We start from the raw sequence: 111,532 nt of genomic DNA on the forward strand, positions 1-111,532 counted from the left end.
TGTCCCCGCAACCAACGTTATCGAACCTCTGTCCGTCGCGGGCAGGGGTTCTTTTGCGTTTGGGCCTTTGCGTTTGCGGAGAATTTTCGGCTGCCCAAAAGGCGCGGCATTCTTTCGGCTGCAAAGATGTCCCCCGAAAGGGATGTCTTTTGCCCAAGAAAATCATACCCAAAGACCAGAGCGTTCGACATTTAATCGGGATGCGAAGCGATGGGCATTGCGGGCAGGGCGTTCCTCCTGACGGTACCATGGGTGGTCGCCTTTGTGCTGGCGCCGCTCGCGGTGCCTGGCGACTATGTCGCGGGTTTGCAGAGCTCGACGCTCGCGCACGCCGGGGCAGCGGCGGTGATGCTGGTCATGGCCGTGCTATACTTCTTCGAAAGCGCTAAACTGCCGAGATCATTTAGCTATTGGCATCCGATGGCCAGCTGGCTGGTGCTTTGCGTGGCCGAAAACCAGTATCATGGCGGCGGCGCGCGAGATCCCAAGCAGGCGACACTGGATTGCTTCGTGCTCGCCGAGAATGCCGTCGCGCCGCTCTCGATTCTGACGCTGTTAGTCGTGCTGCTTTATGGGAGGAGCACCAAGCTCAATTCCTACCGCATCGGCGAGCCGGACTGGATTTATGCCGCGCTCGCTGTGGCAGCGATGGCGGCGTCGGCGAACTCTATCCTCAACATCCTTTTCAGCGATCCACGCGCTTATGTCGTGGCGTTCGATCCCTATCGATTTGGGCTGAGTTGCGTGATACCGAGTTACTACGCTTATGCGCTCGTCATCCAGTTGGCGAATTCAGCCTATCGCGGGTTGCGGCGGCAACGGACTTGACGCTGCGCGTGTCGCGCTGCCGCCAATCAATTCGACCAATAGACATATTCCTGGCCCTTCTTCCACGGCGCATTGAGCGGCACGTCGATGCGGATTGGTGCTTCGATCAGCGCGGGCCATAGTGGCTTCCGCTGATCGCGGTCGTGCGCGGCGATCAAGCCGCGCATCGCTTTCACGCGATCGGGCTGCGCCGTTGCCAAATCGCGGTGCTCGGTCGGATCGGCGGCAAGGTCGTAAAGCCACGCCTTATTGGGCTTGCCGGCGATTTGGAGCTTCCAATTGCCGTCGCGCACGACCTTATTGTCGCCCGATCGCCAGAACAGGATCGAGTGCGGCGCAGCGCCGGTGCCGGCCTCAGCGCTGGCGAGCAAGTTGCTGCTATCCATTGGCCGGTCGCTCGGCACCGCGACGCCCGCCGCCGCCGCTGCCGTCGCGAAAATGTCGAGGTGATGCGCCGGACCGGGCAAGGTCGTGCCCGGCTTGATCTTGCCCGGCCAGCGCACGAAGAACGGCACGCGCAGGCCGCCTTCGAAGAAAGTCGCCTTATAGCCGCGATAGGGGGCATTGGTGTCGGCAATGCCGGTGTACCACGCACCGCCATTGTCGCTGGTGAAGATGACAAGCGTATTGTCGTCGATCCCCTGATCCTTCAGCGTCTGAAGCACGCGCCCGATGCCGCGATCGAGCTGGCGGATCATCGCGCCGTACACGCGCTGGGTATGGTCCTTGATCTGCGGCAGCGCGTCGTAATCGGCCTTGGTCGCCTGCAGCGGCGTGTGCGGCGCGTTATAGGCGAGGTACATGAAGAACGGGCGGTTGCGGTTGGCCTTGATCGCGGCGATGGCATTGTCGGTCCAATAATCGGTCAGATGGCCCTTGGGGGCAAAGCGCTGGCCGCCATTCCATTGCACGGCATAGGGCAGGTTGGGCCAGAGGAAACGATCAATCGGATCCCAGGGCAGCCGCGCATTGACGACGCCGGGATCTTCGGGCGGCATGAACATGCCGCCGCCCGCCAGAAAGCCGAGCGCTTCATCGAAGCCTTGCCCGGTCGGCTGGAGCGGCTTGGCCTCGCCGAGGTGCCATTTGCCGAGCTGGATCGTGTGATAGCCATTGCCCTTCAGCAGATCGGCAATGGTGATCTCGTCATGCGGCACGCCCATGTCTGGATAGTCGATCAGGTCCTTGGTCAGCTCTTCGTGGAAGATGCCGTTCGGTCTGCCATCGGTGGCGTGGCCTTCGCCAGCCGAGACACCGCGCGCGAAGGCGACGGGGACAGCGGTGAATTCGAAGCCGAAGCGTGTCGGATAGCGCCCGGTCATGATCGCCGCGCGCGACGGGCTGCACGTCGCATTGGCGGCATAGCCGGTGTCGAAATTCGCGCCCTCGCGCCCGATCGAATCGATATGCGGCGTCGGCACAGCACCACCTGCGACGCCACCGCCGAAGAAGCTGATGTCGTTGTGGCCGAGATCGTCGGCGAGGATGACGATGATATTGGGCGGGCGCGTACCAGCCACTGGGGTTGCCGGACCCTGCGCCCAGGCGACATCATGATTGGGCTGAATCGGATCGCGCCAGCGGCTGATGATGCCGGGGATGTAGTATTTATACTGCTGGAACAGCGCATAGCCGATGCCTGCCAGCACCGCCAAAACGCCGAGCCCAATCCAAAGCCGCCGCATCATCGCTCTCCCTTGGCCAGCACCTTGCCAAATGACACCGTAAACGCCAATAGTTTGTTTCAACCGAGGGGGATTTATGGGCAAGATTGTGGCGCGCGGCTTTCTCGCGCTTTGCGGTGTGATGGCACTGGGGCTGTTTGCGATGGCGTGGTTCGATCAGGAGCGCCTCGCGCGGGTGCTCGGTCCGGTCGCGCCGAGCCCGCTCGCGGCGGCGACGTTGCGCGCCGATCTGGGCGGCTTCTTCGGCGCCTGGGCGATCGGCGCGTTGCTGGCGGCGTGGCGCGATGACAAGCAAATGGCGCTGCTGCCGATGCTGTTGCTGGCGCTCGCCTTTGCCGGGCGGCTCTACACCTACGCGCTCACCGGTGACGCCGCGATCGTCCAGCCGATGGTGGTCGAGGCGGTGCTGGCCGTGCTGATCGGCGCGGCGCGGACGCGATTGGGCTAGGTGGGACGATCGTGGTTTTGATTCGTACCTGACCCCGTTAGTGTCGAGCGAAGTCGAGACACGGTACGCATCGCGTTTGGCCTGTTTCTCGACTTCGCTCGAAACGAACGGGTCGTGGTCTGGTGATCCGACTCTAAAAGGCCAGGATCAGCCCGCGGTCGGGCGGGGTCTTGCCCGCGACCATTTCGGCATAGGCAGCGGCGATCGCGTCAGCGCCCTCGGCTTCTATCACCGCCATGCGGGCGCTGAGAACGGCACAAGCGGCGATATTGGCTTCGACCGCGCGGCGCATCAGCACGCCTGCGCCCCAATCCTGGTCGCGCTTGGCGATTTGCGCGGGGGCGAAGAAAAACGCCGGGCGCGCACCGGGCAAGCCCTTGGGCGCGCGACCGGCGCCCCAATGCGTGGCGCCGACGCCGATGCTGGCTTTGACCTGATCGCCGAAATGCTGGTGCACCGAAGCGACGACCGCGCCGTCGCCCGACATGTCGACGAAGACGCTGGCCGTGGCCGGATCGAGCGTATTGATCGCGTCATAGGCAAGCACGCGGTCGTACAGCCCAAGCCCTTCGACGAACGCAATATTGCGCGGCGAGGTGAGGCCGATCACCTGCTGTTCGCCGCGCTGGCGGAGGTAATGGGCCAGCCCGAACGCTGTCTTCGACGACGCGCTGCCGATCATCACCTGCGCCGCGCCGAAGCCGGCGTTGTCGGCGATATAATCGTCGATGACGTACGACGTCGTCAGCAGCGGGAACATCAGGCTGCGCAGATCGGGGATCGCGGCGAGCGGCGCGGGATCGTCATTGGTCCGCGCATACATGTTATAGACATAGGGCAGTTCGCGACGGTGCGCGATGCCGTCCGTAATGCCGTTGGCGCTGATCTTTGACGGCGCCATCACGAGTTCCGACGCCATCGGGAAGAAGCCCCAATAGCAATCGCCAACCGCAATGCCCTCTGCCCGGCTCTCGACCACGTCGCCAAAGCCCCAGACGGGCACGCAGCCCCAGCCGTCCTCGGCATCGGGGAAGAAGCGCCAATAGCCGATCGCTTCGCCCGACAGCGCATAGCTGATATTGTTCGCGGTCAGCGCGAAGCGGCGCGTGGCGATGCGGATCTGGCCGTCTTCGAGCGGTGCGGAGTCGCGCTCGACGATCTTGGCCTGGTCGATCTGCGCGCGGTTGACGATCAGCTTGGTGGTCATGACGGCAGGGCTCCACGCCAGCGCGGCTGCCGCAGCGACAGCCAGAGAAATACCGCTATTAGCGGCACCGCGACGAGGCTGCCATAATGTTCGGGCGGATGATGACCGCCGAGCGGCGGCGCTTTCCAAACCCAGCCGAAGATCGACAGCAGCGTGCGCTCAACGAGACTGATCGCGAGCAGCAGCGGTACGAGTGAGCGGTAGCGTAAGCCTACCGCAATCATCACCAGCCCGTGGGCGAATTGAGTTGCGCCCGCCCAGGCGAAAATCGCGATGATGGTGCGGGTCTGGGCGCCGAAATCGATCCCTGCGATCGATCCTGCGCCGCCATCGGGCAGGAACATATGGATCATCCCCGGCACGACCCAAAGAACCCCGAGCAGCACCAGAAACCACGCCGCCGCGAGCGACCCGCGATAGTCATCGTTGGTCGAGGGCGGGAAAAGCATCAGCCGATCGCCAATTGCGTCAGCGCCGCGCCAAGCGCGAGAATGAGCGCGAGCCAGATGCGCGGGCCGACATAGAACTGGATCATCGGCGCGGTCGGGAAGGAAAAGGTGGCAAGCGTGCCCGCCAGCTTGTCGGGATGGTGCTTGGCGAATTGCGGATCGACGACCACATTCATCATGTCGCGGCGGCTGCGGTAGCGCATCAGGCCGATGATCGTCCAACCCGGATCGGGCTCGGTCGCCCAACTGTCGAGATAGGGGCCGATCTTGCGCCGCACGATCGCGGGATGGCCGCCGTTCTTGAGCAGCACCGGCATGAAGTGCTTGGAGTAGCGTTGCAGCAGCGACACGCCGGGGACTTGTTCGCCGCTGATCGGATCGGCGACGGGTGCTTGCGTCGCCTTGACGATGTTGAACATCACGAAATCGCGCCCATCGTCGGTTTCGAGGAAGCGGCGCAGATTGGCCTTGGCTTCGGGCGGCGTATCCTCGCGGCCTTCGAGTTGCGCGAAATAGCGGTCGATTTCGGCAGGGTTCAGCTTGCCGCGCCAATTATCGTACCAGAGCCGGAAGGCACCGTAGAGCGCGGCCGCGATGCCCCAGATCATCCAGCCGCTCATCCTTGCCCCTGATTAATGACACTATACGTGTCAATAACAGCATCGGCGGCCAAGCGAAAGCCGATATGCGCCGATGTAAAATCGGGCGCGACCGCAATGCGCGCGGCGGGGCGATAGCGCTGGCAGTATTCGGCGGCGCAGAGGAAGGAGCCGCCCTTCAGGATGATCAGCGCGTCGGAAGATGCGGCAGGCGCGCAGCAGCCACCGGGGGGCAGCGCGGCGGCGGTCGTCGTCCTTTCCCAGACATTGCCGATCATGTCGTGGAGGCCATAGCCATTGGCGGGATAGTTGCCGGTCGCGCTGGTTCCCGCCAAATCGCGCGCGTGCCACCAGGGGAAGCTACCTTCCCAGAAATTGGCCATAAGCTGCCCACCCGGCATCAGCTCATCGCCCCAGGCGTAATCGGCGCCTGGCAGCCCGCCGCGTGCGGCGACTTCCCATTCGGTCTCGGTTGGCAGCCGCGCGCCTGCCCAATCAGCAAAGGCTTGCGCATCGGCCTGGGCGATGTGGGTGACGGGGTGGTCGGGCGCGCCGTCGCGCCAAGTTACACCGTTGGCAAAGCGCCACCATTGGCGGGGGTCGCTCAGGTCGACCGGGCCATCGGTCATCGCGAACACACTCGATCCGCCCGCGTGTTCGGCAACGGTAACATGGCCGGTGGCAGCAACGAAGGTCGCGAACGCGTCGACCGTGACGGGCGACGCTGCGATCCGGAATGCGGCCAGCGTCACCTGTCGCGCCGGGCGCTCCTCGGGATAATGGCGATCCGATCCGACCTGCCATATGCCCGCCGGAATCGTGACATTCGGGCGCCAGGCCTCAGGCAAACAGCGCCTCGCAGCCAGTCCCCGCGAGCGCTGCGTCGACGCTGGCACGCGCGGCGCCATTGAGCGCGGCATATTGATCGCGCAGTGCCTTCAGGCATTTGGCTTGATAGGGGAAGGGTGCCTGCTCCCAAGCGCGCCCGTCGATTTCGGTCACGACCTTGTCCGCACCCGCCATCACAGCTTTCGCATTGGCGAGCAGCAGCGGGGCATAGGTCCGCCCGATTTCGCCGAGCAGCGCAGTGATCCCAGCCGGAAGGGCATCGACAGAGGCCCACTCAGTCTCGTCCTCACCCGACAAATCTTCAATGAAATTGGTCCAGGCGATCACCCTTGGCGCGATCTCGGTTGCGAGCGCCATCGGCGTCGGGTCGAACAGCGCGAGCTGAGTCAGCTGGCCGTAGAGCGCAAAGTCCGATGGCGCCGGCCGCGCGCCAAGCAGGAAGCGGTGCGCGCCGAAATGCGCGTCGAGGATCGTGAGCAGCCGGTGATAGCTCGCCTCGATCGTTGCGCCCGTCACCGCATTCGACCCGACATAGGCGAGCCGCGAAATCTGGCGATCGGCGAACGCCTTGCCCATTGTCGCGAGCGCCTCGTCGTCGAGCGGGCGCGCGTGCCAATTGGGCAGCACTTCGGCCGACTTGCGAATGTCGGCGGCGTAGGACCAGCGATAATGGAACATCGCCTTGGTCAGCCATTCGTCGCCATAATCCTCGATCAGCGCATCGATCAGCGCGAGCGCGGGGTCGGTGGGGACGATCGAGCGGTCGGCATGCTCGGCTTCGAGCCGCCGGATGATCGGCGTCGAATCGGTCATCGGCGCGCCGTCGAAATAGAAGGTCGGCAGCAGCGCGACCTTGGGCTGCGGCAGCGTCGCGCGCGCGCGGGTGATTGGCAGGAAGACATAGGGCAAGCGCCGATAGCGCAGCACCGCGAGCATTTTTCGCGTATAGGGCGATCCCGGTGACCCTGCGATCGTGATCGGTTCGGCCATCGATGCTCTCCTTGACTTTGGCGCGGGTTCGCGCTGTTATTGACACTGATAATGCCGATAGATGGCGGGCACAAGATAGCGGGGACAAGATGGCCGACCTGAATGAAGTGACGCAGATCATGAGCGCGAACAACGCCTTTGTGCCAGGCAAGCGGATCAAATTCGACTTCGGCAGCGACGGCGTGATCCTGCTCGACGGTGTTGCCGAAACGGTCACCTCCGAAGACACTGACGCCGACACCGTCATCAAGATGAGCTTCGACAATTTCAAGAAGATGGCGAAGGGCGAACTCAACGCTGCGGGCGCCTTCATGATGGGCAAGATCAAGATCTCGGGCGACATGGGGCTGGCGATGCAGCTCCAGTCGGTGACGTCGAAGATCAAGCTCGGTGGCTGACACGCCGAAGAAGGGCATCGACCGTCGTTCGTTGCTGATCGGTGGCGCAGCGGGCGCGGTCGGTGCGGGGGCGGTCGCGGCGGGCGGCATTTATGTGAAGGGCCAGCTCACCCCCTTCATCGCGCAGGCGCCGGTGGCCGAAGGCGCGCCGCCGCAGATCGCCGAATCCTATGCCGCCTCGCGCCCGACCGGCGACAAGCCGCCGCGCGCGCCCGAGGGAGCACCCAACATTCTCGTCATCATCCTCGACGATGTCGGGTTCGCCGATCTTGGCTGCTACGGCAGCGAAATCCCGACCCCGGCGATCGATGCGCTGGCGGGCAGGGGCCTGCGCTACGCCAATTTCCGTACCACCGCGATGTGCTCGCCGACGCGCGCGGCGTTCCTGACCGGGCTCAACCATCACAAGGCGGGGATGGGCTGGCTTGCCGATATCGATAGCGGCTTTCCGGGCTATCGGGGCGACCTGACGCGCGATGCCGCCGCCTTGCCCGAAGTGCTGCGCGATGCAGGCTATGGCACCTATCTGGTCGGCAAATGGCATGTGAACCAGTCGGCGTCGAATGGTCCGACCGGGCCGTTCTATAACTGGCCGACCAATCGCGGGTTCGATCACGCTTATTGGTTCCAGGGCCATTCGACCGATTATTGGCGCCCCGGTGCGATTTTCGATGGGACGACGCTAGTCGACATCTCGGCGCGGCCCGATGCCGATCATTACTACGCCAGCGACGATTTCGCCGAACAGGCGGTGCGTTACATCAACACCCACCGCGCGGTGACGCCCGACAAGCCGTTCTTCGTCCAGCTCGCGTTTTCGGGTGCGCATTCGCCGCTCCACGCCAAGCCCGAAGACCGCGATGCCTTCAAGGGCAAGTATGACAAGGGCTGGGACGCGGTGCGGCGCGAGCGGCTCGCGCGCCAGCAGGCAATGGGCGTGGTCGCGCCGACCACCAAGCTGCCGCCGCTGTCGAAAGGCGCCGAGCCGTGGGACGGGCTGAGCCCGGAGCAGCGCCAAGTCTATGCGCGCTACATGGAAGTCTATGCTGGCGTCATTGCCGGGCTTGATCGCGCGATCGGTCGCGTGACGGCGGCGCTCGTCGAACTGGGCGTCGCCGATGATACGCTTGTGCTGCTCTTCTCCGACAATGGCGGCAGCCCCGAAGGCACGCCGACGGGCACGCCCAATATCTTCGCGTCAGCGCTCGGTCGCGCGATTCTGCTGGCTGATGCGGCCAGGCTCGGCCCGGTGATGGGCGAGGCGGCGACTTTCCCGCATTATCCGATGGGCTGGGCCAATGCGTCGAACACGCCGTTCCGGCTCTACAAGCAATTCACCAATTTGGGCGGCGTCGCCGATCCGCTGATCGTCAGCTGGCCCAAGGGCATCGCCGCCAAGGGCGAAGTGCGCCAGCAATTCGTCCATGTCATCGACTTGTTTCCGACATTGCTCGATGCGGCGAAGCTGAAGCGTCCCGAGTTGTACCAGGGTCGCCGCCAGCACCCGATCGACGGCGCCAGCTTCGCCGCGACCTTTGCCAGCCCGCAGGCCCCGACGCGGCGCGAGCAATATTATGAGCTCGGCGGCTATCGGGCTTACGAAGACGGCACGTGGCGGCTGGTGACGATCCATGAGCGCGGCGGCGATTTCGCGGCCGATCGCTGGGCGCTCTATGATCTCGCGACCGACCCTACCGAGATGGTCGATCTCGCCGACAAGCACCCCGACATTGCGGCGGCGATGAAGGCGAAATGGGATGCGGCGGCGCGCGCAAACAACGTCTATCCGCTCGACGACCGCAACCTCATCATCAAGATGAGCCAGCAGCGCACCAAGGAAATCCGCCCGCTGTGGGAATTCCGCCCGCCCGTTCCTTACCTGCCGGTCGAGGCGTCGCCGCTCGTGTGCGGGCTCGATCACAGCTTCGATATCGTCATCGACCGCCCCGCCGATGTGCTCGACGGCGTGCTCGTCGCGCATGGCTCGGCGCCTGCGGGCTATGTCATCTATCTCAAGGGCGGGCAGCTTTTCTACGAATCGAGCCTGATCCCGTGGAGCGAGCGGATCAGCGGTGGGCCGGTGCCGGTGGGGCGCTCGACGATCCGCTACGAACAGGTGATGAAGGTCCGCCCGTTCGAAGGCGAAGGCGCGCTGTTCGTCAATGGCCAGCCGCGTGGGCGGCATGTGTTCGACAAGATCATCGCGTCGCCCAGCTATGACGGCATGTCGATCGGCCGCGATTTCGGCGCGCCGGTCTCGACCGCTTACTCAGGGCCGAACCCGTTCGCGGGCACGATCGAGCGGGTGACGATCAAGGTCGACAAGCGCGCGCCGACCTTTCAGGAAATGCGCCGCTTCATCCAGGCGATGCAGATTCGCGCCTGACGGTGCGAAAGCCGATGTGCGAGGCGCCGGTGTCGGGCGGGCCTTCCTCGCGCGCGGCGGGGCGGTAGCGGTAGCAATAATTGTCGGCGCAGAGGTATGAGCCGCCCTTGATGACATGGCCGCCGCTGCCCATCGCGCCACTCGTCCATTCCCACACATTGCCGGCCATGTCGTAGAGGCCGAAGCCATTGGCGGGGAAGCAGGCGACGGGCGCGACCTTGGCCTTGTAGCCGTCGCCACCCTGGTCGACGACGGGGAAGGGGCCTTGCCAGACATTGACGCGCGCCGGGCTGCTGCCGTCGCCGCCGGGGGCCTGATCGCCCCAGCTATATTGCGCCGCGACCAGCCCGCCGCGCGCGGCGGCTTCCCACTCGGCTTCGCTCGGCAAGTCGCGGCCCTTCCAGCGGGCATAGGCGAGCGCGTCGGCATAGCCGATATGCACGACTGGTTCCTGCTCGTGTCCGGCGATGCTGCTGCTTGGCCCAAGCGGATGCCGCCAGTCGGCGCCGGGGATGATCTTCCACCAGCTGGCGGGGCCGGTCGGGCGCTCGCCGGGCTTGAGCGGCACGAACACCAGCGATGAGGGGACCAGCCGCTCGCGCGGCACGCCGGGGTAGAGCTTCGGGTCGGGCGCGCGTTCGGCGAGCGTGCGGTATCCGGTCGCGGCGACGAAAGCGGCGTAGTTCGCGTTGGTGACTTCGGTCTGGTCGATCCAATAGCCTTGGAGGTCGACCGGGTGCGGTGGCCCTTCCTCGCGCCGTTCGGGCCGCGCGCCGATGAGGTAACGGCCGGGGGGGACCCAGCGCATGCCCGAGTTGGTGCCGGGTTCGGCGGCGAGGGTGGCGGGGGATTTGCACGCCTGCTCGGGGACGGCGGCGGAGCAGCCTGCAAGCATGATGCAACCCAGCGCCAAAACCCGTTCGTGCTGAGCTTGTCGAAGCACCGTTCTTCTTTTTCCAACCGCCGGAAAAGAAGTACGGCCCTTCGACGAGCTCAGGGCAAGCGGGATTTTTGCATTGGCGGGCTCAGAACCGCCGCTCATGCCGAATCTCGTCGCTATCGGCGGGCAGCAGGATCTCATCCCCATCATGGCCGACGATCAGCTGCCCCTTGAAGCGCGCGCGCGCGTCGCCGACGAAGGGCACTTCGAGGATCGAATAAGGCAGCGGCGGCACGATGTGCGTCAGCAGCAGCACCTTGACCCCCGCGCGCTCGGCGATGTCGGCAGCTTGTTCGGGCGTCGCGTGATAGCCTTTGATGTCGTTGAAAATCTGCGCGAGATTGCCGCGGCCCGCGCGCATTGCCGCATCATGCTGCATCGCCACCATCCGCACGCTCAGCGCTTCGTGGACGAGCACATCGGCGTGGCGGGCGGCCATTTCGACCGATTTGGCGGGGGCAGTATCGCCGGTGATGACTACGCGCCGCCCTTTATAGACGAAGGCATAGCCGTAAGCGGGGGTGACCGGGCGGTGGTTGACGGCGAAGGCGAACACCTGAAGTCCGTTCGCCGCATAGATCAGCCGTTCGCCGCCATTGGCGGGCACTAGCTCGGGGTGCGGGGCGAGGCCGAAGCCGCTTGGCGGCACCACTTTCGGCCCGTGGTGCGCGATGCGATAGCCGCTGTCGAGCTTGTACGCTTCGTTGAACCCCGCCGTCACCGTCTCGACGCCGGGCGGGCCATAGACCGGGAGCGCGGTCGCCGCCCCGCTCGACGCCCAGCGCTGGAGCATCAGCGCGCCGAGCGAGTCGATATGGTCCGAATGGAAATGCGTCAGGAACACCGCCTCGACCCGGCCCGCGCCATAGCCGATCCGCGTCAGATTGCGCACGCCGCCTTCGCCGATGTCGACGACGAACACGTGCCGCCCGGCGGTGACGACGGTGCACGGTCCCGCGCGGTCGGGCGAGGGGATCGGCGAGCCCGATCCGCACAGCCCGACGCTCAGCCCATCGGGGCGACCCTTGAACGGATCGGCCGTCAGCGCCGCGTCCATCCCGCGTTCGAACAGCGCGATGGCGATGCGTTCGCGGAAGATCCACGCGCTGCCTGCGACCAGCCCCGCGATCAGCGCGAGCCAGGCCAATACGCGCACGAACTTCATGGCATTCTCCGATCGATGGGGGGCAGGCCGTTGGCGGCGCGCAGGTCATCCTCGATCATCCAGAGACGGTCCTGCCCCCACCAGCCGGGGCGATCATCGACCTGGAAACTCGGCACGCCCCACAGCCCGAGCGCGAACATGTCGGCGCGATTGGCCTCGGCCACCGCGCGCCAGCTTTCGTCGGCGAGGCCTGCACGAACCTGATCTTGGGTCACCCCGGCGCGCGCGGCGACTTTTATCAGCCCGGGGTCGCCCGTCATGTCGATGCCGTCGGCAAAGGCGCCGCGCAGGAACGAAATCGCGAAATCGAGCCCCTTGCCGCTCGGCATGACGTGGTGCAGCACCGCCAGCCCGCGCTCAACGCCCAGCCCCACCGGGTCATGGATCGTGCCGAAGCCGATGCCGTGGCGCGCCGCCTCGCGTTTGGTATCGAGCGTGATGTACATACGCTTGGCGCGCGGCACCGGCAGGCCGCGCATCACCATCGGCAGCACGAATTTGAGGTTCAGCGTCGCGCCATAAGCCGCCGCCAGCCCGCCGATCCGTTCCGCCGCGACGAGCGAATAGGGTGAGCGGAACGACAGATAGCAGTCGAGCCGGGGCGGCGTGGCGAGCACCGGCGGCGCAGTGGGGTAGGGGCCGGGATCGAGGCGCGGGCAGATCGGTGGCGCGTCGCTCTCGTCCTCGGCGGCGAGCCGCGCTTCGAGATAGTGGAGCCGGTCGACGCCCCAATAGAACTCGCCTTCGAATGCCGTGGTCGAGCCAAGATAATGGCCGAGCTTGGCGCGTTCGGCGCCGCCTTCAGCCAGCGTGGCTTCGGCATCGGCTTCGCCAAGCGTTGCGGCCAGCTCTTCCAGCGCGTCTCCACCGCGGAACAGCGCCCGGGTGATCGCAGCCAGCACCGCCGCTGCGTCGTCGCGCCCCATCGCCGCAGCGGCAATGCGCTGGGCGCGCGTGACTTGCTCGGGCAGGGGTTCGCGCCCTACCGAGCCATCGCCAAGCCCGAGCGCTAGTTCGATCCGTGCCGCATCGCGGCGGCTGTAGGCCGCGAGCTTTGCCGCTTCGGGCGCGGCGGCCGCATCGGGCGCGGGCACCAGGCGCAAGGCGATCGTCAGCGCGTGCCGATCAGCCAGTCGCGCGAGATAATGCAGCGCCGCCGGGCCATAAGGATCGTCGATCTGGCAGAAGAAATGCACGATCCGATCGGCGCGCTTGATCCGCCTTACCGCGCGCTGCGTCCCCCGCCGCACATCGCGAAGCGCGGGGCTGGTCAGCACCGAAGTGAGCACGCGCTGGATCATCGCAGTGGCTTAGCCAATATTATTGCACGAGGCACGACAAATGTTTTGCGGCGTTTAAATGCCGAAAACTCACGGTAAACACGGGATAAACCCATTTTATGGCGCATATTCTGCCGAAACATGGGCAAACTGGTCCCGGTCCGGCCCGATCGCGCTGGACGGCTTTGCGCCAAGTCGGTACGGCTGGAGCCGAAAGATATGGCCACCAAAACCACCCCTCGCCCCGGCGCGACCGAGCCGCTCGACGGCCGCCACGCCCGGAGCATCGCGACCCGCGACAAGATTGTCGCGGCCTTGCTCCAGCTCGTCCGTGAGGGCGACGTCTCGCCCAGCGCCGCGCGCGTTGCCGAAACGGCGGGCGTCGGCCTGCGCACCGTGTTTCGCCATTTCGACGAAATGGACACGCTCTATCGCGAAATGTCCGAAGTCATCGAAGCGCAAGTGATGCCGATGATGCTCAAGCCGTTCGACGCGGGCGACTGGCGCGGGCGCGTGCGCGAAATGGCCGGGCGGCGGATTGGTATTTACGAAACGATCATGCCCTATCGCATTTCGGCGAGCGTCAAGCGCTTCCAGAGCGACTTCCTGATGCAGGGCTATCACCGCCAGCTCCAGCTCGAACGCACCTCGCTGCACGCGGTGCTGCCGCAAGCGGTGATCGACGACGCGCCGACCGCGAGCGCGATTGAAGTGACGATCAGCTTCCAATGCTGGCGCCGCCTGCGCCACGATCAGGGGCTGGCGATCGAGGACGCGCGGGCAGTGGTGGAGACGCTGCTTGAGGCAATGCTGGCGCGGATCGAGGTTGGCTAGAGCAGTTTGTGATCAAGCCAACTCACCCCTCCCCTTTAGGAGCATCGGGCGAAGCGCGCCCCGCGCGCTTCAGGTCCGGCTGGGAGCCGGACCGACCCTATGCTGGACGGGGGTGGGGCCCGTCCGCAAGCGGCGCGCCAGTTGAAACGCCCCACCCCAACCCAGTTCGGGCGCTCTCGGTCCCGTCCGGGGGACGGGACTGCGACCGAACTCCTGAAGGGGAGGGGTTTAAGTAAGCCCATATGATCACAAGCCTCTGGACCCCGCCCAAAAACGCGCGAAAGGTGTCAAAGGTTACGACCATCCCAGGGGGGGTAGCGATGCCGATGATGTCAAAGAGCCGATCAATGGGGTCGCACAGCTTTTCCGACAGTTGAAGTCAATTTTGCCCGATCACACCAGCAGCAGCGCGACCGGGAGCGCGGTGCCCGCCACCAGCATCATCAGCGACACCCGGCGGCTCGCGCGCATCGACAGCGCGATCCAGATGCCGAGCAGGGTCGACAGCATCAGCCCGACCGACATCAGCCCGGTAAAAACCTTGAGCGGGTAAGGCGAATGCGCAGGCGTTGCCGGCGGGGCTTCGCCGCCGGGCGCGCGCTTGGCCTCGGGGCGGGGTTTGCGCGGCTTGGGCAGGTCCTGCTTCTTGTGGATCTGTGCGATGACCTTGAGCCACTGCGGCGGCTTGTTCTCCGCTTCGTGGAAATCGAAGGTCTGGAGGATGCCCGAAAACGCGAAGAACAGGATCGCCGGCGCGAACATCATGCCGAGATAGAGATGCAACTGGCGCAGACGGCGCATGGTGCTGGCGGTGTTCACATCATTTCCCCTCGCGCTTTCGCCGGGGGGTAACCGGTCCGGGCGCCGTGCGCCAGCCGTCAGCGGCCAAACGCGCCCTTGCGATAGAGCAAGGTGATCGCGACGCGACGGTTGCGTGCGTCGGCGGGATTGGCGGTGATCAGCGGCTCGCGGTCGGCAACCCCCTCGATCCGTTCGAAGCGTGCATCGGGCAGGCCGCCCTGCGACAGCCGCTGGCGCGTCGCTTCGGCCCGGCTCGACGAGAGCAGCCAGTTGTTGATGCCGCTGGCGTTTCGGAACGCCAGACTGTCGGTGTGGCCGCGGATCATGATCGTGTTGTCGAGACCGCGGATCGATTCGGCGATCAGCCCCATCAGTTTGTCGGCTTCGGGCTCGAACATCGTCGTGCCGAGCGCGAACATCGAATAATCGGCATTGTCGACCAGATCGATGCGCAGACCATCGTTCTGCGGCACGAACTTGATGTGGGTGGCAAGCTTCTGGAGCTTGGGGCTGGCCTGGATCGCGGCGGTGATCTGACGACCGACCTTTTCGAAATTCTTCTTGTCCTCAGCGCGAACCGCCTTGTCCTTCAGCGTGCCCTTGTCGCCGGTGCCGACCTGAATGCCGCCGGTCGCCTCGACCGGCACCGTCAACGATCTTGTGCCGGTTTGCCCGGCGCGGTTCGGGTAATTGTCCTTTTCGATGATCGACGAGCCGCCGAACAGACCGTTTGAGCCGGCGCTGTTTTGCTTGAGCTCGATCAGCGTCGGCGTGAAATAATCCGCGAGTGCCTTGCGCTGCTTCTCGGTGGTCGCGCCGAGCAGCCACATCAGCAGAAAGAACGCCATCATTGCGGTCACGAAATCGGCATAGGCGACTTTCCACGCGCCGCCGTGATGGCCGCCATGCCCCTCGATATAGACCTTCTTGTAGATGATTTTCGGCGGCTGATTGGTACCGTGCGGGGCGCGGGCCATTAGCTGGCCTCACACAAAGGCACGAAGGCACCAGGAAGAAATTTGGTTCGCGCGGAGGCGCGGAGGCGCAGAGAGCGCAGAAGATGCTGCGTCGCGGGCGACGCCCCTCGACGGCATGGCCAAAGCGGATTGACCGTCGCTGGCGCGACCGGGGGCATTGCCGCCGCGATCTCCGCGCCGCCGCGTGAACAATCTTTGGTCGTGCCGTGGGATTGCAACATGTTTACCGCCCGCGCAGGCCGTCGAACACTTCGGCGAAGCCCGGCTGGTTGCTGTGAGCAATGCCCGAACGCGCGGCTTCGATCACCAGCGGCTGGGGGTGGCCGTGGAGCGAGGCGATGATGATCTGCTTCACCGTGTGATAGATTGCGGCATCGGCATCGATCACTTGCTTCAGCCGGTTGGCGAGCGGTGCCACGATACCGTAGGCGAGCAACACGCCCATGAAGGTGCCGACGAGCGCCGAGCCGATCATCGCGCCGAGGATCGACGGCGGCTTGTCGATCGATCCCATCGTCTTCACGACGCCGAGCACGGCGGCGACAATGCCGAGCGCGGGCAGCGCATCGGCGAGGCTGGTGAGCGTGGTGTGCGAGCCTTCGACTTCGTGGTGGTGCGTCTTGATGCTGTTGTCCATCACCTCTTCGACCGCATGCACGTCGAGCGTGCCCGACGACACGACGACGAGCCGCAGCGTATCGGCGATCAGGTTGATCAGCGTATGATCGGCGAGCAGGCGCGGATATTCGGCGAAAACCGCGCTCGACTGCGGGTCTTCGACATGCGGTTCAAGCGCGATCGGCCCGTCGGTGCGCAGCATCTTCATCAGCTTCGACACGAGGAAAATCGTGTCGAGATAATCCTGCTTCTTGTATTTGGGGCCCTTGAAGACTTTCACCAAGCCGCCGCCGAGCGCCTTCAGCTCCTTCATCGAATTGCCGATGATGAGTGCGCCCGCCGCCGCGCCGCCGATGATCAGCATCTCATGCGGAATCGCTTCCATGACCGGGCCGAGCGCACCGCCGGTGATGGCGAAGCCGCCAAACACCATGGCAAGCAACACGACGAGGCCGATAATTGGAAACATTGGGTGTGCCTTTCCCCCGGACCGATGACGCCGATCCCCTGGTCAGGGTAGAACGGCCATTCTCATCCTTTATTCACCCAATTTAGTCGCCAATCGGTTAACCAACGTGCCGATCAGCGAAGATAATCGAAGAGTGATAGCTGGCTGAGCCGCGACAGGCTCGATTGCGTGGCTTGCAGGATCGTGCTCGCCTTTTGCAGATCGATGATCGCTTTGGTGATGTCGGTGTCTTGCAGACCGCCGCGTTCGGTTTCGCGCGCGGTGTCGGTGGTTTCGATCCGCGCCGATTCGAGATCGAGCCGCGCGGCGCGTGCACCGATCGAGCCGCGCGCGGCGCTGGTCTGGTCGAGCGCGGTCGCAAGGCCCGCGATCGTGCCCGATGCGGCCGCACTGGTGGCGGCGGCGCCCGGCGTTTCGAGTGCGGTCACAAAATTGCTGAGGGTCGCAAAAATATCGCTGCCGCCGATGCCGCCGAAGATGCGCTCGGCGCTTTCGCTCGGTTGCACGTTCAGGCCATCGCCGATCGGGATCGCGGCGGGCGTGCCAGTGCCGGTGAAGCTGACGGTGCCGCTGGCGTTACGCGTCACGGCGGTGTCGCCGGTCGCGGCGCCGAACAGCGGTTCGCCGCGCGCGTCCCTGGTATTGGCGAGACCCACAAGGTCGTCGACGATCCCGCGCAACTGCGTCGCGATGATCGCGCGGTTGGCGTCGGTCAGCGTCCCGCTATTGGCCTGGATCACCAATTCCTGCGCGCGCTGGAGCTGGCTCGTCACGTCGCCGAGCGTGGTGTCGGCCTGACCGAGCACGGTCTTGGCGAGATCGAGATTCTTCTTGTTGACGGTCGCATCGGCGCCATCGCGCGCCAGCGTCTGGAGCCGGGCAAAGGCGACGGCGTCGTCGGAGGGTGCTTCGAGCCGGATGCCGGTGCTGATCTGCGTTTGCAACCGAGTCGTCGCGCCCGACAGCGACGCGAGGCGTCCGGCGGCGCGATCGTAGAAAAGATTGGTGCCGATCGTCGTCATGGCGGTCCCTAGCGGATGTCGAGCAGCGTCTGGAGCGTGTCGCGCGCGACCTGGATCACGCGGCTCGACGCCTGATAGGCTTGCTGGAAGCGCAGCAGATCAACGGCTTCGGCATCGAGATTGACGCCGGAGACGGCATCGCGCGCGGTGACCGCGGCGTCGCGGATCGATGCTTGCGCGTCGGCGACGGTCTTGCGGCTTTGCAAGGTCGCAGCATTATCGGTGGCAAGCGCGGTGGTCGCGCTTTCAAAGCCGCCGCTGGTGCGCAGCGCAGCGAGCGCCGCGAGATTGCTGTTATCACGCGGGCCACCGCCGACGGCGGCGGCAGCGATGCCGCGCGGTCCCGACAGCGTCACGCTGATGTCGGTCGGCGTGCTGCCCACCGCGAACAGCGCCGCGCCGGGATTGCCGTCGAGGTCGCGCCCCTGCGCCTGCACGGCGTTGACGCCGCTGACGAAATCGCTCGCGATGCTGTTGAGCTGATTGCGCGTGTCGGTGATCCGCTGCGCGCTGTCGACGATGCCGGCGAGCGCGCCGCCGGTCGGCGTGATCGCGGTCGAACTGCCGAGCCGGTGGACCGCGAACGATGCCGCGCCGCTGCTCCCCCGCACAAAAGTGACATTTCCGGCTTCGTTGCCGCTGACGAGCACAGGGCCCGCATTGCCGCCGATCGTCACCGTCGCGCGGCCAAAGCCATCGGTGGCGACGCCGATGTCGGTGAGCTGGCTCAGCTGGTCGAGCAACTGGTCGCGCTGGTCGAGCAGGTTCGCCTGACCCGAGCTATTGGGATTGCTGCGCGCCAGCCCGTTGTTGACCCGGGCGAGCGAGGCGGCGAGCGAATCGATCGACGACACCGCGCCTTCGGCCGATGAGTCGAGATCGGTATTGGCCTGATCGAGCGCGCGGCCGGTGGTGGCAAAGGCATTGGCGGCGCTGTTCGCGGCTTCGATCGCGGCGGCACGCGGCGCGCTGGCGGTCGGATTGGCGGCGACGATATTGGCCGAATTGAAAAAGCTGGTGAGGCGCCCGGCGAGATCGCTGCTCGACAGGCTGCCTTCGATGCGGTCGAGCGCGCCGATGCTGGTTTCGGTGCGGGCGAGATCGGCGCCTGCGCTGCGTGCAGCGGCGGTTTTGAGCGGATCGGCAGCGCGACCGACGCCGGTGACGACGACGCCATTGCCCGTCGTGCTGCGGAGCGAGGTGAGCACGCCGCTGCTCGGTGCGACCTCGGCAAGCGTCGTCGTCCGGCGCGAATAGCCCGGCGTGCTCGCATTGGCGATGTTGTCGGAAACGGTGGTCAGCGCCGATTGATAGGCGCGCAGACCACTAGCCCCGATCGAAAGCAGGTCGCTCATGGCGAGCTTATGGCATTGGGAGTGTTATCAATTGGTTTCTGCAAGTCGGGATCGGACTTGGCGAGAAACGCGGTCACGGCCTTGCCGATGCCCATCGGCTTGGCCTCGGCCATCGTCGCGGCGATCTTGTCGTCCTGCATGTCGCGGAACGTCTCCATCGCCTTGTTCGAGAACAGATCCTCGGCGAGATGCGTCTGGCGCATCGATTTGAGCATCATCTTGGTGAACACGGCTTCGAACGCCTTGCCCGCCTTGTCGAGATTGGCGCGCGAGGCGAGCCGACGCGTGTCACTGCCGATCGACGAGACGTCAGTCGAGGTCGCCGGGAGCGTCGGGGCAATGGGCGCGGTCACAGGATGATCAACTCGGCTTTGAGCGCACCGGCTTCCTTCAGCGCCTCAAGGATCGCGACCAGATCGGCGGGTGATGCGCCGATCGCGTTCATGGCTTTCACCACATCGGCGAGCTTGGGGCCGGGTTCGATCAGGAAGATCGGCTTCACTTCTTCGGTGATGCCGACCGCGCTTTTCTGTTCGACGGCGGTCTGGCCCTGGCTGAAGGGGGCAGGCTGGCTGATCTTTTGCGATTCATCGACGCGCACGGTGAGCTTGCCCTGCGTCACGGCGGCAGGGCCGAGCCGGACGGCCGAATTGATCACCACCGTGCCGGTGCGGGCATTGACGATGACGCGGGCGGAAGGTTCGGCCGAGGTGACGGTGAGATTTTCGATTTCGCTCATCAAGGTTGCGCGCAGATCGGCGCCTTCGGGCGCGGCAATCGCGATCGACACGCCGTCGACTGCCTGCGCGCGGCCGGGTCCGAGCCGGGCATTGACGGCAGCGGCAATCGACTGTGCGGTGGTGAAGTCCGAGCGGGCGAGATTGAAGGTGAGGACCGGCGTCGTCGCAAAGCCGGTGTCGACCGAGCGTTCGACCGTCGCCCCTTCGGGGATGCGGCCCGACGAGGGGATGTTGACGACGATCTTCGAGCCATCGGCGCCTTCCGCGCCCAAGCCACCGACCGCGAGTGACCCCTGCGCCATCGCATAGACCTGGCCATCGGCGCCTTGCAGCGGGGTCAGGATCAGCGCCCCGCCGCGCAAGCTCTTGGCTTTGCCGAGCGCGGCGACGGTGACGTCGATCTTCTGGCCCGGCTTGGCGAACGGCGGCAGTTCGGCGGTGATCAGCACCGCAGCCGAATTTTTGAGCGACGGGTTGATATTGGCGGGCAATTGCAGGCCAAAGCGCGATGCGACGCTTTTGAGCGACTGGACGGTATATTCCAGATTGTCGTCGCCGGTGCCCGGCAGCCCGACAACAATCCCATAGCCGGTCAACTGGTTGGTGCGGATACCCTGAAAGGCGCCAAGATCCTTGACGCGGTCGGCCTGAGCAGGCGTCGCGAGCGACAGGCTCATAAGAAAGGCGAGGAACAGGCGGAGCATGGGGCTTCCCATCAGAACGGGCTGATCACGGAGAAGAAGCGGCTGAACCACCCCTGACGGCTGGCGCGGGCGACATCGCCCTTGCCGGTGTAAGCGATCTGTGCGTCGGCAACGCGGGTCGACAGCACGCGATTATCGGCGTCGATATCGGCCATGCGGACAATGCCCTTGATCTGGACGAATTCGTCGCCGCGATTGAGTGTCACGCGCTTCGCGCCCTGCACCAGCATCGTGCCATTGGGATAGACTTCGGATACCGTGACCGAGAGCTCGCCCGACAGTGTGTTCGACTGGTCGGCAGTGCCCTGACCATTGAAGCCGCGATTGCCGCCGACTTTCGCCGAATTGGGATCGAACGACAGTGGGCCGCTGGTCGGCGGGATGATGGCCGCGCTGCCGTCGCTGGCGAGCTTCGAGCTCGCCGACTTCGACGCAAGCGTGCGCTCGACAAGCGTGATCGTCAGCGGATCGCCGACGCGACGCGCGCGCCAGCCTTCGTACAGCGGCGCATAGCCCGCCGACGCCTGATAGATCGACCCATTGGCGGGCGGCGGCGGCGGCGGCACCGGCTTCGATGCGCTGAAATCGGGTGGTGGTGGTTTCTTCTTGCCAAACAGCCCTGCGGCCGCCGGGTCCGGCAACGCGAGCACGCACGCAAGGGCGCCGACAGCCAGCAAGAGCGCGGCCTTAGATGTTCTGATTGACATATTTCAGCATTTCATCGGTTGCGGTGATCATCTTCGAATTGACTTCATAGGCACGCTGGGTCTCGATCATGTCGACGAGTTCTTCGACGACATTGACGTTCGATCCTTCGAGCGCGCCCTGGCGGATGTTGCCGCGCCCTTCCTGGCCAGCAATGCCAAGCAGCACCGCACCCGAGGCTGCGCTTTCGGTGAGGTAATTGTCGCCGATCGACAGCAGGCCGGCGGCGTTGGGGAAGGTCGCGACTTGGATCTGGCCGACCTGGCTTGGCTCGGTCTGGCCGGGGATCACTGCCGACACGGTGCCGTCGGTGCCGATCGTGATCGAGGTGGTGCCTTCGGGAATCGTGATGCCCGGCTGGACCTGATAGCCCTCCGCCGTCACCAGCAAGCCTTGGGCGGAGCGGCTGAAATTGCCCGCCCGCGTGTAGCCGAGCTGCGCACCCGGCAACTGGACCTGGAAATAGCCCTCGCCATCCAGCGCGAGATCGAGCGAATTGCCAGTCTGCGCGAGCGTGCCTTGGGTGTCGATCCGCGCGGTGCCCTGAATGCGCACGCCGGTGCCGAGATTGAGGCCGGTCGCATAGCGCGTTTCGGACGTGCTCGGCGCGCCGGGCGCGGTCACGGTCTGGTAGGCGAGTGTTTCGAACGCGGCGCGATCGCGCTTGTAGCCGGTGGTATTCACGTTGGCCAGGTTGTTCGAAATCACGCGCATGCGCATGTCCTGGGCATCGAGCCCGGTGCGTGCGATATGGAGTGCGGCGCTGCCCATCTTCTAAATTCCTTCAGCCTGGCAGGCGCATGAGCTGCGCGCTGCTTTCGTCCAAATCCTTGGCCGACTTGATTAAATTTGCCTGCACTTCGTAGCTGCGCTGGTTTTCGATCATGTCGATCAGCGCTTCCGTCAGGTTCACGTTCGATTGTTCGAGCGCGCCGGTTTCGACCTTGGCGGTCAGGTCGCGCGGCAGCGTGCCGCCGCCCTCGACATGGAGCAGATTGTCATTGCCCTTGACCGTCTTGGTGCCCTTGTCGCTCGCGAGCTTGATCGTATCGATCACCTGCGCGGGTGCGCCGCTGGCGGCGCCGAGCGGGATGATCGAGACGATCCCTTCCGGGCTGATCGTCACTTTCTGCGCAGGGGGTATGGTGATCGGCCCCCCCGAGCCGATCACCGGGAAACCGTCGCCGGTCTCCAGCACGCCCGACGCCGCGACCTGAAGGTCGCCGCGCCGGGTATAGGCTTCCTGTCCGTCCTTATCCTGCACCGCGATCCACGCTTCGCCGGCCACCGCCACGTCGAGCGGGCGGCCGGTTTGGGCAATGGTCCCGGCGCGCCGATCGAAATCGGCGAGCGATTCGGAGGCAGGCTGGCGCGCGAAGGTGCTCGAATTGCTGACCTTGAGCTGATCGAACACCACGCGATCGGCGCGGAAACCCGTCGTCGATGCGTTGGCGATGTTGTTGGCGATCGCCGCCTGCGACGCGAGATGCGCCTTCAGCCCCGATGCCGCCGTGTAGATCAGCTTGTCCATTCAATCGATTCCTTGGCGCCCGTTTCGCGCGTAATTACTGGATGTTGAAGAGCGTCTGGACGACCTGCTTGTCGGTCTCGAGCGCCTTGGCATTGGCCTGAAAGCTGCGCTGCGCGGCGATCAGCGCGACCAGTTCTTCGGTCGTGTCGACGTTCGAGCGTTCGATCGTGCCCGACAGCAGATTGCCGAAGCCATTGCTGTCAGCCGAGCCGACCACGGGCGCGCCCGACAGGCCGGTTGCCGACCAATAGCTGTTGCCAAGCTGGCGCAACGCCTGCGGATTGGTGAAATTCGCGAGCACGACCTGGCCCAGATTCTGGGTGTCGCCGTTCGAAAAGCTCGCCTTGACCAGACCCTTTTCGTCGATCGAGACGCCCTGGATCAGGCCAACCGCGGCGCCGTCTTGCGTGCGCGACGTGATGTCGAACGGCAGAGCACGCTGGGTTGCCGTGCTGAGGTTAAACGCGATTGTCTGCGCGTTCGGGCTGCCCGTCGGCGTAAAGGCGTCAAAGCTCGTCGGTGTGGTCGGCGAGGTCAGCACGCCGGCATTGTCGAAGGTCAACGTCACGGCAGCATTGCCGCCCGCGGTCAACTGCTGGTCGCCGACGAAGCTGTAAACGCTCCACGTGCTGGTCGGCGTCGCGGCATTGGCGACGGTGTCGCGGCGGAAGTAATTGGTCAGCGTGCGCGGATTGCCCTCGGCGTCATAGATCACCGTCTGGGTCGAATTATTGTAGCTCGACGGATCGAAGCGATCGAACGCGACCGCCGTCGGCACCGAAGCGCCACCGGGCAGATTGGCCGACAGCGCGACCGTGCTGGTCGCGATCGGGTTGCCGCTGGTCGCGGGCAGGCGCAGGCTTTCTGCACCGCTGAGGCCTGAGGCGACGACCGCGCCGCTGCCGTCGACCGGATAAACCTGCAGATGGCCGCCCTGCGCATCGACGACATAGCGGTTGGCATCAACGAGGAAGGCGCCGTTGCGCGTGAAATTGGTGGCAGCAGCACCGAGCTGCGGCTTGACCGCGAAAAAGCCGTCGCCTGAAATCGCGAGGTCGAGCGACGATTGCGACTGGACCAGATTGCCCTGCGTGAATTGCTGGCGGTTGCCGGTCACGACCACGCCCGCGCCAATCGCCGAGCTCGGCTTGGCCGACACCGATGTGGCGATGACATCGGCGAAATCGGTGCGGCTCTTCTTGAAGCCGTTGGTCGCGACATTCGCCAGATTGTGCGAAATCACCGACAAATCGGTCTGTGCGGCCTGAATGCCGCTGAGGGACGTGTAGATCGACATGGTTACTCTCCTCGACGAAACAAATTGGGGTGGGATCAGCCGATCTGGCGGACCTTGCTGGCAGCCACGGTGCCGATGCCGGGCAGCGTGAGTTGCGGGCCGCCGGTTGCGGGCAGCGATACGGCGGTGACGGGCGCCCAGACGAGCGGGGTCGCCCCGACGATCCGGCCATTGCTGTTGGCGGTGACGTTGAGCGTGTAGGGGCCAGCACCGGCTTGCTCGCCGCTGTCGGTAATACCGTCCCAGTCGAATTCGGCGGTGCCCTTCGCTTGCGCACCGAGCGTCAGCGTCTTGAGCACCGAGCCGTTCGGCCCGACGATGGCGACGCGCACGTCGCTGGCGTCGCTCGCCAGATCGACCGCGCCCGCGATCCCGCCCGACTGGCGCGGGTAAGCGGTATTGCCCTCGGTGAGCACATTATGGCCGACATAAGCGAGCGCGTCGCTGGTCGAGGTGCTGCCGAGCTTGTCCTGGATCGACTTGAGCGTCGAGTTGATCTCGCTGATGCCGCTCACGGTCGAAAATTGCGCGAGCTGAGTGAGCTGCTGCGTCGCGTCGACCGGATCGGTCGGGTCCTGATTCTTGAGCTGCGCGGTCAGGAGCTTCAGGAAATCATTCTGGCTGAGCTGGTCGGCCTGCGCCGCCGTCTTGACCGCCGGGCTGGTCGCGGTGCGGCCGATCCCCAGATTTTGCAGCGTGGTATCGAAACTCGTCGCCATGATCAGCGTCCCAGCTTGAGGGTGTCGAGGATCAGCGACTTGGCCGTCTGCATCACTTCGACGTTGTTTTGGTAACTGCGCGCGGTCTCCATCATGTCGACGAGCTCGCGGGTCTGATCGACCGCCGCTTCCCACACATTGCCGTCCTTGTCGGCGAGCGGGTTGGACGGATCGTAATTTTTGGTCGGGCGGTTGCCGGCCTGGACGACGCTTTCGACATTGACGGTGGACAGCCCCGATGCCTTGTCGAACTCGGTGCGGAACACCGGCTTCATCGTCTTATAGGCGGCTTCTTCGCTCGACGAGACGACGCCGGCATTGGCGAGGTTCGACGCGGTCGTGTTCAGCCGGATGAGCTGCGCCGACATCGCGCGGCCCGCGACCTGGAAGATGTTGAGCGGTTGACCGGCCATCTTATTCGCCTCTCAAGGCGCGGGTGAGCTGGCCGATGCGGCCGTTCAGGAACGACAGCGTCGTCTGATAGGCGACGGCATTTTCGGCAAAGGCGGTCTGTTCGGTCGCGAGTTCGACGGTGTTGCCGTCGGCCGATGCCTGGAGCGGCACGCGATATTTGGTGGCCGCATCGATCGCGCCGTCGCTCAGCCCGCGCGGGCCGCCAGCGGCCTTCATCGCTTCGCGGAAATCGACATCGCGTGCCTTGAAGCCCGGCGTCGACGCATTGGCGATGTTCGACGCGAGCAGCCCGAGGCGACGCGAACGCACCTCAAGCGCGGCACCGTGCACCCCAAAGAGAAGATCGTTGGCCATCGTGGCATATCCTCACGCAAAAAATCCTGCGCGAGCATCCAAGCAATCACCGTGCCAATTGCGTGCAGTCCCCGTGAAATCGCCGAGGGGAGGGCAGGCGGCAAGCCGTGCGGCAAATATTTGCCGGGGGGCGGCAAGCGGGTGCCGCCGAGAGGTGGCGCGGGGCGCCCCAACCACCCGAAAACGAGTTGGCGCGGACCTTGCTAACCCAGGGACGCATGAACGAGACTGACTTTACCGTCCTGATCGCGCCCTATCTCGATCCCGCTGCGGCGGCGATTGTCGCGGGGGGCACGCTTGCCGCACTGATCCTGCGCACGCAGGCGCGCGATCTCGCGCGCGCGGTCGCGGCACTGCGCGTGCTGCCGCGCGGGCGCTTCCGGGCTGATCCGCTGATCGACCAGATTGGCGCACTGGGCCGGATCGCGCAGCGCCACGGGGTGCTCGCGCTCGACCGCTCGGTCATTGCCGACCCCGATGTTGCCGCCGCCGTTGCCGCGATTGTCGATGGCGCCGAGGGTGACGCGGTCGCCGACCTGCTCGAAGCCCGGCGCATGGCTCGCACCGAGCGGCATGTCGCCGCGATCGATGTCTGGGCGGCGGCTGCCGAGCTGGCACCCGCGATGGGGATGATCGGGACGCTGATTGGACTCGTCCGCGTGTTCCTGAAAATGAACGATCCCGCCGCAATCGGCGGGGCGATGGCGATTGCCTTGCTCGCGACGCTTTATGGCGCGGTGCTCGCCAGCCTGATCGCGTTGCCGGTGGCCGCGCGCCTGCGCCGGGCCGCGCGCGAGGAAGCATTCGAACGGCTCCGGCTCGAAGCGCCGCTGCGGTTGCTGGCGGTGCGCGAGGCGCCGCGTCGCCGCGTCCCGGTTATGGTCGAAGACGATATGGAGGCACTGGCATGAGCACGGCTTTCTTCCCCGATGCAGCACCGTCGCGGCCGATCTGGCTGGTGACGCTGGCTGATCTCGCGCTGTTGTTGCTCGGCTTTTTCGTGCTGGTGATGGCGCATCAAGGCGCTGATCGCCGCGCAATCGTCGATGGTGTGCGTCAGGGTTTCGCGGGTACGACGACATCGCTGATGAAGGTCGCCCCCGATCCGTCGCCGGTCGCCGCCGCTGCGATGTTCGATTTTGCCGCCGGCAGCAGTGCGTTGCCAACCGCGCCCGAGGCCGTGATCGCCTGGGCACGCGAAGCAACCCGCGACCGCCGCGTTACCGTGCGCGTCACCGGCTATGCCGATGGCAGCCCCGCCGATGTCGATCCCGTGACCGGCAGCGCCGCCCTGCTCGCGAGCGACCGCGCGCGCGCGATTGCCGCCGCGCTCGCCGACGCCGACGCCTTGCCGCGTGGCCGGGTGACGATTGCGTCGAGCGTGATGCCCGGACGGCGCGGCGTTTACCTGACAATTGCCTTTGCCGGGGAGCGGCAATGATCTGCCGCCCGGCAACCCCCTTTTGCCGCCCGCGCGCGGTCCCCACGGAGAGACACATGAAACCGATCATCGCTTGTCTGCTGCTCGGCATCGCCGCACCGGCGCTGGCTGAGACCCCGTTTCAGGATACTGCGACGCTCGACCGCGCGGTTGCCAGCTTCACCGGCAAGCCGATCGGCACCGAAGGCGGCGCGCGCACGCCGGTCGACCCCCGGTTGAAGCTCGCGTCATGCTCGACGCTGATGATGAAGTGGCGGCAGGATAATCACGATGCGGTGGTCATCACCTGCGCCGATGCCGAATGGCGTGTTTTCGTGCCGGTGCTTATGCCGGCAGTATCCGCACCGCCGCCTGCTGCCGCTGCCGCCCCGGCGCCAGTGGTGGCGGCCAAGCCCGAAGTCGTGATCAAGCGCGGCGATCCGGTGAGCGTCGAGGTCAATAGCGGCGGTTTTTCGGTGACGCGCGACGGCATTGCGATGACCGATGCCGCTGTCGGCGCGCGGTTGCTGGTCGATGTTACTGGCCCGAAGAAGCCGATTCAGGCGATTGCGCTCGAAGCCGGACGCGCAACTTTGCCCGGTTTTTCAAGGTGATAGTGGCCCACTAAATTTTTTGTGAATTTTTCTCTTAAGTTTTGTTGAAGACTGTCGTTTCCCCCTTCGAAGCAGCAAAAAGCGAAGGTCGCAATATGGTCGATCGGATCAGTGCAGCGCCAGTAACGGCAACCGAGCGGGTGACCAGCACACGCACCGCTGCGCCTGTCGCCCAGCCGGTCGTGGCTGCACCCACGCCCAGCGCCGCCGAACCCTCGACCACCGCTGCCGTGCTGCAGGGGCTGGTCGGTGAGCTCGCAGGGTCGCCGCCGGTCGACGACAATCGCGTCGCGCGCATCCGCAATGCGATTGCGACGGGCACTTACCCGCTTTCACCCGAAAACGTTGCCGATCGTCTGATCGCGCTCAAGCTGAACTGGATCCCGCATGACCCGTCGTGATGCTCTGGTCGGCGTGATCGAAGCGCTCCACGCTGAAATCGCCGCGCTGAAGGCGAATGACGTCGTCGGGCTCGAACGCGCGACGCAGACCAAGCTGGTCGCGATCGACGCGGTTGCCGCGCTCGATCACACGCCGCCGACCTCGGATTTGCGCGCGCTCGCCGAAGAAGCGCACCGGCTGAACGAAACCTGCCGGATTTACGTCAATCTGATGAGCGCCAATGTCCGCCGCCGGCTCCAGCAGCTCGCGGGCGACGGTCGCGCCGCCTATCGCCCCGGCGGTCACGCTTTCGCCTAACCCCCTCGTTCGATTAAGGTCCTTGCGCTTTCACCGTTCGCCCTGAGCTTGTCGAAGGGCTGTTCTTCTTTTGCGAGCGGCTCGAAGCAGAAGGACGGTGCTTCGACAAGCTCAGCACGAGCGGATTAAAGGTTGGACCAGACAACTGATGCCGGCCAGGGCGACGACCTCAACTGGCACGAACCTTGCTGATCTATGGGCTGAATAAGGCCTAAGCAGCAGGGAAGCGATGAGCGTCAATCCAATCGCCAGCGTTCAGGGGAGCGTCCAGTCGGCCATCGCGCTGGCGTCCGCCAAAACCGGAATCGATTTCAACTATTTGCTCGGGCAAGCTCAGGTCGAAAGCGGGCTGAACGCTGCGGCCAAGGCGCCGACGTCGAGCGCCAAGGGCCTTTATCAATTCATCGAACAAAGCTGGCTGTCGGTCGTCAAGAAACACGGCGCCGAACATGGGCTGGGCTGGGCCGCCGATGCGATCCAGCCGGGCGCGAATGGCAAGCTGGCGGTCGGCGACGCGGGCATCCGCCAAGCCATCCTCAACCTGCGCAACGATCCGCAGGCATCGGCGCTGATGGCCGCCGAACATGCCGCCGACAATAAGGCCGGGATCGAAGCGAGTCTTGGCCGTCAGGCAACCGGCACCGATCTTTATATGGCGCATTTCCTCGGCTTGGGTGGCGCGCGCAAATTCCTGTCGACGCTGCAGAGCAATCCCGACCAGATCGGCGCGGCGCTGTTTCCCGCAGCCGCGCGCAGCAATCGCGGCATTTTCTATGGCGCGAACGGCCAGCCGCGCACGGTGGCTGAAATCTACGACCGCTTTGCCGCCAAGCTCGATACGGGCGCGGGGCGCGCGGGCGCGACGGGCCTCGCCTCGGCCGTCCTGGGCGAGGGGATCGCTGATGCGGCCGAGATTATTCCCGGCAATGGCGAAAGCACGAGCGGGGCGACGCGCTGGGCGCAGGCGACGCTTGACCAGCTCAACGGCGGCGCGCGCTCGACGCAGGCGGCGACGGCGATCCTGCGCCCGTCGCCCGATAATGCGCGCCTCGCCTATCTGCTGCTCGCGCAATTGGGTGGCCTGTAATGGCCGGACTCGCATTGCCGCGTTTCAATGCAGGGCTGGCGGCACGCGGCGCGGCGCTGCCGGTGGCGATTCTGCTGCTGGTGCTGCTGATGGTGGTGCCGATCCCGGCGATCGCGCTCGATTTCTTCTTCATCATGAACATCACGATCAGCCTGGCGGTGCTGATGGTCGCGCTGAACGCGCAGAAACCGCTCGATTTCTCGGCCTTCCCAAGCGTGCTGCTGTTCGCGACCTTGTTCCGGCTGTCGTTGAACGTCGCCTCGACCCGCGTCGTGCTGGTGCATGGCCATGAAGGCGAAGCGGCGGCGGGCAAGGTGATCGAAGCGTTCGGCACCTTCCTGATCGGCGGCGACTATATCGTCGGGCTGTTCGTGTTCGCGATCCTCGTCATCATCAACATGATCGTCGTCACCAAGGGCGCGGGGCGTGTGTCCGAAGTGTCGGCGCGCTTCACGCTCGATGCCTTGCCGGGCAAGCAGATGGCGATCGACGCCGATCTGAACGCGGGCCTCATCACCCCCGACGAAGCCAAGGCGCGCCGGATCGAAGTGTCGACCGAAGCCGATTTCTACGGATCGATGGACGGTTCGTCGAAGTTCGTGAAGGGCGATGCGATCGCGGGCCTGCTGATCCTTGCCGCCAACATCATCGGCGGGATGATTTTGGGGCCGCTCAGCCACGGCATGACGATCGGTGACGCCGCGCATAATTATGTGCTGCTGGCGATTGGCGATGCGCTGGTTGCGCAGATTCCGTCGCTGATGCTGTCGATCGCCGCCGCGACGATCGTCACGCGGGTGACATCGAGCATGGATTTGGCGGGCCAGATCGGCAGCCAGTTCGGTTCGGCGCGGACGTGGACGCCGGTTGCCGCGATCCTGTTCCTGCTCGGCGTGATGCCGGGAATGCCACATGCCATCATCCTGCCTGCTGCTGCCGCTGCCGGATATCTGGCGTATCGCACCGCGCGCGCCGCTGCTCGCCCGAAAGTGGTGGAGGCAGCCCCGCCCGCCGTGGTCGATCCGTCGCAGATCGGCTGGGACGAAGTCGCCGACACGCTGCAGATCAATCTCGACATTGGTTACGGGCTGGTGCCGCTGGTTGATGAGCGGCGTGGCAGCCAGTTGATGGGCCGCATCACCGGCGTGCGCCGCCAGCTGTCGAAGGAATTGGGCTTCGTCGTGCCGCAAGTGCGCGTGCGCGACGACATCAATCTGCCGCCCTATGCCTATCGTATCGTGGTGGGCGGTGTGGTGCTCGGCGATGATGTGGTCTCGCCCGACGACATGCTCGCGCTCGATACCGGGCAGGCCTATGGCCGCTTGCACGGCAAGGAAGCCAAGGACCCGACCTTTGGGCTCGATGCGGTGTGGATTTCGCCGGCGGACGCCGATGCAGCGACCGGCGCGGGCTATCTGGTGGTCGATGCCTCGACGGTGATCGCGACACATCTCAACCATCTGCTCAGCGCGCATGCCGCCGATCTGCTCGGCCAGGACGAAGTGCAGAATCTGCTCGACAATCTGAAGGAGCGTGCTGCCAACCTCGTCGCCGCGCTGTCGCCGCAGCCGGTGCCGTTGACGGTGCTGACGCAGGTGCTGCGCGGGCTGCTCGAAGAGGGAATTCCGCTCAAGGAATTCCGCCGGATTGCAGCGGCCATCGCGGTTGCCGCGCAAAAAACGCTCGATGCCGAGGAACTGATCGAGGCGATCCGCCCCGATCTCGGCGCGCTGATCATCCAGAAAATGTGCGGCCCGCGCGAGGCGTTGCGCGTGATGACGCTCGAAGGTCAGCTCGAAGCCTTGCTCGGGCAGGCCGTCCGCTCCGACCCGTCGCGCCGCCACGCGATCGAGCCCGATCTCGGCCGCCGCATTGTCGAAGCACTGCAACGCGCCGCGCAACCGCTGATCGACGACGGCAAGCCGTTCGTGCTCGTCGTCCAGCCGACGATCCGGCTCGCGATCCGCAGGCTCGTCAAATCGGTGATGCCCGACACGCCGGTCATGAGCTTTTTCGAAGTGCCCGAAGAAAAATCGGTTGAAGTCGTCGCCGTCATCGGTGCGCCGGCGGCGCTTGCATGACCGCGCCGCCTCTCCACCAGGCTTTCGAGGCCGCCACGCCGCTCGTCTATGGCCGCAAGGGCAAGATGCGCCCCGATCTGGCGGCGCTCGCGAAGAAGCACGCGCCGCTCGTCCGCCGGGTCGCGTGGCACGTGCACGGCAGCATGAGCAGCGCGATCGAGATTGAGGATCTGATCCAGATCGGCCTCGTCGCGCTGATCGAAGCCGCGTCGTCGTTCGAGGATCGCGGGCTCGTCACCTTCGAGCAATATCTGCTGACGCGGGTGCGCGGGTCGATGATCGACGAGCTGCGGCGACAGGCGACGATCACGCGCGGGGCGATGCGCCGCCGCAAAGCCTATCAGGAAACCGTCGCGGCTTTGGTTGCTGAGACCGGCAAACGGCCCGACGAAGCCGTGGTTGCCGCCAAGCTCGGCGTCGGCGTCGACAAGCTGCGCTCGGACTATGCGACTGCCGAGCCGGTGATGTTTGATTCGATCGACGATGTTTATCAGGACGAATCGGCGCTGTTCGCGAGCCACGATCCCGATGCGTTCGAGCAACTCGCCGATGCTGATCAGCGCGCGATGTTGGCCGCTGCGATTGGCGACCTGCCCGAGCGCGAGGCGCAAGTGATCCAGCTTTATTATGTCGAGGAGATGAACCTCGAGGAAATCGGCCAGGTGATCGGCGTCGGCTCGGCGCGGGTGTGCCAGATCAAAAAGGCAGCGCACGACAAGCTGCAACGGGCGCTGGTGCGCCGTTTGTAGAATTCTATGCGCTTATCCTGACCCGTTCGTTTCGAGCGCAGTCGAGAAACAGGCCACAGGCGCTGCGCTGCGTTTCTCGACTTCGCTCGAAACGAGCGGGACGGGGGTTCATAAGGGTATCGAATTCCCAAAACACAAAAACCCCGGTGGCGCTCAAACCACCGGGGTTTCTGTTTCCTGCCTTTCGGCAAGGTCCGGTCCCGACGCCGGGGGGGGGGATGCGTCGGGACCGGGTACGCGGTTACGGGTCTTAGCGGAGCAGCTGAAGCACGCCCTGCTGCGACTGGTTGGCCTGGCTGATGAGCGCCGTCGACGCCTGGCTGAGGATTTGGGCCTTGGCGAGGTTGGTCGTTTCCACCGAGAAGTCGACGTCTTCGATCCGGCTGCGGGCATCGGTCAGGTTGGCGACATTGGTCGTCAGCGTGTTGACGACCGATCCCAGGCGGCTCTGCTGCGCACCAAGCGTCGCGCGAAACGTCGAGATGCTCTGGAGTGCGGCGTCGGTCGTGCCGAGCAATGCGGTCGCGGTCGCGACGCTGTTATCGGGCGTGCCAAGCGTGCCGCCCAATGCAATGCCGCTGATGCTCAGCGTAATCTTGTCGCCGCTGCCCGATCCGGTCTGGATGTCCACCGTCCCGGCGGCGAAACCGGCGAGCGCTACACCGTTGAACGTCGTATTCAGCGCGATCTTGTCGACCTGCTGCGAGATCTGCGCCACTTCGGCGAACAAATTGCCACGGTCGGCATCGCTATAGGTGCCCGATGCCGCTTGAACGGCGAGTTCGCGTGCGCGCTGATAGAGACTGGTCAGTTCCTGCGCGGCACCGTCGGCGGTCTGGATCAGCGCAATGCCGTCGTTGGCATTACGGATCGCCTGGCTTGCGCCTTTGATCTGCGCGGTGAACGATGAAGCGATCGCAAGGCCTGCGGCGTCGTCTCTGGCTGAGTTGATGCGCTTGCCCGTCGACAGGCGTTCGATGCTGCCTGACAATGCCTGCGACGCGGCGTTGTTGGCATTGGTCGCCTTCAGCGCGGCGACATTGGTTCCGATAACAGTCATATGGTCCCCCAATTCACTCTCGGGACCCGCGCAACCCAAGATGGGCGCGATGCAGTCCTACAATAAGGAACGACCGCGCAACGATCCGCTTAACCATCCAAAAGGATGACAAACAACGAAAAACCCCGGTGGCGAACGTCGCCACCGGGGTTTCTGTTTCCTGCCTTGCGGCAAGGTCCGGTCCCGACGCTGATTGGGGGGATGCCCCGGGGCCGGTTACGCGGTTACGTGTCTTAGCGGAGCAGCTGGAGCACACCCTGCTGCGACTGGTTCGCCTGGCTGATCAGCGCGGTCGAAGCCTGGCTGAGGATCTGCGCGCGGGCGAGGTTGGTCGTTTCGGTCGAGAAGTCGACGTCTTCGATCCGGCTGCGGGCATCGGTCAGGTTCGAAACGCTGGAGGTCAGCGTGTTGACGACCGAACCCAGACGGCTCTGGCCGGCACCCAGCGTCGCGCGCTGCGTGTTGACCGCCGCAAGTGCGGTGTCGAGCGTGGTCAGTGCTGCCGTCGCGCCGCCCGGCGTGGCGACCGTTGCTGCAAGCGCCGCCGTCAGATCGACGCCGCCGACGTTCAGGTTGACCGTATCGGCGCCGTTTGCGCCGGTCTGGATGGCAACCGTTGCAGCCGCCGTGCCGACCAGTGCGACGCCGTTGAAGGTCGTCTTCGACTGGATGTCGGTCAGCTGACCCTGCAGCTGCGTAACTTCGGCCTGCAGGTTGGTGCGATCGGCGGCGGCATATGTGCCCGAAGCCGATTGAACCGCGAGTTCGCGAACGCGCTGCAGAATGTTGGTGACTTCGCCCAGCGCGCCATCGGCGGTCTGTGCGAGCGCAATGCCGTCGTTGGCGTTGCGGATCGCCTGGCTCTGGCCGCGGATCTGCGCGGTGAACGACGATGCGATGGCGAGGCCAGCGGCGTCGTCCTTGGCCGAGTTGATGCGCTTGCCAGTCGACAGGCGCTCGATGCTGTTCGACAGTGCCTGCGAAGCGGCGTTGTTGGCATTGGTCGCCTTCAGAGCGGCGACGTTGGTTCCGATAACGGTCATTTCCGTGTCTCCATGTAACAGTCCGACGTCCCCACCGCCCCCCACCGGAAGAGCCGTGCCGTCGAACCAACAAACGGCAGCGCGCGCGCAACATTAAGCAGATTCGCAAACTTCGTCTTTGCCGCTGATTCGGCATGGGACTTGCAATTCTATTATTGACCGTGGGCGGCAAGCCGGCGCGGCAATGCGGAAAAAAATTGCCGGGCAGGGGCTTGGTTAACCAGTGATTTACCATCTCGCCCGCACATTGGGGGCGACCAAGGGGGCTTTTTGATGCGTTCGATTTTTCCTTCTGCCGCCGTTCTCCGGCAGAAATACGCGCTGATTTCGTCGCTGCGCGCGCAGGGCTTCCAGCTCGGCTCGTTCGAGGATGGCAAGCCCGCGCCGGGCGATCTGTTCCTGATCGCCGAGGGCGAAGTCCCGCCGGCGCCCGCCCGCACCGTCATTGTCGGCAGCGAAGGTCGCCACGTGACGCCCTCGCGCGACGGCAATCCTGCGCGGATCGCTTATGGTCCTGAGGATCAGGCGATCGGCGATGCTTTTGCCCGCGCCTTGGTGGCAGGTCCTGACCAGCCGACCGCCGCCGACCCCGAAAGCCTCGCGCTTTATGCGCTCGCCGAACGCGTTGCCGCTGCCGATATCACCGTGCTGATCAACGGCCCGACCGGCACCGGCAAGGAAGTGCTCGCGCGCGCGATCCATCTCGGCTCGACCCGCGCGGCCAAGCCCTTTGTCGCGATCAACTGCGCCGCGCTGCCTGAATCGATGCTCGAAGCCTTGCTGTTCGGCCACCAGAAAGGCGCTTTTACCGGCGCGTCGTCAGGCGGCGAGGGGTTTTTCCGCGCCGCCAATGGCGGCACGCTACTGCTCGACGAAATCGCTGAAATGCCGATCAATCTTCAGGCCAAGCTGCTGCGTGCGCTGCAGGAACGTGAAGTCGTGCCGCTGGGCGCGTCGACCCCCGAGCCGATCGACGTGCGCGTGATTGCGTGTGCCAACCGTGACTTGCAAGGCGAAGTCGCCGCCGGGCGATTCCGCGCCGATCTTTATTACCGGCTGAGCGTGTTTCCACTCAACACCAAGCCGCTGGCCGAGCGGCCGCAGGATATTCCCGCACTCGCCGCGACCTTGGTGCTGCGCCACTCGCAGGGCCGCAGCGTGATCCCGTGGCCCGATGCCTCGGCGGTCGAAGTGCTGATGGCGCATGACTGGCCGGGCAATGTCCGCGAGCTTGAAAATGTCGTCCAGCGCGCGCTGCTGTTCGCCGCGGGCGACACGATCAGCGCGGCGCATATCCTGTTCGATCGGCCCACGCCGCTCGCAGCACCGCGCCGCGACGACGCGCCCGAAACGCTCAACAACATCGTGCAGATGCGCGAATTTCAGGCGATCCGTGACACGCTCGCGGCGTGCGGCGGCAGCCGGGTCGAAACCGCGCGGCGGCTCGGGATTTCGGAGCGCACGCTGCGCTACCGCCTCGCCCGGGCGCGCGAGCAGGGCGATGACATCACGGCCGGTCTCGGCGGCAACAACAGGGCGATGTCGGCATGAGCGTCAACAGCATCGGTGGCGGCGGCGGTATCGACCGCGTGCTCGCGCTGCGGGCGCAAATTCTGGAGCGCAATCAGGCGCTTCAGCGCGCCAATGCGACGGTCGCCGCGACGCCAACCGCGCCGACCAGCGCCGCGCCCAAGAATTTTGCCGCCAGCCTCGAAGATGCGCTCAACAAGGTCAACGCTGGCCAGCAGCGCGCGGGCCAGGTGAGCGAAGCCTATGAACGCGGCGAAACCGTCGACATCGCGAAAGTGATGCTCGCGCGGCAGGAAGCCGCCGTTGGCTTTGAAGCGACGCTGCAAGTCCGCAACAAACTCCTGTCCGCCTATAAGGACATTATGAGCATGCCGGTATAATCGATGGCCACGCAACTCACCCCTTCGCCCGTGCTCCCCGAGCGCTTCGCCAACCCGGTGCGGCAGATCAATGATCTGCTCGCCCAGCCGATTGTCCGCCGTAGCCTGCCAATGGTGCTGCTGATCGGCCTGATCGCCAGTGCCGCTGCCGCCTGGCTGATGCTGGCGACGCCGCCGCAGAAGATCCTGTTCCAGGCACTGCCCGACAGCGACAAGGCGGCGGTCACGACGGCACTGCAGGCGGCCAATATCTCAAGCAAGATCGACAGCGGCACCGGCGCGCTGACGGTTGCCGAGGATGATTATTCGCGGGCGCGGTTGTTGCTCGCGGGGCAAGGCCTGCCCAAGGCGGCACCGGGTGGTTATGCCTTGCTCGATCAACTGCCGATGGGCGTGAGCCGCGCGGTTGAAGGCGAGCGGTTGCGTCAGGCGCGCGAGACCGAGCTGGCCAAGTCGATCGAGGAAATCGACGCGGTTGCTGAAGCGCGCGTCCACCTCGCCATGCCGGAATCGAGCGTGTTCGTGCGCGACAATGCCCAACCTTCGGCCTCGGTGATCGTCAAGCTTCAGCCCGGGCGCAGCCTGTCGGATGCGCAGGTCAGCTCGATCGTCAATCTGACGGCTTCGTCGGTGCCGGGCATGAAGCCCGATATGGTGACGATCGTCGACCAGATGGGCGCGCTGCTGACGCATGCCCCCGGCCAGGATGGCGGATCGATCGCAGGTCAGGCGCGGATCGATTTTCAGCGCCGGATCGAGGACAAATATCGCCAGCAACTCGCGCAAATGCTGACGCCGCTGGTCGGCGTGGGCAATTTTTCGGCCGAAATTCAAGCCGAGGTCAATCTCGACGAAACCCAGGCGACGCGCGAAAGCTATGACAAGTCGGGCGCGTTGCGTGCCGAGCAGGGCAATTGGACCGGCGAGACCAAGGACGGCGCGGGCGCCCAGCCCGGCGGCATCCCCGGCGCGCTGTCGAACACGCCGCCGCCGCCGAGCACGGTGACGGCGCCCAAGCCGACGCCGACGCCGACGCCTGCCGCGAGTGGGACGCCCGCTGCGACAGCGGCAGCAGCGACACCCGCAGCCCTGCCCAAGGCGGCGGAAAATTACGCGCGTGCCTATGATCTCGACAAGGAAGTCTCGGTCACGCGCGCCATTCCCGGCCAGATCAAGCGGCTGTCGGTCGCGGTGCTGCTGCGTGACCCTGAAAAGGGCAAGCCGCGCAGCCCCGTTGAAATCCAGCAGATCACGCAGCTCGTCCGTGCCGCCGTCGGCTATGACGCTGCGCGCAACGATCAGGTGATTGTGGTTGCCCGCAAATTTGCAGGCCCCACGCCGCTCGATGAAAAGGCGCCCTGGTATGATGCGAGCTGGGTCGCGGTCGCGGCGCGCAACGGGACAGCGATCATCGTCGCGCTGCTGCTCGTGCTGTTCGGCGTCCGTCCGATCGTCAAGTCGATGACGCGCAAGCGCGACGACGGCGGCCCCCGGTTGGCGCTCGCCAACAGCGGCTCGACCGAGGCGCAAGTCGCGGTCCCCAATGAGATTGCGGGCGAACCACCGATCGCGCTCAACGCGGCGGGGCAGCAAGTGCCGGTGTCGATTGACATGCTCGACCAGGCGCGCAGCTATGACGAGCGTATCGGCATGGTGCGCGGCTTCACCCGCGACAACCCGACCCGTGCGGCGCTCGCCGTGCGCGACATGATCAAGGCGGATGCACGCTGATGGCCGATCCCGTTGCCCAGACCGACGCGACACCGCGCCAGTATAGCGGCGTCGAACGCGCCGCCGTGCTGATGATGCTCGTCGGCGACGACGAAGCGGCGGCAATCCTGCAAAAGCTCGATCCCGAGGAAGTCCGCCAGCTTGGCAAGGCGATGTTCGCGGTTGCCGATGTCAGCGAGAATGAGGTCGAGGGCGTGCTTGACGATTTCGTCGACCGCGCGCGGGAGCGTACCGCGATCGGCTTTGACCCGCGCCCGCGGATCGAAGGGATGATGACGCGCGCGCTCGGCGCCGAAAAGGCCGAAAGCGTGCTCGCGCGGATTACACCGGCGCAGGATGCGGGCGCGATTGAACTGCTTGCCTGGCTCGATGCCAGCGACATCGCCCAGCTGATCGAGAAGGAGCATCCGCAGATCGCCGCCGTGCTGATTGCCAATCTGGAGCCTTCGGTCGGCGCACAGGTGCTCGAACTCTTGCCTGACGGAATCCAGCCCGATGTGCTCCACCGCATCGCCAAGCTGGGGCCGATCACACAGGAAGCGATTGAGACGCTCAAGCTGGTGCTGTCGAAGCGGATTGGCCTTGGTGGTCAGGCTGCCGGTGTGGTGTTCGGCGGCACGCGCGAAGCCGCCAAGATCATGCAGTCGTCGCGCAAATCGACCGAGCAGCGCGTGATGCCCAAGCTCGCCAAGATCGACCGCGAGGTTGCGCGCGCGATCGAGGAAGCGATGTTCGTGTTCGACAATCTGCTCGAGCTCGACGACAAGAATCTGGGCACGCTGATCCGCAACATCGACGGCGATCTGCTCGTGCGCGGGCTGAAGGGGGTCGACGAAGCTGCCCGCAACCGCTTCCTCGGCTGCATGTCGGCGCGTGCCGCTGACGGTATCCGCGACGAAATGGAAGCGCGCGGGCCGATGCGGTTGTCCGAAGTGCTCGAAGCGCAAAAGGCGATCATCCAGATCGCGCGCGCGCTCGCCAAGGACGGCACGATCATGATGGGCGGGGGCGACGACGATTATGTCTGATCTGCCCGGCTTTGCCGCCGGCTTTGTCTCGCGTCACGATCCGGCGGCGCGCGCGCATCTTGCGCTCGTCGCAAGCGATCCCTTTGCGCCCGCTGATCTGAAGGCGCGCGCCAATCACGGGCGCCGCAAGAGTGATCGGCCGGCGGGGCCGCAGTCGTTTGCGCCGCAGCCCGTTGGGCCGCGATCCTTCGCGCCGGAGGATCATGATGAGGACGGTGCCGACACTGCGCAGGAGAATTTCGCCGACCCGATTGCGGCAGCACGCGCGCAGGCTTTTGCCGAGGGGATGGCGCATGCCCGTGCGCTCGACGATGCGGCGGGCGAGCGCGATGTGACGCTGTTTGCGACACTGGCCGCCGCGCTCAAATCATCCGAACGGATCGACCGCGACGCGCTCGCGCGCCAGTTGCGCGAGACGGTGATGTTTCTGGTCACCAAGATGATTGGCGAGGTCGGCGTGTCGGGGGACGTGCTGGCGGCGCGGATCGACGCAGCGACGGTCTTGCTCGCGGACGCCGCCGAATCGGCGCTGCTACGCGTCCATCCCGACGATATCGATCTGCTCAAGGATCGCTTGCCGACGACGATCTTTCCGGTGGGCGACGAAAGCGTTTCGCGCGGTTCGTTCGTGCTCGAAGCTGCCTCGACGATCGTCGAGGAAGGCCCCGAATTGTGGCTCGAACAACTCGCCGCCGCGATCGAGCGCGTGGCGCTGCCGCCCTTATGCTGAACCGCTTCACCGGCGATTATCTCGATTCAGTGGCGCGCGCCGATTTCGCGCCTGCCCCGCGCGTGTCGGGGCGGTTGGCCTCGTTCGACGGCTTGTTGATGGAAGCGACCGGGCTGGCCCTGCCGGTCGGCACCGTCTGCTCGGTCGGTTCGGGCAAGGGCCGGGTAGAAGCCGAAGTGATCGGCTTTCGTGGCGACCGCACGCTGATGATGAACCTCGGCGGCTCGGCGCCGTTGCTGCCGCATGCGCCGGTGCGCCCGATTGGCCCGCCGGGGGAGGCCGAAGTCGGCAAGGCGCTGCTCGGGCGCGTCGTCGATGGCGCCGGCAAGCCGATCGACGGGCTGGGGCCGGTGCGCGGCGCGGGGCATTGGCCGCTCGGCGGCAAGCTGCAATCGCCGCTCGACAGGGGGCGCGTGCTCCAGCCGATGGATGTCGGCGTGCGCGCGATCAACGGCATGCTGACGATCGGCCAAGGCCAGCGTATCGGCATCATGGCGGGATCGGGTGTCGGCAAATCGGTGCTGCTCGGCATGATTGTGCGCGCGGCCCAAGCCGATGTCATCGTCATCGGGCTGATCGGTGAGCGCTCGCGCGAAGTCGCCGACTTCCTCGAAACCAAGCTTGCAGGCGATGCGCGCGCGCGTTCGGTCGTGGTCGCAGTGCCGGCCAATCACTCGCCGGTGCTGCGCATCCGCGGCGCCTTGCGCGCCACCGCAATTGCCGAGGCTTTTCGCGCTGAGGGCAAGAATGTCCTGCTGATCATGGATTCGCTCACCCGCGTGGCGCATGCGGGCCGCGAGATCGGGCTGGCGCTTGGCGAGCCCGCGTCGGCGCGGGGCTATCCACCGAGCGCAATTGCGATGCTGCCGAACCTGATCGAGCGCGCAGGGACGTGCGTCTCGTCGGGCGGGTCGATCACCGCGATCTACACCGTGCTGGCCGATGGCGACGACGGCAATGATCCGGTCGTCGACAGCGCGCGCTCGATCCTCGACGGGCATATCGTGCTGTCGCGCCAGCTTGCCGAGCGCGGCGTCTATCCCGCGATCGACATTGGCCCCTCCGTCAGCCGCGTGATGACCGATATCGTCGGCAAGACGCATCTGAAGGCGGCGCGGATCCTGCGCGGGCATCTCGCGACCTATGAGGAAAATCGCGATCTGGTGCTGATGGGCGCCTATCGCGGCGGGGCGGACCCGGAGATCGACGCGGCGATTGCCTATCATCCCGCGATCCTCGACTATATCCGCCAGGACCCCGATGATGTCGTGACGCTCGACGAAGCCGCGACCGAGCTGATCGGGGTGTTCGGGGATGGCTAGGCGCGGCGTTCCGCTTGAGCGCATCCTGCGCGTGCGCACGCTCCAGCTCGGGCTGGTGCGCGCCGAAGAAGCGCAGGCGAACGAACGGCTCGCGAGCGAGACGGCTTTGCGCGAACGCATCGCCCAGCTAGCCGCCAATGTCGCGCCCGAGGCCGAGCGCGCCGGCGCCTTCACGCTGATGGCGGCAGCGCATTACCGCGAGCGCTTGAACCAGTCGGCGCAGGCCGCGGTCGCGCGTGAACGCCATGCCGCGCAGGGCGTCGAACAGGCGGCGCAGGCAACGCTCGAGGCCAAGCGCGACCAGACCGCCGTCGAAAAGCTGATCGCGCGGCGCGAGGCGGTGGCCGCGATCAAGGAAATGCGCGCGCTCGAAGAAGCGTCGCCCACCAAGCGGGTTCGGCACGATCCTTGCTGAACGCCTGAGGGCGGTTGTGCCCTTGGGATATATCGATGCTCGAAATTGCCCCGTCTCTATCGGCTTCATTGCCGGTACTCGCGCCGGTCGCCTCCGCCCCCGCGCCGGTCGTGGCCGTGCCTGGCGATTTTGCGCGTGCGCTCGCCGATGCGAGCGCCGATGCGGTTCCGGCAAGCGACCGGCAAGATCTTGCCGCCCCCGGCAAAACCGCGCTTGCCGCTTTGCCGGGCACGGCGCCTGCCGATGCCAAGCCTGGATCGACGCCGGTGTCGCGTGTGCTGCCGACCAAGCCCGCCCCGGTCGATCCCGTGCTGCTCACGCCAGCGCCGGACGCTGATCGCGCGCCGACCGGCGACGAAGCTACGACTGCCGACGACACCACGCCGGACCAGCCGCTGGGGCAGCCGGTATCGGGCTATCTGAGCGTTGTGCTGCTACCGCCGGTGGCCACTGCCGGTGGCGGTGGCGCCGCCGACGCAGCGCCCATCGTGCAGGAGATCGCGATTGCGGCGCCCGCCACGTTGCCCCGCTTGCCTTTGAAGGGCGCACCCGCCGACGTCGATCCGGTCGCGCCAAAGCCGGTGACCCTGACCGAGCCGCCGGTGTCGCGTCGCTTGTCGCTCAAGCTTGATCCGTCGATCGAGGTGATCGATGCCGGGCGTGCCGCGGCAACGGCGCTCGCCGACCAGCCGCCCGTCGCGCGCCCCGCGCTCAAGCTCGTCACGCGCGACTTGCCGCCGACCGTTCCCTTGTCGGCCAAGCCCGAGGGAGTGGTGGCGAGCGGCACGCCCCAGCCCGCCGTGCATGCGTTTGCCCGCGCGATTGCGTTGGCGCAGGCCAAGCCGACCCGGATCGAAGCGCCCACCGATATCACCGACATTACGACCGCCGCGCAGGCAATCGCGGTCGGCGATGCGCGGCCCGTCGTGCTCGCACCGCGCGCGCTCGACACCACCCGCGAAGACTGGCCGCAGCGGCTGATCGACCGGGTCGACGCCGCGCGCGATGCTGCGAACGCCGCCGATACCCGCATTCGGCTGGTGCCCGAAGCGCTCGGCAAGATCGACATTGCGCTGCGCCAGAATGGCGAGACGCTTCACGTCCATTTCACCGCGGATCAGGCCGCGACGCGCGATCTGCTCAGCCAAGCGCAGCCGCGTCTCGCCGAACTCGCCGAGGCGCGCGGGCTGCGGTTGGGGCAAACCGGCGTCGATGGCGGCAGCAGCGATCAACCGCGCCGCCAACCGGTCGTCAGCGCGCCGGTCGCTAACCCTTCGGCAAGGGCGATCACGGCAGAACAAATCTCAGCGTCCGACGATCGGATCGCGTGACATCGACATCATAGCATCAAGGGGAAAACAACATGGCCAAGGCAAGTGCGAAGGACGAAGTGGTTGAAGGCGAGGCGCCCAAGAAAAAGAAGGGCGGCATGATGAAGATCGTCCTGCTCGTCGTCGGTGTGCTGGTGCTCGTCGGCGGCGGCGTCGCGGGCGGGCTTTATGCCATGCAGTCGGGGCTGATCGGCGGCGGCGCGCATGCGGCTGAGCCGACCTATGACAAGCCCAAACTGGTCCCCAAGAGCGAAGAAAAGCGCGTCAGCGCGACCGGCGGCGGCGAAGGCGGCCACGGCGAAGGCGGCGGCAGCGCGAGCAGCCACGGGCCGATGGGGGCGGGCGGCGATAAATTCGCCTCGACCTATTACACGATGGAGAAGGAATTCACGTCGAACCTGAAGGACAGCGTCCACTTCGTCCAGGTCGGGATCGCGATTTCGACGCCTTATGACGAGCGCGTCATCGAATCGCTCAAGACGCATGAAATCGCGGTGCGCTCGGCGGTGCTGCTCGCGCTCGGCGATGCGACCGAGGACCAGGTGTTCACGGTGCAGGGCAAGCGCGCGCTGCAGATCCATCTCGCCCATGCGATCAACGCCGTGCTCAAACAAAAAGAGGGCTTTGGCGGCGTTGGTAACGTCTACTTTACCAATTTCGTTGTTCAGTGAGACATGGTTAACGAGGCTTCAGATTTGGCGACCGCATCCGATCGCCGCACGCGTGACCGCGCGGGGCCGCTGATCGCGCGCACCGCTGTGCTCGGGCAGCAGAATCTGAACCCGTTCGGCGACTTGCACACGCTCCAGCATCTGTCGGCGCTGTTTGCGCGGTCGATGCGGGGCGTGTTCGAGCCGCTGCTGCGTCGCGAGCTGCGCGTCTGGGCCGAACCGCTCGTGGTCCAGCGCTTCGCCGATTACCGTGCCGAGCGCCCCGAAGCGCTGTCCGCCTGGCTGCCGCTGGTCATGGCGCCCACCCCGGGGCGGGCGATGCTGATCGCGGACGGCAAGTTCGTGCTCGAACTGCTCGACCTGTTCTTCGGCGGCAATGGCGATGCGCCGCATCCGATGCCGAGTGAATTCTCGCCTGCAGCTGAAGCGATGATCGTTCGGCTCGGCGGCATGATCGCCCCGCCGTTGAAGGCCGCGTGGGAACCGCTCGCGCGGATCGACTTTACCCCCGGCAATCCCGAATCAAACCCGGCGATGCTGGCAAGCTTCGACGCCGATGATGCGGTGATCGTCACGCGCTTTGGCATTTCGGCGGGGACGGCCAAGCCGACTTTCCTTGATCTTATCTACCCCGTTGCAGCGCTCAAGCCGCATGCGCCGCAACTGACCGGCAAGGTCGTCAGCCGCACCGCCGAGCCCGACCCAGCGTGGCGCACCAGCCTGACCCGCGCCGTGATGGGCGTGCGCTTTCCGGTGCGCTCGGTGCTCGACGAGCCCGTCATTTCGCTCGCGCGGCTGATGGACTTGCAGGCGGGCGACGTCATCCCGATCAGCTTCGGCGTCGATGTGCCAGTGATGGTCGGCAACGACCGGCTCGGGCTCGGCACCGTCGGCACCGCCAACGGGCGGGCCGCGATCAAGATTACGCAATTGGCATTCAAGGACGAAGGGGATTTCGAATGAACGACCTGACCGGCGGATTCCCCGTCGACGGCGCGGTGGCGGCCAATTTCCGGCTGCTGCAGGACGTCGATGTCAAGCTGACCGTCGAAATCGGATCGACCAGCCTCTCGCTGCGCGAATTGCTCGCGCTGGGCGAAGCGAGCGTGATCGAGCTCGACCGCCAAGCCAATGATCTGCTCGATGTTTTCGTCAACGGCACGCTCATCGGGCGCGGCGAAGTGGTGACGGTCGGCGAACGTTTCGGCGTGCGCATGACCGAGCTGGTGAGCCCCGAAAAGCGCGCGAGCCGCTGATCATGATGTGGGAATATATCCTGAAGCTGGCAGTGATGTTGCCCTTGGTGTGCGGGCTGATGATCGGCTCGCTTTATCTGTGGCGCCGCCTCCAGGATCGCATTCCCGGCCAGTCGGGTGACCGGATGCTCGTCGTCAAGGAAACGATGATGGTATCGACGGGCGTCAAGCTCGCGGTGCTTGAGTTTGAGGGGCGCAAGCTGCTGGTTTCGGTCGGGCGTGGGGGCGTGACGCTGATCGACCGGGGGGACAAATAATGGCGATCGTCCGCCGTCTGGGCGACACCGCCCGCCCGAGCCTGTTCCGTGAGGCGACACCGCCGCGCAAATCCTATCCCGGTCGCTGGGTGATCGTGCTGCTGGCGATTGTCGCCGCGCTGATCATCGCCAATCCGGCCTTTGCCCAAGCCGTTCCCGCGCCCGCCGCCCCGGCGGCGCCCGGCGTCGGCGATGCCGTCGACCGCGCGCTGGGGGACCTTGGCGGCGGTGGCAAGGCACCGCTCGCGCTGAGCTTGCAAGTCCTCATCATCATGGGGCTGCTGTCGATCCTGCCCGGCATCCTGCTGATGATGACCAGCTTCACGCGGATCATCATCGTGCTGTCGCTGCTGCGTCAGGCGCTGGGGCTTCAGCAGACACCGCCCAACCAGGTGCTGATCGGCCTGTCGCTGTTCCTGTCGTTTTTTGTGATGGCACCGACAATCGACGCGATGAACAAGACCGCGATCCAGCCCTATGCCGAAGGGCGCATCGGCGCGACCGACATGATCAAGACCGCCGCCGTGCCGCTCCACAGCTTCATGCTGAAGCAGACCCGCAAGAAGGACATTGCGCTGTTCGCGCAGATCGCCAAATCGGGGCCTTATGCCAATGCGGCTGACGTGCCTTATTCGGTGCTGCTGCCGTCCTTTGTGACCAGCGAGCTCAAGACTGCGTTCCAGATCGGGTTCCTGATTTTCCTGCCCTTCATCGTCATCGATCTGATCGTCGCGTCCGTGCTGATGTCGCTCGGCATGATGATGGTGTCGCCGACGATTATTTCGCTGCCGTTCAAGCTGTTGCTGTTCGTCCTCGTCGACGGCTGGGCATTGGCGATGGGCAGTCTTGCCAATAGTTTCATGAGGTAGCGCCGCGATGGACAGCCAATATTTCCTTACCGTCGCGCACGAAGCTTTGTGGGTGCTGGCACTTGCCGCCGCCCCGATCCTGATCCCGGCTTTGCTGTCGGGCCTGATCCTCGGCATGGTGCAGGCCGCCACGTCGATCAACGAGCAGACGCTGACATTCGTGCCCAAACTCGTCGTGGTCGCGGTGTCGCTGCTGATCTTCGGCGGGATGATCCTGGGCCTGCTCAGCGATTTCACGATCGGGGTGTTCGAGCGGATCCCGGATCTGGTGAAATGATTGCGCAGTTGAATCCCTCTCCCACTGGGAGAGGGAGGGAGCGCCGTAGGCGCGGAAGGGTGAGGGTGACTTCACTGCCGCAGACACCCTCATCCGGCGCCGCGCGCCACCTTCTCCCAGAGGGAGAAGGGTAGATGTTGGGCTTCGGCCTCTCGATAGAACCGCAGCTCTGGGCTTTGCTGTTCGTGATGATCCGCGTCGGCGCGACGTTCATTGCAGCGCCCGTGTTCGGTGCGGTGTCGGTGCCGTTGCAGGTGAGGATCGCGCTATCGGGGGCTATCGGCGTGCTGGTGCTCGGCACGCATAACGTCACCCCGCCGCCGCAGATTTTTGCGCTTTCAACCTTCCTTGCCGTCGCCGCTGAAGCGCTCGTCGGGCTCGCGATCGGCTTCGTGCTCCAGATCGCCTTTGCCGCGCCTTTGCTCGCGGGCGAACTCATCGGCAATTCGATGGGGATTGGCTTTGCGTCGGCCATCGATCCACAAAATGGCCGCTCGTCGACCGCGCTCGGCATGTTCATGTCGACCCTGCTGACGCTCCTCTTCCTGTCGGTGAACGGGCATCTGATGCTCGTCGAGCTGATCGTCAAAAGCTATGACGCGCTGCCGCCGGGTCATGCCTGGCTGGCGGCCAAGCAGTTCCGCGATATCGCGATGTTCGGCGGCTATGCCTTTTCGGCCGGGTTCCTGCTCGCGCTGCCGGTCGGCTTTCTGCTGCTGTGCCTCAACCTCGTCGTCGGCATGTTGTCGCGCTCGGCGCCCGCGCTCAACCTGTTCGCGGTTGGTTTGCCGATGAGCCTTGCGGTCGGCGTCGTCGCGCTGGCCTTCGCCTTTCCGGCAATGGGCGATTACATGATCGTCATCGTGCGCGAAGGCCTTGCGGCGGCACAAAGCCTGGTGCTCGGCTGATGGCGGAGGATTTTGGCGACAAGACAGAAGCCCCAACAGCCAAGCGCAAAAAGGACGCGTTTGACGAAGGCCAACTTCTTCGCAGCCGTGAATTCGCGACCGCGCTGACCGTGCTGGCAGGGATCGGCTGGTTCGCGTTGTTCGGGCCTGACCTGTTCAAGGCCTGCGCCGGGTTGATGGTCGCGAGCTTCCAGTTCGGATCGGGCGATGTCGATGATTTCCAGCCGCTGCGCCCGCTCGCCGCCGCCGGATGGGCCATCGCACCGTCGGTGATCGCGCTGCTGGTGATTGCGTTCGTCGCGGCGATCCTGAGCCAGGCCGGGCTTGGCGCGATTGCCTTTAACGGCAAGCTGATCGCGCCCAAGGCGTCGCGCATCAATCCCGGCTCGGGTCTCAAACGCATCTTCGGCCCGACGGGGTGGATCGAACTCGGCAAGTCGCTGCTCAAGGTCATTCTGCTCGGGTCGATCGGCTATTACATGCTGACGCACATCGCCGCGCAGTCGATCGCGCTGGTGTCGACCGATGTGCGCGCGAGCGTGGCATCGCTTGGCGGGATGCTGACCGGGGTGCTGTTCGCGATGGCGGGCGGCCTCGTCATCATCGCGATGGTCGATGTGCCGGTGCAAATGATCCAGCTCTTCCAGAAATTGCGCATGTCGAAGCAGCAAGTGAAGGACGAGCACAAGGAAACCGAAGGCAACCCGCAGGCCAAGCAAGCCCAGCGCCAGGCCCGCCACGACATCGCCAAGCGCAACATGCGCAAAGCCGTCGCGAGCGCCGATGTCGTGCTGACCAACCCGACCCACTTTTCGGTCGCGCTGCGTTATGATCGCGGCAAGGATCAGGTGCCGGTGGTCGTGGCCAAGGGGCGTGGCGAGATCGCGCTCGCGATCCGCGAACTGGCCGCTGAATCACGCGTGCCGATGCTCGAATATCCGATGCTCGCGCGCGCGCTCTACTTCACCAGCCGCGAGGGCCAAGAGATTCGCGACGACCTGTATCAGGCGATTGCGACCGTGCTGGCGTTCGTTTTCGGGCTCACCGGCACCGCTGGCGCAACGCCGCCCGCCATCGATGTACCGCCGACCGCGCGCTTCGACGAAAATGGCGTGAAAATTGCTGAAAACGCCTAAGGATCGGCCGAGCGCGGTCGTTTCTTTGAGATAGGAAAAAGGGTGCGCCATGGTCGATTCGATCGTCAATACGCTGGGGGCCGGCTCGGGCATCGACATCCCCAGCCTCGTCAACCAGCTGGTCACCGCCAATTTTCAGGCCAGGAACGGCGCGCTCACCCGCCAGAACAGGACGCTCAGCCAGCAGATTTCGTCGGCGAGCACGCTCAAGAGCGACATCACCAGCTTTGCCGATGGGCTGAACACGCTTGCCAAGGGCGGGACGGTGGCGGCGCAGGCGACCAGCTCGGACAGCAGCGTCATCAAGGCGAGCGCGATTTCGGGCGTCAGGCTGTCGGGCGTGTCGACCCAGCTCGAAGTCCGCCAGCTCGCCCAGGCACAGGCCACCGCGAGCAATCCCTTTGCGAGCCGAACTGCCGCGATTGGCACCGGCACGCTGACGCTCCAGCTCGGCACCGCCACGACATCGAGCGGCGCGATCACCGGCTTCACCGCCGGGAGTGCCGCTGCCGTCAACATTACGATTGATTCATCGAATTCGAGCCTGAACAGCATTGCCGCTGCGATCAACGCCGCCAATGCGGGCGTCACCGCGAGCATCATCACCGATTCATCGGGCGCGCGGCTGGCGCTTAAAGGGCAAACGGGCGAAGCGCAGGCATTCACGCTGACCGCGACCGAAGATGTCGGTGCTGAAGGGCTCGCCGCGCTGAACGTTGGCGTTGGCTCGAGCATCGGCACGGCGGCGCAGGACGCGATCGTCGCGGTCGATGGTACCGCGCTCAAGCGCTCGACCAACTCGATCAGCGATCTGGTCGACGGGGTGAAGCTAGACTTGGTCTCCGCAAAGCCCGGCACCACCGTGTCGCTGACCAGCACCACCCCGACCGATACGCTCAAGCAAGTCGTCAACGACTATGTCGCCGCGTTCAACAATCTGCTCGCCAATGTGAAGGCGCAGACCAACGCGACCGATGGCCCGCTGCGCGGCGATGCGGCGGCGCGCAATTTCGGCGCTGCCTTCGGGCGGCTCAATCTGACGACGCTCAGCAACCCGACGGCCAGCGGCGCGCCGCGCTCGCTCGCCGAAATCGGGATCAGCACCAACCGCGACGGCACGATTTCGGTACGTACCGCGCAGCTCGATGCCGCGCTCAAGAATTTCCCCGAAGCCGTCGAGGCGTTGTTCGCCGATGGCAGCGGCGCGACCGGCGGCGGGCTGGCGGCGGCGTTCAAGTCGATCGCCGACAGCGCGACCAGCACGACGATTGGTCTGGGCGCGACGATCGACCGCTACACCAAGCAGCAGGGCAAAATCGCCGAGCAGCAGGACCGCGTGGCGAGCGAGACCGACAGCTATCGCACGCGGCTGACCAAGCAGTTCAGCAATTCGGACGCGCGCGTGGCGGCGTACAGGCAAACCTCGTCGTTCCTGACGCAGCAGTTCAAGACCAATACGAGCAATAACTGATGCTGGCGCATGCACCCGGGCGCGCGAACCGCGCCGACAATGCCTATCGTTCGATCGACGTCGCCGGGCGCACCGCGATGGGCGATCCGCATGCGCTGGTGTCGGTGATGTACGAAGAAGTGACGCGGGCGCTCGGCGCGGTTGCAGCGGCGATCCGCAACAATGATCAGGCGCTGAAGAGCGAGAAAATCTCGCGCGCGCTGACGATCCTGTTCGCGCTCGAAAGCGGGCTCGATTTCGAAAAGGGCGGCGATGTGTCGTATACGCTCGCGAACCTTTATCGCGGCGCGCGCAAGCAGATCATCAACGCCAGCCTGGGCAATGACCCCGCGCCGTTCCTGAGCGTCGCGCGCAATCTGGGCGAGATCGCGGCTGTCTGGCGCCAGATTCGCGCGGCGTAGGCAAGGCTTTCAGCAAATGAACCCCTCCCCTTTAGGAGTTTGGTGGTAGCCCCGTCCCCCGGACGGGACAAAGAACGACCAAACTGGGCAGGGGTGGGGGATGCCTCGCAGAGCGCATCGCCCTTCGAGAGGCCCCACCCCAACCCCTCCCCTGAAGGGGAGGGGCTGTACCAACGGCTCCGGGGGAACTTGCCTCACCCCCGCCCCAGCATCGCCCGTGCGCAATTGCGCCCCGGCCGTCCGCTCACCCCGCCGCCGGGATGCGCGCCTGATCCGCACAGCCACAGCCCCTTGACCGGCATGCGGTGCGCGCCAAGTCCGAAGACGGGCCGCGCGGCCCAGAGCTGATCGAGCGACATGCGCCCGTGGAAAATATCGCCGCCGACTAGGCCGAAGCGCGCCTGAAGATCGGCGGGGGACAGCGCGATCTGCCCGACGATTGAGGCGCGAAAGCCCGGTGCGAAGGCCTCGACGGTGTCGAGCACGGCATTGGCAGCGGCGTCGCGGTGCTGGTCCCAGTCGGCAAGCTTGGGATCGAAATGCTGCGCGAACAGGCTCGCGACATGCGCGCCCGGTGGCGCGAGTGAATCGTCGACCATGCTCGGGATCAGCATCTCGACGATCGGCCGCCGCGACCAGCCGTGCGCGCGGGCATCGTCGAACGCGCGGTCCATGTAGTCGAGGCTGGGGGCGAGAATGATGCCGCTTTTCAGATGATCGCCCGGCTCGGGCAGCGCGGTGAAACGCGGCAGCGCCGACAGCGCGACATTCATCCGGAACGTCCCCGATCCATTGGCGTGGCGGGTCGTCCGTGCGCGCAGTTCGGGGTCGAGCAGGCCGGGATCGAGCAAGTCGAGCAGCAGCGTCTTCGGATGGCAATTGGCGGCGATCGTCTTGGCGGCAATCCGCTCGCCATCGGCCAGTTCGACGCCGTCGATCGGGCCGCTCTCGGCGAGCACACGCGCGACCGGCGCATCGGTGCGGATCGTTACCCCGGCGGCCTCGCAGGCACGCGCCATCGCTTGGGTGACGGCGCCCATGCCGCCGATGGCATGGCCCCAGGCGCCGGGTTCGCCGTTCACTTCGCCGAAGACGTGGTGGAGCAGCACATAGGCACTGCCCGGCGTGTCGGGGCTGGCATAATGGCCGACGATCGAATCAAAGCCGAACACGGCCTTGACCGGATCGCTGTCGAAAAAGCCGTCGAGCACTTCGCGCGCCGACCGCGTGAAAAGGTCGATCGCATCGCGCTTGGCCTGCGCCGACAGCCCGAGCAGCCGCCACCCTTGCTCGACCGCGCGGACCATGCCGCCCGCATCGCCCGACGGCGGTACGCGGTCGGCGAGCAGCCGCAGCACGCGCGCGACATCGCCCAAGCGCCGCTCATACTCGGGCAGCGCCGCCGCGTCCTTGGCCGACCAGCGTGCGACCGCTGCCGCCGATTGCCCGCCGCCCATCAGCAGATAGCGGCCATCTTCGGTCGGCAGGAAATTCGAATAGGGACGGCTGACCACGCGCAAGCCGTGCCCGGAGAGCGCCATGTCGCCCATGATCGCCGGATCGAGCAGCCCCAGCGTGTAGCTCGCGGTCGAGTTGCGGAAACCGGGCGCGAATTCTTCAGTCACCGCCGCGCCGCCAACGATGCCGCGTCGTTCGAGCACCAGCACGCGCTTGCCCGCCTTGGCCAGATACCAGGCGCAGACCAGCCCGTTATGGCCGCCGCCGATGATGATTGCGTCCCACTGCATGCGCCCTGCCTGCCCGCGCCGCGCGCCCACCGCAAGCGCGCGCTTGATGGTTGGCGCGGCGTTAACCAGATCGTGACGGTCGATGCGCTAGCATTTCCCTGAATTGACCTGAGGAGCCAAGCGACCCGCCATGCAACTGCTTTCGCGCGACGACCCGAACGGCGCGTTCCGGCGTGGGCAGACGCGCACGATCCTGGCGATCGACGACAGTCGCACCAGCCTGAATGCGATCGGCCAGCAGCTTTCGCAGGCGGGCTATCTCGTGGTGCTATGTGAAAGCGGTGGCGAAGCGCTTGATCTGCTCGCGGCGCGCGGGTTCGATCTGGTGCTGTGCGATCTGATGATGCCCGGCATGTCGGGGCTGAGCGTCCTCCACGAAATCCGCAGCGGCCGCGAAACCGCCGACCTGCCGGTGATCGTCGTCACCGGAAACAACGATGCCCATTCAGCGGTCGATGTTTTCAAGGCCGGCGCCGACGACTTTGTCGCCAAGCCCTTCACTTTTGATGTGCTGGCGGCGCGGATCGAGCGTGTGATCGCGCGGGCGCGGCGGATCGCCGAGCTGAAGCGGTCGAACGCGACGCTCGATGCGCGGATTGCGGCGCGGGCGATGGAATTGGGCGAAGCGCGCGCGGCGCTGGCCGAAACGCGCGCCGATCGGCTGCGGCTGATCGCCTCGCTTCAGACGCTCAACGACCGCGTCGACGCGCTCAGCGGAACCAGCGTCGCTTGATGAAATAGGCGGCAATGGCAGCCGCCAGCACCACGCAAACGGCGACCACGCCATCGAACGCCCAGGGTTCCCTGGCATAGGGAATGCCCTCGACATTCATCCCCAAGAGCCCGGTGAGGAAGGTCAGCGGCAGGAAGATCATCGCGACGATCGCGATGATCAGCGATCGGCTGTCGATCTGCTCGGCGCGCAGGTCGGTGAGTGCTTCGTGGGTCAGCGCGGCGCGTTCGCGGATCGATTCGAGTTCTTCGGCCATGCGCGCAGACCGGTCCGCTGCCGCCGACAAATGCAGCCGGTCATCGTCCTGCAACCATTTTACCGGCAGCGCCGCGAGCTTTTCGATCGCCGCGCGCTGTGGCGACAGGAAGCGGCGGTAGCCGATTGCGGCGACCCGGATCTGAGTGACCTTGCGGCGCAGCTCGAACACTTTGTTGGCGTCGAGATCGGCTTCGCAATCGTCGAGGTCATCGCCCAGTTCGGCGACTTCGGGATCGAGCTCGGTGGTAATCGCGGCGGCGAATTCGGCGATCAGGTCACCGGGGTCGTGGATCGTCCCCTTATTGAGTTCGGCCTCGACCAGCGTCAACGCGGTCAACGGGCGACGCGTCACCGAAATCACCCGGCCCGCGACGGCCCAGATACGCACCGACGCGAGCGGGTCCGACATCGGCATGGCGGTGTCCGACCGCCCGCGCAAATTGAGGAAAGCGCCGTCGCCGATCTGGTCACAACGCGGGCGCGTTTCGGTCGCGGTCAGCGATTCGACGATATAATCGGGCAAATCGGCCTCGCCGATCAGCCAGGCCTGCGCTTCGGTGTCGCTTTCGGTGAGGTGAATCCAGACGAGCTCGGACTGATGATCGACCGCTTCGCGCGGGGTGAGCCGCATGACCTCATCATGCTGCACGCAGTAAGCAAAGCCGCTCATGCCATCACCACTTCGATCGAAATGCCCGGCGGGGGCGACGCGGGGGCGGGGGTTGCGATGCGCTCGGCATCGGCGCGCGCGCGGTCGAGGATTGCGGTTGGCGCATCGACGGCGTGATAGACCCGGTCGGCGAGCGCGAGCTGGCGCGCTTGCCGCAGTGTCAGATCATCGGGATCGGCTGAAGCGAGGGTGAGGCGATGGAGCTGGCCATCGGGCGCGTCTGCGGCGTCCAGCCAGCGACCGACGGCGTCAGGCTCGTGCGCGTGGAGCGGATCGAGCGGCCCGCCCGCGCCGAGCGCCGCCCCGATCGCGCGCCGACGCGCGCTGCCGTCAGGGAAGCGCTTGCGCAGCGCCGCGCGTGCCGCTTGCAGCCCGTCCGCCAGCGCGCCAAGTCCCGGCGGCAGCAGCGCTTCAAGCCGTTGGCGCAGCGCCGCCGCTAGCCCTGCCGACACACCGCCGGTGCCGATCGCGACCAGCACCGGCGACCGGTCAATGATCGCGGGAATCGTGAAGTCGCACAGCGTCGGCCGATCAACCGCATTGACCAGCACACCGCGTGCCTTCAGCTGCGCGACCGCCGCTTCAGCCTCGGCATCATCCTCGATCGCGACGATCGCGAGTGCGGCCTGCGCGTCCTCGCCGACAATCACCGCGCCTGCCCGCTCCAGCAAGCGCCGTTTCGGCTCGGCCTGTTCGCCGTCGCCGAGCAGGATCACCGGGCGCCCCACCAGCCGCACAAACAGCGGCAGGCTGTGCAGGCTCACGCCAGCCATTCGGGCACGCGCTCGGCGCCGAGGATCGTTGCAGGCGCAATGCGATCGGCGACCACGGCATAGCGATCGCCGCTGACCATCACTTCAGGCACCAGCGGGCGGCTATTATAGGTGCTCGCCATCGTTGCACCATAAGCGCCCGCCGTGCGGAAGATGGCGAGATCACCGCTTTCGACCGTATCGATATCGCGCGCTGTGGCGAAGGTATCGCCGCTTTCGCACACCGGGCCGACGATGTTGGCGATCATCCGCGCGCCGGTGGGCCGTACCGCGACAAAATCATGCCAGGCGTCGTAAAGCGCGGGGCGGGCGAGGTCGTTCATTGCCGCATCGACGATGACGTGCGGATGGACGACGCCGGGCTTGACCCAAATCACTTGCGTCAGCAGCACGCCTGCATTGCCGCAGATTACGCGGCCGGGTTCGAACATCAATTCGACATCCCAGCCTTGCGTCGCGCGCGCGACCATTGCGCCATAATCGGCGGGGCTGGGGACGACCTCATCAGGGCGATAGGGCACGCCGAGCCCGCCACCGAGATCGACATGGGTGATTGTGTGCCCACTCGCGCGCAGTTCGGCGACCAGTCGCCCGATCCGCGCATATGCGGCTTCGAGCGGGGCGAGCGTGCTGAGCTGGCTGCCGATATGGATCGCGACGCCGCGCAGATTGAGTCCCGGCGTGCCCGCCAGCCGCGCGAAGATCGCGGGCGCCTGATCGATCGGCACCCCGAACTTGTTCTCGGCCTTGCCGGTCGAAATCTTGGCGTGGGTGCCGGCATCGACATCGGGATTGACGCGCAACACCGCCTGCGCCGTCTCGCCCCGTGCCGCCGCAATCGCGCCGAGCGCGCGGCCCTCTTCCTCCAGCTCGATATTGACCTGGCCGATGCCCGCCGCGAGCGCGGCTTCGAGTTCGCCACGCGTCTTGCCGACGCCCGAAAACACGATGTCGGCGGGCGCCATCCCGGCCGCGAGCGCCCGCGCGAGTTCACCGCCCGAGACGATGTCGGCGCCATAGCCGGCGTTCGCGAGCACGCGCAGCACGGCGAGATTGGGGTTGGACTTGACCGCAAAGGCCAGGTGGAGCCGCTCGATGTCGCTCAGCCCGGCCCGAAAGACATCGGCATGGCGTTCGAGTGTCGCTTGTGAATAGACATACACCGGCGTGCCGACGTCGGCGGCGATGCGCGCGAGCGGCATGTCCTCGCAATAAAGTTCGCCGCCGCGCAGCGTGAAATGGTCCATGATCGGGCTTGGGTCTCAGTTGGGCGGGGGCAGGGTGAATTCGTCGCCGCGGCGTTCTTCCGAACTTTTCAGCAATTCGTCGCTGCGTTCGGGGCGCGCCTGGCTCGACGGCGTCACGAGCAGTTTGGCGGTCGGCACGGCGGTCGCGCCATAGGGCTTGGGCGGCAGCATCTTGCTCGGGCCCGGTTTGAGCGCAGCGGCAGACCCGCATCCGGCGAGCAGGACAATTGGCGCGAGCGTGAGCAACTTCATCGACTTTCCTCCTGCCGGGCCGCGCGCGCGACCGCGATTGCTGCCCGCACACGGCTTGGCGCCGTGCCACCAAAACTGGCGCGCGCCGCCACCGACGCATCGACGCCGAGCACGCCATAGACCCGCGCGTCGATCCGCGAGTCAATGGCTTGCAGATCGGCGAGCGACAAGCGGTCGAGTGCGACGCCCTGTTCCTCGGCGAGTTTGACTGCGCGGCCCGTGATGTGATGCGCCTCGCGGAACGGGATATTACCTGCGCGCACCAGCCAATCGGCGAGATCGGTGGCGGTGGCAAAGCCCAGTTCGGCGGCGGCGCGCATGCGTGCGGTGCGGAAGGTGGCGCTCGCGACCATTCCGGTCATCGCCGCGATCGACAAGCCGAGCAGGTCGTGCGCTTCGAACACCGGCGGCTTGTCGTCCTGCATGTCCTTTGAGTAGGCCAGCGGCAGGCCCTTCATTGTCATGACGAGTGCGGTCATGCACCCGGCGATGCGGCCCGAATGGCCGCGCACCAGCTCGGCGGCATCAGGATTGCGCTTCTGCGGCATGATCGAGCTGCCGGTCGACCATTGGTCCGACAGCGACACAAAGCCGAACGGTTGCGACGCCCAGAGGATGAATTCCTCGGCAAGGCGTGAGAGGTGGAGCGCGACTTGCGTCGTCGCCATCAGATAATCGAGCGCGAAGTCGCGGTCGCTGACGGCATCGAGCGAATTGCGCGTCGGCCCATCGAAGCCGAGCGCGACGGCTGTCATCTCGCGGTCGATCGGGAAGCCGGTGCCCGCAAGTGCCGCGCTGCCGAGCGGGCATTGGTTCAGCCGCGCACGTGCATCGGCAAAGCGGCTGCGGTCGCGCGCGATCATTTCGTGATACGCCATCAAATGATGGCCAAGCGTTACCGGCTGCGCGCTCTGGAGGTGCGTAAAGCCGGGCATCACGCTATCGGCATGCTCCTCGGCGCGGTCGATCAACGCGTCCTGAAACGCGCCGAGTGCTGCATCGACCTGATCGATCGCGTCGCGCACCCAGAGGCGGAAATCGGTCGCGACCTGATCATTGCGGCTGCGCGCGGTGTGCAACCAACCCGCGACGGGGCCGATCTTGTCGGCGAGGCGCGCTTCGGTCTGCATATGAATGTCTTCGAGGCCCAGATCGTCGGCAACCCCGGTCGCGGCGTAATCGGCCGCCACGGCATCGAGCCCGGCGCTGATTGCGGCGGCGTCATCGGGCGCGACAATGCCCTGCGCGCCCAGCATCGCGACATGCGCTTTCGACGCCGCGACGTCCTGCCGCCACAGTCGCTTGTCGAACGGGATCGACGCGTTTATCTCGCGCATCACCGCCGCCGGGCCTTCGGCGAAGCGCCCGCCCCACATGGCATTGGAGCCCCGATTGTCCCGTTCGCTGATGATGCTTCTCCTGACCACGGCGCTGGTCGCCGGCTGCGATAGGCAATCGCCGAAGCCGGAGCAAGCCGCCGCCAATGGCGCAGCACCAACACCGCCGCCTGCCGCGCCGGGCGTCGATGGCGTGATCGATCGCAGCCACAAGGGCGAAGCCGCCCCGGCCACCAGCTTTAAAGGACCCGACGGCAAGGCGCTGACCTTGGCCGACTTCAAGGGCAAGCCGGTGCTGCTCAACCTGTGGGCAACGTGGTGCGCGCCGTGCATCGCCGAAATGCCGCAGCTCGACGCGCTCGCGGTACGCGAGGCGGGGAAGCTGCAGGTGCTGGCGGTCAGCCAGGATCTCGAGGGCGCGGCCAAGGTCATCCCGTTTTTCGCCAAGGGTGGGTATAAGGCACTGAAGCCCTATCTCGACGATCAGGCGGCGCTCAGCACGGGTTTTCAGGCCAATCTGCCGACGACGATCCTGTATGATTCGACCGGCCACGAAGTCTGGCGCTATTCGGGCGGGCAGGACTGGACCGGGGCTGCGGCGGCGAAATTGATCGCTGAGGCGCGCTGACGCGATTGTTCTGGGTTGAGCTAAACTCTTTCATCGTTCGTGCTGAGCTTGTCGAAGCACTGCCCTTCCTTTTGCGAAGCGCTCGAAGAAGAAGGACGGCCCTTCGACAAGCTCAGGGCAAACGGGTTGAGAGTCTTTCCATTGGCCCCAGTGCAGTTGTACCAAGACTAAAAAGAGGGGATGCCGATGAAGAAGCTGATGATCGCCGCCGCACTGCTCGCCACTGCCGCGTCCGCCTTGGCCGCCCCCGCCGATGATCTCGCGCGCGTGATCGACGATCATTGGGCCTGGTATCTCTCGATCAATCCCGAGACCGCGACGTCGCTTGGTGAGCGGCGCTATGATGCCAAGATCACCGACCTGAGCCTCGCGGCGAGCGACCGCATCGCGGGCGAGGCGCAAGGTTTCGCCAATCGGCTGCGCGCCATCCCCGACGCCGACCTGACCCCGAACCAGCGCGTCAACAAGGCGATCCTGCTGCGCACGTTGGTCGAGGCGGTCGAAGGCAATCGCTATGGCGAGCGGCAAATCCTGTTCACGACCTATTATGGCTGGCATCAGGGTTTTGCGGGTCTGGCCGACAATCTGCCGTTCCGCACGCGCGCCGATTACGAGAGCTATCTCACGCGGCTCGCGCAATATCCTGCGCAGAATGGCGAGGCGCTCAAGATCACGCGGGGGGCGGTCGCGGGCGGCTATATCCAGCCATGCGATGTGCTCGGCGGCTTTGCCAAGACGATCGACGGCGTGATCGCCGCGACGCCTGAGCAATCGCGCTTTTATGCGCCGTTCACGGGCGCCAAGCCGGGCGATGTGTCGGACGCCGATTGGGCCGCGCTGAAGGCGCGCACGCGCACGCTGATCACGACCATACTCAATCCCGAATATGCCAAATTCGCCGATTATTTCCGCCGCGACTATCTGCCCAATTGCCGCAAGACCGTCGGTGCGTCGGCAATGCCCGAGGGTGCGGCCTGGTATGCATACCGCGCCCGCGTCGAGACAACGACCGACCTGACGCCCGAGGCGATCCACCAGATCGGCCTCAGCGAAGTCGCGCGGATTCGCAGCGAAATGGAAACGCTCGCCAAATCGGCGGGCTATGCCAGCCGCGAGAGCTTCATCGCCGAACTGCGCACCAATCCCAAATATTACGCGACCAGCCCTGAGCAACTGCTGCAAGTCGCCGCGCTCGAAGCCAAGCGCCACGACGCGCTGCTGCCCAAATATTTCGGGCGCCTGCCGCGCCTCCCCTATGGCGTGAAGCCGATCCCTGCGGAGACGGCCGAGGGGACCACGACGGCCTATTATGGGGCGGGCTCACCCCCGGCGGGGCTGGCGGGGACCTTCTACGTCAACACATCGAAGCTGCCGCAGCGCCCGTTGTGGGAACTCCCCGCGCTCACCGCGCACGAAGCGGTGCCGGGCCACCACCTCCAGATCGCGCTGCAACAAGAGCTCGACCTGCCCAATTTCCGCAAATATGCGGTCGGCTTCACCGCTTTTGTTGAGGGCTGGGCGCTCTATACCGAGCATCTCGGCATCGAAATGGGCCTCTACGACACGCCCGAGAAGAACATGGGCCGCCTGTCGTACGAAATGTGGCGCGCGTGCCGGTTGGTGGTCGATACCGGCATCCACGCCAAGGGCTGGACCAAGGCGCAGGCCGTCGCTTTCATGAAGGACAATAGCGCGCTCACCGACGCCAATATCGATGCCGAGGTCAATCGCTACATCAGCTGGCCGGGGCAAGCGCTCGGCTACAAGCTCGGCGAATTGCGCATCCGGGCGCTGCGGGCCAAGGCTGAGAAGGCGCTCGGCCCGAAATTCGATCTGCGCGGCTTCCATGATGCGGTGCTGGGGCAGGGGCCGGTGCCGCTCGACGTGCTCGACACGCAGATCGACGCGTGGATCGCGGCGCAGCAGCGCTGATCGCGCTGGCATGGACGTGAAACGCCCCCCGATTCTGTTGCTCGCGTTCATCGTGTTTATCGATCTGTGCGGGATCGGGTTGATCATCCCGGTGGTGCCGTCGCTGGTGGTGCGGCTGGCGCATGTCTCGCTCGATCAGGCGGCGGGGCTGGGGAGTCTGTTGCTGCTCGCCTATGCCGCCGCGCAATTCGCATTCGCCCCCCTGATCGGCGGCTTGAGCGATCGTTATGGGCGCCGCCCGGTGTTGATCTGGGTGATGGTCGCGCTGGGCTTCGACTATATCGTGATGGCGTTCGCGCCGACTTTCGAATGGTTGCTGATCGGGCGGCTGGTGTCGGGCATCATGGGTGCGAGCTTTGCGCCCGCCAATAGCTGCGTCGCCGACAGCGTGCCCGCCGCCGAGCGTGGCCGCGCCTTCGGCATCCTTGGCGCGGGCGGTGCCGCCGGGTTTGTCGCGGGGCCAGCGCTTGGCGGGTTTCTGGTCGGGGTCGATCCGCGCGCGCCGTTTCTGGCGGCGGCGCTGCTCGCCTTTGTCGCGGCCGTCGCCAGCTTGTTCCTGCTGGCCGAAACGCTTCCGCCCGATCGCCGCCGCGCCTTTTCGCTCGCCCGCGCCAATCCGTTCGGCAGCCTGATCCAATTCTGGTCGTCGCCCTTGGTGCGCGGCTTCCTGCTGACGATCTTCGTGGTGCAGGTTGCCGCGCAGGTCAGCGTCGCGGTCTGGCCCTATTATGTGATCCTGCGCTTCGACTGGAGCCCGCCTGCGATTGGCGCGTCGATTGCGATGTTCGGCGTCAGCATCGCGCTCGCGCAAGGGCTGCTCGCCGGGTGGCTGTTCAAGCGCGCGGGCGAAGCGCGGGTCGGGCCTGCGGTGCTGGTGATTGGCGCGGTCGACTATGTCCTGATCGCGCTTGCCGGGAGCACCGCGCAGTTATTCGTGCTGATCTCGATCGGCGCGCTGACTTATGTCGCCTGGCCCGCGATGCAGGCGATGATGAGCCACGCCACCCCCGAAGACGCGCAAGGCGAGTTACAGGGCGCGATTACGTCGACGATGGCGCTGGGGTCGATCGTCGGCCCACCGGTGATGAGCTGGGTGTTCGTCGCCTTTTCCGACCGGCCGGGGATTGCCTTCCCCGGCGCGCCCTATGTCCTTGCCGCGCTGCTGCTGCTGATCGCGGCGTGGAAGTTCATCGCGACCGCGCGACTCGCCGAAGCGCCGCGCTGATCAAGCGACGCCGTTCGCCTTGAAATGCCCCAGCAGCCGCGCCCAGCCGTCCCTGGCATCGGCTTCGTTGTAGCTCGGGCGGTAATCGGCGTGGAAGCCGTGTTGGGCATCGGCATAGACGTGAATGTCCGATCCCTTTTTGCCCGCAGCGGCGAGCGCGGCCTTCATCGCCTGGACATCGGTCTGCGGAATGCCTTGGTCGAGCGCGCCATAGAGGCCCAGCACTGGCGCCTTGAGCTCGCCCGCGCGCGCGATCAGCGGCTTCAAATTGCCGTACCAGGCAACGCCTGCCTTGATGTCCGGGTCGACCATCGCCGCGCGCCACACGACCGCACCGCCCCAGCAAAAGCCGGTGATGCCGATCTTGTCGCCCTTCGCGAACTTCTGCGCCTTCAGCCACGCCGAGGTTGCCCTTACGTCACCGTCGACCTGATCGACGCTTGCTTGGCCCACGACTTTCAAAATCTCCTTGAAGTCGGTGAGTGCGGGCAGATTGACGCCCGATCGGTAGAAAAATTCAGGCGCGACCGCGACATAGCCGAGCTTGGCGAAGCGGCGACAGATGTCCTTGATATAGGCATGCACGCCGAAAATCTCGTTGACGACGATCACGCAGGGATGCTTGCCGCTCCCCTTGGGCCGCGCGACATAAGCGGGGAGCGGCTTGTCGGCGCCGTTCGGAATGAACGTTTCCTCGATGATCAGCCCATCGTCGGGCGTCGTCACCGGCTTCGCATCGGCGGCGACGGCGGCCAGCGCATAGCCCGCGAAAAACATGCTCGCGACCGCGCCGCGCCGGGTGAGGTGAAGGTCCTGCGGTTGGGTGCCGTCGGGGCGGGTAAGCGTGACCATGAAATGCTCCTTCGATGTGGCGGCGAAGGTGCCGCAGCGATGGCGCAAACACAATCCATAGGAGGTGCCCGAAACGCTTGTTTTACCGATTGCGCGCTATCGCGGGGGCTATGCACCGGATCCGCGCATGAGAGTCATGATCCTGGCCGTCGCGCTCGGCTTGCTGGCGGCTGCCTGGTATCTTGGCGGCGACTTGATGGGGCCGCGCAACCTGTACGGCATGCCGGTCGCCGTGGTGCATGAAAAGCTCGCGGCGATGGCGATTCCGACGAGCGAGGATGGCCCGCTCGGCGCGCATCCGGTGACCAAGACCGCGGACAAGCCGCTCGCGATCAGCTGGGCCGGGGGGCCGCGTGGCGCGATCAATTGCAGTGCGCAGCTCGAAGCGGTGACCGATGCCAGCACGCGCGTTGCGGTCAACTGCACCGCCGATGCCAGCGACAATCGCCCCGCGCTGGCGCTGGCGCGCATTGCGATGACCGAGCAGGTTGATTCGACGCTGCGCGGGCGCCCGTACAACAAACAGGCCGTGGCCATTGCTGCAAGCGCGGTTGCAGCGCTGGGCGCGGTGCCGTCACCAACCCGGGGGGGCGTACCAACGGCGCCGAGTGCCGAAGCACCCGACGCGGCGCCGGTCGGCACATCGGATGCGGCGCCTTCCGGCCCACCGCCGCCGCCCGACCTTATCATCCCCGCGACCCCGGTCGGCTGAGCCGTTCCGGCCTGCGCGTTCGCGATGCAAGCGCGCTTGCCTATATTGCGGTCGCGAAGGCATAAGCCGCGCTTCGATCATCTTTGCACGAAAGTCGTTTTCCATGTCCGCGATGTTCCGAATCACGCTGCCCGACGGTTCCGTCCGTGAGGTAGCGCCGGGAACCACCCCCGCGGACATTGCTGCGGCGATCGGCCCCGGCCTCGCCAAGGCGGCGATTGCCGCCCGCGTCGATGGCGAGCTACATGACATTGGTCGACCCTTTGAAGGGGACGCCGCGCTCGCGCTGATCACGTCGCGCGACGAAGCCGATGCGCTCGAAATGGCGCGGCATGATTATGCGCATGTGCTCGCCGAAGCGGTGCAGCAGCTGTTTCCCGGCACGCAGATCACCTTCGGGCCGTCGACCGATGACGGCTTTTACTACGACTTCGCGCCCAAGGACCGACCCTTCACCGAGGAAGACCTGCCCGCGATCGAAGAAGCGATGCGCGGCATCATCCGCGCCGACAAGCCGCTGCGCCGCGAAGTGTGGGACCGTGCGACGCTGATCAGCCGCTGGAAGCAGCAGGGTGAGACGTTCAAGGCCGAATGGGCGGCCGAGTTGCCGGGCGACGAGCCGCTGACGGTCTATTGGTCGGGCGACGACTGGCTCGACATGTGCCGCGGGCCGCATCTCGCCTCGACCGGCAAGCTCGATCCCGATGCGTTCAAGCTGACGCGCGTGAGCGGTGCTTATTGGCGCGGCGACCAGAACAACCCGCAGCTAAGCCGCATCTATGGCACCGGCTGGCTCAACAAGAAGCAGCTCGCCGAGCATCTCGTCCGGCTTGAAGAGGCGGCCAAGCGCGATCACCGGCGGATCGGGCAGGACATGGACCTGTTTCACTTGCAGAGCGAAGCCCAGGGCTCGGTCTTCTGGCATCCCAAGGGCTATGTCATTTATCGCGCGCTAGAGGATTATATGCGCCGCGCCATCCATGCGGCCGGATATCTTGAGATCAAGACGCCGCAGTTGATGGACGTTCGCCAATGGGAAACCTCCGGCCATTGGGGCAAATATGCCGAAAACATGTTTGCCGTGCCCGATATCGTGCCCGATGGAGAGGGTGGCGCCCCCGCCGTTGCCGCCGATGCCGACTGGATGGCGCTCAAGCCGATGAACTGCCCGGCGCATGTGCTGGTGTTCCGCCAGGGCATTAAATCATATCGCGATCTGCCGCTGCGGTTTTATGAAAATGGCTGTTGCCACCGCAACGAAGCGCATGGCGCGCTGCACGGCATCATGCGCGTGCGCCAGTTTACCCAGGACGACGCGCATATCTTTTGCCGCGAAGACCAGATTGTCGAGGAAGTGCGGTCCTTTTGCGCGCTGGCCGACCGCATCTACAAGGATTTTGGCTTCACCTATTCGATCAAGCTCGCGCTGCGTCCTGAAAAGCGTTTCGGCAGCGACGCCGATTGGGACAAGGCGGAAAATGAACTGCGCCATGCCGTTGTTCAGGCGGGGCTGGCGACGGCCGACCATGGCTGGGAAGAACTGCCCGGCGAAGGTGCCTTTTATGCGCCCAAACTTGAATGGCATCTGACCGACGCGATCGGCCGCACCTGGCAAGTGGGCACGATCCAGTCCGACCGCGTGCTGCCCGAGCGGCTCGACGCCAGCTATGTCGGCGAAGATGGCGCGCGCCACCGCCCGGTGATGCTGCACCGCGCGATCTTCGGCGCCTATGAACGGTTCATCGGCATCCTGATCGAGGAATATGCCGGTAAATTCCCGCTGTGGCTGGCACCCGTGCAGGCGGTGGTGGCGACGATCGTGTCCGACGCCGATGATTATGCGCGCGAGGTGGCGGCGAAGCTGGCGGCGGCGGGCATCCGCGTCGAGACCGACCTGCGCAACGAAAAGATCAACTATAAGGTGCGCGAGCATTCGCTGGCGAAGGTTCCCAATCTGATCGTCGTCGGCAAGCGCGAGGCCGAAGAAGGCACCGTCGCGCTGCGCCAATTGGGCAGCGAGCGGCAGCAGGTGATGGCGCTCGACGATCTGGTGGCGATGCTCGTGCGGGATGCGACGCCCCCGGATTTGTCCGTCAGCGTTTGAGGATCAGCCAACCGCTGAGCAATTCGTAACGGCCCGGTAGCAGCCTCGCCTTGTCGATCGTGCCGTGCCAGCGCACAGCGTCGCCCCGACATAGCGCGAGGCAGTCGCTAGCGGACAAGGGAAAGGGCGCGCCCTCGGGCCAGCCCTCCAGACCGAATTCTGAAGCTGGCAAGATCGACCCGTCATCCACCACGCGACCTTTCGCTCCGACCACAAATCCGCTATATCATAATATTCGAAACCACAGGAGCCTACCCTATCCGTCCTCCCATGACCCGGCGCCCGCTCGCGCCCCCGCCGATCAACGGTCCGCGGTTCAACGAATTCATTGTGTCGCCAAAAGTTCGCGTAATCGATCAGGACGGCGAGAATCTGGGCGTGATGTACACGCGCGAAGCGATGGAACAGGCGAATGCCGTTGGGCTCGACCTGGTCGAAGTGTCGCCCAACGCCGATCCGCCGGTCGCCAAATTCCTCGATGTCGGCAAGTTCAAATACGAGGCCCAGAAAAAGGCCAATGCCGCGCGTAAATCGCAGAAGACGCAGGAGATCAAAGAGATCAAGATGCGTCCGAACATCGACGATCATGATTACGACACCAAGATGAAAAAGGTGGCCGAATTCATCGGTGAGGGCGACAAGGTCAAGATCACGCTGCGCTTTCGCGGTCGTGAGTTGAGCCACGGCCAGCTCGGCATGGCGCTGCTCCAGCGCGTGCAGGCGGACATCGCCGAACATGCCAAGGTTGAGGCTTATCCACGGATGGAGGGGCGCCAGATGTTGATGGTGCTTGCCCCGAAATAGGCCGTTCCACACCAAAGGCCGAGCGCAGGTTACCATATCGCATGTTGACGTCGGCGCGGTCGCGCCGCACGCAGGGTTGGTTATGCGTAAAATCGTTCTAACCACGATCGGGACGCGGGGGGATTTGCATCCCTTCATCGCGATTGCCTTGGCGCTGAAGGCGCGCGGATTCCATCCGGTGATGGCGGTCGGCCAGGATCACCTCGCTGAGTGCCGCGCGGCCGGACTCGATGCCGAGCCCGTGCTGCCGGCGTTCGACGAGATTCGCCAGCGCATGGGGCTCAACGAAGCCGAGGCGGTGCGCCAGATCATGGACGATCAGCGCGAGATGCTCGACCAGGTGCTGCTGCCGTCGCTCGCCTCATCGACACGGGCACTGAGTGACGTGGCCGAGGGGGCTTGCGCGATCGTCGCGTCAATCTTCGCATTGGCCGCACCGATCGTGTGCGAAAAGGCAGACATTCCGCTGATTTCGATCGTGCTCCAGCCGATGGCGATGCTGTCGGCGATTGATCCTCCCAAGACGCCCGATTTCTGGATGATGAAGCAGCCGCCGGTCGGTCGGATCGGTCGGCTGTGGAACCGCAGCGTCTATGCAACAATGCGTCAGGTCGTCGATGTGCTCTATCGCCGCGAGGTGAACCGGGTGCGAGTCGCCAGCGGCGTGAAGCCGCAGCGCGCGCGCCGGTTGCTGGAGCCGCAAAGCCAAGCGCTGCTCGCGCTCGGTACCTATTCCGAACAGCTCGGCGCGCTGCCTGCCGATGCGCCCGCCAAGACGCGGATCGTCGGCTTCCCGCTGTTCGACGGCAATGCCTTACCCGGTGAAGGGCTCGATCCGGAGCTTGAGGCTTTTCTGGCGGTCGGTGCGCCGCCGGTGGTGTTCACGCTCGGCACCTTTGCCGTGCACGGCGCGGGTTCCTTCTACGACGAAGCCGCCGAAGTCGTGCGTCGTCTCGGCTGCCGCGCGGTGATGCTGACCGGGCGCCCGACCGACAGCCGGGGCGACGCGCAGATCCACTGGTGCCCCTATGCCCGACATTCGGTGCTGTTCCCGCAAGCGGCGGCGATCGTCCACCACGGTGGCGTCGGCACGACGGGTCAGGCCATGCGGGCGGGCAAGCCGCAGTTGGTGGTGCCGCACATGGGTGACCAGTTCGATCATGGCAACCGAATCGCGCGGCGCGGGCTCGGCTTCGCGATCGGCGGCAACCGCTTCACGGCTGACCGCGCGACGCCTTTGCTTGAGCGGCTGATGCGTGACGAACGCTTTGCGGCGCGGGCGCGCACGGTCGCCGCGAGCATTGCTGCAGAAACCGGCGCTGAGGCGGCGGCAACGGCGATTGCGGAGGCGCTGCGCGCGCACGACAGCCTCCACGTGGCGTCACGCGATGCGGTCGAGCCGATCGCGATCCTGCCTTATCCCCGCATTGAACCACTGGCGGCGGCAGCGTCGTAGCGCTGAATTGGATTGAGCTTAGTCAGCCCCTGCCCCGTTGGTGGCGAGCGAAGTCGAAACACCCGGTGCACCGCTTGTGGCCTGTTTCTCGATGTCTCGACCCCGCTCGACAGAGCCTTCGCTCGAAACGAACGGGTTGATTTAAGGTCGTTAAACCCAAGCCGCTCAAGCTGCCGGCAGTTCCCATAGCTCGATCTGGTTGCCTTCCGGATCATGGAGGCGCGCGAACTTGCCGGCTTCGGGCGAATTCCATTCGTCACGCGTCTCGACGGCAATGTCGGCGGCGATCAATGTTGCGATCATCGACGGCAAATCAGCAACGCGCAGGTTGATCATGAACTGCTTGTCAGCCGGAAAATAATCGGTGTCGGCCTTGAACGGCGCGAACACTACCGGCCCGCCTTGCGTTTTCCACGACCATTCGTCGATCGGGCCGGTATCCTCAGCGGCACACCCCGCGCCGATGCCCAGATGCTCGCGATACCAAGCCGACAAAGCATCGGTGTCCCTCGCGCGGAAAAACAGCCCGCCAATCCCCAATACGCCCATGTTCGCCTCCGCCCAACAAGCCTGACGATAAACCGCGTGTTATTGTCCGGCAATCCCCCGGCCAAAGCGCGCTTCCATCCGAAGCGTATGCGCAACCAGCCGGGGAAAGCGGCGCAGCGTCGTTGCGAGCGACGTCTCCAGATCGGCGAAATGGATCGCGGCCAGCATGCCATATGCCGCAGCGTCGATGCTGCGCGGCACATCGCCCAGCATGAAGCGCTTGTCGTCCAGGATTTGGTCAAGCGCCCGAAGGTTATCCTCGGCCTTCTGGTGACGCTCGGCAGCCGAATAGCGCCCGAACCCCTGCAGACGAATGCGCCGACGCACCCCCCGACGAAACATCATGCCCACCAACAGCCGAAGCGGCATCGGCCAAGGCCCTAGAAAATTGTCGCGGACACGTGGCCACACCGAATCGTCGTTCCATCGGCTGTCGATCAGCATGAAGAACATGTGTTCGTCGATCATCCGTTGCGCGGCGCGGGTTAAGCCGCGTTCGGCATCGCTCAGCCCGGCGTCGACATCAATTCCATGACGCGCGCTCAGCGTCGCGATGATCACCTCGCTGTCATCGATCCAGCTGCCGTCATCGAACCGAACAAAGGGAACGCGGCGGCGGGGTGCGCGCGACGCAAGATTGCTGGCAACGCGTTCAAAATCCAGGCCCGCCATTTGCAGCCAAACATCGACCTTGAGGCAAAGGTTGCTGGGCTGCATGTCGCCCCACGCAGCCTTGAAAATATGCAGTTTCATGGTCATTGGGTGCTTCCTTGTCGTCGCTAGGCAGCCTGTGCCCATTCCGCGTCATTCGCCGCCGCGCCCAGCAGGCGCCGCTCGATCGCGCGCAGCCGCTGGCCGCTGCTGATCTTCTCGCCGAGCAGATCGGTGAGGTAAAAGGTGTCGACCGCGCGCTCGCCATAGGTGGCGACATGCGCCGAGTGGATCGTCACCTTCGACTGGAACAGCGCCTGCGCCAGCCGATTGAGTAGTGCCGGGCCATCGCGCGCGTTTACCTCGATCACCGTGAAACGGTTCGATGCATTATTGTCGATCAGCACGACGGGGGCGATTGTGAAGGCTTCGGCGCGGGTGCGCGGCAGCGGCTTGGCCTTGAGCCGCTCGGCGAGGCGATTGCGGTTGGCGAGCGCATCCTCGATCGTCGCCTTTAGCCGGGCAAGCTGTTCGGGTCGGTCGAACGGTCGCCCAAACGGGTCCTGAACGAGGAAATTGTCGAGCGCCATCCCGTCGCGCGTGGTGTGGATGCGCGCGTCGATGATATTGCCGCCAGCCAGGTGAATCGCGCCCGCTGCACGGTAGAACAGCCCCGGATGGTCGGCGGCGTAAAGCGTGACGAGCGTCGCGCCGCGATCGGGATAGACTTTCGCCTCGATCGACAATTCAGCCTCGCCGGCGGTGGCGATCAGCCGCGCGTTGCTCGCCAGCACATCGTCGGGCTCGGCGATCCAATAGGCTTCGGGCAGGCGCGCGACAAACCTGCTGAACGCCGTGCTGCTCCAGCCGAGCATCGCCGCCAGCGCTTCCTGCTTTGCCGCGATGCGCTCACCGCGTCCTTTTTGCTTATGGCCCAGCCGCAGCAATTCCTCGGCGAGCTCGTAGAGTTCGGACAGCAACTGGCGCTTCCAGCTATTCCACACGCCGGGGCCAACCGCGCGAATGTCGACCACGGTCAGCGCGAGCAACAGCCGCAACCGCTCGGGGCTTTGCACGGCTTCGGCGAAATCGATGATCGTCTTGTAATCGGCCAGGTCGCGCTTGAACGCGGTCGCTGACATCAGCAAATGCCAGCGCACCAGCCACGATACCGTCTCGGTCTCGGCCTTTGACAGCCCGAGCCGGGGGCAGAGTTTGAGCGCGACATCGGCGCCGAGCACCGAATGGTCGCCGCCGCGCCCCTTGGCGATGTCATGGAGCAACACCGCGACATAGAGCACGCGCCGCGACACGATGTTGCGCATGATATTGGCCGCGAGCGGGTGATCCTCTTCAAGCTCGCCGCGCTCGATCCGCGCGAGTAGACCGATGGCGCGGATCGAATGCTCGTCGACGGTATAGTGGTGATACATGTCGAACTGCATCTGTGCGACGACGCGGCCAAAATCGGGCACGAACCGGCCGAATACGCCGGCCTCGTTCATCCAGCGCAGCACGGTTTCGGGGTCACGCCGCGACGTAAGTACGTCGAGGAACAGCGCGTTGGCGCGCGGATCATCGCGCACATCATCGGCGAGCTTGGCATCGCGGGCGGCGGCGCGCATCGTCAACGGGTGAATTTCGAGGCCGTGCTTGTCGGCCAGCGCGAACAGTTCGATCAGCCGAACCGGATCCTTGGCGAAGAAATCGTCCGATGGCAGCGACAGCCGCCCACGATCAAGGTTGAAACCATTGAGCTTGCGCGGTCGCCGCATCAGCATCGGCAGCCCGAACCGCCGACCACGCGACGCGAAGGCATCATCAAGGTGCGACAGAAACACGCCGGTCAGGTCGCCGACGATTTTTGCTTGCAGGAAATAATGCCGCATGAACCGCTCGACCCGCGACGCGCCGGGGCGGTCGGCATAGCGCATCCGCTCGGCGATCTCGCGCTGGACGTCAAAGGTCAGCCGGTCTTCGGCGCGGCCGGTGATGCAGTGGAGGTGGCAGCGCACCGCCCAGAGGAAATTCTCGGCGCGGTGGAACTGGCGATATTCGGCCGCTGTCAACAATCCGGCTTCGACAAGGCCCGCGGCGCTGTCGACATTGTGGACATATTTGCCGATCCAGAACAAGGTGTGGAGGTCGCGTAACCCTCCTTTGCCTTCCTTGACATTGGGTTCGACGACATAGCGGCTGTCGCCCATTTTCTTGTGGCGTTCGTTGCGTTCGGCGAGCTTGTCGGCGATGTAGGCGCGCGCGCTGCCGGCCTGGACTTCGGCGCGGAACCGGCGCGACGCTTCGTCGTAGAGCATCGTGTCGCCCCAGACGTAGCGCGATTCGAGCAATGCGGTGCGGATCGTCACATCGGCTTTGGCCTGGCGCACCATTTCATCAAGCGAGCGCGCGCTGTGGCCGACCTTCAGCCCCAGATCCCACAGCGCATAGAGCATCGATTCAATGACCTGCTCGGTCCAGGCGGTCTGCTTCCACGGCGTCAGGAACGCGATGTCGACGTCCGAATGCGGCGCCATTTCGCCACGGCCATAGCCGCCGACCGCCATCAGCACGAGCCGCTCGGCAGTGGTTGGGCTGGCGCGCGGATAGAGCCGCTCGGTCGCGAAATCATAGAGCAGCCGCAGGATCTGGTCGATCAGAAAGGCCTGCGCCGCCGCCGCCTCCAGCCCGCGCGAGGGGGCTGCCACCAGCCGCTCGGCGATTTCGGCGCGCCCCAGCGTCAGCGCGACCTTGAGCATGATTGTTGCCGCCATGCGGAGCTGGACGGGATCATCGCCTTCGATCGCGGCAAGCCGATCGGCCAGCGCGCGGCGGTCGATAATGGCGCGGCGGTGCGGCAAGCCAGCGAAGCGAGTGCTCATCCCCAAGATATAGGCGGTCAAGCGCGCGCCGTCACCCGATGCTTGGGGTATCGTTACCGGTTCATTTACCATTCTGCCGCTACGTCAGCCAATGATGCTGAAACGCGTTGATCACGGTTGGGCTGTTGCGCTCGGGGGCGAATTACGGTCGCGTGCCGATCTGTTGCGGCTGGTCGGGATCGACGATCTCAGCCGCGCCGACCGCGTGAACACGACCGTCGACACATTGATCGGCTTTGGCATCGCCAATATCGTCGTGCCGATCGGCATGTGCACCGTTTATGCGCTGCGCTTTGGCCAGCCATTCATGATCGTGGCCGCCGTTCCGCTGTTGCTTTCGATCGCTCTGATGCGGCCCTTGTTTGGGCAGAATCGGACACAGCGCGGGGCGATCCCCATCGATCAGCTCGATCGCCGCGTCTATGTTTTTGCTATGCTCAATGCGCTCGGCTGGTTCACCATGATTGCCGCGCTCGACATGGCGCCGCTGTTCGAGGATCGGATCGGCATTGCTTGCATGACCGTTGCGATCATCAGTGTTGGCGGCAATATGCTCACGCTGATGCCGGGCGCGGCCATGACGTTCATGGGTGTGCTGGGCGTGCGGTTATGGCTCAATCTCTACCCGTCGGTCGCCGTGCCCTGGATTTATGCAGCGGCAATTGCGGTCTTCATCGTCATTCTCGCGATTCTGAATTCGGGGCAGGCACGGCTGTTCAGCGACCGGATGCGTGCCGCGATCGAATTGTCGGCGCTCGAACGGCGCCGGGCCGAGGAAGCCACGAGTGCGAGCGAAGCCCAACGCGCGCTCGAAAAGCACCATGCCGAAATGCGCGCGGCCGAAGATGCGCGCGCCGCGACCGAGCATCGCACGCTGATGGTTGAGCATGCGCAGCGCTTCGAAACCAGCGTGGTGGCGGTCGTCAACGGGCTGGGTGATGCGGTTCGCCAGCTCGCCGGATCGACCAAATTGCTGACCCGTGTCGGTGACGCAAGCGCGGTCCATGTCGGTGCGGTCCGTGAGCGCGCGGTCAGCGCGGGCGCATCGATGTCGGCGGTGCAGGCCGCCGCTGCGCGTCTGCGCGACTCGATCGCCCAGATCGGCCATCAGGTCGAAGGGCAGGTGCAGGCGACGGCGACAGCCGAGGCAACCTCCGAACGCGCCCGCCAGCGCGCCGAAGCGCTGTCCGAAAGCAGCCGGATGGTGCGCGGCATCACCAGCGAAATCGAACGCATTGCCGCACGCACCAACACGCTCGCGCTCAACGCGCTGATCGAAGCGTCGCATTCGGGCGAGGCCGGGCGCGGCTTTGCGGTCGTTGCTGCCGAAGTCAAAGCGCTCGCGGCGCAAACGCGCGAAGCCGCGGTCGGCATCGGGCGGCACATTGCCGATATGGACCAGAATACCGACGACGTCGTCACCGCGATCGAAGCGATGGCGGGCAAGGTCGACCAGATTGCGGCCGGCGCGAGCGATATCGCGCGCGCGATTGCCAGCCAGGCGCAGGCAACCGATGGCATCTTCGCCAGCGTCGACCGCGCGACCGACAGCGGCCATGCGGTCGAGGTTGATCTGGGTGCGCTTGCCGATCAGGCCGGCACCGCGATCGATCTTGCCAACACCATCGCCGATGTCGCGGGCAGCGTGCGCGCCCAATCCGAATCGCTCAGTGCCGCGAGCGCCGCCTTCGACGCACGGCTGCGCGCGGGGTAATTGCCCCGCGGTTGCGCGACCGCCATTCGCCGCTACTCTCATCGTCGGGGACGGCAAGACGGAGACGGGGGATGAAGATGCGCGGAATAGCAGCGGTGGCGTTGGCGATTGGGCTATCGGCGCCAGCGGCAGCTCGCGACGCGGCACTCGAGGCACCGATCACGGCGTTCATCGATGCTTTCAACGAGGGCGACAATGCGACGGCCAAGGCGCAGATGGCGGCAGGCGGGGTCGTTATCATCGACGAGGTGCCACCGTTCCGCTGGGGCGGTCCCAAGGCGTTCGACATGTGGGTGGCCGATTATGGCAAGGACGCCACCGCCAAAGACATTACTGAGCCGACGGTCCGCATCGGCACGCCGACGCGCGAACTCGTCACCGGCAATCACGCCTATGTGATCGTGCCCTCGGTCTACAGCTTCAAGCTGAAGGGCGTCGCGATGAGCGAAACCGCGCAGATGACCTTCGCGCTCGATCGCGGGGCGACGGGGTGGAAGATCGTCGCCTGGACATGGACGGGGCCGGACGCGTCGCCGGTCAAGTAAGCCCTTTGAGCCGATAAAGCGCGTCGAGCGCGTCGCGTGGGCTGAGCGCGTCGACGTCGAGGGCGGCGAGTTCCGCGCGCAGTGCATCGGGCGCGGGTTCCGGCTCTGCCATCGCGGCGAAGAGCGGCAAGTCGTCGAGCCCCGCCGCGAGCCCACCGGTCTTGGCGCGGCCCGCCTCCAGCTTTGCCAGCACGGCTTTCGCGCGCGCAATCGTCACCGGGGGCAGCCCGGCGAGCCGCGCGACGGCGAGGCCATAGCTGCGGTCGGCGGGGCCTTCGCTGACTTCGTGGAGCAGCACCAGCTCGCCTTTCCACTCGCGCGCGCGGACGTGGTGGAGCGACAGCGCGTCGCAGCGCTCGGCCAGCCGCGTCAGCTCATGATAATGCGTGGCGAACAGGCAGCGGCAACGATTATCGTCGTGGATCGCCTCGACCACCGCCCAGGCAATTGCGAGGCCATCATAGGTGCTGGTGCCGCGCCCGACTTCGTCGAGGATGACGAAGCTCTGCGGTGTGGCCTGCGCGAGGATCGCCGCCGTTTCGACCATCTCGACCATGAAGGTTGATTGCCCCCGCGCGAGATTGTCCGACGCGCCGACGCGGCTGAACAGGCGGTCGACCAGTCCGAGCCGCGCGCGCGTCGCGGGGACATAGCTGCCCGCCTGCGCGAGTACGGCGATCAGCGCATTCTGGCGAAGAAAGGTCGATTTGCCGCCCATGTTTGGCCCAGTGACGAGCCACAGCCGGGACGCCTCGTTCAGCGTGCAGTCGTTGGCGACGAAGCGGTCGCCCGATTTGGCGAGCGCGGCCTCGACCACCGGATGGCGCCCGCCGGTAATTTCGAAACAGGCGTGCGCGACTAGATCGGGCCGCGCCCAGCCGCCTTCGCTTGCGCGCTCGGCGAGGCCGGCGGCGACATCGAGCCGAGCCAGCGCATCGGCTGTGGCAGCGATGGCCTCGCGCGTCGCAAGCGCGGTGGCGGTCAGTTCTTCGAGATGCGCCGCTTCGGCGGCAAGCGCATGGGTGCCGGCCTGGCTGACCTTCAGCGCCACCTCGTGCAGATCGGGGGCGTTGAAGCGCACGGCGCCGGCCATCGTCTGGCGGTGGGTGAAGCCGCTGTCGGGCCGCATCAGCGCGTCACCGTGTTTGGCCGGCACTTCGATATGATAACCGAGCACCGCATTGTGGCGGATCTTGAGCGCAGCGATGCCGGTCTCCTGCCGGTAACGCGCTTCGAGCGCGGCAATCGCGCGCCGCCCGCCCGCGCCGGTGCTGCGCAGATCGTCGAGCGCGGCGTCATAGCCTTCCGCGATATAGCCGCCAACGCTCGCGTCGATCGGCGGCGAGGGGACTAGTGCGCGGGTGAGCAGGTCGATGAGCGCGCCATGTCCGCGCAGTTGCGGCGCGAGCGCGACGAGCAGCGACGGTGGCGCGGGTAGCGCACTGAGCCGCTCGCCGAGCCGCCACGCCGCGTCGAGGCCATCGCGTAGCTGGCCGAGATCGCGCGGGCTGCCGCGCCCTGCCGCGAGACGGCCCAAAGCGCGGCCAATATCGGGAACCGCGCGCAAATTGCTGCGCAGCATCTCACGCAGCAATTCTTCCTCGACCAGCCGCTGGACGAGGTCGAGCCGCGCGTCGATCGCACCCCGGTCCATCAATGGCGCAGCAATATCGGTTGCCAGCAACCGCGCGCCCGCGCCGGTCACGGTGCGGTCGACCGCGTCGAGCAGGCTGCCCTTGCGGCTGCCCGCTTGCGACACGGTGAGTTCAAGGCTTTCGCGGGTGGCCGCGTCGATTGCCATGCTCTCGCTCGATCGGGCGAGCGCAGGCGGGCGCAGGAACGGCAGCGCGCCGCGCCCATTGTGATCGAGATAACCGACGAGCCCGCCCGCCGCCGCCAGCCCCGCGCGGCTGAACGTGCCGAACCCGTCGAGCGTCGCCACCCCGAACAGCGCCTTCAGCCGTGCCTCGCCGCGCACCGACTCGAAATCGGCGCGCGGGCGCAGCGCCGTCGCCAGCAGCTCGAACGCGCTCGCCTCCGACGCGATCACTTCGGCCGGGCCGAGGCGGGCGAGTTCGGCGCCGAGCATCGCGCCGCTCGTCTCGATCACCTCGAAGCGCCCGGTCGAGCTGTCGGCGGCGGCAATCGCGACGCCGCCTGCTGCTTCGCCGATCGCGCAGCACCAGTTGCTGGCGCGAGAATCGAGCAGCGCTTCCTCGGTCAGCGTGCCCGCCGTCACGAAGCGCACGATCGCGCGACCGACCAGCGCCTTTGATCCGCGTGCCTTTCGCGCCGCCTCAGGGCTTTCGGTCTGCTCGGCAATCGCGACGCGGTGCCCCGCCTTGATCAGCCGCGCGAGATAGCCTTCCGCCGCATGCACGGGCACGCCGCACATCGGGATCGGCGCCCCGTCATGTTCGCCGCGCGCGGTCAGCGCGATGTCGAGGCAAGCCGCGGCGATCCGCGCATCATCGAAGAACAGCTCGAAGAAATCGCCCATCCGGTAGAAGAGCAGGCAATCCTCGGCCTCAGCTTTCAGCGCGAGATATTGCGCCATCATCGGGGTGGGAGCGGGGGCGGGGGCAGCAACCATCTTGACCGGGGTTAGCGAAGAAATCGCGCGCCGTCATGAGAATGCCTTATCAGCGCGCAATGGTCGGGAGCGCTGTGGGGTCGGAACCGCTGCGGCCCGCCTGCGCTTTTGGAGCATCATGAAAATCAAGGTCCACACCCAGCTCGATTACCGTTTCGCCAAGCCTACCGATATTCTTCTCCAGCTTGAGGCAGCAGCGACGCCCGATCAGCGCCTCGAGCACGCCTGGATCGACATTTCCGCCTGCGATCAATTTGCGCGCGTCGCGGCGCAAGACGGGGTCGGCGACCGGCTGTGGCTGCGCGTGCACGATCGGCTGGTGATTGATTACCGGTCGACCGTGGCGATCGATCGCGCCCCGGCGCGCTGGGCGAGCCTGCCGCAGGTCGCGATGCACCGGCTGCCGGGCCATACGGTGCAATATCTGATGGGGTCGCGCTATTGCCCGTCGGACCAGTTTGTGAAGTTCGCTGAAGCGCAATTTGCGGGGCTGGACGGCGGCGCACTCGTCGCCGCCGTCCGCGACTGGATCGAATCGCGCTTCAGCTATGTGCCCGGATCGAGCGACGCCAACACCACCGCGATCGATTCGTTCGTGCGGCGCGAGGGCGTATGCCGCGATTATGCGCATGTCATGATCGCGCTGGTCCGCGCATCGGGCATCCCCGCGCGGATGGCGAGCGTCTATGCGCTCGGCGTCAAGCCGCAGGATTTCCATGCCGTCGCCGATGTCTATCTCGACGGCGCATGGCACCTTATCGACCCGACCGGCATGGCAATCGACGGCTCCATGGCGCGGATTGGCGTCGGGCGCGATGCCGCCGACATTGCCTTCATGACCAGCTTTGGCGACGCGATGATGAACCGGCTGTCGGTGTCGGTCGAAGAAGCGGCCTGAGCTGATCGCATGCCGCTTGGGCCGGGGTGACGAAGCCGCGCAGACGGCTTAAGGCTGCGTGAAACCTGAGAGGCTGCCAATGTCCGAAGAATCGAACGAACAACTCGACCGCGAAGCGCTGCTGTTTCATTCCGAAGGGCGGCCCGGCAAGATCGAGGTCGTCGCGACCAAGCCGATGGCGACCCAGCGCGATCTGGCGCTCGCTTATTCGCCGGGTGTGGCCGCCCCCGTCCGCGCCATCGCCGCCGATCCGGCAACCGCCTATGACTATACCGCCAAGGGCAATCTCGTCGCGGTGATTTCGAATGGCACCGCCATCCTCGGCCTCGGCAATCTCGGCGCGCTGGCGTCAAAGCCGGTGATGGAAGGCAAGGCCGTGCTGTTCAAGCGCTTCGCCGACGTCGATTCGATCGACATCGAAGTGAAGACCGAGGACGTCCAGCGCTTCATCGAATGCGTCGAATTGCTTGAGCCGACCTTTGGCGGGATCAACCTCGAAGACATCAAGTCGCCCGAATGCTTCATCATCGAGCAGGCGCTCAAAGAGCGGATGCAGATTCCGGTGATGCACGACGACCAGCATGGCACCGCCATCATCGCCGCGGCCGGGCTGATCAACGCGCTCTACCTGACCGGGCGCGACATCAAGGACACCAAAGTCGTGATGAACGGCGCGGGCGCCGCCGCCATTGCTTGCGCCCAGCTGATCAAGTCGATGGGGCTGCCGAGCGATAATCTGCTGATGTGCGACCGCAAGGGCGTGATCTGGCGCGGGCGCGAAGGCGTCAACCAGTGGCAATCCGCGCATGCCGCGCCCACCGATTGCCGCACGCTGACCGAAGCTTTGGTCGGCGCCGATGTGTTCATGGGGCTGTCGGCGGCGGGTGCCGTGACGCAGGATATGGTGATCGCGATGGCGCCGCGCCCGATCATCTTCGCGATGGCCAATCCCGATCCCGAAATCACACCGCCCGAAGTGAAGGCGGTGCGGCCCGATGCGATCGTCGCCACGGGGCGCTCGGATTATCCCAACCAGGTCAATAATGTGCTCGGCTTCCCGTTCATCTTCCGGGGTGCGCTCGACGTGCGCGCGACGGGCATCAACGAGGAAATGAAGATCGCCGCCGCCACCGCGCTGGCCGATCTCGCGCGCCAGCAAGTGCCCGAAGAAGTCGCGCTGGCTTATGGCGTCAAGCACAGCTTCGGCCCGGACTATATCATCCCGGCGCCATTCGATCCGCGGCTGATGGAAATCGTGCCGGCAGCGGTTGCGCAGGCGGCGATGGATTCGGGTGTCGCCACCAAACCGATCGCCGACATGGCCGCGTACCGTCAGTGTCTGAAGGCACGGCTCAACCCGACGACATCGGTGCTGACGCTCGCCTATGAGGGTGCGCGTGCGCACCCCAAACGCGTGCTGTTTGCCGAAGGCGAAGAGGAAGTCGTGCTGCGCGCGGCCATCGCCTTCAAGGACGGCGGCTATGGCACGCCGGTGCTGGTTGGTCGTGACGATGTGCCCGATCGGTTGCGCGCGCTCGGGGTGACCGACCCGGACAGCTATGAGGTGCACAACAGCCGCCATTCGCCGCTGGTGCCCGCGATGGTCGATTTCCTCTACAAAAGGCTCCAGCGGCGCGGCTATCTGCGGCGCGATTGCGAGCGGATGATCAATCAGGATCGCAATATCTTTGGCGCGGTGCTGCTCCAGCTCGGCGAGGCTGATGCGATGATCACCGGCATCACCCGCACCTATGCCCATACGATGCGCGAAGTGCGCAAGGTCATCGACCCTGCCCATGGCTGCACGCCGTTCGGCATCCATCTGATGGTCGGCAAGAGCCACACGGTGTTCATGGCTGACACGACGATCAACGAGCGCCCGACCTCCGAAGAGCTCGCCGACATTGCGACGCAGACCGCCTTGGTCGCGCGGCGGATGGGGCATGAGCCGCGCGTCGCCTTCCTCAGCTATTCGAACTTCGGCAATCCCGAGGGGCAATGGCTGGAGAATATCCGGGGTGCGGTCGACGTGCTCGACACCCGCCGGGTCGAATTCGAATATGAAGGCGAAATGGCGCCCGATGTCGCGCTCAACCCGCGCCAGCTCGCGAAATATCCGTTCGCGCGGCTTTCCGGCCCGGCGAATGTGCTGATCATGCCGGGGCTGCAATCAGCCAACATCTCAGCCAAGCTGCTACGCGAGCTCGGCGGCGATGCGGTGATCGGTCCGATGCTGGTCGGGATGGAAAAGCCGGTGCAGATCGCGCCGATGACGAGCACGGCCAGCGAATTGGTGACGCTGGCGGTGCTCGCCGCCGGGGGCATTGTCGGCTAACGCCGCGTCGCTTCAACTGCGCGAAGCTTCGATATCGATGCCGAGCGCGGTCCATTGCGCTTGCGTGCGGCAGACCATGCCGGTCTTGCCGGGAACGATCTCGTCGCGGCGGACGCAGAAGCGGGTTTGACGCGGATCGCGGCGCGGTGCTTCGCGGGTGGTGAGCGCCTGATAGAGCGTGTTGGCGGGCAGTTCCATGCGCCGCGCGGCTGCAGCAACCTTACCCCAATCGGCGTGGCCGATCGCCGAATCATCAGCGGGGACGGCGGACGTCGCCGCAAGCGCGGCCAGAAAGATGATACTCATGTTGAAACTCCTCAGTTCGGTGGTGGAAATCGCCACCACCGAACGAGGTGCATTATCTATGCCATACACCTATAGATTTGAGATACCATGATATCCGGTAGAAAACAGATAATGCGCCCGCCTTTCCAGTTTGCCAAACTGTGGCAGATTACGCCGAGCTTAGGCATTCCTGTCGGTTTCGAGCGCGACATTGGCCGCGAAATTCCAGCCCGATTGTCGTCAGGGATAGGTCGCGAACCAACGCAGTGATCGCGAAGCCCAATCGGAAAAGAATTGATGTTCGGCTTGCATCGCCCGGATCTGATTTACGAGATCGCGCTGCTGGGCGGATGTCAGCGCTGAGATTGTCGGGTAGCTGGCGGGTGTGGCGGTGACAGCGGCGGAGATTGTGGGTGTCGGGGTGTTGAAGAAGCCGTTCGCGTTGACAAAACCGGCGTTGCGCAGCTCGTTGGCGATGGCGCGCGATTGATTTGCGGAGATGCCAGACACGCGGATGAAGCGCTGATCATAAAGCGGGGTCGCGGGATGCAGCGCGGCGACGGACGGAATGCCGCGCCCGATCAAGGTCTGGCTGTTGGCCTGCGCTTGTGCATTGTTGACCTCGTCATTGTCGTCGTTGCCGCAAAGGAAAAACGCGCTTGGCGTTGTGCTGATATTGGCCGCGTTGATTGAACCTTGCGCGCAATAGTCGATCACGGCTTTGAAGCGCAAATTCGGGAAGCTGGCGCCACTGGCAGCAGCAACGGCGCCAAGCGAAATCGCCATTGAGCCACCGTTCGACATGCCGATGACATAATAAGGCAATCCGGCTGGGATCGCACTCGTTGAAACCAGTGATCCGAGCAGCGCGTCTAGCGCACGCAGGTCGGTATTGGAGGTGTTAAGCGCGATATTCCATTGGATTTTGCCATTGCCGTCGAGGTCGCCTGCCGCCACTTCCTCGGCTTCAGGCGCGAGCACGGCATAGCCTTTCGAGATGGCCTTGAGCGCGAACGAGCGCGTCTCCGTCGCCTCGATGAAACTGCTCGACCCGCCAGTACCGTGTAGAATCAGGATCAGCCCACGGGGATTTACCGGCACCCAGAACCGCGCTGTCTTCACCGCGCTGGTGGGCGTTGTATAGGTGCGCGTTGTAAAGGTGATGTCGAGCGTCTGGATGTTCGCGGTGAGTGTCGCATTGGTCGACGGCACGGTCAGCGTCGCGTGCCATTCTTCATCGTCGGTGGTGAAGGTGCCACCGGTCCAGTTCACCAGCACCTGCGACTGCGGCAGAATCGCCGACCACAGCTCGACTTGACTGGCGGGGGCTGCGGTCGCCGGGCCAAAGCCGTTCACCACCGTCAGCGCCACGGATGCAGTCGGCGTCGGTGTTGGGGTCGGTGTCGGGGTTGGACTCGGGGTCGGCGTGGGAGTTGGCGCGACGGCGACTGGCGGGGCGGCGGTCGATCCAGTGGCGCCGCTGCACCCGCTCAAGATCAGCATCGACAGCGCCACTGGCACGCCTGATCGACCAAATGTCCGCACGTTCGGCTCCCTCGCTGCTACAATCGCTTTAACAATTGTTACATTGGGAGTTTGTCACAATTGTCGTGGATCTTCGATTCGTTTGTAACGGTCTGTATCAGCGCCAGTTCATGCGTCGATGCTGGTCCCGAGCGCGCCATAGACCAGGCCGCCATCGACCGCGATCGTCTCGCCCACGACATAATCGCCTGCGCGGCTCGCGAGGTAGATCGCGGTCCCGGCCATGTCCTCGTCGACGCCAATCCGCTTCGACGGGATGCCTTGTGCGATCGTGTCGCCGTGATCGCGCGCGGCCTTGTTCATTTCGCTCGCGAAAGCGCCCGGCGCGATCGACGTGACGTTGATATGGTCGCGCACCAGTCGGGCGGCCATTCGCTTGGTGAGGTAAATCAGCGCCGATTTCGACGCATGATAGCTGTACGTCTCCCACGGGTTGAGGCGAAGGCCATCGATCGAGGTAATGTTGATGACCTTGGCGGGCTGGCCCGCGCTCGCGGCGGCCTTGAGCGCTTCGTGCAGTGCCTGCGTCAGGAAGAAAGGCGATTTGACGTTCAGGTCCATCACCTTGTCCCAGCCTTTTTCGGGGAAAGTCTCGAAGCTTTCACCCCAGGCGGCGCCGGCATTGTTGACGAGGATGTCGAGCTTGTCCGTGTGCTCGGCGAGTTGCGCGGCGAGCGCCTTGCACCCTGCGACGGTCGAAACGTCCTGCGGCAGTGCGATGCACTTGTCGCCCAGTTCCTTGGCGGTTTCGAAGCACGCCTCGGCCTTGCGCGCGCTAATATAGACAGTCGCGCCTTGGGCAATGAAGCCCGCCGCGATCATCTTGCCAATGCCGCGCGAGCCGCCGGTGACGAGTGCAATGCGGCCGTCGAGCCGGAACAGGTTGGTGGTGTCCATTCAATCTTCTCCTGTCATCCGTTCGTTTCGAGCGCGGTCGAGAAACCTTTCGCGGCGCTTGGGGCCTGTTTCTCGACTTCGCTCGAAACGAACGGGGTTTTTGTTGTTAGCGCAGACTAGCCGCCGCGTTTGATCGTCTCGCGTGCGATGATCAATTGCTGGATCTGGCTGGTGCCTTCGTAGATGCGGAACAGGCGCACGTCGCGGTAGAGCCGTTCGATGCCGTAATCGGCGATATAGCCCGCACCGCCGTAAATCTGCACCGCGCGGTCGGCGACGCGGCCGACCATCTCGCTGGCGTAGTATTTCGACGCGGCCGATTCCATCACCACGTCTTTCCCCGCGTCCTTCGCCGCAGCGGTCTCGAGGACCAGCGCGCGCGCGGCGAGGGCTTCGGTTTTCGAATCGGCGATCATCGCCTGGATGAGCTGATGCTCGCTGATCGCCTTGCCGAACTGCTTGCGCTCGCTCGCATAAGCCACGCAATCGGCGATCAGCCGCTCGGCGACGCCGACGCACACCGCCGAAATGTGGAGCCGCCCGCGATCGAGCACGCGCATCGCGATCTTGAAGCCCTCGCCCTCGGCACCGAGCCGATTGGCGACGGGCACGGCGACATCGTCGAAATTGACGTCGGCGACTTTGGCGCCCTTTTGCCCCATCTTCTTTTCGGGATGGCCGATCGACAGCCCCGGCAGGTCACGCGGCACGAGAAAGGCGGAAACGCCGCGCGCGCCGGGTTCCTCGCCGGTGCGGGCCATCACGGTGAACAGATCGGCCTTGTCGGCATTGGTGATGTAGCGCTTGGTGCCGCTGAGCCGGTACACGTCGGCACCATTTGCGTCTTTGGCCTTCACCGCGCGCGTCTTCACCGCGCCCGAATCGCTGCCGACATCGGGTTCGGTGAGCGCAAAGCTGGTGACGATTTCGCCGCTGGCGATGCGCGGGAGCCATAGCGCCTTTTGCTCTGGGCTACCCGCCATCACGAGGCCCTGGCTGCCGATGCCGACATTGGTGCCGAAGGTCGAGCGGAAGGCAGGCGTCGTGCGGCCGAGCTCGATTGCGACCTTGCATTCCTCGAGCATCGTCAGGCCGAGGCCACCATAGTCCTCGCTGATCGACAGCCCATAGAGGCCGAGGTCGCGCATTTCGCGCACGACATCGGCGGGGATCGCGTCGTCTTCCTCGACCTGCGCTTCGAGCGGGCGCAGCCGTTCGGTCACGAAACGACGGACGGTGTCGATCAGCTGATCGAAGGTTTCTGCGTCGAGCGCCATGGCGGTAAATGCCTCTCCTGTTTGGCGCCGTCGTAATCATGGGCGCGGCTTGCCGCAACCCAAACCCGGATTTCGAAAGCCGTCGATTGACGGGCGGCAGCCCCATACTATGGTGCCAAAAAACCAGAAGCAGGAGAGGTTATGCGCTTTGCAGGCAAGCGCGCCGTCGTTACCGGCGGTGCATCGGGAATTGGCCACGCAACCGCGCTGCGGCTGGTACGCGAAGGCGCCCAGGTGCTGATCGGCGACATCGACGAAGCGGCAGGGCGCGAGATCGCCGAAACCTCAAACGGGCGCATCCGATTCCAGCGCTGCAATGTCTGCGAGGCGGGCGAGATCGAAGCGCTGATCACGGCAGCCGATGCAGCTGGCGGCATCGACGTGCTGTTCAACAATGCGGGTGCGGGCGGTGCGCGGGCAAAGATCGACGAAATTACGCCCGACGAATGGGATTTCACCCAAGACCTGCTGCTGCGATCGGTCGCGCTTGGCATTCGCTATGCTGCGCCGTTGATGGCCGCGCGGGGTGGCGGCGCGATCGTCAACACCGCATCTATTGCAGCACTTCAGACCGGTGCTGCCCCGACGGCTTATTCAGTGGCAAAGGCCGGGGTGCTGCACCTGACGCACCTCGCCGCCGCCGATCTCGCGCAGCACAAGATTCGCGTGAACGCGGTCTGCCCCGGCTTCATCACCACCAACATCTTTACCAGCGCGATGGAAATCGATGGCGGCGCGCGTGATCAGGCCAATACCGCGATTGCGGGAATTGCCGCCGCCGCGCAGCCGGTGCAGCGCGCCGGATCGCCCGACGATATTGCCGCCGCCGTCGCTTATCTGGCGAGCGATGATGCGGCCTTTGTGACGGGCACGCATATCGTCGTCGATGGCGGGATGACTTTGGGCCCGCGCCATAGCTGGGACCCGAATGTGCCGTCGCTGTTCGCGATGCTTGAGGCTTTCAAGAAGTGAGCGAAGCCGCGTCGGCGGTGCCGCCCGTCCGCAAGTTATCGGCGCTCAGCCGCTGGTCATTCGGGTTCGGATCGGTCGCTTACGGCATCAAGGACAGCGGCTTCGCGACCTTTCTGCTGCTGTTCTACAATCAGGTCGTGGGTCTCCCCGCTGCGACCGTGGGCGCGGTGATTGCGGCGGTGCTGGTGGTAGAGGCCTTCGCCGACCCCTTTGTGGGCTTCTTGTCGGATCACACCAAGTCGCGCTGGGGGCGGCGACACCCGTGGATGTACGCGTCGGCCGTGCCGATTTCGGCCGGCTGGTTGCTGCTGTGGAACCCGCCGCAAGGCTGGTCGGAGCCTGCGCTGCTCGGCTATTTGTTCGGCGCGGCATTGCTCGTCCGGCTTGCGCTGTCGGCGTTCGAAATCCCGTCGGCGGCGATGGGGCCTGAACTCAGCGCCGATTATGACGAGCGCACGCGGCTGTTTTCCTATCGCTATCTTTTCGCCTGGGGTGGCGGGCTGACGATGTTGTCGCTCAGCTATGCCTTCTTCCTCGTCCCCGATGCCGCGCATGCGGTGGGGCTGCAGAACCCCGATGGCTATTCGCGCATGGCGCTGTTTGGCGCGGTCGCGATGTTTTTCGCGATTATCGGCTCATCCCTGGGGCTCCATCCCCAGATCAAGCATATGCCGCGCTACGTCTCGACGGGCGAGTCGGCAGCGGGACATTTCCGGGCCTTTGGCCAGACGGTGCGCAACAAGGGCTTCATTGTCCTGATGATCGCGGGCGTCTTCGCCTATACCGCGCAAGGCATTTCGTTCGCGCTGTCGAATTATTTGTATCAGTTCGTCTGGGGCTTCAAAGGCGCCGATTATCAATGGCTGACGGTGGCCCTGTTCGCGGGGGCCGTGACGGCCTTTATCATCGCGCCGCGTGCGACGCGCACGGGCGACAAGCATCGCATTGGCGCGGCCTTTGCGCTGGCCAATGCCATGCTGATTACCAGCCCTTACATATTGCGCCTGCTCGGCCTGTTTCCGTCGATGGACTCAGCCGTCGGCCTGCCGCTGCTGCTAGCGATCTTCGCACTCAACAATGCGTGTGGCATTTCATCGTTCATCATCGGCGCAGCGATGCTGTCGGACGTCGTCGAGGAATCGGAAATGCGCACGGGGCGGCGATCCGAGGGTGTGTTTTTCGCTGGCAGCTTTTTCGTACAGAAATTGGTCGGTGGCCTCGGCACGTTGATGGCCGGGACGATTTTGACGATTGCGGCCTTTCCGGCGGCCGCCGTGCCGGGATCGGTGTCGGCTGAGACGATCAACCGGCTGATCCTGGTGTTCGCGGGCGCGATGATCCTGTTCTACGGGCTGGGGGCTTTTGCTTATTCGCGCTTCCCGTTCGGGCGCGCCGAACATCAGGCGCGACTCGCCAGATTGGGCGCAACGGCCGCCGAGTAGCGCGGACCCTCGTCGATTGCGCTCGCCATGCTGCACCGCCGCAGCAAGTCATCGTCCGGTAACAACCGTTCGTCCCGAAAGGTTCCGTTCATCGCCGCGAAAGGGTTTCCACCGCCGCGCGGCTCTGCTTTGTAGCATTTAACAACGTTCAGACGACCTTTGGGGGGTCCATGACAATCAAGACGCTCGCAGCGCGATTCGCGCTGGTGTTTTCCTGCATCCTGATGACATCAGCCCCGGCGCTTGCGCGCGGTTTGCAATGTGTCCCCTTCGCCCGTGAGGTGTCGGGCATCGAAATTCGTGGCAATGCCTATACTTGGTGGGATCAGGCCGCCGGTCGTTATGCCCGTGGCAACGCGCCGAAGGTTGGCGCCGTGCTCGCCTTCGCGTCGACCGCCAAGATGCGCAACGGCCATGTCGCGATGGTCAGCGAGATCGTCAGCGAGCGTGAAGTGCTGCTCACCCACGCCAATTGGTCGACGCGCGGCGGCATCGAGCGCAACGTCCGCGCGGTCGACGTTTCCGAAGCCGGCGACTGGAGCAAAGTCCGCGTCTGGTACGGCCCCATGCGCGGACTCGGGCTGACGGCCTATCCGACCAAGGGGTTCATCTATCGCGACGGTGCCGACGAACTCTTCGCTGATCCGACCACGATCGCGACCAAGAGCACCGGTGCGCGCGGCATCTCGACTTTGGTCGCGATCGAAGATTGAGGATAGACGGCTACTTCCTCACCTCAATCCGTTCGTTTCGAGCGCAGTCGAGAAACAAGCTACGGGCGGTGCGCAAGGTGTCTCGACTTCGCTCGACACGAACGGGTAGGGGTTAAGGTCAACCCCAAGTCATCCAGCGCTCGGCGCTCAAGCCTTGCCGGGCTTGAACGTCATCGCGACGCCATTCATGCAGTAACGCTTGCCGGTCGGGCGCGGGCCATCATCGAACACATGGCCGAGATGCCCGCCGCAGCGGCGGCAGTGGACTTCGACCCGTGAGAAACCCAGCAGCGTGTCGGTTTTCGTCCGCACCGCGTCCTTGAGCGGCATCCAGAAGCTCGGCCAGCCCGTGCCGCTGTCGAACTTGGCGCGCGACGAATAGAGCGGCAGGTCGCAACCCGCACAACCAAAAATGCCCGCGCGATGCTCGTTGTTGAGCGGGCTTGACCCCGGATATTCGGTGTCTTCGTGGCGCAGCGTGCGATAGGCGGCGGGGCTGAGCTTCTTGCGCCACGCAGCGTCGCTCAGCTGATATTCGAATTTCTCGGCGGCTTCGGCGGGCTGGCTGCGCCAGCCGAACAAGGCAGCAGCGCCTGCGCCGATAGCGGCGATCGAGAGAAATTGGCGGCGGTCGGTCATGGTCGTCCCCATAGCTTGCTTACTGCCATCACTACGAAGGCAGCGGTGCATTAGTTACGGAGACAGGGGCGTTTCGGATTTCAGTAGCGACTAATTTCGACGGGCAGCTTGCGATAGCCATGGACGAAACAGGCTTTGACGCGCACCGGCTCGCCGACGACATTCACGCGCATCCGCCGCTTGGCCATTTCCTCCAGCAACACGCTGATCTGGAGTTCGGCGAGGCGCGCACCGACGCAGCGGTGAATGCCGTGGCCGAATGCCAAATGGCGGCGCGCATTGGGGCGATCAACGACGATCTGGTCGGCATCATCGCCGAAGATGCTGCGGTCGCGGTTGGCCGAGAGATACCAAAGTGCGAGCTTGTCGCCCGCCTTGATCTGCTGGCCTTCGAGCATGGTGTCCTGCGTTGCGGTACGGCGCATATGCGCAAGCGGGGTCTGCCAGCGGATGATTTCCTGCGTCGCATTGTGGGTCAGCGCCGGATTGGCCTCCAGCTTGGCGCGCTCGTCGGGAAACAGGTCGAGGCCGTAAGCGGCGGCGCTCATCGAATTGCGTGTCGTGTCATTGCCGCCGACGATCAGCAGGATCAGATTGCCCAGAAACTCCATCTGATCCATTTCCGACATCGCGTCCGAATGGATCATCATCGAAATCAGGTCGGGCGTCGGCTCCTTGCCGATCTTTTGCTGCCACAAATTGCCGAAATAGGCAGCGCATTCGTGCATATGCTGCAATCGTTCGAGGCGCTTTTCCTCGTCCTTGAACAATTCGATATCACCCGCCCAGTCGGACCAGAAGGTCAGCTTGCGTCGGTCTTCCCACGGGAAATCGAACAGGATTGCGAGCATTTGCGTGGTCAGTTCGACCGAGACGGTGTCGACCCAATCGAATTCCTGACCCCAGGGCAGAGCGTCGAGAATCTCCGACGTCCGGGTGCGGATATTGTCCGTCATCCGCACCATTTCGCTCGGGGTGAAGGCCGGGGCGACGGTGCGGCGCTGGCCGGTGTGCTTGGGGCGGTCCATCGCGATGAACATCGGCATCTTGACCGCGCCGGGCATATTCTCGTCGAAATCGGCCAGCGTGATGCCGCCCGCTTCGGACGAGTAGATATCGGGAAGCGATTCGACCTCGACGATCGGCTTGTAGGTCGACACCGACCAATAAGCGCCGAAATCGCTGGCAGGGACATAATGGACGGGCGATTCGGCGCGGAGCCGCTCGAAAGGCTCCTGCCACCGGTCTTCGCTGTAAAGTTCGCCACGGCTGACGTCGAGCGGATCGACGGCTGTTTCGGTTGCTGCATCCTGCGCAAGTGTCGCCATCGTCGCCTCTCCCTCCAGAGTCCCTTATGTCGGTAAGACACTACCAACTGACATTGATGTCAATAGGCGTTGCGGTCAGCGGCGGACGAAACGCGCCATCAGCCCTTTGCGGCCGCTACCCGATTTGAGCACCCCGCGCCGGAACGCGCCTGCGCCGATCCAGATGGTGATCGCGACCCACAGGCCTTGCCACGCGAGCGCGAGCAGATGCGGCCAGATCTCGGGCTTGTTCGCGGCGTGTGCGGCCATCGCGAAGGGCGAGCTGAGCGGGAACACTTCGGCGATCGTCGCGATCGTGCTGCCCGGATCGGCAGCGGCGGCCGAGGCGAGACCGAACATCGCCATCTGGACGATCGTGATCGGCAGCGACAGCATCTGGATTTCACGCATCGTCTGCGCCTGCGCGCCGACACTCAGGAACACCGCGCCGAGCAGCATATAGGCCATGGTGAAATAGCCGCAGAACAACAGCACGAACACTGGCATGCCGACCGCAGGCGCCAATTCGGCCAGCGCGGCACCGCCACCGGGCAGCAGGCGCCCGACCTGGCTGAGCAACGTGCCCCAGAACGTCACGAACAGCACCGCGACACCGAACATGCCGAGCAGCTTGCCGAGGAAAACCGATTCGAGCGGCACGGCGGCGGCAAGAATCTCGATCACCTTGTTGCTGCGCTCCTCGGCCATCGTCCCGACGGCCTGGCCCGACAGGAATAATGTCAGGAAGAAGATGCCGGTGACCGCGAGGAAAGCCGATTGGTTGCGCCCCGATCGCGAAGCCTTGGTGCGGACGATCGAGGTTTTGGTGGCGACGCTCAGCGGTTTGTCGCCAAGCTTTTGGTCACGCAGCACGGTGTCGGCGAGCGTGGCGAGATAGTCGGAGGCGCGCACCCCTGCCGTGCCATAGAGAATTTGCGGGCGGTCGAGCGGGCCATAGAGCACGGCGGCGACATCAGTGTCGCGCCCGTCGAATGCGGCGCGCGCCTGCGCTTTCGGATCGGCGCTCGGAGTTTCGATCTTGAGCGGCGGCGCATCGCTACGGCGCACAATCTGGCGCAGCCGCTTGTCGGCGGCGATCAGCGCCGGGGCCTGATCGGGACCGGCGATGGCGATGATCTGGACCTTGTCGCCCGATCCGCGCGCGAGCGTCGCGCCGCCGACCGCGCCGATCGATGCGAAGGCGATCATGATCATCGGCGACAGCAGGAACAGCAGGAACAAGGGCGTGAAGACCGTCGCGGTGAAGTCACGCCGCGCGATCGTCAGCGTCTGGCGGATCAGGCGCGCGCGATTACTCCCGCTCATGCCGCTGCATCCAGCGCGTCGCGGCCGACGATGCGGACGAACGCGTCATGCAGGCTCGGCCGTTCGATCGACAGCCCCGAAATGCCGTAACCGGCTTCGATCAATTGCATCAACAGCGCCTCAATCCCGGCATCGGGCATGGTGAAGGTCCAGCCGTCGTGGCTTTGCTCAGCATCCCTCGGCAGCAGCGCGCGCAGGCCATCGCCTTCGTGATGCGGCACATAATGCGCCTTGAAAGGGAGCATCCCGCGCGCTTCGGCCACGGTGCCTTCGAAGCGGCGCTTGCCGCCCGCGATGATCGCAAGCCGGTCGCAGAGCCGCTCGGCATGGCCCATGATGTGGGTCGAGAACAGCACGGTGGCGCCACGATCGCGCTCGGCGCGGATCAGTGCTTCGAGCCGCTCCTGATTGACCGGGTCGAGTCCGGAAAAAGGTTCGTCGAGCACCAGCAATTCGGGCTGATGCACCACCGATCCGCACAACTGGACGAGCTGGGCCATGCCCTTCGACAATTTCCTGATCTTGGTGTCGCCGGCATGGCCGAGCCCGGCGTTTTCGAGCAAGCCATCGGCGCGCTTGCGGCCAATCTTGAGATCGAGCCCGCGCAGCGCGCCCATGAAGGCAATCGCCTCGCGCGCTTTCATCGCTGGATAGAGCCCGCGCTCTTCGGGCAGATAGCCGACGCTGTCGCTCGCTTCGCGCGGGATCGCGCGGTCGAGCAGGGTCCGGCTGCCTTCGTCGGGCTCGATAATGCCGAGCAACATGCGCAAGGTCGTGGTCTTGCCGGCGCCATTGGGGCCAAGCACGCCGTAGATCATGCCCCTGGGCACCGCGATATCGACGCCATCGACCACGCGGCGATCGCCGAAGCGCTTGACGAGGCCGGTGGCGTTGATCGCCAGATTATTGTTCACGCACAACCTCTCGTTTCAGACCCGCTTGCCCTGAGCTTGTCGAAGGGCCGTTCTTCTCCGCCACGCGGCACCAGAAGAACGGGGCTTCGACAAGCTCAGCCCAAACGGGGTAGGGGCGATGCGGAAAGACCGACCCAGATAATCAGACCTAGCGGGCAAGGATGAACAAAGACAAGCCATTCGGCGAGCGGCTGAAAGCGAAAGCGGTCGAGCTCGGCTTTGCCGCGTGCGGGATCGCTTCCGCCGATGCCGCGCCGCGCGCGGGCGAACGGCTGCGCGCTTGGCTCGCGGCGGGCATGCACGGCGAGATGATCTGGATGGAAGCGCGCGCGGATGCGCGTGCCTCGCCCGGCGGCTTATGGCCTGAGGTCCGCAGCGTGATTGCGCTTGGCATGAGCTATGCCCCCGGCGTCGATCCGCTTGCGCTGGCAGCGGAGCGCGCGCGGGGGCGGATATCGGTCTATGCGCAGGGCGGCGATTATCACGATGTCGTCAAACGCGCGCTCAAGGCGCTCGCGCGCTGGATCGTCGCCGAGGCGGGGGGTGATCTGAAAGTGTTCGTCGACACCGCCCCGGTGATGGAAAAACCGCTCGCCGAGGCCGCAGGGCTGGGCTGGCAGGGCAAGCACAGCAATCTCGTCAGCCGGGATCATGGCAGCTGGCTGTTCCTTGGGGCGATTTACACCACACTTGATCTGGCAAGCGATACGCCCGGGCGAGATCGCTGCGGATCGTGCGACGCGTGCCAGCGCGCCTGCCCGACCGACGCCTTTCCCGCGCCCTATCGGCTCGATGCGCGGCGGTGCATTTCCTATCTGACGATCGAGCATAAGGGGCCGATCCCGATCGAGCTGCGCGCAGGCATCGGCAACCGCGTCTATGGCTGTGACGATTGCCTCGCGGTGTGCCCGTGGAACAAGTTCGCCAGCGCTGCTGCTGCCAACCGCGCCTTCCTGCCCCGCGCCGAACTGTCGGCGCCCGCACTCGGCGATCTGCTGGCGCTCGATGATGCGAGCTTCCGCGAGGTGTTCGCAGGCTCACCGATCAAACGAATCGGGCGCGACCGGATGGTCCGCAATGCGGCCATCGCGGCGGGCAACAGTGGTGATGCGGCGCTGGTCGATCCGCTGCGCGCCTTGGCCGATGATCCGTCCGACGTTATCCGCGAAGCGGCAGCATGGGCGCTCGCGCGGCTATTTGCCCCCGCCGCGCCGGGTGAGCGCGGCGACGCATGAGGCGCGGTCGATCGGGCTGCCGTTGGTCTGCCGCGCGTCGACATAAGTGACGACCGGCGCGCCGCTGCCCTTGGGATAGAGATAGGCGTCGAGCACGCAGATTCCGCTCGCAAATTGCAGCTTGCGCGCCGTTCCTTCGGTGACATCGGCATCGGGTTTGCCGAACAGGGTGATCAGCGCGCGTTCATTCTGTCCCAGCACGCGCTCAAGACCCACGCGCGGCAGCGGCGCGCTGGGAATCGGCACAGGGGCTGCCCGCACCACGGGCGGCGCGACGCTGCTCGTCGAGCAGCCGCCGATGGGCAGCGCCAAGGTGGCCAGGGCAAGTCGGATCATCGGCGGCTTCATGCGCTCTCTAGCAGCACGCCCGGCGGCAAACGGCAACCCCGTCGTCCCGCATCGACCGCGCCGTGGTTGCGGATTGTCGCGCACAGCGATAGGCGGCGGGCACGCAATCTTCAGGAGAACCTCGTGACCGCACCCAGCACCGACCCGACACTCGATGTCGTCGCGATCGGCAATGCCATTGTCGATGTGCTCGCGCATGCCGATGATGCCTTCATCACTGCCGAAGGCATGACCAAAGGGTCGATGCAGCTGATGTTCTCACCGGCCGAAGCCGATGCGCTTTATGCCAAGATGGGCCCGGGCACCGAAGCCAGCGGCGGATCGGCGGCGAACACGGTGGCGGGGATCGCGGCGCTTGGCGGCAAGACCGGCTTCATCGGGCAGGTTGCCAAGGACCAGCTCGGCGAAGTCTTCGCGCATGACATTCGCGCGACCGGCGTCGTATTCGATACGGCGGCGCGGGAGGGCGATCCGTCGACTGCGCGCTGCCTGATTCTCGTCACGCCCGATGGCCAGCGGACGATGAATACCTTCCTCGGCGCGTCGCAGTTCCTGCCGGCGCATGCGCTCGACCGCGGCCTGATCGAATCAGGCGCGATCCTCTATCTCGAAGGCTATTTGTGGGACCCCGAGGAGCCGCGCGCTGCGATGCGCGCCGCGATCGATTTCGCACGGGCGGCAGGGCGCAAGGTCGCCTTCACGCTGTCTGATGTGTTCTGCATTTCGCGGCACGGTGACGATTTTCGTCAGTTGCTCGCCGATGGGCTGGTCGACATATTGTTCGCCAATGAGAACGAACTGCTGGCGCTCGCCGAAACCGAAGATTTTCAGGAAGCACTGACGCGGGTTTCTTCGAGCGTGCCATTGCTGGTCGTGACGCGCAGCGAACAGGGCGCGCTGGCGATCGGGCGCGGCGAGACTGCGACGGTTGCCGCCGAGCCGATCGAGCGCGTGGTCGACACCACCGGCGCGGGCGATTTGTTTGCGGCGGGCTTCCTCCACGGTCAGGCGCAGGGGCTGGGTCTGATGGCGTCGCTGCGGATCGGCGCGATCTGCGCGGCCGAAATCATCAGCCATGTCGGCGCGCGACCGATGGTCGACCTGAAGGCGCTGGTGGCGGAAAAGCTGGGCGCGGCTGTCGCCTGAGCCGTACCGCACACCGAGCATGAAAAAAGGGCCGGGGGAGCGATCCCCCGGCCCTTTTTGTTAGGCGCTTGTCGGCGTTCAGCCGACGACCGGCCCCGGAAACTCGCCGAGATCGGGGCCGGGCATTTCGTCCTGGTCCTGCTGCAGTCGGCTGAAGTGGATGCCATAGGCGAAATACACCACCACGGCGCCGGCTGAGTAATAAGCGAAGAACCACAGCACCTTGGCCTCAATTGCCGAGATCAGCCACAGGCACGACAAGATGCCGAGCACCGGCAGCACCGGGCCAAGCGGGACCCGGAAACCGCGCGGCAGATCAGGTGCCGTGGACCGCAGCCAGATCACTGTCAGGCAGACGATCGCAAAGGCTGCCAGCGTGCCGACCGAGGTCAGATCGCCCAGGATGTTGATGTCGAAGAATCCCGCCGCGATCGCGACCACCAGCCCCACGGTCAGCGTGTTGATCCACGGTGTCTTGAACTTGGGATGGATCGTGGAAAACACGCGCGGCAGCAGACCGTCGCGCGCCATCGTGTAGATGATGCGCGTCTGGCCGTACATTAACACGAGCACGACGGAGGTCAGGCCGATGATGGCACCGGCCTTGATGACGCCAGCGAACCACGCCCATTGCGGGCCCATGCTGTCGACCGCGACCGCCACCGGATCGGGCACGTTCAGCGACTTGTAGTTCACCATCAGCGTCAGCACGGCGGCGACAAGCATGTAGAGCACTGTGCAGACAACGAGGCTGCCGATGATGCCGAACGGCATGTCCTTCTTCGGATCCTTGGCCTCTTGCCCCGCCGTGGAGACAGCTTCGAAGCCGATATAGGCAAAGAACACGATCGAGGCTGCGCGCAGGATGCCGCCGACGCCGAAATGGCCTTCGCCGGATTCGGCAGGCGGGATGAACGGTGTCCAGTTGGCCGCGATGCGCGCCGGCAGATCGGCGAGCACGGTGAAGCCGCAGATCACGATAAACGCGAGGATCACCGTGACCTTGACCGCGACGATCGCGTTGTTGACCTTGGCGCTTTCGGACACGCCGACGACGAGCAAGGTCGCGAGCACGCCGCAGATCAGGAACGCGGGCAGGTTGAAATCGTAAACCCCGGGCACGCCATCGACGATCACCTGGACGCCGTCTTTCAGGATCGGATAGCCGGTGGGGCCCGTCAACGCGGGCGGGATCACGATGCCGAAATCGCCGAGCAAGCTGACGACATAGCCCGACCAACCGACCGCGACCACGGAAGCCGCGAGACCATATTCGAGCAACAGCAAGGCGCCCATGATCCACGCGGCAAACTCGCCGAGCGTGGTATAGCTATAGGTATAGGCCGACCCAGAGACCGGCAGTGTCGACGACAATTCGGCATAACAGAGACCGGCAAAGGCACAGACGATGCCGGCGACCACGAACGACAGCAGCACCGCCGGTCCGGCATGCAGCGCGGCTGCATTGCCGGTGCGCACGAAAATGCCCGCGCCGATGATACAGCCGATGCCGAGCAGCAGCAGGTTCCACGAACCCAGTGTACGCTTCAATTCGCTCGTTTGCGTTTCGCGTTGTACCTGCGCGAGGGTCTTGCGACCCCACATGCGCGTGAAAAAGTCCGGTCTCGGACGTGATGCCATTGTTGATCGTCCCCTTTGCCCCGCGTTTGCGCGGTGGAAATGCGTGGAAGCGGCAAAGCGTAGTCGCAAATTGCTCTCGCGCAATCCCCTATCGCATCAGCAGCGGCCCGAGCGGACGCCCGGCGAGGATGTGGACATGCAAGTGCGGCACGTCCTGATGCGAATCGAGCCCGGTGTTGGCGAGCAGCCGGTATCCCGGCGCGACCAACCCGGCGGCGCGCGCGACGTCGCCGACCGCGCGCACGAAGCCCGCGATCTCGGCATCCGAGGCGCGCGCGCTGAAATCGTCCCACGACACATAGGCCCCGCGCGGGATCACCAGGATATGCGTCGGCGCCTGCGGGTTGATGTCGTGGAAGGCGACCGCGAAGTCGTCCTCGTAGACGCGCTTCGACGGGATTTCGTCGCGCAGGATTTTGGCGAAGATGTTCTGGTCGTCATAGGGTTGGGTGGCATCGGTGGGCATGGGGTACTCCCTCGGATCTTGTCTCTTTTAAACCCATCCGTTCGTTTCGAGCGCAGTCGAGAAACAAGCCAAGGGCGATGCGCAACGTGTCTCGACTTCGCTCGACACTAACGGGACGGGGGGGTGATTCAACTCAAACTCATTCGTTCTCAGGCCTTGCGCGCCGCCTTCTCATCGATGCCCGACACACCTTCGCGGCGGCGCATTTCGGCGCGGATGTCGTCGAGGCTGAGGTCCGCATCGGCGAGGAGTACGAGCAGGTGAAACATCAGGTCGGTCGCTTCACCGACCAGCGCGGTGCGGTCGTCGCCGAGCGCGGCGATCACTGTTTCGACGGCTTCCTCGCCGACTTTCTGCGCGATTTTTGCGCGACCGTCGGCGAAGAGTTTGGCGGTGTAGCTTGTCGTCGGGTCCGCGCCTTGGCGGCTGCGGATCACCGATTCGAGGGTGGTTATGAAGTCTTCGGCCATCGCGATTGGCTGGCCCAGCCGGGCGCTTGCGTCAATCCTTCGCGGCGCGGGCCTTGGCGAAGCGGCGGCGCAGCGCGCGGCGGACGAACCACACGCCTGCCGCCGCCATCACGAACAGCGCGATGTCGGACAGTTCGGGCGCGGTGCGTGGGTGCGCGACGCCTGAGTGGGCAGTGATGGCGATCAGGTCCAGCATTGCGCCAGCTTAGCCGATACGGGTTAAGGCCGTGCTTATGCGATCGGCGTCCGCACCGGCACGCCCGCCGCCGCTAGTGCGCGATGCGCATCGGCGATGCTCGCCTCGCCGAAGTGGAAGATCGACGCGGCGAGCACGGCGCTCGCATGCCCCTCGGTAATGCCCGCGACCAGATCAGCGAGGTCGCCGACGCCGCCCGACGCCACCACCGGCACGCGCACCTGATCGGCGATCGTGCGGATGAGGGCGAGGTCATAGCCACCGCGCGTGCCGTCGCGATCCATCGAGGTGATCAGCAGCTCACCCGCGCCCAGCTCGGCGAGCCGCAGCGCATGTTCGACCGCGTCGATGCCGGTTTCGCGCCGTCCGCCATGGGTGAAGACTTCCCAGCGCCCCTCGGCGACTTGCCGCGCATCGACCGAGGCGACGCAGCACTGGCTGCCGAAGCGATCGGCGATGTCGGCCACGATCTCGGGCCGGGCGACCGCGGCGCTGTTCACCGCGATCTTGTCGGCGCCCGCGAGCAGCAGCGCGCGCGCATCCTCGGCGCTGCGCACCCCGCCGCCGACGGTGAGCGGCATGAAGCAGACTTCGGCCGTGCGCCGCACCACATCGATGATCGTCCCGCGCGCTTCGTGGCTCGCGGTGATGTCGAGGAAGCACAGCTCGTCGGCGCCCGCCGCGTCATAGGCGCGCGCCTGCTCGACCGGATCGCCCGCATCGCGCAGATCGACGAAATTGACGCCCTTGACCACGCGGCCATTGGCGACGTCGAGGCAAGGAATGACGCGGGCGCGGACGGTCATTGGCTGTCGAACAAAAAACGAATGGCGCCAAAAAGCATCAAACATCCGCAAGCAAATTCGCATACCTGTGACGCTGCATATCCCCCGGGGGATCCATCCCTCGTCATTTCACCAAGTCTATACGTCGAGAAGAATTGGCGTTTGTCCTGATGGCGGCTCCTGTGCAGGCTCCAGAAGAATGGTACCGACCAGCTTAGAAACAAAAGGCTCCAGAACACGTTCGTCACGCCGCCCGCGCCACTTCAAGCGCCACCGCCAGATCGAGCCGACCGTCGTACAGTGCGCGCCCGGTAATCACGCCTTCAATCCCCGATTTCGCATGCAGCGCGAGCATGTGGATGTCGGCAATGCCCTTCACCCCGCCGCTCGCGATCACCGGAATGTCGACCGCGCGGGCGAGGTCGACCGTTGCCTCGATATTGACGCCCTTTAGCAACCCATCGCGCCCGACATCGGTGAACAGCAGTGCCGCGACGCCGGCATCCTCGAACTGGCGGCCGAGATCGATGATGCTGGTCGTCGACACATCGGCCCAGCCCTTGGTGGCGACCATGCCGTCCTTGGCATCGACCGCGACGACGATGCCGCCCGGGAAATCGCGTGCGGCTTCGCGCACCAGATCAGGATTGTCGAGCGCGGCGGTGCCGATCACGACGCGCGCCACGCCGAGATCGAACCAGCGCTCGATGCTCGCCCGCGTGCGGATGCCGCCGCCCAATTGCACATGGCCGGGGAAGCGTTCGACGATCGCCTTCACCGCCTCGCCATTGACCGAATCGCCCGCGAACGCGCCGTCGAGATCGACGACGTGGAGATGTTCGGCGCCTTGCCCGGCGAAGATCATCGCCTGCGCGGCGGGATCGTCGCCGTAGATGGTCGCGCGGTCCATATCGCCCTCGGCAAGGCGCACGACTTGACCGGCCTTCAGGTCGATCGCGGGGAAAACGATGAGAGTCACAAAATCCTCCCCCAGCTTGTCTGGGGGAGGTGGCAGCCGAAGGCTGACGGAGGGGGGACTTCGCCAGCGAGTCGCTTGCGGTCAACCCCCTCCACCACGCGCTGAAGAAGCGCGCGGTCCCCCTCCCCCTGCTGGGGAGGAGCAAAGATCATGGCCGCCATTTCAGGAACCTCTCCAGCAGCGCCAGCCCATAGCGCTGGCTCTTTTCGGGATGGAACTGCACGCCGAGCATGTTCGCGCGCCCGATCGCCGCGACCACCGGCCCGCCATGCGCGGTCGTCGCCACCACATCGCTGCCGGTGAAGGCATAGCTGTGCAGGAAGTACGCCTCGCCCGGCTCAATCAGCGGGTGCGGCTTGGCGGGCACGACGTCGTTCCAGCCCATGTGCGGGATCTTCGTCTCGGCATTGTCGGGCGTCATCAGCGCGACCTCGCCCGAAATCCAGCCGAGTCCCGGATGCGTCCCGAATTCGAGGCCGCGATCGGCCATCAACTGCATGCCGACGCAAATGCCGAGGAACGGGACGCCGCCGCCGATCACGCGCACCGTCATGGCCTCGGTCATCCCCGGCAGCGCGCGCAAAGCGGCCGAGCACGCGCCGAACGCGCCGACACCCGGCAGTACGATCCGGTCAGCGAAGGCGACGACGGCGGCGCTCGCGGTGATCTCGACCGTCCCCGCGCCCGCAGCCTTCAGGGCGTTCGCGACCGAATGAAGATTGCCCGCGCCGTAATCGATCAGCGCGATTCGCTCCGCCATCGCTAGAGCACGCCCTTGGTCGAGGGGATCGCTCCCGGCTTGCGCGGGTCGATCTCGACGGCGGTGCGCAGGGCGCGGGCAAGGCCCTTGAACGCGCTTTCGATGATGTGGTGGTTGTTGTGGCCGTATAGCGTCTCGACGTGCAGCGTCAGCCCAGCCGTCTGCGCGAAGCTGTGGAACCAATGTTCGAACAATTCGGTATCCATCTCGCCCAGCCGTGTCGTCGAGAAGGCCGATTTCCAAACCAGATAGGGCCGCCCCGAAATGTCGAGCGCGACGCGCGTCAAGGTCTCGTCCATCGGCGACAGCGCGTCGCCATAGCGGCGGATGCCGGCCTTGTCGCCGAGCGCCTTGGCCACCGCTTCGCCGATCGCGAGCGCCGAATCCTCGGTCGTGTGGTGCTGGTCGATGTGGAGATCGCCGACCGCTTTCAGATCGACGTCGATCATCGAATGGCGCGAAAGCTGTTCGAGCATGTGATCGAGGAAGCCGATGCCGGTCGACACCGTGTATTGGCCGGTGCCGTCGAGATCGACGGTCACATCGATCGAAGTTTCCTTGGTGGTGCGGGAGATAGTGGCGCGACGCATTGCCCTCCCATAGCGGCTGATGGCGGACGCGCAATCTTGACGATAGGGCTGGGGGCGCTAGTCCAATGCATTATGAGTGATGCCTTGCCCGACAGCCTGATTCCCTATGACGAAATCGTGCAGGAAGCGCTGCGCGCCGTCGTCGGGCGCGTGCTGGGGTCGATTGCGGGCGGCGGCGGGCTGCCCGGCGAGCATCATTTCTACATCACGTTCAAGACGCAGGTCCCCGGCGTCGACATTCCGAAGCGGCTGATCGAACGTTTCCCCGATGAAATGACGATCGTGCTGCAAAATAAATTCTGGGACCTGAAAGTCGACGAAACGCGCTTTTCGGTGGGTCTGAGCTTCAACCAGGTGCCGTCGAAGCTGGTGATTCCCTATTCAGCGATTATCGGTTTTCACGATCCGGCGGTCAATTTCGAGTTGCGCTTTCAGGCAGCGGATGGCCCCGACGAACCCGAACCGCATGAGGAAGCCGAGAATGACGGCGGCCCGCGTGACGATGGGTCGAATGTCGTGTCGGTGGATTTCAAGCGGAAGAAGTAAGGAGCGAGGCGCGCATGCTGCGCGCCGGTCGCGCCAGCGACGCGAACTGCCGGCCGACGCGGCAAAGCCGCGTTCGACGTCACGGGATTAACTCCCGTGACGGCCCGGTGACGGAGAAGGAAGATGGCCGACACCACCCGCACCGAAAGTGATTCGTTCGGCCCGATCGAAGTCCCCGCTGCCGCCTATTGGGGCGCGCAGACGCAGCGCAGCATCGCCAACTTCCCCTTCGGCGCGCGCGAGCAAATGCCGATCGAGATCATCCACGCGCTCGCCATCGTGAAGCAGGCCGCCGCCCGCGTGAACCGCGCGCACGGCCTGCCCGCCGACATCGCCGACGCAATTGAGGCGGCAGCGGCCGAAGTCGCGAGCGGCAAGCTCGACGACCAATTCCCGCTCGTCATCTGGCAGACGGGGTCGGGCACCCAGACCAACATGAACGTAAACGAAGTGATCGCGGGCCGCGCCAACGAAATGCTGACGGGCACGCGCGGCGGCAAGGCGCCGGTGCACCCCAACGATCACGTCAATATGAGCCAGTCGTCGAACGACAGCTTTCCGACCGCGATGCATATTGCGGTGGTGGTTGCGATCCGGGAGCGGTTGCAACCCGCACTGATCGGGCTGGCAGGCGCGTTCAACGACAAGGCTGAAGCGTGGGCCGATATCGTCAAGATCGGACGCACGCACCTGCAAGACGCAACGCCGCTTACGCTGGGGCAGGAGTTTTCGGGCTACGCAATGCAACTCGCGAAGGCGAGCGTTCGGATAAGTAGCGGCACCACCGACGTCTTTGCGTTGGCGCAAGGCGGCACTGCCGTCGGGACCGGCCTGAATGCGCCGCCCGGTTTTGCCGAGGCATTCGCGTCCGTGGTGAGCGGCCTGCTCGGGATTGAGTTCCGGACTGCTGAAAACAAGTTCGAGGCATTGGCGTCAAACGACGCTCTTGTTGAACTATCGGGCGCCCTCAACACCCTCGCCGCCTCCCTCACCAAGATCGCGAACGACATCCGCCTGCTCGGCTCCGGCCCACGCGCAGGGATCGGCGAGCTCAGCCTGCCTGAGAACGAACCTGGCAGCTCGATCATGCCCGGCAAGGTCAACCCGACCCAGTGCGAGATGCTGACGATGGTTGCCGCGCAAGTGATCGGCAACCACATGGCGATCACCGTCGGCGGCATGCAGGGCCATCTCGAACTCAATGTCTTCAAGCCGATGATCGCGGCGAACGTGCTGCGTTCGATCGATCTGCTCGCCACCGGCATGACAAGCTTCGCCGAGCGCTGCGTCGAGGGCATCGAGCCCAATCGCGCGCGCATCGCCGAGCTGGTCGATCGCTCGCTGATGCTCGTCACCGCGCTCGCGCCCGAGATTGGCTATGACAATGCCGCCAAGATCGCCAAGCATGCGCATGCCCATGATCTGACACTGAAAGCGGCAGGGCTGGCGCTCGGCCTCGTCGATGAAGCGACCTTTGATCGGCTGGTGCGCCCGGAGACGATGGTCTGATCGCCCCTTGACGACGCGGCGGCGGCTACGCCACTAGCGCGCATGGACCGACCCAATGATCCCCACGGGTTTCAGCGCCGCGGCGTACTGTTCGTGCTCTCCTCGCCGTCGGGCGCGGGCAAATCGACGATTGCGCGGATGCTGCTCGAAGCCGAGCCCGATCTCGCCATGTCGGTGTCGGCGACGACGCGCCCGATCCGCCCCGGCGAGGAAGACGGCAAGGATTATCACTTCGTCAGCCTCGACAAGTTTCGCGAAATGGTCGCGAACCACGAATTTCTCGAATGGGCGCACGTCTTTGGCCAGCGTTACGGCACGCCCAAGGCGCAGGTCGATGCGATGCTCGAAGCGGGCAAGGACGTGCTGTTCGACATCGACTGGCAGGGCGCGCAGCAGTTGTTCCAGATCGCCGGTGGCGATGTTGTCCGCGTCTTCATCCTGCCGCCGTCGATGGAAGAACTGAACGACCGCCTCATCCGCCGCGCAACCGATGCGCCCGAAGTGATCGAGGCGCGCATGAACCGCGCGACCGCCGAAGTCAGCCACTGGGACGGCTATGACTATGTGCTCGTCAACGACGATGTCGACCAATGCTTCCGCGACGTGCAGACGATCCTCGCGGCGGAGCGCTTGAAGCGGTCGCGCCAGACCGGGCTGATCGGGTTTATTCGCCATTTGATGAAGTAATTTCTGGTGGAGTACCAACCTCCATCCGTTCGCCCTGAGCTTGTCGAAGGGCCGTCCTTCTTCTGCGACCGCTTCGAAAAGAAGGACGGTGCTTCGACAAGCTCAGCACGAACGGGGAGAGGGTTTCCTGTCAAACTTCAGCGGAGTAGGTCCAGCAGCCTTACCCCCGCCTCATAATCCCGCCGCCGCGCCTGCCGCGCCGGGATGGCGAGATCGTCCTCGCCCCATTGCTCGGCTTGCCAGTCGGCGTCGAGTTCGGACGCCAGCCACACCGCCTCCGCATCGGCAGCGCGCCCGGCGAGCGCGAGCGCGGCGACCAGCGACCCGCTGATCGTCACAATCGGCGCGAGCGCGGCGAGTTCAAAGGGATCGCGCGCGGCAATCGCCTCGCTTAGCCGCGCGAGCGTTTCGAGGGGCTGGTGGCGGTGCATGATGCCCGTCGTCACGACGAAATCGACGCGGTAAGTCGCCCGCGCCCAGTCGAGCAGCGGGTCCCACGCCGCCGCCTGTCGCGCCACCAGCGGGGCGGGGCTGTCGGCGCGGTAGCAAAGCAGGTCGCTTTCGGCAAAAACGGCAAGCCCGGCGGCGAAGGCGCGGGAGTCAGGCGCTATCCGGTCGATCGCGGCATTGGCGAGGCCGGTGAGCGGCATCGCGCGCGGATCAATCTCGGCCGCAACCGAGCGCCATTCGTCAGCGACAGCGTCCGCGAGCACGGCGTTGGGCAGCAGCAGCGGCGTGCGACCCGGCGTACGTACCGGCTTGCCGTCGAGCGTAATCCCGCGCGCGTCGGTGATCTCGACGCTCGTCCAGAAGCGCTTCACGGCTCGGGCTTGCTCTTCCAGCGCGCGGCGAGTGCACGTGGCACGACCGCCATTTCCCACAGCGACGCGAGCGTCAGCCCCAACCCGATCGCCTTGTCGGGCCACTCGACCGCGCGCGCGAGCAGCACGATGCCGAACACCGCGCCCGCTGCCCCCGCGATCCGCGCGAGCGTCATCAGATAATAGCGCGTCTGCGCGGTGCGATCTTCGTCGGTCATGGGTTTTCCAGGGCGCGGGCAAGGGCGCTGACGTGCTCAACGACGACATGCGCGCCTGCCTCGACCAGTTCCTCGGGCGGGTGATAGCCCCAGGCGACGCCGATCGCGCGGGCCCCGGCGGCGCGCGCCATCGCCATGTCGAAGCTGGTGTCGCCGATCATCGCGGTGTGCGCGGCGACGGCGCCGGCATCGCGCATCGCGGTGTCGATCATCGACGGGTGCGGTTTGGAGGGGTGACGGTCGGCAGTCTGGAGCGTGATGAAATGGTCCGCGATGCCGTGATGCGCGAGGATATGCGCAAGGCCGCGATCGGACTTGCCGGTCGCCACACCGAGCAGCCAGCCTTCAGCCGACAGCGCCTTGAGCAGCTCGGCAATCCCGTCATACAGCGGTTCCTCCGCCATCGCGCCCGTCGAGCGCAGGCGGAAGAAAGCATCCTTATAGTCCTGCGCGATGCGCTGGTGCAGCGCGTCCTCGGCATCGGGGAGCAGCATCCGCATGGCCTCGACAAGGCTCAAGCCGACGATCCGGCGGATCGTGTTACGCGGCGGCGCGACAAGGCCGTTGGCGGCGAAGGATTCCTCGACCGCCGTGCAGATATTATGCTGGCTGTCGACGAGCGTCCCGTCGCAATCGAAGATCGCGAGGCGGATCATCGGGCGGGAGGGCGCTGCTGCATCCGGCCAGCGTTAGCCAAGCGGAGGCCGGAACGAAAGGGCGTTCCTAACCTTTAGCCCTACTCCCGTTTGCCCTGAGCTTGTCGAAGGGCCGTTCTTCTTCTTCGACGGCCCGCAAAAGAAGGGCAGTGCTTCGACAAGCTCAGCACGAACGGATTTCGGAGGTGTCAATCATCTGATCATGGCTTAGCCTAAGCCCATGACCCAACTTGCCCCGACCGACACGGACGCGCTGCCCGATCGCAAGCGGTTGCCATTGACGTTCGACGCCGCCGCGCTGGCTGTGGACCTCGTGGCGATCGAGCGCGATCCGTGGCAGCCGCATTTCGTGCGCGATAATTATCGCGGGGACTGGTCGGCTATCGCCTTGCGCGCGGCAGCCGGGGAGACGCATCCGATCCGGCTGATCTACGCCAATCCCACCGCGACCGAGTGGGTCGACACGCCGCTGATGGCGCGCGTGCCCGCCATGCGCGCGGCGGTGGCGGCGCTGCGCTGCCCGGTGCAGAGCGTGCGGCTGATGCGGCTGGGCGCGGGAGCTGCGATCCTGCCACACGACGACCTCGACCTCGCCGCCGAAGCGGGTCGCGCGCGGCTGCACCTGCCGATCACGACCAATCCGGGGGTGCGGTTTGTGCTGAATGGCGAGGCCGTGCCGATGGACGTCGGCGAGCTCTGGTATTTGCGGCTGAGCGATACGCATGAGGCGGCTAATGATGGGGAGACGCCGCGCGTGCATCTGGTGATCGACGTGCTGGCGAATGATTGGCTGTTGGCGATGTTGCGCGGGTGAGGGGGATGGGACTGGAAAGGAAACGACTACTCCGGCGGCGCTGGCTGGTGTCTTGCCTGTCGTGGCAACAATAGCCTGACGAGAACCCTGGTCCACGGCTCCGCCCAGCGCGTCACGATCCAAGCCGCCGCCATCATCGCCATCGCCATCGCGATCGGCAATAAGGGAAAGGCGAAACGCGGCAACACGCGCGGCGCGGCTGCAATCAACCCGATCCCGATCTCGTTATGCAGCAGATAGAGCGGGTAACTAATCGCGCCAATGAACAGCAGGAAGCGCGACGATAACACTCGTTGCAACGCCCGCATCCGTTGGATCGCCGCAAAGAAGGCGACGCAGCCCGACAGGTAAAGGCTCGAGAGAAGGTCGTTCGGTTGCCACAGGCCCGATGTGAACGCGCTGACGAGGCCGACGATGATGGCCGCTGCGAACACCACCGGCGAATCGTGCGACTTCAGAAATAGCGCGCCACTCACGAACCAGCCGAAATAGGCGGTCCCGAACCACTGCACGACCTCGATCGCCTTCAGCATGAACTGGTGGTCGCCCAGCTTCGCCAAGGGCGGCGCGACGAGCACCATGAGCCAGAGCGCCGTCAGCGTCAGCAGGCCCCTTCGCCATCCAAGTCTGAAATACAGAAAGCCGAAACTGAGGTAGAACCCCATTTCGACATAAAGGGTCCAGAACACGCCATCCAGCTCGTCGACCGGCCGTCGCAGCACAGCCTGCCAGATGGGTGGGATCAGAAAAGTGAGGCCAGGCAACAGATTGACTGCATCAGGTCGCCCGTGCGGCATAAAGTCACCCAACACCCGCGATGCCGCAAAGATGCCAAGCGATGCAATCAACATCGCTGGAAACAGCCGAAGCCATCGGCGCGCCATGAACTGGCCGAAGCTCGAACACCGCTCCAGCGTGAGCAGGATGACATAGCCGGAGATCAGGAAGAAGATGTTCACGCCGACCCAGCCGTGATCGAGAACCGGAATAGCGGCGAACATGGCACCATAGGGGAAGAAGCGAACATAGTCCCAGTTGGTGTAGTGCCACAGGACGACCGACAGGATCGCGACGCCCCGAAGTCCATCGAGATGACCGATGCGGTTCCGACCTTCTTCCATGCTTCCCCATCTAGCGGACGACAGCCGATCGCAAGCATAGAGCGTTACTCGACAAAGCGCATCATTACGCACCGGCTTTCCCACAGAGTATCACGCAACACGGCTTTCATGCGCCGCGCGCGGCTGCAATTGGCGCGCCGCAAAGCGAAAGGGCCGGGGAATTGCGCCCCCGGCCCTTTGCTGTTCGTTCGGTAGGTTCGTGGGTGGCACGGTCCCGGCGGAGCCGGGACTCGTCGGTCGGGGTCTGGCGACCCCGCCGGCCGTTTTGATTTCGTGTCGGGAGCAGCGTCGCTGCTCCCGTCCGAAATCAGAAATCCATGCCGCCCATGCCGCCCATGCCGCCCATGCCGCCGCCGCCCATGCCACCGGCAGGCGACTTGTCTTCGGGCAGCTCGCTCACCGCCGCTTCGGTGGTGATGAGAAGCCCGGCGACCGAGGCTGCATCCTGCAGCGCGGTGCGAACGACCTTGGTCGGATCGATCACGCCGGCGGTGACGAGGTTCTCGTACACATCGGTCTGCGCGTTGAAGCCGACATCGGGGTCGTTGCCGTCGAGCAGCTTGCCCGAGATCACCGCACCGTCGTGACCGGCGTTCGACGCGATCTGGCGGACCGGCGCGTAGAGCGCCTTGCGGATGATGTCGATGCCGCGGGTCTGGTCGTCGTTGGCGCCCTTCATGCCTTCGAGGGCACGCGTTGCATAAAGCAGCGCGGTGCCGCCGCCGGGGACGATGCCTTCTTCAACGGCTGCGCGGGTTGCGTGCAGCGCGTCGTCGACGCGGTCCTTGCGCTCCTTGACTTCAACTTCGGTCGAACCGCCGACCTTGATCACGGCCACGCCGCCGGCGAGCTTGGCGAGACGCTCCTGGAGCTTCTCACGGTCGTAATCGCTGGTGGTGTTTTCGATCTGCGCGCGGATCGCTTCGGTGCGTGCCTTGATCGCGTCATGGTCGCCTGCACCATCGACGATGGTGGTGTTGTCCTTGTCGATCGTGACGCGCTTGGCCTGGCCGAGCATCGCGAGCGTGACGGTTTCGAGCTTGATGCCGAGGTCTTCGGAAATCAGCTCGCCCTTGGTCAGGATCGCGATGTCCTCGAGCATCGCCTTGCGACGATCGCCGAAGCCCGGTGCCTTGACGGCTGCGACCTTCAGGCCACCGCGCAGCTTGTTGACGACGAGAGTCGCCAGCGCTTCGCCTTCAATGTCCTCGGCGATGATCAGGAGCGGACGGCCCGACTGAACGACGGCTTCCAGGATCGGGAGCATCGCCTGCAGGTTCGACAGCTTCTTTTCGTGGATCAGGATATAGGGATCCTGAAGCTCGACCGTCATCTTCTCAGGGTTGGTGATGAAGTAGGGCGACAGGTAGCCACGGTCGAACTGCATGCCTTCGACGACATCAAGTTCGAATTCGAGGCCCTTGGCTTCCTCGACGGTGATCACGCCTTCCTTGCCGACGCGGTCCATCGCTTCGGCGATCTTCTCACCGACGACGGTGTCGCCATTGGCCGAGATGATGCCGACCTGCGCGACTTCCTTCGATCCCGACACGGGGCGCGAACGCGACTTGATATCCTCGACGACCTTGGCGACCGCGAGATCGATGCCGCGCTTCAGGTCCATCGGGTTCATGCCGGCCGCAACCGACTTCATGCCTTCACGCACGATCGCCTGAGCGAGTACCGTCGCGGTGGTGGTGCCGTCGCCAGCGATGTCATTGGTCTTGGAAGCAACTTCCTTGATCATCTGCGCGCCCATATTCTCGAACTTGTCCTTGAGTTCGATTTCCTTGGCGACAGTGACACCGTCCTTGGTGATGCGCGGTGCGCCGAAGCTCTTGTCGAGCACGACGTTGCGGCCCTTCGGCCCCAGCGTGACCTTCACTGCATCGGCGAGAATGTCGACGCCGCGCAGAATGCGTTCACGCGCATCGCGGCTGAATTTTACGTCCTTGGCTGCCATGGGACTGCCCTTTCAGTTGGATGTTGGTTGATGGTTACGAAAAAACGGGTGGCTCAGGGCTTCAGCCCATGATCCCCAGAATGTCCGATTCCTTCATGATCAGCAGGTCTTCGCCGCCAACCTTGACCTCGGTGCCCGACCATTTGCCGAACAGGATCTTGTCGCCGGCCTTGACGTCGAGCGGGGTGATCGTGCCGTCTTCAGCACGAATGCCGGTGCCGACCGAAACGACTTCGCCTTCCTGCGGCTTTTCCTTGGCGGTGTCAGGGATGATGATGCCACCGGCGGTCTTCTCTTCGGCTTCGACGCGGCGAACGAGCACGCGGTCGTGGAGTGGACGAAAGTTCATGCGCTCCATCCTTTCTTTCTCGGGTTGATGATCGCTACTGGCACTCACGCGGGGCGAGTGCCAACACGGCGCATATGTGTTCGCGAGGCGCGCGCGTCAACCGCTGCCAAACCGGTCGGGGGCGAAAAAGAGGGTTAAAGTGGCGCGCCCGCGGGCAGCAGCCCGAGCTGCGCGCGCCGCATCCAGCGCCGCAGCAGCAGTGCCGACACCGCGAGCAGTCCTGCTGCCAGCCCAAGCCAGATGCCGACGCCTTCCATCTTCAGCCCGAAGCCAAGCACAACGGCGGTCGCAAAGCCCACGCCCCAATAGCCAAAGCCCGCAATCAGCATCGGCACGCGTGTATCCTGCAAACCGCGCAACGCACCCGCGAGCACCACTTGCGCGCCGTCGAGCAGCTGGAACATCGCGGCAATGGCCAGATAGGTGATCGCCAGCGGCACCGTCTGCGCATTGGCGGGCGCGTCGAGATCGAGATACGCCGACACCAGCACGCCCGGGGCAAACCAGATCGCCAGTGCCGTCACCATCATGCAGCCCGTGCCTGCCGTGATTGCCGCGCGGCCTGCGCGCGCGATCCAGGCCGGGTCGCGCGCGCCATACGCCATGCCGACGCGCACGGTCGCGGCCTGGGCAATGCCGAGCGGAATCTGAAACGCGATCGCGGCAATGTTGAGCGCGACGGCATGCGCCGCAACTGCCGTCACGCCGATCAGCCCCATCAGGATGGCGGCGCCACCGAACAGCGACCCCTCCAGCGTGAACGCCAGCGCGATCGGCAGGCCGAGCCGGAATATCTCGCCAAGGCGCGACCATTCGGGGCGCCACCACCGTCCGAACAGGCGAAACCGGCGCAAGCGCGGATCGAGCAGGAGGATTGCGCTGAACGCCGCCAGCATCGCAAATGTCGTCACGACGCTGGCAATCGCCGATCCTTCGAGACCCAGCGCCGGGAACCCGGCATTGCCGAAGACGAGCGCCCAATTGGCGGCAATGCCGATCATCAGCGCCATGATCGTCACCGCCAGTGCCCAGGCCGGGCGCCCGAGCGTGGCGGCAACGGTGCGCATCACGCCCGCTGCCACGCTCGGCACCAGCGCGACCAGCAGGATATCGAGAAAGGCATCGGCACGCGCCGCGACGCGCGGATCCTGCCCGGCCAGCAGCAGGATTGCTTCGCCGTTCGCGAGCAGCAGCACGAAGGGCAGCGCCGCCAGCACCGATAGCCAGAGCGCCATCCGGAACGAGCGGCGCACCTCGCGCACGGCATGCGCGCGCCGCCCGAGCTCGGCCGCAATGATCGGCGCGCATGCCGTTGCCAGCCCCAAGAGCGCCCATAGCACGACACTGTACAGAAAAACGCCAAGCGTTGCCGCAGCGAAATCAACCGGATCGAGCCGCGCCACGAAGATGACGTCAACGGCAAACACTGCCATCTGCACCAGATTGGCGCCCGCCAGTGGCCCGGCCAATGTCGCAAGCGCGCGCAGCTCGTCCGCAAAGCTGGCGGGCGCGCGACCAGGCGACGCGGGCTGGGGCAACGGGGCAGTCATCGGCGACGGCCCTAGCCTGCCGATGGCGGGGCGTCACGCCGCCGCTGGCCCCTGCCGCTCGAATGAGGACGACATTAAAGGCGTATTGCTCTAACCAAACACGTCCGGCTAAGAGGTGGATAACTTGCGAATGCCGAACTGGAGAAAAAGCACGTGAAATTGCTGCGAGGCGCCTGGAAGCTGTTGGTCGGCATCAAGGACGCGCTGGTGCTGGTCGCCATGCTGTTGTTCTTTGGCGCGCTTTTCACCGCGCTCTCATCGCGGCCGGGCCGCACGGCCGTGAAGGACGGCGCGCTGGTGCTCGCGCTCGACGGGTCGATCGTCGAACAGCCTGCGCCCCCGCAGCTCAACTTCGGCGGCGGCGGCGGCCCGCGCGAATATCGCCTGCGCGATGTGATCCGCGTGCTCGACGAAGCCAAGGGCGACGCCAAGGTGAAGGCGGTCGTGCTCGATCTCGATTCCTTCGGGGGCGGCCTGCCTGCCGCGCTCAACGAAGTCGGCGCGGCGATTGCCCGGGTGCGCGCCAGCGGCAAGCCGGTGCTGGCTTATGCGACGGCCTATTCCGACGGCAGCTATCGCCTCGCTGCCAACGCCAGCGAAATCTGGATGAACCCGATGGGCGGCACGCTGTTCGCGGGTCCCGGCGGATCGCGGCTCTATTACAAGGGGCTGATCGACAAGCTCGGCGTCAACGTCCACGTCTTCCGCGTCGGCAAGTTCAAGTCGTTCGTCGAACCCTATACCCGCACCGATGAATCGCCCGAATCGAAGGAAGCGAGCGCCGCGCTTTATGGCGCGATTGCCGCCGACTGGCGCGAAACGATCGCCAAGGCGCGGCCCAAGGCGCAAGTCGCCGGCTATCTCACCAACCCGGCGCAGCTGATCGCCGCCACCAAGGGCGACATCGCCAAGGCCAATGTGGCAGCGGGGCTGATCGACAAGCTCGGCGACCGCGCCGATTTCGACAAGCGCGTCGCGGCCGTTGCGGGCGAGGCGCCTACCAAGAGCAGTGTCGGTTTCGCGGCGATCCGCTACGACACTTATCTTGAAGCGCACCCGCTGCCGACGTCGGGCGATGCCATCGGCATTGTCACGGTCGCGGGCGACATCGTTGATGGCAAGGCCGATCCGGGCACGGCGGGCGGCGACACGATCGCGGCGCTGGTGCGTGACGGGCTAAAGAACAAGTCGCTCAAGGCACTGGTGGTTCGGGTCGATTCGCCCGGCGGCTCGGCGCTGGCGTCGGAAACGATCCGCCGCGCGATTATCGAAGCCAAGGCCCAGAAGCTCCCGATCGTCGTGTCGATGGGCGGCGTCGCGGCGTCGGGCGGCTATTGGGTCGCGACGGCCGGCGATACGATCTTTGCCGAGCCGAACACGATCACCGGCTCGATCGGCATTTTCGGGATCATCCCCAGCTTTGAAAAGAGCCTCGAAAAACTCGGTATCAGCGCTGACGGCGTGAAAACCTCGCCGCTGTCGGGCCAGCCCGATGTCTTCGGCGGGTTGAACGACGAGGTCAGCACGATCCTGCAAGCCGGGATCGAGCATGGTTATGCCCAGTTCATCGACCGCGTGGCCAAGGCGCGCAAGAAAACGCCCGAGCAGATCAACGAAATCGCCCAAGGCCGCGTCTGGGACGGCGGCACCGCGCGGCAGATCGGCCTCGTGGACCGGTTCGGCAATTTGCAGGACGCGATCGACGAAGCGGCCAAGCGTGCCGGACTCGACCCCAAGAAGGTGCATGCCGAATATCTCGAAAAGGCGCCCGATCGCTGGACCAAGTTTCTGAGCGACTTCCTGCGCAAGGACGAGGAGGACAAGGGCGACGCGGGCGATGCCTTCACCCGCATTGCAGCCGAGCGGCGCGCGGTGTTCGCGCAGGCGCTGGGTGATGTGAAGCGGATTGCCACGGGCGCGGCGATCCAGGCGCGCTGCCTTGAATGCGCCGCGCTTCAACCGGCGCAACCGTCGGCGGCTGATCAATCGCTGCTGGCACTGGTGATGACGCGGCTGGGCCTGTAACGCACGTCGACGATGTTCGTTCGACTGTGAAGGGGGCTCCATGATTGCGATTCGCGCCGCGCGACCCGAAGATGCCGCCGCGATTGCGGCGATCTATGCCCCGCATGTGGTGAGCGGCACTGCCTCGTTCGAGGTCGAGGCACCCGATGCGCGGCAGATGCGCAGCCGGATGGCGGCATCGGACGGGCTCTATCCGTGGATCGTCGCCACCAATG

The 111,532-nt window shown here is 65.2% G+C and carries 114 protein-coding genes (1 of these 114 cut by a window edge); 54 read left to right on the top strand and 60 right to left on the bottom strand.

The features are described 5' to 3' along the window. The first annotated feature begins 210 nt into the window (after positions 1–210). The gene (locus tag K2W81_RS01050) at positions 211–828 is read left to right on the top strand and encodes a hypothetical protein (protein ID WP_294100559.1); all 618 of its coding nucleotides are present in this window, start codon (positions 211–213) and stop codon (positions 826–828) included. A gap of 26 nt (positions 829–854) precedes the next feature. Here the strand turns inward: K2W81_RS01050 and K2W81_RS01055 are convergent, their stop codons facing one another. After that, a complete protein-coding gene (locus K2W81_RS01055; RefSeq protein ID WP_294100561.1) occupies positions 855–2,513 on the bottom strand; it encodes a sulfatase-like hydrolase/transferase in 1,659 nt (552 codons plus the stop codon). Between the two features lie 76 nt (positions 2,514–2,589). Between K2W81_RS01055 and K2W81_RS01060 the strand changes: the two genes are divergently transcribed. Continuing rightward, positions 2,590–2,961 (top strand): hypothetical protein, encoded by a 372-nt coding sequence (locus K2W81_RS01060; RefSeq protein ID WP_294100562.1) that lies wholly within the window; start codon positions 2,590–2,592, stop codon positions 2,959–2,961. A gap of 133 nt (positions 2,962–3,094) precedes the next feature. On the opposite strand, the gene K2W81_RS01065 is transcribed toward K2W81_RS01060, so the two are convergent. Genes K2W81_RS01065 through K2W81_RS01085 form a run of 5 tightly spaced genes read right to left on the bottom strand, consistent with a single transcriptional unit; the run spans position 3,095 to position 7,055 of the window. Then, positions 3,095–4,168, bottom strand: a complete 1,074-nt coding sequence (locus K2W81_RS01065) for a DUF2855 family protein (protein ID WP_294100563.1) — start codon at positions 4,166–4,168, stop codon at positions 3,095–3,097. Further along, on the bottom strand, positions 4,165–4,617 hold the full coding sequence (locus K2W81_RS01070) for a hypothetical protein (RefSeq protein WP_294100564.1): 453 nt from the start codon (positions 4,615–4,617) through the stop codon (positions 4,165–4,167). The genes K2W81_RS01065 and K2W81_RS01070 overlap by 4 nt, the downstream gene beginning before the upstream one ends. After that, positions 4,617–5,237, bottom strand: a complete 621-nt coding sequence (locus K2W81_RS01075; RefSeq protein WP_294100565.1) for a hypothetical protein — start codon at positions 5,235–5,237, stop codon at positions 4,617–4,619. The genes K2W81_RS01070 and K2W81_RS01075 overlap by 1 nt, the downstream gene beginning before the upstream one ends. Then, on the bottom strand, positions 5,234–6,064 hold the full coding sequence (locus K2W81_RS01080; RefSeq protein ID WP_294100566.1) for an SUMF1/EgtB/PvdO family nonheme iron enzyme: 831 nt from the start codon (positions 6,062–6,064) through the stop codon (positions 5,234–5,236). Before K2W81_RS01080 ends, K2W81_RS01075 begins: the two co-directional genes overlap by 4 nt. Next, the gene (locus tag K2W81_RS01085; protein ID WP_294100568.1) at positions 6,057–7,055 is read right to left on the bottom strand and encodes a glutathione S-transferase family protein; all 999 of its coding nucleotides are present in this window, start codon (positions 7,053–7,055) and stop codon (positions 6,057–6,059) included. The genes K2W81_RS01080 and K2W81_RS01085 overlap by 8 nt, the downstream gene beginning before the upstream one ends. An 89-nt stretch (positions 7,056–7,144) precedes the next feature. Here K2W81_RS01085 and K2W81_RS01090 point away from each other — a divergent pair, with 89 nt between their 5' ends. After that, a complete protein-coding gene (locus K2W81_RS01090; RefSeq protein WP_366932196.1) occupies positions 7,145–7,453 on the top strand; it encodes an SCP2 sterol-binding domain-containing protein in 309 nt (102 codons plus the stop codon). Next, positions 7,446–9,839, top strand: a complete 2,394-nt coding sequence (locus tag K2W81_RS01095; RefSeq protein ID WP_294100570.1) for an arylsulfatase — start codon at positions 7,446–7,448, stop codon at positions 9,837–9,839. Before K2W81_RS01090 ends, K2W81_RS01095 begins: the two co-directional genes overlap by 8 nt. Here the strand turns inward: K2W81_RS01095 and K2W81_RS01100 are convergent. From K2W81_RS01100 to K2W81_RS01110, 3 genes are all read right to left on the bottom strand, one after another. After that, the gene (locus tag K2W81_RS01100) at positions 9,811–10,734 is read right to left on the bottom strand and encodes a formylglycine-generating enzyme family protein (RefSeq protein WP_294100571.1); all 924 of its coding nucleotides are present in this window, start codon (positions 10,732–10,734) and stop codon (positions 9,811–9,813) included. The genes K2W81_RS01095 and K2W81_RS01100 overlap by 29 nt on opposite strands. Before the next feature lie 130 nt (positions 10,735–10,864). Continuing rightward, positions 10,865–11,944 (bottom strand): MBL fold metallo-hydrolase, encoded by a 1,080-nt coding sequence (locus K2W81_RS01105; protein ID WP_294100572.1) that lies wholly within the window; start codon positions 11,942–11,944, stop codon positions 10,865–10,867. After that, positions 11,941–13,245, bottom strand: a complete 1,305-nt coding sequence (locus K2W81_RS01110) for a DsbA family protein (RefSeq protein WP_294100573.1) — start codon at positions 13,243–13,245, stop codon at positions 11,941–11,943. The genes K2W81_RS01105 and K2W81_RS01110 overlap by 4 nt, the downstream gene beginning before the upstream one ends. Before the next feature lie 198 nt (positions 13,246–13,443). On the opposite strand from K2W81_RS01110, the gene K2W81_RS01115 reads away from it, so the two are divergent. Beyond that, a complete protein-coding gene (locus K2W81_RS01115; RefSeq protein ID WP_294100574.1) occupies positions 13,444–14,058 on the top strand; it encodes a TetR/AcrR family transcriptional regulator in 615 nt (204 codons plus the stop codon). Between the two features lie 393 nt (positions 14,059–14,451). Here K2W81_RS01115 and K2W81_RS01120 read toward each other — a convergent pair whose 3' ends face one another. From K2W81_RS01120 to flgB, 14 genes are all read right to left on the bottom strand, one after another. Continuing rightward, positions 14,452–14,877, bottom strand: a complete 426-nt coding sequence (locus K2W81_RS01120) for a hypothetical protein (protein WP_294100575.1) — start codon at positions 14,875–14,877, stop codon at positions 14,452–14,454. A 59-nt stretch (positions 14,878–14,936) separates the two neighbouring features. After that, on the bottom strand, positions 14,937–15,836 hold the full coding sequence (locus K2W81_RS01125; RefSeq protein WP_294100576.1) for a flagellar motor protein MotB: 900 nt from the start codon (positions 15,834–15,836) through the stop codon (positions 14,937–14,939). A 223-nt stretch (positions 15,837–16,059) separates the two neighbouring features. Beyond that, positions 16,060–16,923, bottom strand: a complete 864-nt coding sequence (motA, locus tag K2W81_RS01130; RefSeq protein ID WP_294100577.1) for a flagellar motor stator protein MotA — start codon at positions 16,921–16,923, stop codon at positions 16,060–16,062. A gap of 113 nt (positions 16,924–17,036) precedes the next feature. Next, positions 17,037–17,945, bottom strand: a complete 909-nt coding sequence (flgL, locus tag K2W81_RS01135) for a flagellar hook-associated protein FlgL (protein ID WP_294100578.1) — start codon at positions 17,943–17,945, stop codon at positions 17,037–17,039. A gap of 8 nt (positions 17,946–17,953) precedes the next feature. Beyond that, a complete protein-coding gene (gene flgK / locus K2W81_RS01140; protein WP_294100579.1) occupies positions 17,954–19,300 on the bottom strand; it encodes a flagellar hook-associated protein FlgK in 1,347 nt (448 codons plus the stop codon). Further along, positions 19,297–19,653, bottom strand: coding sequence for a rod-binding protein (locus tag K2W81_RS01145; protein WP_294100580.1), 357 nt, complete (start codon positions 19,651–19,653; stop codon positions 19,297–19,299). The genes flgK and K2W81_RS01145 overlap by 4 nt, the downstream gene beginning before the upstream one ends. Further along, complete coding sequence (locus K2W81_RS01150) at positions 19,650–20,744, bottom strand: flagellar basal body P-ring protein FlgI (protein ID WP_294100581.1); 1,095 nt, start codon at positions 20,742–20,744, stop codon at positions 19,650–19,652. Before K2W81_RS01150 ends, K2W81_RS01145 begins: the two co-directional genes overlap by 4 nt. 11 nt (positions 20,745–20,755) lie before the next feature. Continuing rightward, positions 20,756–21,451 (bottom strand): flagellar basal body L-ring protein FlgH, encoded by a 696-nt coding sequence (locus K2W81_RS01155; RefSeq protein ID WP_294100582.1) that lies wholly within the window; start codon positions 21,449–21,451, stop codon positions 20,756–20,758. Continuing rightward, entirely contained in the window at positions 21,432–22,220 is a 789-nt protein-coding gene (flgG, locus tag K2W81_RS01160; protein ID WP_294100583.1) for a flagellar basal-body rod protein FlgG, read from the bottom strand. Before flgG ends, K2W81_RS01155 begins: the two co-directional genes overlap by 20 nt. Positions 22,221–22,233: 13 nt before the next feature. After that, positions 22,234–22,980: a flagellar basal body rod protein FlgF gene (flgF, locus tag K2W81_RS01165; protein WP_294100584.1), complete on the bottom strand. Its 747-nt coding sequence runs from the start codon at positions 22,978–22,980 to the stop codon at positions 22,234–22,236. Positions 22,981–23,014: 34 nt separating this feature from the next. Beyond that, positions 23,015–24,277 carry a flagellar hook protein FlgE gene (locus tag K2W81_RS01170; protein WP_294100585.1) on the bottom strand — a complete coding sequence of 421 codons (1,263 nt, stop codon included), beginning with the start codon at positions 24,275–24,277 and terminating at the stop codon, positions 23,015–23,017. A 35-nt stretch (positions 24,278–24,312) separates the two neighbouring features. Beyond that, positions 24,313–24,996 (bottom strand): flagellar hook capping FlgD N-terminal domain-containing protein, encoded by a 684-nt coding sequence (locus K2W81_RS01175; RefSeq protein WP_294100586.1) that lies wholly within the window; start codon positions 24,994–24,996, stop codon positions 24,313–24,315. A gap of 2 nt (positions 24,997–24,998) precedes the next feature. Further along, positions 24,999–25,409, bottom strand: coding sequence for a flagellar basal body rod protein FlgC (gene flgC / locus K2W81_RS01180; protein ID WP_294100587.1), 411 nt, complete (start codon positions 25,407–25,409; stop codon positions 24,999–25,001). Position 25,410: 1 nt separating this feature from the next. After that, positions 25,411–25,764, bottom strand: a complete 354-nt coding sequence (flgB, locus tag K2W81_RS01185) for a flagellar basal body rod protein FlgB (RefSeq protein WP_294100588.1) — start codon at positions 25,762–25,764, stop codon at positions 25,411–25,413. A gap of 218 nt (positions 25,765–25,982) precedes the next feature. Here flgB and K2W81_RS01190 point away from each other — a divergent pair, with 218 nt between their 5' ends. The 8 genes from K2W81_RS01190 (at position 25,983) to K2W81_RS01225 (ending at position 32,414) form a co-directional block, all read left to right on the top strand. Next, positions 25,983–26,675: a MotA/TolQ/ExbB proton channel family protein gene (locus tag K2W81_RS01190; protein ID WP_294100590.1), complete on the top strand. Its 693-nt coding sequence runs from the start codon at positions 25,983–25,985 to the stop codon at positions 26,673–26,675. After that, positions 26,672–27,205, top strand: a complete 534-nt coding sequence (locus K2W81_RS01195; protein WP_294100592.1) for a flagellar motor protein MotB — start codon at positions 26,672–26,674, stop codon at positions 27,203–27,205. The genes K2W81_RS01190 and K2W81_RS01195 overlap by 4 nt, the downstream gene beginning before the upstream one ends. 56 nt (positions 27,206–27,261) lie before the next feature. Beyond that, positions 27,262–27,798, top strand: a complete 537-nt coding sequence (locus tag K2W81_RS01200) for a flagella basal body P-ring formation protein FlgA (RefSeq protein ID WP_294100593.1) — start codon at positions 27,262–27,264, stop codon at positions 27,796–27,798. 95 nt (positions 27,799–27,893) lie between these two features. Beyond that, a complete protein-coding gene (flgM, locus tag K2W81_RS01205) occupies positions 27,894–28,199 on the top strand; it encodes a flagellar biosynthesis anti-sigma factor FlgM (protein WP_294100594.1) in 306 nt (101 codons plus the stop codon). After that, positions 28,186–28,497 carry a flagellar protein FlgN gene (locus K2W81_RS01210; protein WP_294100595.1) on the top strand — a complete coding sequence of 104 codons (312 nt, stop codon included), beginning with the start codon at positions 28,186–28,188 and terminating at the stop codon, positions 28,495–28,497. Before flgM ends, K2W81_RS01210 begins: the two co-directional genes overlap by 14 nt. A 229-nt stretch (positions 28,498–28,726) precedes the next feature. After that, positions 28,727–29,584: a lytic transglycosylase domain-containing protein gene (locus K2W81_RS01215; RefSeq protein WP_294100596.1), complete on the top strand. Its 858-nt coding sequence runs from the start codon at positions 28,727–28,729 to the stop codon at positions 29,582–29,584. Then, a complete protein-coding gene (flhA, locus tag K2W81_RS01220) occupies positions 29,584–31,665 on the top strand; it encodes a flagellar biosynthesis protein FlhA (RefSeq protein ID WP_294100597.1) in 2,082 nt (693 codons plus the stop codon). Before K2W81_RS01215 ends, flhA begins: the two co-directional genes overlap by 1 nt. Next, positions 31,662–32,414 (top strand): FliA/WhiG family RNA polymerase sigma factor, encoded by a 753-nt coding sequence (locus K2W81_RS01225; RefSeq protein WP_294100598.1) that lies wholly within the window; start codon positions 31,662–31,664, stop codon positions 32,412–32,414. Before flhA ends, K2W81_RS01225 begins: the two co-directional genes overlap by 4 nt. Before the next feature lie 250 nt (positions 32,415–32,664). Here the strand turns inward: K2W81_RS01225 and K2W81_RS01230 are convergent, their stop codons facing one another. Both K2W81_RS01230 and K2W81_RS01235 read right to left on the bottom strand, forming a co-directional pair. Then, positions 32,665–33,474, bottom strand: coding sequence for a flagellin (locus K2W81_RS01230; protein WP_294100599.1), 810 nt, complete (start codon positions 33,472–33,474; stop codon positions 32,665–32,667). A gap of 233 nt (positions 33,475–33,707) precedes the next feature. Beyond that, a complete protein-coding gene (locus K2W81_RS01235; protein WP_294100600.1) occupies positions 33,708–34,517 on the bottom strand; it encodes a flagellin in 810 nt (269 codons plus the stop codon). 273 nt (positions 34,518–34,790) lie between these two features. Here K2W81_RS01235 and K2W81_RS01240 point away from each other — a divergent pair, with 273 nt between their 5' ends. The 18 genes from K2W81_RS01240 (at position 34,791) to fliS (ending at position 50,230) form a co-directional block, all read left to right on the top strand. Further along, complete coding sequence (locus K2W81_RS01240) at positions 34,791–36,068, top strand: sigma-54 dependent transcriptional regulator (RefSeq protein ID WP_294100601.1); 1,278 nt, start codon at positions 34,791–34,793, stop codon at positions 36,066–36,068. After that, positions 36,065–36,427 carry a flagellar hook-basal body complex protein FliE gene (gene fliE, locus K2W81_RS01245; RefSeq protein WP_294100603.1) on the top strand — a complete coding sequence of 121 codons (363 nt, stop codon included), beginning with the start codon at positions 36,065–36,067 and terminating at the stop codon, positions 36,425–36,427. Before K2W81_RS01240 ends, fliE begins: the two co-directional genes overlap by 4 nt. 3 nt (positions 36,428–36,430) lie before the next feature. Beyond that, positions 36,431–38,158, top strand: coding sequence for a flagellar basal-body MS-ring/collar protein FliF (gene fliF / locus K2W81_RS01250; RefSeq protein WP_294100605.1), 1,728 nt, complete (start codon positions 36,431–36,433; stop codon positions 38,156–38,158). After that, on the top strand, positions 38,158–39,186 hold the full coding sequence (gene fliG, locus K2W81_RS01255) for a flagellar motor switch protein FliG (protein WP_294100607.1): 1,029 nt from the start codon (positions 38,158–38,160) through the stop codon (positions 39,184–39,186). Before fliF ends, fliG begins: the two co-directional genes overlap by 1 nt. Beyond that, complete coding sequence (locus tag K2W81_RS01260; protein ID WP_294100609.1) at positions 39,179–39,916, top strand: FliH/SctL family protein; 738 nt, start codon at positions 39,179–39,181, stop codon at positions 39,914–39,916. Before fliG ends, K2W81_RS01260 begins: the two co-directional genes overlap by 8 nt. Further along, positions 39,910–41,238: a FliI/YscN family ATPase gene (locus K2W81_RS01265; protein ID WP_294100610.1), complete on the top strand. Its 1,329-nt coding sequence runs from the start codon at positions 39,910–39,912 to the stop codon at positions 41,236–41,238. Before K2W81_RS01260 ends, K2W81_RS01265 begins: the two co-directional genes overlap by 7 nt. Continuing rightward, the gene (locus K2W81_RS01270; protein ID WP_294100612.1) at positions 41,231–41,653 is read left to right on the top strand and encodes a hypothetical protein; all 423 of its coding nucleotides are present in this window, start codon (positions 41,231–41,233) and stop codon (positions 41,651–41,653) included. The genes K2W81_RS01265 and K2W81_RS01270 overlap by 8 nt, the downstream gene beginning before the upstream one ends. Before the next feature lie 35 nt (positions 41,654–41,688). Next, positions 41,689–42,984 carry a flagellar hook-length control protein FliK gene (locus K2W81_RS01275; RefSeq protein WP_294100614.1) on the top strand — a complete coding sequence of 432 codons (1,296 nt, stop codon included), beginning with the start codon at positions 41,689–41,691 and terminating at the stop codon, positions 42,982–42,984. Between the two features lie 32 nt (positions 42,985–43,016). After that, positions 43,017–43,655 carry a flagellar basal body-associated protein FliL gene (locus K2W81_RS01280; protein ID WP_294100616.1) on the top strand — a complete coding sequence of 213 codons (639 nt, stop codon included), beginning with the start codon at positions 43,017–43,019 and terminating at the stop codon, positions 43,653–43,655. 3 nt (positions 43,656–43,658) lie between these two features. Then, positions 43,659–44,618, top strand: a complete 960-nt coding sequence (locus K2W81_RS01285; RefSeq protein WP_294100618.1) for a flagellar motor switch protein FliM — start codon at positions 43,659–43,661, stop codon at positions 44,616–44,618. Continuing rightward, positions 44,615–44,911 carry a flagellar motor switch protein FliN gene (fliN, locus tag K2W81_RS01290; protein ID WP_294100620.1) on the top strand — a complete coding sequence of 99 codons (297 nt, stop codon included), beginning with the start codon at positions 44,615–44,617 and terminating at the stop codon, positions 44,909–44,911. Before K2W81_RS01285 ends, fliN begins: the two co-directional genes overlap by 4 nt. 2 nt (positions 44,912–44,913) lie before the next feature. After that, a complete protein-coding gene (locus tag K2W81_RS01295; protein WP_294100622.1) occupies positions 44,914–45,168 on the top strand; it encodes a flagellar biosynthetic protein FliO in 255 nt (84 codons plus the stop codon). Continuing rightward, the gene (gene fliP / locus K2W81_RS01300) at positions 45,168–46,037 is read left to right on the top strand and encodes a flagellar type III secretion system pore protein FliP (RefSeq protein ID WP_294100624.1); all 870 of its coding nucleotides are present in this window, start codon (positions 45,168–45,170) and stop codon (positions 46,035–46,037) included. Before K2W81_RS01295 ends, fliP begins: the two co-directional genes overlap by 1 nt. A gap of 7 nt (positions 46,038–46,044) precedes the next feature. Next, positions 46,045–46,314, top strand: a complete 270-nt coding sequence (gene fliQ / locus K2W81_RS01305) for a flagellar biosynthesis protein FliQ (RefSeq protein WP_294100626.1) — start codon at positions 46,045–46,047, stop codon at positions 46,312–46,314. Between the two features lie 134 nt (positions 46,315–46,448). Continuing rightward, the gene (fliR, locus tag K2W81_RS01310) at positions 46,449–47,222 is read left to right on the top strand and encodes a flagellar biosynthetic protein FliR (protein WP_294100628.1); all 774 of its coding nucleotides are present in this window, start codon (positions 46,449–46,451) and stop codon (positions 47,220–47,222) included. Continuing rightward, a complete protein-coding gene (locus K2W81_RS01315; protein ID WP_294100630.1) occupies positions 47,222–48,358 on the top strand; it encodes a flagellar biosynthesis protein FlhB in 1,137 nt (378 codons plus the stop codon). Before fliR ends, K2W81_RS01315 begins: the two co-directional genes overlap by 1 nt. A gap of 49 nt (positions 48,359–48,407) precedes the next feature. Next, the gene (gene fliD / locus K2W81_RS01320; protein ID WP_294100632.1) at positions 48,408–49,829 is read left to right on the top strand and encodes a flagellar filament capping protein FliD; all 1,422 of its coding nucleotides are present in this window, start codon (positions 48,408–48,410) and stop codon (positions 49,827–49,829) included. Next, the gene (gene fliS, locus K2W81_RS01325) at positions 49,829–50,230 is read left to right on the top strand and encodes a flagellar export chaperone FliS (RefSeq protein ID WP_294100634.1); all 402 of its coding nucleotides are present in this window, start codon (positions 49,829–49,831) and stop codon (positions 50,228–50,230) included. Before fliD ends, fliS begins: the two co-directional genes overlap by 1 nt. Positions 50,231–50,424: 194 nt before the next feature. Here the strand turns inward: fliS and K2W81_RS01330 are convergent, their stop codons facing one another. Beyond that, the gene (locus K2W81_RS01330) at positions 50,425–51,978 is read right to left on the bottom strand and encodes an NAD(P)/FAD-dependent oxidoreductase (RefSeq protein ID WP_294100635.1); all 1,554 of its coding nucleotides are present in this window, start codon (positions 51,976–51,978) and stop codon (positions 50,425–50,427) included. A 130-nt stretch (positions 51,979–52,108) separates the two neighbouring features. Here K2W81_RS01330 and K2W81_RS01335 point away from each other — a divergent pair, with 130 nt between their 5' ends. Then, positions 52,109–52,711: a response regulator gene (locus K2W81_RS01335; RefSeq protein WP_294100636.1), complete on the top strand. Its 603-nt coding sequence runs from the start codon at positions 52,109–52,111 to the stop codon at positions 52,709–52,711. Here the strand turns inward: K2W81_RS01335 and K2W81_RS01340 are convergent. Genes K2W81_RS01340 through argH form a run of 5 tightly spaced genes read right to left on the bottom strand, consistent with a single transcriptional unit; the run spans position 52,689 to position 57,287 of the window. After that, the gene (locus K2W81_RS01340) at positions 52,689–53,639 is read right to left on the bottom strand and encodes a CorA family divalent cation transporter (protein ID WP_294100637.1); all 951 of its coding nucleotides are present in this window, start codon (positions 53,637–53,639) and stop codon (positions 52,689–52,691) included. The genes K2W81_RS01335 and K2W81_RS01340 overlap by 23 nt on opposite strands. Beyond that, the gene (locus tag K2W81_RS01345; protein ID WP_294100638.1) at positions 53,636–54,403 is read right to left on the bottom strand and encodes a bifunctional precorrin-2 dehydrogenase/sirohydrochlorin ferrochelatase; all 768 of its coding nucleotides are present in this window, start codon (positions 54,401–54,403) and stop codon (positions 53,636–53,638) included. Before K2W81_RS01345 ends, K2W81_RS01340 begins: the two co-directional genes overlap by 4 nt. After that, on the bottom strand, positions 54,400–55,659 hold the full coding sequence (lysA, locus tag K2W81_RS01350) for a diaminopimelate decarboxylase (RefSeq protein WP_294100639.1): 1,260 nt from the start codon (positions 55,657–55,659) through the stop codon (positions 54,400–54,402). The genes K2W81_RS01345 and lysA overlap by 4 nt, the downstream gene beginning before the upstream one ends. A 15-nt stretch (positions 55,660–55,674) precedes the next feature. Then, on the bottom strand, positions 55,675–55,911 hold the full coding sequence (locus tag K2W81_RS01355) for a hypothetical protein (protein ID WP_294100640.1): 237 nt from the start codon (positions 55,909–55,911) through the stop codon (positions 55,675–55,677). Further along, positions 55,908–57,287, bottom strand: coding sequence for an argininosuccinate lyase (gene argH / locus K2W81_RS01360; RefSeq protein ID WP_294100642.1), 1,380 nt, complete (start codon positions 57,285–57,287; stop codon positions 55,908–55,910). Before argH ends, K2W81_RS01355 begins: the two co-directional genes overlap by 4 nt. A gap of 34 nt (positions 57,288–57,321) precedes the next feature. Between argH and K2W81_RS01365 the strand changes: the two genes are divergently transcribed. From K2W81_RS01365 to K2W81_RS01375, 3 genes are all read left to right on the top strand, one after another. Beyond that, the gene (locus K2W81_RS01365) at positions 57,322–57,876 is read left to right on the top strand and encodes a TlpA disulfide reductase family protein (RefSeq protein ID WP_294100644.1); all 555 of its coding nucleotides are present in this window, start codon (positions 57,322–57,324) and stop codon (positions 57,874–57,876) included. A gap of 186 nt (positions 57,877–58,062) precedes the next feature. Beyond that, positions 58,063–59,808 carry a DUF885 family protein gene (locus K2W81_RS01370; protein WP_294100646.1) on the top strand — a complete coding sequence of 582 codons (1,746 nt, stop codon included), beginning with the start codon at positions 58,063–58,065 and terminating at the stop codon, positions 59,806–59,808. A gap of 16 nt (positions 59,809–59,824) precedes the next feature. Continuing rightward, positions 59,825–61,033 (top strand): MFS transporter, encoded by a 1,209-nt coding sequence (locus K2W81_RS01375; RefSeq protein ID WP_294100648.1) that lies wholly within the window; start codon positions 59,825–59,827, stop codon positions 61,031–61,033. On the opposite strand, the gene K2W81_RS01380 is transcribed toward K2W81_RS01375, so the two are convergent. Then, positions 61,034–61,885, bottom strand: coding sequence for a dienelactone hydrolase family protein (locus tag K2W81_RS01380; RefSeq protein ID WP_294100650.1), 852 nt, complete (start codon positions 61,883–61,885; stop codon positions 61,034–61,036). Between the two features lie 127 nt (positions 61,886–62,012). Here K2W81_RS01380 and K2W81_RS01385 point away from each other — a divergent pair, with 127 nt between their 5' ends. The 4 genes from K2W81_RS01385 (at position 62,013) to K2W81_RS01400 (ending at position 66,961) form a co-directional block, all read left to right on the top strand. Beyond that, positions 62,013–62,597: a hypothetical protein gene (locus tag K2W81_RS01385; protein WP_294100652.1), complete on the top strand. Its 585-nt coding sequence runs from the start codon at positions 62,013–62,015 to the stop codon at positions 62,595–62,597. 103 nt (positions 62,598–62,700) lie between these two features. Next, positions 62,701–64,701: a threonine--tRNA ligase gene (thrS, locus tag K2W81_RS01390; protein WP_294100653.1), complete on the top strand. Its 2,001-nt coding sequence runs from the start codon at positions 62,701–62,703 to the stop codon at positions 64,699–64,701. Between the two features lie 270 nt (positions 64,702–64,971). Then, entirely contained in the window at positions 64,972–65,505 is a 534-nt protein-coding gene (gene infC, locus K2W81_RS01395) for a translation initiation factor IF-3 (protein ID WP_294100655.1), read from the top strand. 82 nt (positions 65,506–65,587) lie between these two features. Beyond that, complete coding sequence (locus K2W81_RS01400) at positions 65,588–66,961, top strand: glycosyltransferase (protein WP_294100657.1); 1,374 nt, start codon at positions 65,588–65,590, stop codon at positions 66,959–66,961. Positions 66,962–67,126: 165 nt separating this feature from the next. Here the strand turns inward: K2W81_RS01400 and K2W81_RS01405 are convergent, their stop codons facing one another. Genes K2W81_RS01405 through K2W81_RS01415 form a run of 3 tightly spaced genes read right to left on the bottom strand, consistent with a single transcriptional unit; the run spans position 67,127 to position 71,040 of the window. Then, positions 67,127–67,510, bottom strand: coding sequence for a VOC family protein (locus tag K2W81_RS01405; RefSeq protein WP_294100659.1), 384 nt, complete (start codon positions 67,508–67,510; stop codon positions 67,127–67,129). A 39-nt stretch (positions 67,511–67,549) separates the two neighbouring features. After that, entirely contained in the window at positions 67,550–68,269 is a 720-nt protein-coding gene (locus tag K2W81_RS01410; RefSeq protein ID WP_294100661.1) for a glutathione S-transferase family protein, read from the bottom strand. Between the two features lie 20 nt (positions 68,270–68,289). After that, positions 68,290–71,040: a [protein-PII] uridylyltransferase gene (locus K2W81_RS01415; RefSeq protein WP_294100663.1), complete on the bottom strand. Its 2,751-nt coding sequence runs from the start codon at positions 71,038–71,040 to the stop codon at positions 68,290–68,292. Between the two features lie 94 nt (positions 71,041–71,134). Here K2W81_RS01415 and K2W81_RS01420 point away from each other — a divergent pair, with 94 nt between their 5' ends. Both K2W81_RS01420 and K2W81_RS01425 read left to right on the top strand, forming a co-directional pair. Further along, a complete protein-coding gene (locus K2W81_RS01420; RefSeq protein ID WP_294100664.1) occupies positions 71,135–72,754 on the top strand; it encodes a methyl-accepting chemotaxis protein in 1,620 nt (539 codons plus the stop codon). Between the two features lie 71 nt (positions 72,755–72,825). Beyond that, positions 72,826–73,299: a nuclear transport factor 2 family protein gene (locus K2W81_RS01425; RefSeq protein ID WP_294100665.1), complete on the top strand. Its 474-nt coding sequence runs from the start codon at positions 72,826–72,828 to the stop codon at positions 73,297–73,299. Here K2W81_RS01425 and mutS read toward each other — a convergent pair. Continuing rightward, positions 73,292–75,859 (bottom strand): DNA mismatch repair protein MutS, encoded by a 2,568-nt coding sequence (mutS, locus tag K2W81_RS01430; protein WP_294100864.1) that lies wholly within the window; start codon positions 75,857–75,859, stop codon positions 73,292–73,294. The genes K2W81_RS01425 and mutS overlap by 8 nt on opposite strands. A gap of 151 nt (positions 75,860–76,010) precedes the next feature. Between mutS and K2W81_RS01435 the strand changes: the two genes are divergently transcribed. Together K2W81_RS01435 and K2W81_RS01440 are read left to right on the top strand one after the other, a co-directional pair. Next, positions 76,011–76,790, top strand: coding sequence for a transglutaminase family protein (locus K2W81_RS01435; RefSeq protein ID WP_294100666.1), 780 nt, complete (start codon positions 76,011–76,013; stop codon positions 76,788–76,790). Between the two features lie 79 nt (positions 76,791–76,869). Beyond that, positions 76,870–79,125 carry an NADP-dependent malic enzyme gene (locus K2W81_RS01440; RefSeq protein ID WP_294100667.1) on the top strand — a complete coding sequence of 752 codons (2,256 nt, stop codon included), beginning with the start codon at positions 76,870–76,872 and terminating at the stop codon, positions 79,123–79,125. Between the two features lie 12 nt (positions 79,126–79,137). Here K2W81_RS01440 and K2W81_RS01445 read toward each other — a convergent pair whose 3' ends face one another. The 4 genes from K2W81_RS01445 to K2W81_RS01460 all read right to left on the bottom strand — a co-directional run bounded on the left by K2W81_RS01445 (position 79,138) and on the right by K2W81_RS01460 (position 83,129). Further along, on the bottom strand, positions 79,138–79,431 hold the full coding sequence (locus tag K2W81_RS01445; RefSeq protein WP_294100668.1) for a hypothetical protein: 294 nt from the start codon (positions 79,429–79,431) through the stop codon (positions 79,138–79,140). 219 nt (positions 79,432–79,650) lie between these two features. Next, positions 79,651–80,955, bottom strand: coding sequence for a hypothetical protein (locus tag K2W81_RS01450; protein WP_294100669.1), 1,305 nt, complete (start codon positions 80,953–80,955; stop codon positions 79,651–79,653). Between the two features lie 108 nt (positions 80,956–81,063). Continuing rightward, the gene (locus tag K2W81_RS01455; protein WP_294100670.1) at positions 81,064–81,852 is read right to left on the bottom strand and encodes an SDR family NAD(P)-dependent oxidoreductase; all 789 of its coding nucleotides are present in this window, start codon (positions 81,850–81,852) and stop codon (positions 81,064–81,066) included. A 116-nt stretch (positions 81,853–81,968) separates the two neighbouring features. After that, positions 81,969–83,129 (bottom strand): acyl-CoA dehydrogenase family protein, encoded by a 1,161-nt coding sequence (locus K2W81_RS01460; RefSeq protein ID WP_294100672.1) that lies wholly within the window; start codon positions 83,127–83,129, stop codon positions 81,969–81,971. A 141-nt stretch (positions 83,130–83,270) separates the two neighbouring features. Here K2W81_RS01460 and K2W81_RS01465 point away from each other — a divergent pair, with 141 nt between their 5' ends. The 3 genes from K2W81_RS01465 to K2W81_RS01475 all read left to right on the top strand — a co-directional run bounded on the left by K2W81_RS01465 (position 83,271) and on the right by K2W81_RS01475 (position 86,256). Then, positions 83,271–84,101, top strand: coding sequence for an SDR family NAD(P)-dependent oxidoreductase (locus K2W81_RS01465; RefSeq protein WP_294100674.1), 831 nt, complete (start codon positions 83,271–83,273; stop codon positions 84,099–84,101). Beyond that, positions 84,098–85,543, top strand: a complete 1,446-nt coding sequence (locus tag K2W81_RS01470; RefSeq protein WP_294100675.1) for an MFS transporter — start codon at positions 84,098–84,100, stop codon at positions 85,541–85,543. Before K2W81_RS01465 ends, K2W81_RS01470 begins: the two co-directional genes overlap by 4 nt. Positions 85,544–85,713: 170 nt before the next feature. Further along, entirely contained in the window at positions 85,714–86,256 is a 543-nt protein-coding gene (locus tag K2W81_RS01475) for a CHAP domain-containing protein (RefSeq protein ID WP_294100677.1), read from the top strand. A 147-nt stretch (positions 86,257–86,403) separates the two neighbouring features. Here K2W81_RS01475 and msrB read toward each other — a convergent pair whose 3' ends face one another. From msrB to K2W81_RS01495, 4 genes are all read right to left on the bottom strand, one after another. Further along, positions 86,404–86,895, bottom strand: a complete 492-nt coding sequence (gene msrB, locus K2W81_RS01480) for a peptide-methionine (R)-S-oxide reductase MsrB (RefSeq protein WP_294100679.1) — start codon at positions 86,893–86,895, stop codon at positions 86,404–86,406. A gap of 80 nt (positions 86,896–86,975) precedes the next feature. Continuing rightward, positions 86,976–88,223 (bottom strand): cytochrome P450, encoded by a 1,248-nt coding sequence (locus K2W81_RS01485; RefSeq protein WP_294100680.1) that lies wholly within the window; start codon positions 88,221–88,223, stop codon positions 86,976–86,978. Positions 88,224–88,298: 75 nt separating this feature from the next. Next, positions 88,299–89,528, bottom strand: a complete 1,230-nt coding sequence (locus tag K2W81_RS01490) for an ABC transporter permease (RefSeq protein WP_294100681.1) — start codon at positions 89,526–89,528, stop codon at positions 88,299–88,301. Next, positions 89,525–90,442 carry an ATP-binding cassette domain-containing protein gene (locus K2W81_RS01495; RefSeq protein ID WP_294100682.1) on the bottom strand — a complete coding sequence of 306 codons (918 nt, stop codon included), beginning with the start codon at positions 90,440–90,442 and terminating at the stop codon, positions 89,525–89,527. The genes K2W81_RS01490 and K2W81_RS01495 overlap by 4 nt, the downstream gene beginning before the upstream one ends. A gap of 161 nt (positions 90,443–90,603) precedes the next feature. Between K2W81_RS01495 and queG the strand changes: the two genes are divergently transcribed. Then, complete coding sequence (gene queG, locus K2W81_RS01500; protein ID WP_294100683.1) at positions 90,604–91,677, top strand: tRNA epoxyqueuosine(34) reductase QueG; 1,074 nt, start codon at positions 90,604–90,606, stop codon at positions 91,675–91,677. Here queG and K2W81_RS01505 read toward each other — a convergent pair. Continuing rightward, entirely contained in the window at positions 91,636–92,025 is a 390-nt protein-coding gene (locus K2W81_RS01505; RefSeq protein ID WP_294100684.1) for a hypothetical protein, read from the bottom strand. The two genes, queG and K2W81_RS01505, sit on opposite strands and share 42 nt — an antisense overlap. 123 nt (positions 92,026–92,148) lie before the next feature. On the opposite strand from K2W81_RS01505, the gene K2W81_RS01510 reads away from it, so the two are divergent. Further along, positions 92,149–93,171 carry an adenosine kinase gene (locus K2W81_RS01510; protein WP_294100685.1) on the top strand — a complete coding sequence of 341 codons (1,023 nt, stop codon included), beginning with the start codon at positions 92,149–92,151 and terminating at the stop codon, positions 93,169–93,171. 78 nt (positions 93,172–93,249) lie between these two features. Here K2W81_RS01510 and K2W81_RS01515 read toward each other — a convergent pair whose 3' ends face one another. The 8 genes from K2W81_RS01515 to hisB all read right to left on the bottom strand — a co-directional run bounded on the left by K2W81_RS01515 (position 93,250) and on the right by hisB (position 99,058). Then, positions 93,250–94,722: an amino acid permease gene (locus K2W81_RS01515; RefSeq protein WP_294100687.1), complete on the bottom strand. Its 1,473-nt coding sequence runs from the start codon at positions 94,720–94,722 to the stop codon at positions 93,250–93,252. A gap of 178 nt (positions 94,723–94,900) precedes the next feature. After that, positions 94,901–95,278 carry a histidine triad nucleotide-binding protein gene (locus K2W81_RS01520; RefSeq protein ID WP_294100689.1) on the bottom strand — a complete coding sequence of 126 codons (378 nt, stop codon included), beginning with the start codon at positions 95,276–95,278 and terminating at the stop codon, positions 94,901–94,903. Positions 95,279–95,427: 149 nt separating this feature from the next. Further along, positions 95,428–95,748 (bottom strand): phosphoribosyl-ATP diphosphatase, encoded by a 321-nt coding sequence (locus tag K2W81_RS01525; RefSeq protein WP_294100690.1) that lies wholly within the window; start codon positions 95,746–95,748, stop codon positions 95,428–95,430. A gap of 31 nt (positions 95,749–95,779) precedes the next feature. Next, on the bottom strand, positions 95,780–95,944 hold the full coding sequence (locus K2W81_RS01530) for a hypothetical protein (protein ID WP_294100692.1): 165 nt from the start codon (positions 95,942–95,944) through the stop codon (positions 95,780–95,782). A 35-nt stretch (positions 95,945–95,979) separates the two neighbouring features. Then, positions 95,980–96,750 (bottom strand): imidazole glycerol phosphate synthase subunit HisF, encoded by a 771-nt coding sequence (gene hisF, locus K2W81_RS01535; RefSeq protein WP_294100693.1) that lies wholly within the window; start codon positions 96,748–96,750, stop codon positions 95,980–95,982. Between the two features lie 223 nt (positions 96,751–96,973). Next, the gene (hisA, locus tag K2W81_RS01540; protein ID WP_294100695.1) at positions 96,974–97,708 is read right to left on the bottom strand and encodes a 1-(5-phosphoribosyl)-5-[(5-phosphoribosylamino)methylideneamino]imidazole-4-carboxamide isomerase; all 735 of its coding nucleotides are present in this window, start codon (positions 97,706–97,708) and stop codon (positions 96,974–96,976) included. A gap of 148 nt (positions 97,709–97,856) precedes the next feature. Continuing rightward, complete coding sequence (hisH, locus tag K2W81_RS01545) at positions 97,857–98,468, bottom strand: imidazole glycerol phosphate synthase subunit HisH (RefSeq protein ID WP_294100696.1); 612 nt, start codon at positions 98,466–98,468, stop codon at positions 97,857–97,859. 2 nt (positions 98,469–98,470) lie between these two features. Further along, positions 98,471–99,058 (bottom strand): imidazoleglycerol-phosphate dehydratase HisB, encoded by a 588-nt coding sequence (gene hisB / locus K2W81_RS01550; RefSeq protein WP_294100698.1) that lies wholly within the window; start codon positions 99,056–99,058, stop codon positions 98,471–98,473. Between the two features lie 72 nt (positions 99,059–99,130). Between hisB and K2W81_RS01555 the strand changes: the two genes are divergently transcribed. From K2W81_RS01555 to gmk, 3 genes are all read left to right on the top strand, one after another. Next, entirely contained in the window at positions 99,131–99,604 is a 474-nt protein-coding gene (locus K2W81_RS01555) for a ClpXP protease specificity-enhancing factor SspB (protein ID WP_294100699.1), read from the top strand. A 123-nt stretch (positions 99,605–99,727) separates the two neighbouring features. Further along, entirely contained in the window at positions 99,728–101,113 is a 1,386-nt protein-coding gene (fumC, locus tag K2W81_RS01560; protein ID WP_294100701.1) for a class II fumarate hydratase, read from the top strand. Between the two features lie 42 nt (positions 101,114–101,155). Further along, on the top strand, positions 101,156–101,800 hold the full coding sequence (gmk, locus tag K2W81_RS01565; protein ID WP_294100703.1) for a guanylate kinase: 645 nt from the start codon (positions 101,156–101,158) through the stop codon (positions 101,798–101,800). 137 nt (positions 101,801–101,937) lie between these two features. On the opposite strand, the gene K2W81_RS01570 is transcribed toward gmk, so the two are convergent. The 3 genes from K2W81_RS01570 to K2W81_RS01580 are packed head-to-tail and all read right to left on the bottom strand — an operon-like array spanning position 101,938 to position 103,495. Further along, a complete protein-coding gene (locus K2W81_RS01570; protein WP_294100705.1) occupies positions 101,938–102,621 on the bottom strand; it encodes an ATP12 family chaperone protein in 684 nt (227 codons plus the stop codon). Beyond that, complete coding sequence (locus tag K2W81_RS01575) at positions 102,618–102,839, bottom strand: hypothetical protein (RefSeq protein ID WP_294100707.1); 222 nt, start codon at positions 102,837–102,839, stop codon at positions 102,618–102,620. The genes K2W81_RS01570 and K2W81_RS01575 overlap by 4 nt, the downstream gene beginning before the upstream one ends. Then, complete coding sequence (locus K2W81_RS01580; protein WP_294100709.1) at positions 102,836–103,495, bottom strand: HAD-IA family hydrolase; 660 nt, start codon at positions 103,493–103,495, stop codon at positions 102,836–102,838. The genes K2W81_RS01575 and K2W81_RS01580 overlap by 4 nt, the downstream gene beginning before the upstream one ends. Positions 103,496–103,715: 220 nt before the next feature. Here K2W81_RS01580 and K2W81_RS01585 point away from each other — a divergent pair, with 220 nt between their 5' ends. Then, a complete protein-coding gene (locus K2W81_RS01585) occupies positions 103,716–104,309 on the top strand; it encodes an aspartyl/asparaginyl beta-hydroxylase domain-containing protein (RefSeq protein ID WP_294100710.1) in 594 nt (197 codons plus the stop codon). 26 nt (positions 104,310–104,335) lie between these two features. Here the strand turns inward: K2W81_RS01585 and K2W81_RS01590 are convergent, their stop codons facing one another. The 4 genes from K2W81_RS01590 to K2W81_RS01605 all read right to left on the bottom strand — a co-directional run bounded on the left by K2W81_RS01590 (position 104,336) and on the right by K2W81_RS01605 (position 109,292). Further along, on the bottom strand, positions 104,336–105,430 hold the full coding sequence (locus tag K2W81_RS01590) for an acyltransferase (RefSeq protein ID WP_294100712.1): 1,095 nt from the start codon (positions 105,428–105,430) through the stop codon (positions 104,336–104,338). A gap of 307 nt (positions 105,431–105,737) precedes the next feature. Further along, positions 105,738–107,393 carry a chaperonin GroEL gene (groL, locus tag K2W81_RS01595; protein WP_294100713.1) on the bottom strand — a complete coding sequence of 552 codons (1,656 nt, stop codon included), beginning with the start codon at positions 107,391–107,393 and terminating at the stop codon, positions 105,738–105,740. Between the two features lie 61 nt (positions 107,394–107,454). Next, complete coding sequence (gene groES / locus K2W81_RS01600) at positions 107,455–107,742, bottom strand: co-chaperone GroES (protein WP_294100714.1); 288 nt, start codon at positions 107,740–107,742, stop codon at positions 107,455–107,457. Between the two features lie 134 nt (positions 107,743–107,876). Further along, positions 107,877–109,292 carry an MATE family efflux transporter gene (locus tag K2W81_RS01605; RefSeq protein ID WP_294100715.1) on the bottom strand — a complete coding sequence of 472 codons (1,416 nt, stop codon included), beginning with the start codon at positions 109,290–109,292 and terminating at the stop codon, positions 107,877–107,879. A gap of 153 nt (positions 109,293–109,445) precedes the next feature. Between K2W81_RS01605 and sppA the strand changes: the two genes are divergently transcribed. After that, positions 109,446–111,317 (top strand): signal peptide peptidase SppA, encoded by a 1,872-nt coding sequence (gene sppA, locus K2W81_RS01610; protein ID WP_294100717.1) that lies wholly within the window; start codon positions 109,446–109,448, stop codon positions 111,315–111,317. A gap of 40 nt (positions 111,318–111,357) precedes the next feature. Then, positions 111,358–111,532, top strand: partial view of a GNAT family N-acetyltransferase gene (locus K2W81_RS01615; RefSeq protein WP_294100719.1) — the 5' portion only. Its footprint extends 398 nt past the window's final position; 175 of the gene's 573 nt are visible here — the first part of the coding sequence; it begins with the start codon at positions 111,358–111,360; its stop codon lies beyond the right edge, outside the window.

It is taken from the genome of Sphingomonas sp. (assembly GCF_019749955.1).
GTDB lineage: Bacteria > Pseudomonadota > Alphaproteobacteria > Sphingomonadales > Sphingomonadaceae > Sphingomonas.

Excerpts from the sequence above, each read along its gene's own strand:
- groL (WP_294100713.1), bottom strand. The coding sequence starts at position 107,393 with ATGGCAGCCAAGGACGTAAAATTCAGCCGCGATGCGCGTGAACGCATT.
- K2W81_RS01380 (WP_294100650.1), bottom strand. The coding sequence starts at position 61,885 with ATGGTCACGCTTACCCGCCCCGACGGCACCCAACCGCAGGACCTTCAC.
- K2W81_RS01440 (WP_294100667.1), top strand. The coding sequence starts at position 76,870 with ATGTCCGAAGAATCGAACGAACAACTCGACCGCGAAGCGCTGCTGTTT.
- K2W81_RS01125 (WP_294100576.1), bottom strand. The coding sequence starts at position 15,836 with ATGGCCCGCGCCCCGCACGGTACCAATCAGCCGCCGAAAATCATCTAC.
- K2W81_RS01110 (WP_294100573.1), bottom strand. The coding sequence starts at position 13,245 with ATGATCCAGCGCGTGCTCACTTCGGTGCTGACCAGCCCCGCGCTTCGC.
- K2W81_RS01295 (WP_294100622.1), top strand. The coding sequence starts at position 44,914 with ATGATGTGGGAATATATCCTGAAGCTGGCAGTGATGTTGCCCTTGGTG.
- K2W81_RS01170 (WP_294100585.1), bottom strand. The coding sequence starts at position 24,277 with ATGTCGATCTACACGTCCCTCAGCGGCATTCAGGCCGCACAGACCGAT.
- mutS (WP_294100864.1), bottom strand. The coding sequence starts at position 75,859 with ATGATGGCGCAATATCTCGCGCTGAAAGCTGAGGCCGAGGATTGCCTG.
- K2W81_RS01355 (WP_294100640.1), bottom strand. The coding sequence starts at position 55,911 with ATGAAGTTGCTCACGCTCGCGCCAATTGTCCTGCTCGCCGGATGCGGG.
- K2W81_RS01280 (WP_294100616.1), top strand. The coding sequence starts at position 43,017 with ATGGCCAAGGCAAGTGCGAAGGACGAAGTGGTTGAAGGCGAGGCGCCC.
- K2W81_RS01370 (WP_294100646.1), top strand. The coding sequence starts at position 58,063 with ATGAAGAAGCTGATGATCGCCGCCGCACTGCTCGCCACTGCCGCGTCC.
- argH (WP_294100642.1), bottom strand. The coding sequence starts at position 57,287 with ATGTGGGGCGGGCGCTTCGCCGAAGGCCCGGCGGCGGTGATGCGCGAG.
- K2W81_RS01385 (WP_294100652.1), top strand. The coding sequence starts at position 62,013 with ATGAGAGTCATGATCCTGGCCGTCGCGCTCGGCTTGCTGGCGGCTGCC.
- K2W81_RS01115 (WP_294100574.1), top strand. The coding sequence starts at position 13,444 with ATGGCCACCAAAACCACCCCTCGCCCCGGCGCGACCGAGCCGCTCGAC.
- K2W81_RS01075 (WP_294100565.1), bottom strand. The coding sequence starts at position 5,237 with ATGAGCGGCTGGATGATCTGGGGCATCGCGGCCGCGCTCTACGGTGCC.
- hisF (WP_294100693.1), bottom strand. The coding sequence starts at position 96,750 with ATGACCGTCCGCGCCCGCGTCATTCCTTGCCTCGACGTCGCCAATGGC.
- K2W81_RS01275 (WP_294100614.1), top strand. The coding sequence starts at position 41,689 with ATGCTCGAAATTGCCCCGTCTCTATCGGCTTCATTGCCGGTACTCGCG.
- queG (WP_294100683.1), top strand. The coding sequence starts at position 90,604 with ATGAACAAAGACAAGCCATTCGGCGAGCGGCTGAAAGCGAAAGCGGTC.
- K2W81_RS01285 (WP_294100618.1), top strand. The coding sequence starts at position 43,659 with ATGGTTAACGAGGCTTCAGATTTGGCGACCGCATCCGATCGCCGCACG.
- fliP (WP_294100624.1), top strand. The coding sequence starts at position 45,168 with ATGGCGATCGTCCGCCGTCTGGGCGACACCGCCCGCCCGAGCCTGTTC.
- K2W81_RS01055 (WP_294100561.1), bottom strand. The coding sequence starts at position 2,513 with ATGCGGCGGCTTTGGATTGGGCTCGGCGTTTTGGCGGTGCTGGCAGGC.
- motA (WP_294100577.1), bottom strand. The coding sequence starts at position 16,923 with ATGTTTCCAATTATCGGCCTCGTCGTGTTGCTTGCCATGGTGTTTGGC.
- K2W81_RS01330 (WP_294100635.1), bottom strand. The coding sequence starts at position 51,978 with ATGCAGTGGGACGCAATCATCATCGGCGGCGGCCATAACGGGCTGGTC.
- K2W81_RS01215 (WP_294100596.1), top strand. The coding sequence starts at position 28,727 with ATGAGCGTCAATCCAATCGCCAGCGTTCAGGGGAGCGTCCAGTCGGCC.
- fliQ (WP_294100626.1), top strand. The coding sequence starts at position 46,045 with ATGGACAGCCAATATTTCCTTACCGTCGCGCACGAAGCTTTGTGGGTG.
- K2W81_RS01150 (WP_294100581.1), bottom strand. The coding sequence starts at position 20,744 with ATGCTCCGCCTGTTCCTCGCCTTTCTTATGAGCCTGTCGCTCGCGACG.
- K2W81_RS01065 (WP_294100563.1), bottom strand. The coding sequence starts at position 4,168 with ATGACCACCAAGCTGATCGTCAACCGCGCGCAGATCGACCAGGCCAAG.
- K2W81_RS01260 (WP_294100609.1), top strand. The coding sequence starts at position 39,179 with ATGTCTGATCTGCCCGGCTTTGCCGCCGGCTTTGTCTCGCGTCACGAT.
- K2W81_RS01315 (WP_294100630.1), top strand. The coding sequence starts at position 47,222 with ATGGCGGAGGATTTTGGCGACAAGACAGAAGCCCCAACAGCCAAGCGC.
- K2W81_RS01090 (WP_366932196.1), top strand. The coding sequence starts at position 7,145 with ATGGCCGACCTGAATGAAGTGACGCAGATCATGAGCGCGAACAACGCC.
- K2W81_RS01335 (WP_294100636.1), top strand. The coding sequence starts at position 52,109 with ATGCAACTGCTTTCGCGCGACGACCCGAACGGCGCGTTCCGGCGTGGG.
- K2W81_RS01530 (WP_294100692.1), bottom strand. The coding sequence starts at position 95,944 with ATGCTGGACCTGATCGCCATCACTGCCCACTCAGGCGTCGCGCACCCA.
- K2W81_RS01210 (WP_294100595.1), top strand. The coding sequence starts at position 28,186 with ATGACCCGTCGTGATGCTCTGGTCGGCGTGATCGAAGCGCTCCACGCT.
- K2W81_RS01400 (WP_294100657.1), top strand. The coding sequence starts at position 65,588 with ATGCGTAAAATCGTTCTAACCACGATCGGGACGCGGGGGGATTTGCAT.
- flgM (WP_294100594.1), top strand. The coding sequence starts at position 27,894 with ATGGTCGATCGGATCAGTGCAGCGCCAGTAACGGCAACCGAGCGGGTG.
- K2W81_RS01490 (WP_294100681.1), bottom strand. The coding sequence starts at position 89,528 with ATGAGCGGGAGTAATCGCGCGCGCCTGATCCGCCAGACGCTGACGATC.
- K2W81_RS01190 (WP_294100590.1), top strand. The coding sequence starts at position 25,983 with ATGAACGAGACTGACTTTACCGTCCTGATCGCGCCCTATCTCGATCCC.
- K2W81_RS01050 (WP_294100559.1), top strand. The coding sequence starts at position 211 with ATGGGCATTGCGGGCAGGGCGTTCCTCCTGACGGTACCATGGGTGGTC.
- lysA (WP_294100639.1), bottom strand. The coding sequence starts at position 55,659 with ATGGACCATTTCACGCTGCGCGGCGGCGAACTTTATTGCGAGGACATG.
- K2W81_RS01070 (WP_294100564.1), bottom strand. The coding sequence starts at position 4,617 with ATGCTTTTCCCGCCCTCGACCAACGATGACTATCGCGGGTCGCTCGCG.
- K2W81_RS01405 (WP_294100659.1), bottom strand. The coding sequence starts at position 67,510 with ATGGGCGTATTGGGGATTGGCGGGCTGTTTTTCCGCGCGAGGGACACC.
- fliR (WP_294100628.1), top strand. The coding sequence starts at position 46,449 with ATGTTGGGCTTCGGCCTCTCGATAGAACCGCAGCTCTGGGCTTTGCTG.
- K2W81_RS01420 (WP_294100664.1), top strand. The coding sequence starts at position 71,135 with ATGCTGAAACGCGTTGATCACGGTTGGGCTGTTGCGCTCGGGGGCGAA.
- K2W81_RS01520 (WP_294100689.1), bottom strand. The coding sequence starts at position 95,278 with ATGCCCACCGATGCCACCCAACCCTATGACGACCAGAACATCTTCGCC.
- K2W81_RS01085 (WP_294100568.1), bottom strand. The coding sequence starts at position 7,055 with ATGGCCGAACCGATCACGATCGCAGGGTCACCGGGATCGCCCTATACG.
- K2W81_RS01060 (WP_294100562.1), top strand. The coding sequence starts at position 2,590 with ATGGGCAAGATTGTGGCGCGCGGCTTTCTCGCGCTTTGCGGTGTGATG.
- K2W81_RS01200 (WP_294100593.1), top strand. The coding sequence starts at position 27,262 with ATGAAACCGATCATCGCTTGTCTGCTGCTCGGCATCGCCGCACCGGCG.
- K2W81_RS01225 (WP_294100598.1), top strand. The coding sequence starts at position 31,662 with ATGACCGCGCCGCCTCTCCACCAGGCTTTCGAGGCCGCCACGCCGCTC.
- K2W81_RS01105 (WP_294100572.1), bottom strand. The coding sequence starts at position 11,944 with ATGAAGTTCGTGCGCGTATTGGCCTGGCTCGCGCTGATCGCGGGGCTG.
- K2W81_RS01415 (WP_294100663.1), bottom strand. The coding sequence starts at position 71,040 with ATGAGCACTCGCTTCGCTGGCTTGCCGCACCGCCGCGCCATTATCGAC.
- fliF (WP_294100605.1), top strand. The coding sequence starts at position 36,431 with ATGGCCACGCAACTCACCCCTTCGCCCGTGCTCCCCGAGCGCTTCGCC.
- fliD (WP_294100632.1), top strand. The coding sequence starts at position 48,408 with ATGGTCGATTCGATCGTCAATACGCTGGGGGCCGGCTCGGGCATCGAC.
- K2W81_RS01410 (WP_294100661.1), bottom strand. The coding sequence starts at position 68,269 with ATGACCATGAAACTGCATATTTTCAAGGCTGCGTGGGGCGACATGCAG.
- K2W81_RS01100 (WP_294100571.1), bottom strand. The coding sequence starts at position 10,734 with ATGCTTGCAGGCTGCTCCGCCGCCGTCCCCGAGCAGGCGTGCAAATCC.
- K2W81_RS01155 (WP_294100582.1), bottom strand. The coding sequence starts at position 21,451 with ATGTCAATCAGAACATCTAAGGCCGCGCTCTTGCTGGCTGTCGGCGCC.
- flhA (WP_294100597.1), top strand. The coding sequence starts at position 29,584 with ATGGCCGGACTCGCATTGCCGCGTTTCAATGCAGGGCTGGCGGCACGC.
- flgB (WP_294100588.1), bottom strand. The coding sequence starts at position 25,764 with ATGGCCAACGATCTTCTCTTTGGGGTGCACGGTGCCGCGCTTGAGGTG.
- K2W81_RS01585 (WP_294100710.1), top strand. The coding sequence starts at position 103,716 with ATGACCCAACTTGCCCCGACCGACACGGACGCGCTGCCCGATCGCAAG.
- K2W81_RS01340 (WP_294100637.1), bottom strand. The coding sequence starts at position 53,639 with ATGAGCGGCTTTGCTTACTGCGTGCAGCATGATGAGGTCATGCGGCTC.
- infC (WP_294100655.1), top strand. The coding sequence starts at position 64,972 with ATGACCCGGCGCCCGCTCGCGCCCCCGCCGATCAACGGTCCGCGGTTC.
- flgK (WP_294100579.1), bottom strand. The coding sequence starts at position 19,300 with ATGAGCGACCTGCTTTCGATCGGGGCTAGTGGTCTGCGCGCCTATCAA.
- fliE (WP_294100603.1), top strand. The coding sequence starts at position 36,065 with ATGAGCGTCAACAGCATCGGTGGCGGCGGCGGTATCGACCGCGTGCTC.
- K2W81_RS01505 (WP_294100684.1), bottom strand. The coding sequence starts at position 92,025 with ATGAAGCCGCCGATGATCCGACTTGCCCTGGCCACCTTGGCGCTGCCC.
- K2W81_RS01555 (WP_294100699.1), top strand. The coding sequence starts at position 99,131 with ATGAGTGATGCCTTGCCCGACAGCCTGATTCCCTATGACGAAATCGTG.
- fliG (WP_294100607.1), top strand. The coding sequence starts at position 38,158 with ATGGCCGATCCCGTTGCCCAGACCGACGCGACACCGCGCCAGTATAGC.
- fliS (WP_294100634.1), top strand. The coding sequence starts at position 49,829 with ATGCTGGCGCATGCACCCGGGCGCGCGAACCGCGCCGACAATGCCTAT.
- K2W81_RS01460 (WP_294100672.1), bottom strand. The coding sequence starts at position 83,129 with ATGGCGCTCGACGCAGAAACCTTCGATCAGCTGATCGACACCGTCCGT.
- hisB (WP_294100698.1), bottom strand. The coding sequence starts at position 99,058 with ATGCGTCGCGCCACTATCTCCCGCACCACCAAGGAAACTTCGATCGAT.
- flgG (WP_294100583.1), bottom strand. The coding sequence starts at position 22,220 with ATGGGCAGCGCCGCACTCCATATCGCACGCACCGGGCTCGATGCCCAG.
- hisH (WP_294100696.1), bottom strand. The coding sequence starts at position 98,468 with ATGGCGGAGCGAATCGCGCTGATCGATTACGGCGCGGGCAATCTTCAT.
- K2W81_RS01435 (WP_294100666.1), top strand. The coding sequence starts at position 76,011 with ATGAAAATCAAGGTCCACACCCAGCTCGATTACCGTTTCGCCAAGCCT.
- K2W81_RS01425 (WP_294100665.1), top strand. The coding sequence starts at position 72,826 with ATGAAGATGCGCGGAATAGCAGCGGTGGCGTTGGCGATTGGGCTATCG.
- flgL (WP_294100578.1), bottom strand. The coding sequence starts at position 17,945 with ATGACGACGATCGGCACCAATCTTTTCTACGATCGCGCCGCCGGACGC.
- K2W81_RS01580 (WP_294100709.1), bottom strand. The coding sequence starts at position 103,495 with ATGATCCGCCTCGCGATCTTCGATTGCGACGGGACGCTCGTCGACAGC.
- K2W81_RS01445 (WP_294100668.1), bottom strand. The coding sequence starts at position 79,431 with ATGAGTATCATCTTTCTGGCCGCGCTTGCGGCGACGTCCGCCGTCCCC.
- groES (WP_294100714.1), bottom strand. The coding sequence starts at position 107,742 with ATGAACTTTCGTCCACTCCACGACCGCGTGCTCGTTCGCCGCGTCGAA.
- K2W81_RS01235 (WP_294100600.1), bottom strand. The coding sequence starts at position 34,517 with ATGACCGTTATCGGAACCAACGTCGCCGCTCTGAAGGCGACCAATGCC.
- K2W81_RS01265 (WP_294100610.1), top strand. The coding sequence starts at position 39,910 with ATGCTGAACCGCTTCACCGGCGATTATCTCGATTCAGTGGCGCGCGCC.
- thrS (WP_294100653.1), top strand. The coding sequence starts at position 62,701 with ATGTCCGCGATGTTCCGAATCACGCTGCCCGACGGTTCCGTCCGTGAG.
- msrB (WP_294100679.1), bottom strand. The coding sequence starts at position 86,895 with ATGACCGACCGCCGCCAATTTCTCTCGATCGCCGCTATCGGCGCAGGC.
- K2W81_RS01525 (WP_294100690.1), bottom strand. The coding sequence starts at position 95,748 with ATGGCCGAAGACTTCATAACCACCCTCGAATCGGTGATCCGCAGCCGC.
- flgF (WP_294100584.1), bottom strand. The coding sequence starts at position 22,980 with ATGGACAAGCTGATCTACACGGCGGCATCGGGGCTGAAGGCGCATCTC.
- K2W81_RS01365 (WP_294100644.1), top strand. The coding sequence starts at position 57,322 with ATGCTTCTCCTGACCACGGCGCTGGTCGCCGGCTGCGATAGGCAATCG.
- K2W81_RS01230 (WP_294100599.1), bottom strand. The coding sequence starts at position 33,474 with ATGACTGTTATCGGAACCAATGTCGCCGCGCTGAAGGCGACCAATGCC.
- flgC (WP_294100587.1), bottom strand. The coding sequence starts at position 25,409 with ATGGCCGGTCAACCGCTCAACATCTTCCAGGTCGCGGGCCGCGCGATG.
- fliN (WP_294100620.1), top strand. The coding sequence starts at position 44,615 with ATGAACGACCTGACCGGCGGATTCCCCGTCGACGGCGCGGTGGCGGCC.
- K2W81_RS01270 (WP_294100612.1), top strand. The coding sequence starts at position 41,231 with ATGGCTAGGCGCGGCGTTCCGCTTGAGCGCATCCTGCGCGTGCGCACG.
- K2W81_RS01240 (WP_294100601.1), top strand. The coding sequence starts at position 34,791 with ATGCGTTCGATTTTTCCTTCTGCCGCCGTTCTCCGGCAGAAATACGCG.
- K2W81_RS01605 (WP_294100715.1), bottom strand. The coding sequence starts at position 109,292 with ATGACTGCCCCGTTGCCCCAGCCCGCGTCGCCTGGTCGCGCGCCCGCC.
- K2W81_RS01485 (WP_294100680.1), bottom strand. The coding sequence starts at position 88,223 with ATGGCGACACTTGCGCAGGATGCAGCAACCGAAACAGCCGTCGATCCG.
- K2W81_RS01465 (WP_294100674.1), top strand. The coding sequence starts at position 83,271 with ATGCGCTTTGCAGGCAAGCGCGCCGTCGTTACCGGCGGTGCATCGGGA.
- fumC (WP_294100701.1), top strand. The coding sequence starts at position 99,728 with ATGGCCGACACCACCCGCACCGAAAGTGATTCGTTCGGCCCGATCGAA.
- gmk (WP_294100703.1), top strand. The coding sequence starts at position 101,156 with ATGGACCGACCCAATGATCCCCACGGGTTTCAGCGCCGCGGCGTACTG.
- K2W81_RS01475 (WP_294100677.1), top strand. The coding sequence starts at position 85,714 with ATGACAATCAAGACGCTCGCAGCGCGATTCGCGCTGGTGTTTTCCTGC.
- K2W81_RS01455 (WP_294100670.1), bottom strand. The coding sequence starts at position 81,852 with ATGGACACCACCAACCTGTTCCGGCTCGACGGCCGCATTGCACTCGTC.
- K2W81_RS01195 (WP_294100592.1), top strand. The coding sequence starts at position 26,672 with ATGAGCACGGCTTTCTTCCCCGATGCAGCACCGTCGCGGCCGATCTGG.
- K2W81_RS01175 (WP_294100586.1), bottom strand. The coding sequence starts at position 24,996 with ATGGCGACGAGTTTCGATACCACGCTGCAAAATCTGGGGATCGGCCGC.
- K2W81_RS01590 (WP_294100712.1), bottom strand. The coding sequence starts at position 105,430 with ATGGAAGAAGGTCGGAACCGCATCGGTCATCTCGATGGACTTCGGGGC.
- K2W81_RS01575 (WP_294100707.1), bottom strand. The coding sequence starts at position 102,839 with ATGACCGACGAAGATCGCACCGCGCAGACGCGCTATTATCTGATGACG.